Here is an 81,410-nt window from a genome sequence, read left to right on the forward strand (position 1 = left end):
ACCAATCTTTTTAAAGTTCAATTGGTAAAAGTACTGCGTCAATCACGTGAATTATCCCGTTGGAAGCTGTAATATTTGCTGGCCCTATGTTGGCAGTATTGCCAACAGCCATTATTTTAAGGTCGTTGGTAACCCAAAATGATTCTCCAAGCAAAGTTTCAATTTGCCTTGGATTCTTTTTAGGAACAACGCTGTTAGCTGCTCTACGTCCTTCTACTACGTGGTATAGTAAAACGGTTTCCAGAAGTTCGGGTGTAACCTCAATTTCATTATCAGCTAATGCTGCCAAGGCTGCATCAAAAGCGGCGTTAGTCGGCGCGAAAACGGTATATTGATCATTACTATAAGCAAACATGTCTCCATAGTTAGTACCTAATTCCTCGTCTACAAGGCCAATTACATCGAGGAGGGTTGAGAACCCTGCTTCATCAGCAATTGCAGCAATAGACATATCGCCCGGTGCCGGAGCTGCTTTATCAGACTTTGTTGCTGCTTGAGTCTGTAACCCGGCGTTAAGTTGAGATTCGTTCATCTCTTCTTTTGAACAGGAAAAGAACACCAGGGAGAGTACTGCTATTAATAGCAAATTTCCTGACAATTTCTTCACGGAGGTCAATAAAACATTTTTCATAATTACAAGAGTTAAAGGTTATTATGAGCTAAAGATAAACAAGTCATCTCTATTGTTTATATTTTTAACAGTAAATTAAAACAGAAATGATGGTGAATGTAGCATAAAATAAATATTGTTTTTAAATATTATAAGTATGCTAAACAGGGTGTCGAGCTTATCATATGTAATAACTCTGTAGCAATACCAAATTCTCAAGGAAGGCAAAAAATATAAGCCTCCGGGAAATAAGGTGTTGAGAGTAATGACTTGGAGTTAGATCAGGCGGGGTGTCTTAAATTTCCTTTAGTAATAAGTAGGCAAGGTTAAAGACTGCCGTTTTACTTGCTCAAGATGAGGTAATACAGAAAGCATCCTGACATAACTAATAAGCCAAGGATGAGCTGTGCCTTCAATAACCACGAATCCCGGGTAATGTAGTTCCTGTAATTGTGCAGATTCCTTTTTTTAGCTTATTGTGCCTTCCCATAGCCTACTCATTTCAAGTCCTTGAACGGAGCAGAATATTAGAAGGACGGAGTGAAGCTAATTTTGTTTCAGCTTAGTAGCAGGTTTAACATCAATTTAATTCAAGCGAGGAAAGTTTTTTAAAAAATGAACCAAAGTAAAAATGCAGCCAGACCAAGGAGCAGGATCGCCAGGAATACGAATTGTCCTCTTAAGAAAAGCCAGTCCCAGTTTATCTGAGAAACATATGCCTGAAAGAAATCTCTTCTCTTAAGTTGCTTTTCTGTTGCTTTCATAACTTTTCGCTGTTGGTTCTACAGGAGTACGGCAATTTCAATTCCAAAACTTTATTTTCCTCATTGAGGGTCTTATAAATTTGTTCTTAAAAACTAAGGGATGTGAAAAATTTAAAAAAATTGCTTCCGCAATTCCTACAGTTTGTAAGGGTTGTAAGGATTTACAAAAAATCTGACAAGCATAAAAATTCTCTTTGCACTTGAGCTATCTTCTTATGCCGTTAATCGAACAAGAGGGTTGGGAGTGATGAAAATTTCTACAAAATGTGTGGAATTTCAAATTGTTTTTCAGCAGCAAGAATTGGTAGGGCATAAAAAATGCCCCCAATAAGTGTCTAACTTTTTGGGGGCATTCTACCATGGAGAGGTTTTAATTTCTATTTTCTTTTAAGGATATCAGGAACTTTATCCAGGTACATTCTCTGGTAATCTGGTTGGAACATATCACCATCTCCCACGATCTTTAAATTGCTCTCTTTTGCCTTCTGTTGTGCAGATGTTGTTGCACTTATGGAAATTCCCTGCATGTGATCTAAAGCAGCTCTAAGGAAGGGTTCCTCAGGATCCCCCAAGATTCCCAAATTATTAATATTCTCGGAGATCTCCACATCGGGAAACAATCCATCTACATAATCTGATTTTCCGTCTACGTTTGCCGACTTTAAAACCAGGGGCTGCAGAGCATATTTGTGATTCTTGTTCACTCCTGACTTTGAAAAGTCTTCACTGTCATACAAAGTAACCGAGGCCTGGAATTTACCGGTGGTAGGTTCGCCGATCTGAACTACATCAATATAAGGTTCCAGTCCATTTATAATAAGTTCACTGGCCGAGGCTGTACTCTCTGTTGTCAATACATACACCTTGGAAAGATTGAGGCTGTTAATAGCTTGTCCGTTTCTTATTTTATTGTCAAATAGTTGAGTGAGTCTTTCGGGATCATTAGCTTCAAAATAAGCCTGATACTCTTCATTCCACTGTTCTCTCATAAAAACCTGCCCGTTGAACTGTCCTGTGATCATACTGGCAAGGTCAATCGCCGTTTCCACATTTCCACCTCCATTGTATCTAAGATCCAGTACCAATTCGCTCACGCCCTGACCTTTTAGTTCTCCAAAGGCAAGATTAAGCTCATCATCGAAATTGGCAATGAAGCTGTTATACATGAGGTATCCTACTTTTTTTCCGTTAAGATCAATGGTCTTTACTACATGAACAGGATTCTCGGTATAAGTGGACTGGCTTAAAGTGACAGTTTCGTCTGTAAGAACCAGGGTTCCATCCTCAACCTTACCAATATTAATAGTAAAGGTATTATTGTCAAGAAGAGACTGTAGGTTATTAATAGTCAGTTTCTGCCCGTTGATCTCTGTGAAAACTGTACCCCGGGTAAGGCCGGCTTCTGCAGCCGAAGTATTCGGGATCACATATTGTAAGAATCCGAAAAGGTTGTCTGTACCACTAATGCGACCCAGACCAAATTCCATTCCGGCGGTACTGCTGCTTATTCCATTAAAACGATCTTCCAAAGCCTCATAGTCATCGGTCATAAAACTAAAGCGGTCGTCATTTGATTTCAGGCTTTCAAAAAGATTTTCAGGGGAAGTAAATCCGGCAAGAAAATCAAATTTTTCATCTTCTGTCGCAAAGTAATCGTTTGCAAGAACCGATACATCCGCTTTATATAGATAGATCTCATTCATTCCTGAATAGATAAAATCCTCTACTTCAAGAGCTGTATTGTCAACAGTCTCTTCAGGATTTTTAGAGTTAAGGTTTTGCTCCAGGACCTCATCATCTTTTGAACAGGAAGTAAATATCAGGGCAAAAAAGGCAAATAGCAGGGGGAAATTCTTCATCTTCATATACAATGGTTTTAGTGATTAAAGTAAAACCTGGGGGAATAGCTTTACCGGTACTTAATACTCAGCAATCGTGCCAATTTTCGTTAAAACTGCTGGTGTGAGGTTGTTATAAAGCTAATAATGAAGGTGTTGCATGTGATTTCTTAATGCAAAGGATCTATTATAACCTGCTCCTCAAAAGTGGCTTAAAGAAGTGCCGAAAATACCTTTAGAAATGACATTTTTGGAACCCGATTAGGTGAGGTTCTAATTGAGCTTATTCTTCTCGTCCTCTTCTTTTTCGGTCTTTTTCACCTGTTTCTTAAGCCTTACCACGGTATAGATCAAAACGGCTATGATCACTACGCTCATCACGATGCCAAAGCCCCAAGCAGTATTTGATACGAAGTCGAACATGATCTTTAAGATAAACAATTTTTTAAAGCCGTGATGCTGTGGCAAGGTAAAGAAGCCCTGCTGCTATAGCTAGTGCAAAACTTAATAGGGTGCCAATAAGTACATATTCGGTAAGTTTGCGGTCTTTGGCCCTTGAAAGGTCACTGAAGCGCAGAATTGATTTTGCTGCTATGAGCCAGCCAATTGCTGCCCATTGCTGGAGCACGATAAACCCGAAGACAAGAAACCTCTCGAGGATGCCGATGTATTTTCCTGCCTGGGGAAGCGAATCGGCTTCTTTATCTTCCGGCAATTCCCACCTGCTCATGAGCAACCGCATAAGAACAGCTGCAAAGGGACCAAGGAGAACAAGCGCAATTCCCAGTGTAAGAGCCGCAGGGGTAAAGAAAATTTCCAGATCTATCTTAAAGGGATAATAGCTGTAGATGACTCCCGCGAGGACGAGGAGGTGGGTAGTCTGGTCGAGCACAAAGAGCCTGGTGTTTTTATAATGATCCTCAAGGTATAGTTTAGTAAGATCTATAAGCAGATGCGTGATCAAAATAATAATGATCCCGATCCAATATTGAATGTGGAATTCAAAAAGCACCAACATTGCCAGAGCATGAATCCCTATATGAGCATAGAGCAGGGGACTGCGGTACTTTTTTTGCCTTTTTTGAGTGACCCAGCTATCGGGCTGGAGCAGGAAATCTCCCAGCAGGTGGGCAAATATTAATTTTAAGGCAAAAGCTGTCATAGGTCCATTATTTCTTTGCGGTAGTAAGTTTCCAGCTGCATGATCTCTTCATATCCTCCTCTTTTAAGAGCTTCGCTTAAGCTGCTTTGGGATTTCCCGAGTATTCCTGCCATTTCTGTCTGGCTTTTCTCGGGGTGTTGTAAAAAGGAACTAACGGTTGCGGCTACAGTTGGACTCCAGCTGTTCATTGTTAATAAAGCCAGGCTAAAAAATAAATTGAGAATTTCATCTTTTGACTTATTGCCCGTGGAAATACCCATCAGCTGTTTCTTGAGATCTTCAAAACAAACTCCAGATCTTACATAGGCAGATCCATTGGATTCGCTGATGCTGTTGCCTTGGTAATCTTCTTCTCCAATTCCTATAGCTAAACGTACGTCCAGATCTTTCTTTTGCTTAATTGCCGCTTTGATTTGCAGTGAAGCCTTTAATGAAAGCTGGGGCTCCAACCGTAGCTGAAAACTATCTCCTCTAAAGATTTCCCAATCTTGGGTATGGCTTCCGTAAAGCTGCAGACTTTCTTTAAGCACATACAGCCAGTCTTCGGCTGCGGCTTGTCTGGAATTCACTATATCTCCTGTTACTACTGCAATCATGGCAGCAATATCGGATTAAGAAACGATATATGCAAATATCGGGTTATAATCCGATAATCATATTTATTGGGTAAATAATCGTTCGTGAGGGAAAGGCTGGTTACAGGTTTATTGTTATCTTGATTTCCACTTAAAAGATTATTTATGTCAAAAACAACTATTAAAGTAAACAGTAATGGATCCCTTCTGGTTTCGGGACAATTTGAGATCGTCGATAAGAATGGAAGAAATTATGATTTAGGAGGCAGGGACAAAGTTAGTCTTTGCCGCTGCGGTAAATCGGCTAATAAACCTTTTTGTGACGGCTCGCACCGCGGACATTTTGAGCACGAGGCCGAAGCTTTTGACCTTCCAAAAAAGCCATAACCGGGTTTGATTTTTTTTTCAGCTTAACATTTGATTTGCCCTTATTCTGCCCTAAAATCCTGGTGGACTCTAGGTTTTTTCATGTAATTGTAGAGATTAGCCTATGAAAATGACCGGTGTGGGCATAATAGCTTTTGAAATAACAAATAAGCGTTAAAAGTATGATTAATAGGAATAACAATAATTAATTCCTCATATTACCAATTATGGAATATCTGTTAATTGGTCTTTCTTTTGCAATTTTAGCCCTGATAATCCTATTTATCTTAAGTAACGGAAAAAAATAATTTTAGCTGTATTCCGAAAGCCTGTTCTCCAAAAAATTCTTCTGTTGTAAAAGCTTTTTTGTTACTGAGTGGGACAATCTGTGGTTGTACAGGAGATTGTAATAAAGCCGAACGTTTTTTCGCTCCAGCTTGGAATTATCAGTAGCAGGAATTCGTTCATAGATACTGCTCCCTGTTTCAATTAAAGATGCTAAAGATCTGGCCACCATGCGTTGGGGTATTGATATTCTTCTTTCCAGTCTTTTAATGATCTTCCTTAACTCTGTTTCTATTTTATTTCGCTGCTCAATTTCATCCCGGATCTTGCACATTTCTTCGTCTGTCTTAGAATTATCCAAACTTCTTCGGGCCGTTCTTATCAGAAGGTTGTTTACGGACTGAATTCTTATAATGCGGGAATGGAGCATGACCTTCTTCATGTTTATGAATTCGTTAATAAAAGATTAAAATTATTTCCTGAATTAAATTACCCTCTAATTTTATTAACATAACCTTAACAAAATTTTAGAAGGTTTTATGACCTTTCGTCATATGTCTGAAAATGCATCATAAAAAGCCTCACCTTTGTAATACAAGCATCCCAATTATCTGATGAAGAAGAATACAAGCATATCACTTCGTGAAGCCATTGGATCCAGGATCAGAGAGTTGCGTAAAAAGCACCAGTATTCTCAAACCTTTGTAGCCAATGGTCTCTCCATTACTCAGGCGGCTTATTCACGTATAGAGAATTCCAGTAACGGCATTGTCGTAGACCACATAATTAAACTTAGCGGGCTATACCAGGTTACTACTGATTACATTCTAAAAGGAAATGATAGATTAGTAGAGATGACTACAAAGAATGGATTTGTACCTTTTATGTCCCTGAGAGCTCAGGCCGGATTCATTGAGGCTAATGAGAAAGTGATAAATTATGACCAGACTGACTGGTTTAAAATACCTGGATTCAATCCCTCTCTCGATCAAAAGTTGTTTGAAGTAGAAGGGAATAGTATGGCCCCTACGATCCTTCCCAGGGATATCCTTATTTGCCAGGAGCAACCTAAAGCAAAAAATCTATTAAATGGTACTTTGGTGTTGCTCGTTACCAATAAGGAGGTAGTGGTGAAGCGGTTTGAAAATCTTTTAAAAGATAGCATGAGACTTAGTAGTGACAACCCTACAGATACCGAACCAACTATTGAAATTTCCCTTAAAGACATCAAACATATAATGATAGTATGCGGGAAGATCACCAGTGCCCTTGTTCCTCATCATCAAATTGTTTCTGAAGGAAAGATGAAGTCATTGGAGGAGTCAGTAAACCTCCTGAAAAAAGAATTATTTGCTATAAATAAAAAACTACACTCCCGCGAGAACTAAGGAAATTTCTATACAGATTTTCCCCGGTGACCGGGTATTTTCTCCCTCACCAGCTGATTATCATCTTTAAAATTCTTTTAAATACCTCAAAAAGAAGCTTTTATTGAATCCTTAAACCTAATCTTGTGGTAAACTTTCTCTTTGTGCTTCTTCAAAAATTGGGAAGTGAAATCTTTGGAAATGACTTTTCAGTAGCTGCTAATCTTCGAGAGCTTTAAGCTGAGTTATAAGAATGCTGAACGAAATAATTATCTCCTGCTGCTTTTCATCCAGTTCCTTCAATACGGCGTCCTTTTTCTTAAGAAGTTCACGATATTGGTGTATCTCATCTTTTAGCCTGTTTGCCTGGAGATAATGTAAGGAAGTTGTGTTCTTATGAATGAGGTTGGATAATTTATCCACATCTTTTGCTTCAGCAGCCAGGCTAAATTCTTTCCTGTATAACTCCATGGTCTTTACAGAGTTCCCTATAAGTTTTTGGAGCACATTTTTATTACTTCCTGCCAGAGCAAGATACCTGGAGATATCAAAAGAGGGCCGGGGGATCTCATCTTCCACTCGTTTTATAGCTTTGTTAAATTTAGCTTTACCTTGTTCCAGGAGTTCCTGTAGTCCGGTTTCTCCTTGACTCGATTTTATGTGATCAACTGCGCGACCTAACAGGGCTGAAAGGGATGACAGTCCCAACATTTCCAACAGCATCTTTGATTTGTGCTGCAAATCCTCAAGCTTTTGTAAGGAGCCGGTGGTCATAGCATTAATAAATACTTTTTTATGATCCTTTAACTGGGAAAGGGTAAGCAGCATTAGGTCATCATCATTAAATTCCTCTTCTAAAACAGGATTTTTAAAGGTGGAAACAGGTTTATCCTGAACAGGTAAAATCTTTTTTGCCTTTCCAGGTAAATGTTGAAGGATCTTTTTCTTCAGGTCAAAAGGTTCAAAAGGCTTGGTCAAAAGCCCACTGAATTTGGTTTCCCTATCTTCCTGAAGCACTTCCTGACTCTTATCGGCGGTAAGAGCAAGAATAGGAGTCTTTTTATAACCGGCCATTGTCCTTATTTGGTGGGTTGCTTCATACCCATCCATTTCCGGCATTCGAATGTCCATAAGAATAAGATCATATTCTGTCTTTTTTGCCATCTCTACAGCTTCTTTACCATTTTTGGCTTCGTCGGGCTGGAGCTGCCACCATTTTTTCAGGAATTGAGTGATGATCTTTCTGTTGATCTCAACATCTTCCACCAAAAGGACCTTCAGGTTGTTCAGGTCTCCCCTGTTTTCATATTGAGGGAGTTCCATGGAAATGTTCTTCTTTTCCGCTTTTTTGACACCTAACCTAAAGTAGAAGGTAGAGCCTTTGCCCGGTGTGCTTTCCACATGTATCTCACTGCCCATGAGATCCAGCAGGAGCCTGGTAATACTAAGGCCCAAACCTGTACCTCCAAACTGTCGCACGGTGGAACTCTCTGCCTGGGCAAACTTCTCAAAAATGTGTTCCAGCTTATCATTTTGAATGCCTATTCCGGTATCTTCCACTTTAAAATCAAGCCATACATTGTCTCCTTCTGTTTTATTGGGACTTACAGAAATTTTCACCTTCCCATTTGAGGTGAATTTTACAGCATTACTTATGAGGTTATGAAGTACCTGAGAAAGCTTTAATTGATCTGTAGTAATACATTCCGGAACTTCTTTGGCTATTTTCAGCTCCATGACAGTATTCTTTGCTTTGGCCATTGGCTCATGAGCCTGCTTTATTCCTTTTAGAAGAGCTTCCAGATCAAAGTCTGTCGTTGACAACTCTGCTTTTCCTGCTTCCAGCTTACTGTAATCCAGGATGTCGTTAATGAGCGCTAACAAATTTCTAGCAGAGAATTTCAAAGAATCGAGATTTTCTTTTTGATCTTCCCTTGGTTTTTCCTCCAGCAGCAGGTTAGTGAGACCGATCACTGCATTTAAAGGCGTTCGTATTTCATGGCTCATTGTAGAGAGAAAATCTTCCTTCGCTTTTGAAGCCTCTTCGGCTACTTCTTTTGCTTCCTTTAAAGCTTCTTCTGCCAGTTTACGGTCATTGATGTCAAGGTTCATCCCAAACCACCTGGTGACTTTCCCTTCTGTATCAAAAATGGGGGTAGCTTTGACATTGGTCCAGTGCGGTTTCCCCGAAGAGCTAAGCACCCTGTACTCCATATCAAAGATCGTCTTATATTCTACGGCCTTTTGCCAATGATCCATTACCCGTGCCCTGTCATCTGGATAAATCGCGTTCAACCAGCCGTTTCCAATCCATTCTTCATAGGTTTGGCCGGTGAAATTTCGCCAGGAGGCACTATCTTCCTTTATAGTTCCATCGGGCTCAGTTTCCCATACCGCTATGGCCGAAGCTTCAACAAGATTTCTAAAGCGTTGCTCACTTTCTTTCAGGGCTTTCTCTGCCCTGGCTTTTTCTATAGCTTCCCAGGTCTGCCGGCAAACTTCCTCCACAAGACCAACTTCAAGCTGGCTCCATTTTCTGGGAGTGTTTTGTTGAACCGTTATAAGGGCTTCTAATTTTCCTTGCTTTAAAAGGGGAATAGCTATAAGACCTTTAACTTGTGAGGAGGTAATTCTTTCCCGGGCATATTTATTATCCTTGAAAAATGCTGTAATATCTTCGTGAACAAAAGAAACTCCTTTTAAGAGTTGTTTATGAAGTCCGGGATCTAATTCGGAAAGCCTGGTAGGTCCTGTCACAGCTTCAACATCTTTTGTGAATCCAAGACGTGATGCCAGGGTATCTTCATCATCAAGAACTTCAGAATAGATTGCCCGGTTTACATCGAGGTGAGCTCCTAAGATTTGCATGGCAGTTTGCTGAATTCTTACAGGCTCCTCCAGGCTGCGAAGAGCTTCATTGAGCTTCAGTAAAAATTTTTGACGTTCTTCTGCCTCCTTACGTTCTGTAATATCCTTAAATATGATCGCAACATGCTGCTCGTTTGGAGAATCAACTCTAAAAGCATTCACATCGAACCAACGTTGAAGGCCTTCGGCATAATCTTCAAACCTCACAGCTTTTCCGGTCAAAGCTACATCTCCATAAATCTTTTTCCAGTAATCTTCAATGTCGGGTACCAGTTCATTAATGCTTTTCCCCAACACGTTCGTCAAGCCTGTTTGCTTCTCAAAAACAGGGTTTGTCTCGAGATATTTGTAATCAATACTTCTACCATCCTCATCCCGAATGATCTCAATGATACAGAACCCTTCATCCATGGAGTTGATGATCTTCTTATACTTATCTGTTGCTTTTTGAGTAAGTTCTTCCTTAATTTCTATAAGTTCATTTTCGGCCCGCTTTTGGTCGGTGATATCCAGGAAGGTCAAGATAAAGCCATCTCCGTTTTTTACAGCAGAGACATCAAACCAATGGTCAAAATGTTCTCCTTGATAGGAGCGCTGTACCCGTAGAGGGATCCCTGTTTCTACTACTTCCACATAAGATTTAAAAAATCTCTCCTTAACACCCGGGTAGAGTTCCAGCAATCTACTACCTGTGAGTTCTTTTTTAGATAATTGATTTACCTTTTCCGCAGCTTTATTTGCTCCTTTAAATTCAAAATCAATTATGTCTCCATTCGTATCTCTTACCGCATGCAAAATAGTAATGGCAGAAATGGAGCCGTTCAACATCTGTTGGATGGTTTCCTCTGTGTGTTTGCGTTCAGTGATATCCTCTGCCGTAGCTACAAGATATTTGTCCCGCCGGGTAAGTCTAAAGTGGAACCAGTTTTTAAATCCATCTCCTTCGTACCACACTTCGAAGTCTCCAGGCTCTCCGGTTTCAGCAGTTTTTTTGAACTCTTCAAGAACGACAGTTTTCTTCACATGTGGAAAAACTTCAGAAAACCGTTCTCCAATTATATCTCTGGGGATACCAAACCTAAGGTGATTGAATGCGTTGGTCATTACAAACCTAAAGTCTTCCACACCGCCTTTATCATTATAAAGGATCTTATAAAGGATAATGGAGTTAGGGGAAGAATCAAAAACAGACTGTAAAAGGCCTTTATTTTCTTTTAATTTTTTAGCCTGATGTTTTATCTCTTCCAGGGAAGTCTTAAGCATTTCTGTTTCTGAGCTCAGACCTCTTTTTTCAGCCTGTTCTCTTTTAATTTCGGTCACGTCCAGAACCCGGTGGATGATATAGTCCACTTCTCCCTCGGCACTCAAAACCGGGGTATTGGTTGGGCTCCAGTATTTTTCTATAAATTTTCCGTCCCTGTCCCTAATGTCGTACTGTTGGATAGCCATACGATGAGGCCGTTTTGTCTCTAATACGGTGTGTAAAGAAGCCCTAAGGTTCTCAACACTTTTCGCATCGGGAGCAGCAGGATTATCGGGAAATACTTCAAAAAGGTGTTTTCCAATGATCTCCTCCCGGGTATTCTCTGTGGCTTCGAGGTAAGCGTCACTGGCCATCTCTATTTTAAGCTCCTTTGAAAGCACGAGGTAAGCATCAGGTGCATTTTGCAAAACTTCAAGGAGATTCTTACTTCGCTTTTCGCTCCTCCGCAATTCTTTTTCCGTTTCTTTTTTCTCAGTAACGTCCTGTACCAGCCCAATGATTTTTGGCGACCCGCCGTCGGAATCTTGTAGGAACCTGCCGTGAACATCCAGATTTCGGAGTTGACCATCTTTAGAATAGATGCGCCGGTGATATTGATAAGGAGAATTAGTCTTAATTGCATTATCAAGGATCCCGTGTATAACAGGAACATCATCTGGATGCGTGCGTTCATCTATCCATTGAATGGAGGGAGTAAAGGAACCCGGCTCTTCTCCAAACAACCGGTAAAGACCTTCAGAGAAATAAATGGTGTTAGTATCCGTCTCCATCTCATAACTACCCATGCCGGCAAGGACTTCAGTAGAACGCATAAGATTTTCGGCTTTGTGTCTTTCCTCTTCAGCTTTTACACGTTCGGTAATATCCTGCAGGGTACCATAAACCCTTAGAGGATTGCCTTTGTCATCTTTAATAATGGCCGACTTTCGGTGTACATGTCTAATGCTTTTATCAGGACGAACTATACGGGTGATGGTGTCAAAGGATTTCCCTGTAGCATGGGTTTTATCTACAGCATCTTTGAGGGCTGGTAGATCTTCAGGATGAATAAAATTGAAGAACTCATCAACAAGTAAACCCTGGGTACGGGGCGGGATACCAAGGATCCTGTACATTTCATCGCTACAGTGCATGATCTCTCCGGGAAGCTGGCGTTCAAAACTGCCTATACGGCCTATCTCCTGGGCATTTCTTAACCTTCTGTGTTCCTCCCGGAGTTTTTCTTCACTTAATTTTTGTTCATGAATATTCTGGGCAGTTCCAATGGCATGTGTTACCTCTCCCTGCTCATTGAATTTAAATACTTTTTCGGTTAGAAGGTACCATTCCCACTTATTATCCACAGTACGTACTCTCACTTCTACCTCGCACTCTTCCTCTTCGGCAAAAGAAAGGCATTTCTCAAGACTCTTCATCCGCTCTTGATAATCCTCGGGATGGATAAAATCCCGGAAGATCTCTGTTCCCCGGCTAAGGAGGTAATTGGAATCATAGCCAAGAAGTTCCTTTACCTTTTTACTTATATATACCACCTTCTGTTCCTGAAGGTCTACTACAAATAATATGTTGGAACTCAGATCGGCTACTTTTTCAAAAAAATCGAAGTTTCCGGTAAAAATATTTTTTTCAGAATTATCCTGAGGCTTATCGGGGTCTGTCATTGATCTCAAAAAATTATATAACCCTAAGGCTATTCGAAAGACAGCATTTGTTGCATAAGGGATGAGTCGCCAAATGCATACAAATGATCTTTAGGGGAAATATAAGTAAAACTAATTAAAATTGATGTTGTTCTTTATACCACCTTCAGCACTTAGCATTACCTTAACAATTGGCTATACCAATTGCATTTTCAGAACAAATTGAGAGGGGCAAAACTGGACCGAGTTACATAGTCTAGAAGTTTAAATTTATGGATTTTTTCCATTCTTGTGGATTTTTTCCTACTTTACCGAAATTATTCCTATTTTTACCCTTTTTGAGACCCTTCATGAAAGACCAGTTATTTGCCGTCATAGATGTAGAAACCACCGGAGGAGGAATTAACGGAAACCGGCTCACCGAGATCTGTATCGTCCTCATGCGGGGAGCTGAGGTCATCGACAAATTTACCAGCCTCATCAATCCGGAAAAGGATATCCCGCGACAGATCACTGCCCTCACAGGAATTGATAATGACATGCTCGTCGATGCCCCGAAATTTCATGAGGTGGCAAAAAAGATCGAGGAACTTACCCGGGACGCCATTTTTGTGGCTCATAATGTGAACTTTGACTATAATGTGTTGCGGAATGAATTTAGGGAGCTTGGCTTTGAATACAGCCGCAGGAAACTTTGTACCGTCCGCCTCTCCCGAAAACTCATTCCCGGTTTATTTTCCTACAGCCTTGGCAGGTTGTGTGATTCGATCAATATTCCGTTGATCAATCGACATCGGGCCGAGGGGGATACCGATGCTACAGTAATTCTTTTTCAGCGCCTGCTGTCTCTGGATGATGATTACAGGGTGATCAATTCATTCCTGCACGCCCGCTCCAGGCAGGCTACCCTGCCACCACATATTGATGCCGAGCAGATCGATAACCTGCCCGAAAGTGCAGGTATTTACCTGTTCAAGGACAGGAAGCACAAAGTGATCTATGCCGGCAAAGCTATTGACATAAAGAAGCGGGTAGTTTCCCATTTTTACGATCGCATGAGCAAGGAATACGAGCTGGGGCAGGAGACATTCTTTATAGACCACGAGACGACCGGCAGCGAACTTGTAGCCCTGCTCCTGGAATCTGAATGCATCCGGAAGTATTATCCGCGATTCAACAGGGCACAAAAAAGGCCCGGTCCGGTATATCAAATCGTGAGTTATACCAATCAGCGGGGAGTTTTGCAGCTTGCCCTGGAGAAAACGCATAAAAAACGAGAGTCCATAGGCACCTTTTACAGCCGTGGCCTGGCGCAGGAAAAGCTGGAGTTTCTTTGCAGGGAATTCCACCTCTGTCCTAAATACTGCAGCTTACAGGCTAATGTGGAGATTTGCTCTCATTATGAGATCGAAAGCTGTGAAGGAGTTTGCTCCGGGAAAGAACCTGTGGAAGCCTATAATCAAAAGGTGGCAAAGGCCGTTGCTTCCCTCACCGATGAGTCCTCAACTTTTGTGATAAGGGAGAAAGGCAGGCATTTTGAGGAAGAGGCTTTCGTCCTGGTAAAGGAAGGCCAATATCAGGGTTTTGGTTTCATTGATGCCGAATCTCAGGTGAGTAGGCTGGAAGATTATGAACCTTTTCTAAAAAGACAGGTGGCCACCTATCATACCCATAAGATCCTGAGCAATTATCTCCGGAAACAAGGAGCTCCAAAAGTGACATTTTTCGATAACGAGCCGGAGACTTTTTCCGTTCGGTCGGCGAACAGAGCACAAAAGAATGCCGCTGTCATGGCGAGTCATGGAACACTTTCTCTTTTTTAAGGTTTAAGGTTTAAGGGTAAGGATTAAGGTTTATTTTTTTGATCTGGAAGCACCAAGTTTCAAGCACCACATTATAATTAATGTTCTCTCCGTCTTTGCGAAGGAGCTTTTTAGCGACTGAAGCAATCTCACTCTATTGAAAAGTAGTTTTGGATCAAAACCATCAACGCCTAACGAAAAGATCCGCTCCAATTGGAAGCGGATCTTTCTTAATTTGATGGAAAGCTGAGCGTTTAAAATTTTTTAAACCTTAGTCCTTTATCCTTATTTTTTAACCGGTAATTCTCTGGTTAACCAACCTCTTCTGTTAGCCGTAGCCATAGCATAAGGCGTGATCCAGAACAATCCGAAGGTATAGAAAAGGCTATACGAGTAGGCCCAGAATGCTTCAGAAATGTTGTACTTCTTTGCATAGAAGAATGCCGGCAGACTGGAGAATATCAGAATACTCAAGAGGGTAGAGCTCAGGAACAGCACGGGATGCATCACTAACAATACGATCATGATAAGGAATAGGGGGTAGGCGGTGAGCATATGCATCCACTGATTCAGCAGTAAAAGTCTGGTGCCCGATCTTGATCCATTTCTGAACGGCTTAAAAGCAAACTTCGTCATCATGAGGTTCTCCCGTACGTTACTTCTTTCCCAGCGGGTGAACATCTTATGCAGACTGCTGAACTTTTCAGGAATATTCGTCAGTACATAGGCGTTACGCTGGAACAGGACGTGATAGCCCTGCTTCAGGATCATATTGGTCATGGCGCGGTCTTCCCCAATGTCTGTTGGCTGCCCCATAAAAGTCTGGTTGATCCACTCGGGCAGGCAGGTCATTACTGCTTTGCTGCGATAGGCTGCCAGGGCTCCGGGGGTACAAAGTACAGAACCCAGCACACTCTGTGCAGAGCGAATGAATTCAAAACTAAATACAAAGCTTACATTCAACATTCGTGGAATGATGGCTCTTTCATTGTTAAGCACACGTACGTTTCCGGCCACTGCACCGCAATTTTCATTGGTCACAAATGGCGAGACCAGGTTGCGTAAAGTGTCTTTTTCTACTATTGAGTCGCTATCTACAGTTACAAAGACCTCTCCCGTAGCCAGATTGAATCCGCGGTAAAGCGCATGTCTCTTCCCCTGGTTGTGAGGCTGCTGATAGATCGCAACGCGATCCCCGAGCTGCTCCTTGGCCTTTTTCATCCATTCCCAGGTATCATCTTTACTACCATCGTCAATGGCGATCAACTGAAGTTTTTCTTCCGGGTACAGGCTGTTAGTAAGACTAAGTAGGGTAGAGTAGACCTGCTTACCCTCATTGTAGGCAGGTACGATCACCGTACAGGTCGGCAACTCCTCATCTGTAACCGAAGTAACCGGCTTATAGCGGAAGAACAGCTGCGTGATGTAGGCCAGAAATCCTAGCCTGAACATAAGAAGGAATCCGGTAAGGACCAGGAGGATGGTGCCGCCAATAGTATTTATGCGGCTCAGGTTCATTTCCTCAAATTGTGGTTGCAGGAGGTAAACTGAAACGGCTCCTCCAATTAACAGCAGGAAAGTTGAGACCAGGGTGAAAATGTGTCTTTTGGTAAAGGTCGCTTTACGGTAATTTTCCGAAGCAGTAGCTTCAGGAGATGCGTCGTTGGATTGTATGTTTTTATTAGTACTAAATTTTTCAGCCGAAGCTAAAGTGGGTAATTCAAATTCTTTTGTCATCATTTCTTCTGAAATTTTTGTTCTGTCCGGGTAACTGTCAGTGTTTTCAGGGGGCACCAATAGTACAGGACGTCAGGAGCGGCAGTACCAATTATTGTACCCAAAAAAATAGTGCTGGAAATCAGCCTTTTTGAGAGGTAAGGAGGTTGTCAGGTTGTGGCAGAAGGAGAATTGTTGTGGATTTTTTCTACAGTCAATTGGGGGAAAACTGTGGTGACCACCTTCACTTCCTGTCAGGCGAGGAAGGTTTTAAAACATGTTGAATCAAGTTCACCTTTATGAAAGTGGCGGAGTTGCGGGGCATTGTCTTGGATTACAAATCCGCATCGGCGGGGTGAAGTGGCGTCACGGCAATTTTTCAGGTTGCTATGTGGGAGATAATGAAACAAGTTCAGTATAGGGTGTTGTGGAGTTTGGACTCTCATCACGGTAGGAAAAGCCCAGGTAGGCGGGTTATTGCAATGCCATGCGGATTAAGAATTTGGGCCATTATTTTCCGGTCTTCCCATGTAGTTCTGAATATAATTATGTTCTCCCTTTAGGAAATGTTGGGGCGTATCTCGCATTAGCCTCACAAAATCTTTTATGAAATGGGCCTGGTCGTAATAACCGCAATCCAGAGCCAGGAGATGAATCTTTTCAGTAGATCCGTTTTTCAGCATGTCAAAAACAGTATTTAGCTGTATCACCTTGCAAAAGTATTTGGGAGGTACTCCAATAATATTTTTAAAGATCCTTCTAAAATGACGGGGGCTTATCCCCGCCTTCTTGATAAGTTGCTCATGGTCTGAAAGACCATCTTCCTCAAGGATGAGCTTAATGGTTTGGTCCAGCCATGGAATAGCGGGAAGGCGTTCCGGGACGAGCATCTCCAGGAACTTCAGGAGGATGTCAAACCTCTTGGCGTTTGAACAACTCACTTCAAGATCCTTATTTAAACAAGGAGATGCTTTTTCTGTGGCATCTTGCAGTGAAGTCCAGCGGTTCGTGAAAACTATACCGGGTTTTCGAAATAGATAGTAGAGGGTAGTGGGATGAAGAATAATTCCTATTTGACCAAAAATTCCATCCAGCTGAAAAGTAATATCGGCATTATAGATCTGGCCTGCAGTACAAATATTCGAAGACAGCTCATATTTTTTTCCGTTCACAGTGTATCCTGGTCTGTGGTTGTAAATATTGACCAACAGGGGAAAACCTGTACTAAAGACGGGAACATTGAGCTGTACCGGAGAATCGGTCTCTCCGAAGATAAAAGCCACTACAAAATCCCGGAGTTTCTCCGGGACTTCAAGATCTACTTTTTTGGCAAAGCTTTCTATCATTAAAGCCTGTTGTGTCGTCTTATAAGCTGAGGGATAGGTTGTTTGGGAGAAAAACCGAAAGGAGGAAACGCTAAGGTAGTAAATTAAATTTAGGGTTTAGATCGAACCGGTTTATCAATAGGGAAGCTTTTTGAGAGGGCTAAAAACCTTGAAGGTGTTAGCCCCATCCTTTATTTCATTATAGAAAAACTGTCATGTCCGAAATGTACAATGAAAGTAACTTTTAAAATGCTAATTTTCAAATCTTTATGTTTCTTGTGCTTCTGATTTTTCGCATCACAAGCTGTGAATTCGACTTACCCTATATAAGTTCTAGAAGGTCCCCTATGTGAAATGTTTTTATTTAACGGCTTGTTTTCAAGCCCCTTAATTCATACTGCTATGGACTATCATCAACTGATTTGTTTTAGAAAAAAATTCTTTTTGTTTGCACTCCTAATTATCCTGGGTTCCTGTAGTGAAGATCCACTTCTGGATGAGGTGAAAGAATTGGATGCAGAAATTAATACTACTTCAGAAAATGCAGTAATTAAGGGACATTATATAGTAGTGGTTTCTAAAGACCCTGCGGTAAAAAATCCAAAGGCAGCTGCAATACTGGATAAAATAATGAATAAAATCTCTGAAAAGGCAGCAGCAAAAATTAATAGAAAATATACAAATGTGCTCCAGGGTTTTGCAGCAGAGCTTACAGCAGGACAAGTGAGCGAATTGCGCAAAGACAGGAGAATTCTACTGGTGGAAGAGGATCGACAGGTAAAGCTGCACAGCAGTATAGTACAGGAGTTTCCATCCTGGGGTTTAGATAGAATTGATCAACGGGAGGGGGGCTGTAATCGTGCTTATGCTTATAATCTCACAGGAAAAGGTGTTACAGCTTACGTCATGGATACTGGAATGCGTGTGACCCATGAGGATTTTGGAGGCAGGGCAGTGCACGGATATGATTTTGTCAAAGAAGAAGGGGAAGAAGGAAGGGATTGCTATGGGCATGGTACCCCTGTGGCAGGAATAATAGGCGGCACAAAATATGGTGTTGCAAAGAGCATTGAAATAGTTTCGGTCAAAGTTTTCGATTGTAAAGGTGGTTCTCCAGCGTCAAGAATCCTGGAAGCTATGGATTGGGTTTACATTAATGCGGCCAGACCTGCAATACTGAATGCAAGTTTTGGATACTATGCATCTGAGGCGATGGATCTGGCATTTGAAAATTCATTAGGTGCAGGTATACATTTTGCTGTTTCAGCCGGAAACGCTGATAGAGATGCATGTGAATATTCTCCTGCACGGGTGCCGGGAGTATTAACAGTTGGAGCTAGTGATGTCCAGGATAGAATAGCTTCCTATTCTTCTACCTCCGGCTCTAACTACGGCTCTTGTGTTGATGTTTTTGCACCGGGACTTAATACCCGGACGGCCTCGAAAATCGATGATGTTTCGTCCAGGTATTTTAGCGGAACATCAGCCGCAGCACCACACGTAGCAGGAGTGATGGCTCTTTACCTCGAACTAGATCCTAATATCACTCCCGAAGCACTTCACAATGCTGTCTTGAGCAATTCAACTCCTAATACCGTCACAGGAGTGCCTTCGGGAACAAATGCTTTTCTCTACAGTTTGACAGAACCTATAGAATTTACTCCCCCTAATCCTCCAGACCTTAATCTTTCAGTCTATAGTTTCCGCACACAGGGAAGTAATTACGTCAACCTTAAGTGGGATCCAACCGATATACCGTATATCCATGTTTATGTTGATGGAACTACTACGAAGGTTCCTGTAGAAGGGGAATATGTTACCCAGTTCTACAACAATGATGGAAATGATCAAGTAAGGCTGGAAGACAGCAAAAGAAATGCTACTCATAGAATAAAAATATGTGAGGTAGGTTATGCTAACTGCTCGCAAGAGATTATAGTGGTGTTTGGTGATGGGGGAGGCGGCGGTGAAACAACCAATGAGCCTCCGGCAGCAGATTTCACCTATACTACAAACCTGCTAAGCCTTCAGTTTACCGATACCAGCACAGATTCCGATGGCTCAGTGACAGCCTGGAGCTGGGATTTTGGAGATGGGCAAAGTTCCTCCACACAACATCCTTCACACAACTACACAGTGGCAGGGACCTATACCGTGTCTCTTATGGTTACAGATGATGCAGGTGATACCGGCAGCACTTCAAAAAATATAACTGTAAGTGCAGAGGAGCCTGCACCCGGAGATATTTCCTTAACTGGCAGCGGAACTAAAGTAAAGGGTAGATGGAGTGCAGACCTTAGTTGGAATCCTGCGGGAACATCGGTGGATATTTACAGAAATAATGTAAAGATCGCTTCCGGAGAAAATAATGGAACATACACAGATGCCACAGATTTTAAAGGCAGTGGGTCTTTAACATATAAAGTTTGTGAGGCCGGTAGCATCATTTGCTCTAATGAAGTGAGGCTGCAGTATTAAGGTGGTTAGGCAGATTCCATGCTTTGTCTCGCATTTTCCAAATAGACAGCAGAACAAAAATCACTCTTGTCAAAGTGCCGGTTAAAAACCGGCATTTTTAATTAAGAAGTAGTTGCACTATGGCTTTGAGTAGACTGGTTTTGGAAATCGGTACAATTGATAAGAAACCGTTCCCAACCAGATGACGATAAGTGAACAGACCAGGCGTTCATAAGCTCCGTCAAAGGAATTGGGCATGAGAGGCAGTAGAGGTGCGAGCACAAGCCATATGCCTGCCACCCAGCGGGAGAAGTTCTTGAGAAATGGTTTTATGCTGTAAAGACCGGTACTAATAGTGAATAAGAGGGCAGGGAACAGGAGGGCCAGAGTGTAGACCAGCTTGCGGTGCAGGGTGAACCCGGTTTTTCCGGCGTATTGATTGTGTTCTGCGATAAGGATCAGAACAGCAGCTATGAGAAGGCTTGTTCCGAGACTTATAAGCCATTTGGTGCCCCTGATTTTGACGAAATAAAGCCCAATCGCCAAAGCGACAAACCCGAGGGCAAGTAGATCCAGCCCAAGATCCTGTATCCAGCCGTATTTGCCTATGGCAAGCATGCTTATAGTGTCTGCAATGGGATCATGTGCTTCGTGCAGAGCAATACCAATAAAATCGGTCGCAATAACAGCGAAACAGCCAAAGATGCCTATTGCTCCGGTAATGCTGTAGTTGTACTTCATATTCAGATAACGGTATTTAAATTTATGAATCATTTTGGAACCGTTTTTTAATATATAAAATTCCATTTGATAAGGAGCGTTCAAAACAGAAGACTGCTGCTTCTTGAAATTAAGTGCTAAATAAATTATCTTGAAGATAAAAATATGGAGCAAAATAAACTTGAAGACCGAAATCCGTGGGAGGTTTTTGAAGACCATCTGGATTTAGCGCAGCAGGGGGAGTTAGAAAAAGATCTGGAGCGGAATTATTCACAGGATAGTGTCCTCCTAACCAACTACGGAGTCTTTCACGGAAGGGAAGGAATGAAACAAGCAGCAGAACTTCTTAAAGAACAACTGCCGGGTGGTAACTACAATTATGTACTGAAGCTTTGCCATGAAGAAATGTGTTTCCTGCATTGGACAGGCAAGTCTGATGTTTCTGTAATCCCCGATGGAGCGGATTCTTACCTGATCAAAAATGGAAAAATTATGGTGCAGACCATCTACTATTCCGTACAAAAGATTTCATAAGAATGATTTCCTGCTTTAGGTTTTTCCTGCACAAGGTCTCACCTCATTCGCTATAAAACATTGTTGCTAAAAGCTGATTTAGTTAGGTTCTTTTGTGAACATAAGCCATGAATTCATAGCTAACCCCATTGCTCTCATAGGGATCCTGGGGAGGTATCATCCATAGCGTATTTTTGTCCTGAAACCTCATTTCATAGACTGTACCTGTAGACCCTGCACTAAAGATCCTGTACCGGTCTTCAGCAACTTCTTCCCACAACATTTCGCGGTTAAAGGTCTCTTCATTCAACATGCATTCGAGAGAATTGTAGCTGAAGTGGTAATCCATTTCTATGAACTTTCCACTGTTTTTAAATGTTATCCTTGATTTTTGAGCACATTCACCGGCTATAGATTCAACTTCATCCCCGGTTGTTGTGACTTCTGTCACTCCGTAAAAAGCCCAGGTTCCTACGATATTGCTGGTTGGAGCTTCTTCAGATGAACAGGAAAATAAAATGAACAATAATAAAAATGCGATGGGGGAGGAGAGTTTCATTTAAAAGGATTGGTTGGTGGTATATACGGATAGCCAAAAATAGCATTTTTGACCTTTTATTTTTGGGAATAATGCTTAATTTTTACCGGGTATTCAGGTGCTAAAAATAGCTTTCTCTAAATTGAGTTTGCTCCTGATATCGGAGACTGCCGGGAGCGCGTACAGCCAATCTTATTGGTAAAAACGAGGAGCATAAGAATCCGGTGCAGCAAGCAGGTAAGTTTAGATAAATGTATATTGCATCTTGAATAAAATCAAACTGAATCTTGAATCTTAAATTTTGAGTTGTGAACATTCTATACCTCCACGGCCTCGATAGTAAGCTTAGTCCCGAAAAGCGGGAAGTACTTGAACACTATGGAAAAGTCCTTTCACCCGATCTTAATTACTACGAAGATCCCAATGCTATTGAGACTATCCTGGGGATGTATCCAAATGGGGAGGTTGATGTCGTAATTGGGAGCAGCATGGGTGGTTTTGCAGGATATTATGTCTCCAATGCACTCAACAAACCCGCGCTGTTGTTCAATCCGGCGCTTGTGAAGAGATCTGTACCTCAAAACATTCCGAAGCTTGAAAATTTCAACTCTCTCAAACAGATCGTGCTTGGGCAGATCGATGACGTGGTTTCCCCGGCAGACACTTTAAGCTTCCTACCCCAGGACTTTAATGCGGTGACCGATCTTCATCTCCACCTGGTTCCGGAAAACGGACATAATATTCCTGTTCCACTATTTGAAGCGGAGGTTCAATCGTTCTTTGGAAAATTATAAGTCGGGTTTCGGAGGCGACGTTGTACAATACTTAATATACACCATGCAATTTCCGGCCTCATTGTATAGTACCGGGACTTATTATTATCCTACCTTATATAATGTTGTTACCAAAACTCCTTTGTAGCCGGGAGCCGGAACTCTTAATAACTCCCTTTCTTCTTTGGCCTTAAAATAAAATGGAGATGCGGAAAGATCTACGCCACTTCGTTTTTTTAGTCTTATTCCCTGCCCTGAGATAATATCCTTATTAGGTTCAAAACCTCCTTCCGGTAAGTGTTCGGTGAGAATAATATAACTGAAACTATATAATTTTTCTACCACTCTTTTTATTTCAGCATTCGATAAGTGTTGCAACACCTGTCTCAGGATCGCGCAATCCCCTGAAGGCAGTTCATCAATTGCAATATCCAAAGCATGAAATTCCAGGTTACCGGCGTTGAAGGTTTTCCTGTTATGCGCTACAAGCTCCTGAACAATATCAATGGCGATATATTTTTTGGTGTACTTCACCAGTTCTTTCCCGATATTGAAATCCCCACAACCCAGGTCGCAGACCACCGGCGGAGTCTCAAGATCTTTTAAGAAGGTAGAGACTGCAGCAATGTATGGGTTTACCGTCTCAGGGGCATGAGAGCCTAAACCTGAGTAGAACTCAGCTCCTTCACCACCCCACAAATTCTTTTCATAGATCTGCGTCATGGCATCTTTAGTGGGCCAGGGTTTTTTGTCCTTTTTTCTTGCTGTCATTTATTAGTAGCCAAAAATGGCATTTTTGAGAGGGATTACCTAATCCTGAATCCTGAATCGCGCAAAACAGCGCCGTAAGCCGAAGCAATTTATTGCAGCAGCGAAGAAGAAACAGCATGAATGTTAACACTTTTTTAATACATTTGGAATCCCTACAAGAAAATCAGCCACTTTAAACTTATTGATGAAAAAATTCTTGCTCCTCAGTCTTACCTTGTTATGTATAAATTTCACTCACTCCCAGGAAGAAAATAGTAAAAAGATCCGTTTATACCTGGACTGCCAGTCCTATTGTGACCAGGAATATATTAAAAGGGAAATTCCTTTTGTCGATTATGTGAATGACCGTTTTCAGTCGGATGTATTTATACTGTCGAACAGCCAGGTAACCGGGAGTGGGGGGCGTGAGTTCAAATTGCAGTTCACCGGAAGGGAGAAATTTGCAGGCCTAAACGATACGCTAACATTTGTAAGGCAGGCAACCGCGACAGATGACGAAGAAAGACAGCAAATGGTACAGGTCATTAAACTGGGATTGGTGCGATATCTTGCAAAGACAGAGCAGGGAAAAAAGGTGCAGATAACGCTTCAGCAGGAAGAAAAAGGCAGTGAGTCCGAAGTTGAGGAGCCGGTTGAGGATCCCTGGAACCTCTGGGTCTTCAACGCCCGACTTAACGGCTATCTCAACGGAGATAGAAACTACTTCAGCAATAGTTTTAGTACAGGATTTACAGCTTCCCGAATTTCTGAAGAGCTAAAGACAACCACTTCCATAAGTTATGGCGTCAACAAGAATCGCTATGGTACGGGTGAGGATGCCATAGAATTTTCTAATGAAACCTATAGAGCGAGTAATACCACAGTATGGTCTTTGAGCAGCCATTGGTCTGCAGGTGGTTACCTGGAATATCTGAGGTCAGATTTTGCTAATTATGAAGCTTCCTGGACTCTTACTCCTGCAATTGAATACAACTTCTTTCCCTATTCGCAATCGAACAATCATTACGTGGGATTAATGTATAAAGCAGGTCCTTCCTACTTTGAATATATAGAAGAGACGATCTATCTGGAAACCGAAGAGCTAAGGTTTCGGCAAAACCTTTCGCTGGCTGTGAGCCTGAATAAAAAGTGGGGGCAAATTAGTGGTTCGGCGGCTTTTGGGAATTATTTTCATGATTTTTCCAAGAGTAGATTAAGCTTCTCGGGCTATGCAGACCTTAGGTTATATAAAGGTCTATCGTTCAACATTAGCGGGTATTATGCCCTGCAACGTGACCAGCTGAATATAGTAAAGGGTGACATCTCGAATGAAGATCTTTTGACCAGGAGAAGACAACTCGATTCAAACTATTCATTTTATACCAGCTTCGGACTCCGTTACAGGTTTGGATCGATCTTTAACAATGTTGTCAATCCCCGTTTTGACGGTGGTGGCGGCATCATGATCTTTTAAAGGAAGAGAAGGAATAGGTAGTATACTGCGCTCTTAAAGAGGTGTCAAAAATGACATTTTTGGAGGGTGAATCTTGTAAAGCTATAAATTCCAAAATCCAAATTCCAGGTACCAACCTTTAAGCACCAAAATCGAGCACCAATTTTTTATTTTCGAATTTTGAATCCGGAATTTTGAACCCGCGCGAAGGCGAATTCCCGTCGTTCCCGATACTAACCCGCTCCTGCTTTCGCAGGTCCGGCTTCACCCGAACTAACGGATAATTGGATCTGAACTGAAGGAGAGCCTCAAACCGGAAAGAGCTTCTAAAATGTCATTTTTGAGGAGTAAATCAATCTCGAATTCTCAATCCTAAATCCGAAATCCAAAGCGCCGTCAGTTCGGGTTTTTTGGCTTAGCAGGAGCGAAGGCGAAAAGTATCGAGAACAGAGGCGTCTCCGGAATAAATAATTCATCGTTAGATTAGGGGGTATAGATCTGGGCTCCGTAAGCGGGAATATTGATTGCTCCGGTCCAGTTTTTATCATCGGTCATTTTTTCTTCAGTATCCATACCATTTACCTCCATTTCAGAAAAATCATCATCATAGCCCTTCCAGCTGCTATTGAACTGAAGTTTCCACTCCAGTGCCTGTTCGATTCCAATGCCATAGTCTTCGTAATCCTGATTACTGAAGTTCAGGACAACCAGAACCGGTTGCCGGTCATCTCCTCGATTGATACGCTTATAGGCTAAAATTTTGGTTTCCTGATTGAGATGTACAATTTCTGTTTCCTGTCCTCTTAATCCCTCAGTTCCTTCTAGTTTACCGGTCCTAAGGCCAATAAGGTCTGAGGACAACTTGTATATTCCGTTCATCTTTTTATACTTTTCCCAATCCAAAGCTTCATCATCTTTAAAGAATTCATCTTCTAAAAACTCCTGCCCCTGAAATATCATAGGAATTCCCGGCGCCGTCATGACCAGTACCAACCCAAGAATGGCTCTCTTTTTAGCGAAGGCGCTCTCAGCATTACCGGGATGGATTTCCTCAGGAACACGGGCTTTTCCATTGGCTACTTCATCATGAGATTCGGTGTAAATGATTCTGGAGAAGACATCGCTTCCATAATGGTAAGTAAGGGCCTGAGCAATTGTCTCCAGATTCCTGGCCTCATCATCGGGATTAATTAAGGCTTCTCTCACAGGATGTACAAAGTGCAGATCCCATTGTGCGCCATAACCAATGCCACCATCTTCTATTTTGTTGGTCATAAGGTCGTGCCCCCTAAGGTCTTCAGCTATAGTCAAGACTCTTGGGAATTTGTCTCTGATTTCTGAATTAATGTCGCGTATCAAAATCAAGCCTTCAATAATTTCAGTAGTATCAATCCCTAAACCTCCCGCTTCATACCTTATGTAGGAAGTGGCATCCATTCTAAGGCCGTCACAATGGTATTTCTCGATCCACATCAAGGCATTATCTCTTAAATACTGCCTTACTTCTGGACGCCCATAGTCGGGTCTCGTGTCACCCCACGGGGTCTCACTCCTGTGATCATTATAAAAATAGATGCCTCCTTTATCATTTTCACTCCAGCCATCAAATTGCCATAGGTCAACATCAGAAGGGCCAAAGTGGTTATATACCACATCCATAATGACACCTATCCCGTATTTGTGTGCTTCTTTTACAAGGGCGAACAGCCCATCGGGACCGCCATAGTCCTGTTCTATTGCGAAAGGATGTGCCGGATTATAACCCCAGGATATGCCCACGGAAAATTCGGCTGCAGGAAGTAATTCAATGCAATTTATACCCAGTTCCTGTAGGTAAGCCAGCTTTTCTATCACATCATGAAAAGTCCCTACCTGGTCTGCCTGTTTCCTGTTGAAGGTTCCCACATGAAGCTCATAGATAACCAGGGAATTCCAGTCGGGCAGTTCATAATTATCCTCTTCCCAGTCAAACTCCAGGTTTCGAATAATGGAATTGCCGTTGGAGTTGGTAACTTCCAGAGCATAGGGATCATTGCGCAAAAACTTCATCTCACTATTCCAGACAACATATTTGTACTGGTCTCCTTCTTTGGCCCGGGAGGTGGTTCCCACCCAATAACCGGCTTCTTCAAAAGTCAATTCTAAATCATCTTCTTTCCAGCCGTTAAAATCACCTGCCACAAACACCTTACTGGCATGTGGAGCCCAGACCCTGAAGGTCACATTTCCGTTTTCCACTATCGCGCCCATTCCTTCCGAAGCTGCAATTGGCTGCTCTACTTGCCTCTGGTCTTTCATTTTAGATGTTTTTTAGTATTGGTTTTGAAATTACTGAGGAAAATGATATTAAGGTTTTATTTATGAGGAAATTAACCTGCAGGGTGAACTATCGAGAACAAGGCGTGTCGAAACCGGAGCTGATGGGTAATAGAATCCAAACCGAAGGAGAGGCTTAAGAGCCGAAAGAATATCTAAAATGTCATTTTTGAAGGGTAAAATAATCTTGAATTTTTATCCTGAATTCGAAATTAAAGACCGCCGTCATTTCGATTTTTTTGGCTGAGCAGGAGCAAAGGTGACAAGTATCGGGACCAGAGAAGTCTCAGAACACCCGGGACTGATGGGAGTATTCTTTTGATCCTGGATCCTGCCAAAAAATAAAAAATCCTTATTTTCAGAATCAAATCAGTTTCCTGAGTGAAAAAAGCGAAGAAGAAATACCTAAAATATTTTCCTATTCTGGGTTGCATTTCCACGGGTCTTATTTATACGGCCATAGGGATAATTGCCCTACTTTCCCTGTTAAGGCTTAAGGATGGCGGTGCTTCCAAAAACAGCCTCCTTGCTTATGTGCAGGATTGGCCGGGAGGCGAAATTATCATCTGGGCCATCCTGCTGGGCATGCTCTGTTACATTGTATGGCGCATCTATGAATCCTTTCGGGATCCCTATCATTATGGAAAAGGCTGGAAAGGACTTGCCCGTCGTACCGGGATCGGCCTTAGCTCTCTTGCCGATGCGCTTATCGCTTACTCGGCCCTGGTAGTCTTGTTGGGTTCAGCGAATTATTCTGAAGATGGGAGTCCGGATCAGAAGAGGGAAATGACGGCTAATATGCTGGATTACGGCTGGGGTAAATGGCTGGTCGTGGGACTGGGCGTGCTAATAGCTGTTACTGCGGCAGTACAACTGTTCTACGGAATTACCCGGGGATACCGGGAGCGTCTTGATATCGTCAAGTTCAGCGGAAAAAAGAAGGCGACCATCTTTTTCCTGGGCTTTACCGGCTATGTGGCCCGTGGGGTCATTTTGGGCATCATTGGCTATTTCTTCATTAAATCGGGCATTTTAAGTGATGCCGGGTATGTAGTCAACACAGATAAAGCTTTTAATTTCATTGGCGACCACATCGGCAAGGTTCCTTTTGCCATAGTCGCCTTCGGAATTATTTGCTACGGATTATTCATGTTTGCCCTGGGGATCACCTATGATCTTGACAATGATCCCTCAGATCCCAATTTTCATCCGCAGAAAGGCTGAAGTCTGTCGGTACAGGTTCTGCTTTTTTGTAACAGATCATGTTCTTGTTCTATCGATCTTTAAAGCTGCTTAAAAATGGCATTTTTGAGAGGTAAATTTTGCAAGGCTTCAGAATTTTAAGCACCAATTTCAAAATTCCAAATTCCAGGTACTGATAATCGTATTGAGAACCGAGGCGACTCTGAAACCCCCTCATTCTCCTCAGATTGCCCTCCAGATTCCCAGGAACTGAAGGGATGGAGTCAAAAATGACTTTTTTCAATGAAATTTAGTTCCTCATCCCGAATCGCAAATCTGCGCCCCCGGGATAGCCCATCTGAAGTTCTTTATAAATTTTCAACCGATGTGTATTTCAGCTGAATTACCGAAGATTCTGCATCAATTAATTTTTGAGTAGCATTTTCATAATCCGCAAAGGAATTGATAACGACTCCATTCCGGTGTTCATTAAGGGTGGAGAAGAACTTTACCTCAAACCACACCTTGTCGAGAACTTCCTGCTCCTCGGGAGTGATCCCTGTGCTGCCGTTGACCATGGACTCCATATGCTTGCGGGCAATGTTCTTAATATTATCGGCTACACTAGTGTCGGTCGGCAGGTTTCGAACTGCGCCAATTACAAAGAAGATCTTCCCGTAACCTACTTTTTCGATATACTCATTTCCATATTTCAGCTTGTACAGCTCCGGGTCTTCTTCATAGACTTTGGCCAGGGAATCCCGTTCTTTCCAGTTGTTGGAAAAGGCTTCATACCCATCCTCGTATTTGCCGCCACCTATCAAGACCCCTCTTTCGGTTACCGGATACTGTTCAATGACCGATTGGTATAGTTCGGTACTCACAGCAAACCTGGTGGCAAAATAATTTCCCGGGTAATAAAATTCATCGAAGAGACGATAAGGAAACATATGTCCTATGGGATCGGCGTCGTTTTCCCAGGAAGGGGATTGGGAAAAGGACTGATTAAGCCTGAAGTAGGAAGGTTCAGTAGCACCAAAAGGATTCGCTACCGGAACATGACTACTTGTGTAAATTCCCGCACCTACCTGCTCGCGGTAGGCATAGTTCTCGTCGAGAACAGTTTCTCCGTCACTTGTAATGATGACATTCCGGTTTCCCTCGGCCTTATTGTAAGTGGTAGTAGCGGTGCTGCTGCCATTGGCCGCCGTGAATTCCACCGTACTCAACTCCCCGGCGGTATAGGTGTGAATTGCCGTACCTGCCTCGCTATACACTTTCTTTATTGAGGGAAGCCCATTCCGGTATTCAGTTTCGAACCATAATGTGCCGTCGGGATGATAGTATTTGGACCAGAGCGGCTTGTTATCTTCACTACGGCTGACTTCCATATACAGGTGGTGCTGCGGATAGCTCGCATATACCTTAGCCGATTTTATATAACCGTTCTCATAATATTCAAACTCCCCTGTAGGCTCTCCCGAAAGCTGATACCGCCCTTGCTTTATCCAGCCGTTCTGGTGTTGATCCAGCAGCTCGAAATGGGAAGTAGATTCTATAGAGTAGTCGGGTTGCGGAACATTCTCTTCTTTTTCGCAGGAAGAAAATAGTACTGTAGCTGAGAGGAGCAGAGGCAGGAAATAATTTTTGAACACGGTACCGGTTTTTATAAATTATAAATTGAGCAAAAAGATCTTACTATTTAGTAGGAATTTTCTCTTTTTTGTTACAAACCGTCTAAGACAATACCGCCATATTTAAGCATCAAATCATTTCTAAACTACTGAGTTTTCTTCAGCACTTTTGCTTCCGGCTTACCCATTACGCCACCCTTTTCCATAGCGGCTTATTATTTCCTACTCATATGACTTTTCGATTCCGCCCCAAATAAAAGTGATTGCCGGACTTCAATTATATTAATACCAATTTCGGCATTCATAAAATCCCACCACCGTGGGCCATTGGGAAATCTATTTTAAAGCTCCATGGCAATTTTTTAATAATCATTCATAAATGATTTCCTGTGACATGAGACTAGGCTCTAGAACCGTGTGTTTTACCGGTCCCCAGGTAGGAGATTTTACTTTTCTTTAAAAATTGGCCGCATAAAATCACCTTACCATTACCAGCTGCTTCTTTAGTAGGTGAAAAAAACAGCGTACCTTGTATTAATTGAAAATTCTGTCATGCCTGTAATAAGATTAAAAACCCACATTAAAGCAAAGCAGCAGCTCGTCTTCGATCTTGCCCGCAGTATCGATTTCCAGTCAAAGGCGGTGACCTCTTCTAATGAAAAAGCGGTAGCCGGAAGAACCAGTGGCTTGATAGGCCTAAACGAAACGGTTACCTACCGGGGAAAGCATCTCGGCGTATGGCAACATCTTACAACCAGGGTTACTGAGTTTGATCCTCCGCATTTCTTTGCAGATGAAATGGTAAAGGGTGCTTTTAAAAGCATGAGGCATGAGCATTATTTCTCCCAAACCGAAGATGGAACTCTCATGAAAGATGTCTTTAAGTTTGAGGCTCCGCTTGGACCCTTGGGCTGGCTGGCCAATAAATTATTTCTCGAAGCTTATATGACCAATTTTCTAAAAGGGCGTAACAAGACGCTTAAGGAATATGCGGAAAGTGGGAAGTGGCGGGAGGTTTTGAGGGAGTGATGAGTGGTCAGTAGTCAGGAAATTAGATTTGCGAAGTTAGAAGTACGAACCGGGCATCCTTTCTCAGTGGGCAGTGCGCAGTGCGGAGTAGGCAGTTTTTCAAGTTAGAATTACGATTTTAGAAGTACGAATAGTTAGGGTAAGTATTTGCAACTTCCAATTCGTTTCTGTAACAGGCAATAGGCTTATTTAGTATGCAGTAGGCAGTGTGGAGTAGACAGTTTTGTATACAACTTTCTTCGTGTTCTTAGCTTATTGGCTTAGTGGGCTTTGTGTGAAACTTTTTTCAACCGGCAATAGGCTTTTTCAGTAGGCAGTGCGCAGTGTGGAGTAGGCATTTTGTATATTGTATAGTGTATAATGTAGAACTGAAATTGGCGGAAAGTATGAAGCACCAAATTTAAAGCACCAAATTCCACTTTTTAGAACCTTAACCCGAAACCCGAAACCCGAAACCCGGAACAGGCTTTCTCAGTGGGCAGTGCGCAGTGCGGAGTTGGCAGTTTTAGACAACTTTCTTCGTGTTCTTACCTTATAGGCTTAGTGGACTTTGTGTGAAACCTTTCACAACCAGCAACAGGCTTTTTTAGTATGCAGTTCGCAGTGCGCAGTAGGCAGTTTTTAGACAACTTTCTTCGTATTCTTACCTTATTGGCTTAGTGGACTTTGTGTGAAACCTTTTTCAACCTGGAACAGGCTTATTCAGTATGCAGTGCGCAGTGTGGAGTAGGCAGTTTGTTTTTGTAAAGTATATTGTATAATGTATAATGTAAAACTGAAGTCTGCGGAAAATATGAAGCACCAAATCAAAAGCACCAAATTCCAGTTGTTAGAACCTTAACCCGGAACCCGGAACCCGGAACCCGTAATCTGTAATCTGTAATCTGTAACCGGGAACGGGCAACTTTTTCAAACTTGTAACGGGCAACTTTTTAAAAACAATTGCTAAATTTATTCTCGCTAAGCTCCTCATCAAGAATTTTACTTACTATGAATCCCGATCCGTCCTCTTCAGCCACGTCACGAACCATTGGTTTTTTCGGAGCGCTTGGCATTGGAGTGGGAGCAATGGTTGGGGGTGGAATACTCGCCCTTGCCGGGGTGGCCTTTGCTGTGAGCGGACCTTCGGCAGTTCTGGCCTTTGCGCTTAATGGATTAATAGCCTTTATTACCGCGCTGAGTTTTGCTGAAATGGCTTCCGCAAATCCGCAGTCGGGTGGGACCTATACCTATGCCAAAAAAGCGCTCTCGCTGCAGGTGGCTTTCGGGGTGGGGTGGATCGTATGGTTTGCCTCCCTGGTAGCGGCAGTACTCTATGCCCTTGGTTTTGGTGCTTTTGCCTTATTTGCGCTTCAGCAGATCCCGGCAGAAGGGCTTAACGGAATCCTGGAATTCGAGATGCTTCCGGTTTTATTGGCTTTAGCAGCAATAGGCTATTTCGCCTTCAGCCTTACAAGAGGTACGGGCGATGGCGGGGCAGTTATCAATATTGGTAAACTGGCGGTATTCGCCGTTCTGATAGCCGGCGGACTCGCTCTTTTCGTGCAGACGCCTGTTGACCGTATTACCGAAAGCCTGGACCCGTTTTTCTCCGGTGGGTTCAGCGGATTGATCGCAGCAATGGGCTATACCTTTATCGCTCTTCAGGGCTTTGATCTCATCGGTTCGGCCGCAGGGGAGATCAGGAATCCGGAGAGAACAATTCCAAAGGCCATGATGGGTACACTTGCAGTAGGCCTGGCAATTTACCTGCCCCTGCTATTTTTTATGTCGACTGTAGGAGTACCGGAGGGGGAGAGCATTACCCAAATGAGCCGGGAAAATCCAGAAACCGTTTTGGCGGTCGCTGCACAAAATTATCTCGGGGCCTTCGGATTTTGGCTGGTGTTGGTGGCAGGTATATTTTCAATGTTATCTGCTTTACAGGCAAATCTCTTTGCAGCTTCACGGATCTCCCTTAGTATGGCAAAGGATCGTACCCTGAACCATCATCTCTCAAATATTGATAAGAAATACGGAACCCCGGTAACTTCAATTTTGGTTACCTGCGGAATTGTCGCCTTCCTGGTTTTGATCCTTCCGGATCTGGCGGCGGCCGGTGCGGCTTCCAGTTTGATCTTTCTTATCACCTTTGCCCTGGCGCATCTCATTATGATCCTGATGCGGAACCGCGGATACAAGGAAAGTAAAACCTTTAGAGCGCCTTTTTTTCCTGCCCTTCCCATTGCGGGAATAGTCACATGTCTAGGGCTGGCAATCTTTCAGGCCATCGTTGTCCCCGCTGCCGGATTGATCGCAATCCTGTGGCTTGCCGTAGGCGCCGTACTCTTTGCCTCCTTCTTCGTCAAAAAAGCCGAGGCTATTGAAGCGTCTGAACAGGCTTTGGATCCCGATCTCATCCGGCTAAGAGGCTTGAGTCCGCTCGTGATGCTTCCTATTTCCAATCCTGCGAATGCGCAGTCTATGATCTTTTTGGCAAATGCACTGGCACCGCCGGTAATTGGAAGGATCCTGATACATACCATCGTTATTCCCAGTACAGAAAAGGATGATCTTGAAAAGCGATTGCTGTCGAGCCGTGATGTCATGCAATACGCTCTTAAAGCTTCTTTTGAAGCCGGTCTAAGGCCTGAAAGCCTCACCACAATAGCCGACCATCCATGGGAGGAGATCGAAAGGGTAGTAAAAGAACATAATTGCAGGAGTCTGTTGATGGGTTTAAGTGACCTTAATGATATTCAGACCACTCAGAATCTCGAAAAGCTTGTGAGACATATCAAGGCAGATGTGGTTGTATTCCGGCAGCCTTTTAGCGGCTGGAAGATCACCGAGACAAGGAAAGTTCTTATTCCGGTAGCCGGTTTTGAAAGCAATGATCCGCTTCGGGCCAGGGTAGCTGCAAGCCTGTGGCGTACTGCCCAACCAGAAATTACCTTTGTTCAGGTGCTGCCTTCAACCACTCCTTCAGAAACAATTAAAAAAAACAATGAAAGACTTTCCCGTTTTGCAGGCAGCATCATTCCCGGAAAAACCACAGTTCTTATTATTCAGAATGACGATGTGGAAGCAGAACTTGTGGCGCAGGCTTCCCGGCATGATCTTATGATCATTGGACTCGGTAGCCCCGGAAAACATCAAAAAGCATTCGGACATGTCGCACTTGGGCTGGCTGAAAAAACAGATACAGCTTTGATCTTTATCAGTAAAAAATAATTTGAAGTTAGAGTTTAGAATGACGAAGGTAGAAGTAGGTCTGTTTATTTTGTCAAAAAAGAGTATTTATCACTCTTTTCAGGAGCTGATCTTTTTTCTAAAGCACAGGCCGTTTTGCCTTTCCTGTTATAATCGAATTCCTATTCCAATATTGAGGTTCGAAGTATATTCTTTAGTTTTCAAGGGTGTCTTGCTGTCAAAATAGTAGTTGTAAAGCGTAAAGACACTTAGCCATTGAGATAAGGGAAGATTCAGGCGGAATTGCTCCAGGATCCTGTAGTCGCTAAGATCCCTGTAAAGCGGCTGATAATAAACGGTGTTGGTAACAGAAAACTTTTCAGATTTGGCTGAATATGATAAAGTAAGATAGGTGCTGTTGCGGTGGTTGTAATTTGTTGTTCCGGCCCGGTCACTGTATTCCACCTCATACATATAACTGTTCCCCGCATAGCCGCTAAAATGTTCCTTATCGACCCATTTTACTCGCAGTCCTGCACCTATAAGATTGCGCTGCTCTACAATAAGCAGCTGGTTGTATTGCCCCTGGATAAAACTCTCCAGTCTCAAGAGCTCATTTAACTTATAATTGAACCTTCCGTGAAGAAACCATGCATTTTCCAGGTTCTTTTCTCCGGAATCTATCAGTTTGTAATTTCCCAGTATAAAATAGATCTTCCGGAGATCTTTTGACTTAAGCTGAGTTGTAAGTGCGGCATCCACCTGATTCACCTGGCTCCCGTCATTATTGGTGTGGCTGAAGGAGAGATCTGCATTAAGTGTAAACCTAACCGAATCGGTCTGCATACGTCTGGATTCTATGTTCACCAGTTGCGCAGAAAGTAGGGCTGGAAAGAGGAGGAGCGTAAGTAGAAGTAGAGTTTTTGACATGTAAGCCCAAAAGTAGAAAAAACCTTTGAAAGGATTAAGGATTAAGGATTAAGGAGTAAGGAGTAAGGAGTAAAGGTATATAAATTCCAAATTCCGATTTCAAAATTCCAAATCTCAAGTTCCAATTTTAAATTTCAAATTCCTTTTTTGGCAAACTTTTAATAGAGGTTTATTGCCAGAAACTTTGCTGATCTTTATTTTAAGAGGAAAAGCAAATGTTATGAAAAAAGAAATGAAAGCAGCAAGTTATGAGCAGTTCGAAGGCCCAAAAGGCGTCAGGGTGAGCACACTGGAGGTGCCGGATTTAAAGGAAGGAGAAATTCTGGTAAAGATCAAAGCTGCAGGGGTAAATCCTGTGGATACGGTAATTACTCAAGGATATTACAAGGATATGATGCAGCATTCTTTTCCTCTCATTCCGGGTTGGGATTTTGCGGGAGTCATAGAAGAACGAGGGCATGCGGCACGTCGTTTTGAGGGTGGAGATGAAGTTTATGCCTACGCCCGCAGACCGGAAGTGAAATGGGGAACTTTTGCCGAATATATAGTTATCCCCGAAAGCTATGTGGCTAGGAAACCAAAAAATATTTCAATGGAAGCGGCAGCAGGCATTCCTTTGGCAGGTCTTACTGCCTATCAGTCTCTTTATCAATACGGACAACTTTCACAAGGTCAAAAGCTGGTCATTCTTGGTTCTTCCGGTGGAGTGGGAAGTTTTGCTATCCAGTTAGCTAAGGTAAGAGGCGCAGAAGTCATTGGAGTGGCGAGTAGTAAAAATCACGAGTACATGAAATCTTTAGGTGCCGATCATACCATCGACTATAACGACCAGGATGTTGGCGAAGCTGTGAAGCAGATCTTTCCCGAAGGCGTTGATCTCATCTTTGACTGCACCAGTGGTGAAACTCTGAAGCAAAGCCTCAAAAGTCTCAAAAAATCGGGAAAGTTGGTTTCTATACTAAACCAGGGAGAGGAACTGGATAAGGATATTGATTTTCAATTTGTCTTTGTAGAACCAAATTCCCATCAACTGGAGCATTTCCGGGAACTTGTGGAAGCTGAAAAAGTGAAGGTGGAGGTAAGTTCCGTTTACAGCCTGGATGAGGTAGTGGAAGCGCTGGAACAGATCTCTTCTTTACATACCACGGGGAAAATCGTAATAAAGCCCTAACATGAGCCTTACCAAAAATATCGAAGCGACTACTGCAGCAGTCGCTTCGATACCAAATTAACTATAGTTCAGCATATTTAAAGGTAGATAAATATTGATGCCTTTTATGGGGAGGGCAGATCAACAATAAAAGACTGACTTATCAGGGTATATCCCGAGAACGGATCAAAAATTCCCAAAGGCATGTCACCACTGTTGCCATTATAGGAAAATATTTGGTCCCCATCATCGGCGTGTAGATTCACCCAAAGTCTCTCTCCCGGTTGAAGAGATAGGTTTTCTCCTTCCAGCTCTATAGCATATTGCGGGTACCTCCCGGCCAAAACATTATTTGGTATGGAAATAATCTCCGACATCATTGGTCTGTTATATCCATCATCTCTTCGTACCACTATCCATCCGTCAGAAGGCATTGTAAAGTTTTCTACAGATATCATTTTTCCGTCAAGGGGAACGTTTGCAAGATTAAAACTTCCCATTTCTTTCGCTGTCGGATCGTTGATTGGATCGTCTACCGAATTCACGTTGTTATCATCACTGCTGCAGGAGGTGAAGCCTGCTATCACAGCAATGAAAGCAAATAACTTAATTTTTTTTACAACCACCATGATGTTTAGGTTTATATGTGAATAAATTAAAAACAGGGGATAGTAATTCTATTTCCATGTTAACCCCGAAGAAGTAACATGACCTACTACGTCAAAACGCAGAGTGTCCTGAGCAGGGGAAAGGGAAACTATTTTAAGGGGAATTAGTGGAGGAAGGGGAAACTAGCTTATTGATCAAATAATATTGTCATTTTTGAAAAGCTACAGGCGGACGAAGGGAAAGAATGATTTTTATTTATTAAGTCTTGGGTAGCCCAATATGTAAAGATACCACAGATAAATTGAATGTAAGTGTCTATTGGTCAATATTCTATAATATTTTTATATTTTAATCAGAAAATATTGAAAGACAATTTTTACCTCACCAGGAGACAGTAGTTAGCTTAGAAAAACTGATAATGAGAAGTCCGGTTCTTTAATCCTCTTTTCCAAAAATTGATTCCTTTCTTCTAAAAATCAATTAAGCCCCGGAGAAATGATCCCGTGGGTAAGACATTTTGCAACCAGTTCCGTAGTATTGGTACAGTCGCTTTTTTTGAGGATATTTTTTCTGTGAGTCTTGATGGTGTGGGGGGAGAGGTTGAGTTCCTTTGCGATCTGTTCGGCATTTAGCCCCCTTGAAAATTTAATGACGATCTGTTTTTCTCTTTCCGTCAACAGTTCTGCAAGATCATGGGAAGCGGCTTCACTGCCATCAATGAGAAATTTTCCTTTGGAGATGTCCACGTTGTAGTAACTTTTCCCCCCGTTCATATGAATAAAAGAAACTGAATTGGTGCTGCTTAGCTTGAGGTGAGAAACATCTGTATGTAAACACAACACATGCTCGGGCGAACCGCTTTCTAAAATGCTCAGCGGAAAAGCCTGGTACAGCATAGTTCTTATTCCGCCCTCTGCATCTCTCATGCGATAGGAGAATACATTTTTGTAATGTAAGGCATCTTCCTTTTTTACAAAAGAAGTATAGAAATGACTATTCACCTTACTTTTAAGTCTAAGACTTTGAATTTCTTCCGGAACCACAGCCTGTAAAAGATCCTGCAGGTCAACATCTTCCGGACCCTTACCTACGAACTCCACCACCTTTTCAGACACGTATTCCAGGCTGAAGCTATGGAGGTTAACAACATAGAAATAGGAATTTCCCGGTGCGAATAGGGCAGCGAACCTTTTAAAATCTTCTGAAACTTCGAAAGGCCGGTACTCCTTTACCTGCCGGGAATACATTTCCCTCCAGTTATTGGAGATTTCAATAAGATCCTTTTGCATAAAGTCCGCTCTTAAAGAGGTGGAAGATAAGCATAATTGTATTTCTAAAAAACTGGAATATCCTTTAGAACCTGTCCGTAGAATATAGAAGCCTAAAACAGAAAAAACCCCCGGAATGACTCCGGAGGCTTTTGCGTCAAATGTTCAAATGAATTTAGCAATTTGAAGCACCGAAACGGGATTCCCAATCAAACCTGTTATAAGTAAGTCTTCCCCTACAAAGACTTCCTTTAGGCTGCATGTTAGCTATCATTCTTAACTATTTGACCCCGCTAAGATAAACACGGCATAGCAGCCATGAAATACCTCTAAAAGGGTATTTTCCGGTAATGCTTAAAAATATAAAAAATTCAGATGTTATTAATACTCCAGCATTCTCAGCGTTGGGACATATCCTTCCAGGGCTATGGCATTATTCTCCAGTAGCCAGAGATTTCCGTTTTTATCAAAGCTAATGGCGCTAGGAAAGGAGAGTCCGGATGCGACAATTTCTACAGGGGTTCCATCCAGCTCATAGGAGCTTATAGTTCCCCCCGCAGGTGGAACTGGAGGGTAGAAGGATGACCACCAACTGTTCTCATCAAATTCTACTACATAAAGCAGGCCGTCTGGACCAATAGCGAGATCAATAACAGAAGTAAGTCCATCAATTAATAATTCACAAGGTCCTGAATCCACTTCACAGACCACATTGTTGGCATCGGCAGGGATTTTCCATACACGGGAAAGCTCTGTGGGAACCAGGCCATCTTCAAGAGATAGAGTACCTGTTAATTCCCCTACATAGACATATCCGTCAGGACCCTCAACAATTGAAGTTGGAACAGGTTGAACATAACAGGGAATAGTTTCTCCATTCTCTTCTGTTGACCACCTTACTATATAGTCACCATTGTCATCTACAGGTGGAGTAAAAATGGCCATCCAGTCGATTTCTCCACTGGTGGTAGCCGAGAGAATAGTATTACCGGCAGCATCAGCCACAAGTGTTTTTCCTCCTGTTAGAGCAACAACATTAAAGGGATTGTTCTGAGGGCCCGCACTAAAACCGTCTGTTGCTTCACACGCCTGCTTTTTCCATTGTGTACCGGCATTAGCATCGGGGTCATTTTCGAACTCATAAGCACCCAAATCGGCCACCATTCGCACATTGCCATTAGAAACGCGATAAAGTTCCCCATGTTCAGCAAGATCGGCTCCTCCCGTGGTTACAAATGCATTACCCGTACCAATAGGTGCAATTCCCTGCAAAGCGGTATAGGAGCGGAATTCTGCCATTGTACTAATTTTCCCATTTTTAATTTGCTGAACTTTTAGGGTACCCTTTTTCTCAAAATTTGGATCCAGATCTTCGTTCAGTCCTACCAGGATACTACCGTCCGGTGCTGCGGCAATGTCATAGACGGGGCCGGGAAATTGATAGACTTCAGATTGTTTATTTTTCTTTGCCTTGGCATTTACTTCTTCTACAAGATCTGCCGAATTTTCTTCAAAATTTAGATTCTCCTTTTCGCAACTTAAAAAGAAGACGAGAATTAGACTCAAAGTTAAAACCCGTCCCAGGTGTTGGATAATAGATGTTCTCCCTACTGTTTTCATAATATATAGTTTTGGTTAATAAATTCATTATAAAATGAAATTTAGGGGGAGCGAGGGATGACGGAATGAGGGATTGAGGGATTGAGGGATTGAGGGATTGAGGGATTGAGGGATTGAGGGATTGAGGAGTAATCTATTAATAGAATATCCGATTTGGAGAATAAAAATACAATTCGCCTAAAAATAATCCTGTTAAAATTAACAGAAAAAACCAAAAGCTAAAACATAAAATTGCTGATAATCAATTGCTGCAGGTTACTTCCCAATACATCATTTGACTTTCCCCAGTACATGCGGTGTGACAAACGAAGGTACAAGAAGGTACATTAAATTGACAGGGGATTTCACCGTAAAATTTGATTACAAAATTGACCTAAAATTCGCCTTTTATTTCGCCTCAGAAAAAACTTCATTTTCAGCCTCACCTGAGGACCCCAATTGATTTAATACATTTTCTACCAATTCACGATATTCACTTCTTATACTGAAGTTATCCTTTTCCCAATGATAATTGGGATAACTGTATTTAATGATCTGCCTTAGGTAATCTTTCTTTTCCTGTCCCAGTTGACCTGAAATTAGAGATAAAAAAGAACCAGCCTGGGATTCATTCTGAGCCTCACCTGAAATCACAAAATCTTTTTTCAATTCATCCCTTGTCCGCGAAGGATATTTTAATAAGACAGGTAGAACCACGTCTCTTAACCTTCGACTTGAATGTAATTTTCTGGTTAAGTACTGTGTCAATAATTCTTTGAGCTTTCCAGATTCATATTCTCCTGGCTCGTCAGACATAGGAATCGAGAATTTCTTTTTGTTTGACTTTTCATTCACTACTTCTTCAGGAATAATAACTGTTCTCGATAATAGTTCATTTCCGGAGGAAGTTAATGAATACTGGAGAATCACAGCATTAATGCTAATGTCATATTTGCTGGACAGCCAGTCAATCATGCGGTTTAAAGATTCCTCAATTCCAAAGCCTACTAAAAGAATTCGCTGGTTAAGATTAATAGTCAAGTCCTCTAAGTCAATATTTTCAAAAGTTTCCGTGATGAGATCTTCTAAATTTTGGCCCGTCTGTTGAAGGCAAATTTCACTTAATTTGTCTATCTCCCAACTTGCAACATCTGAAGCGTAATCTATTGCCTGCGCAATTACTTCCCGTGGTAATCTTTCCCTCTTTAATTCAATAATTACTGTATTCCCTTTGCTGTCAATTCCAAGGTAATCCAATGGACCAGATTTAGTTCTTACTTGCTGACCAATTATTTGAATATTGTCACCTAAAATAGAAGGATTGGTTTTTATCCATTCTTCAAGATGTTCTTTTTCCTTTCTATTATTATTGGCAAGGGATGACTCCACTGATTTTAACTTTCCCTCAATAATTTCCCAAGTTTTAATTTCTGTTGCCATGATTTGATTTTGCTTCTGCTTAATACAATCCTGCCCTGAAAGATTATGCTAGGTACTTCCTGACTTCTTTTATTATCATACCAGGGCCAAAATCTATTTTTTCCTCAACTTTTCTTCCCAAAAGTTTCTGGGCCAGATTACTTTCTAAGCTTATCGATTTGGCATTGGGAGCATCAACTCCAATGGCGTACCATTTTTCAGGTGTTAAAGAAGATTCTAATAACACCAAATTTCCTTTTTTAATAGTCCCGGGGGATTCTACCTCTGTACCAATCTTTCTTAATGTATACCGACATATTTTAAAACCACTTTTTCCCAGAACCATATCAGCTTTAATAATATTGAATAGGCCATCATACTTGTAGCCGGCTCTTGGTGAAAATTTTGAATTGTGATTAGAACCTCTTATGACCCTAACAGGATAATTGTTTTTAAAACTTAGAAGAAGACCTGCATTTCCAGGAGAATTCCAGGATTGGTGAGCAACTTGTTTACCTGTGGAGGTGTCATTCCCGCCTTCACCGGTATATAAAATTTCATCGCCGAGGTCATAATCATCTTCATACCCTCCAGACAATACAATAGCTGCAGCACCATCCTTACCATTGCCATCTATTCCTTTAACAGTTGATCGATGTAAACCAGCTTCTATTAAATCATACCTGGAATTAAATATCGCTCCTTCTTCTATACCCATAGGGTTCCCAAAAGTTACTGAGCTCATCTATTTTAGGATTGAAATTAGATAATCCAAGACTTCTATTTGAGAATTGTCTAAATCTCCTCTTTTTTTGAGGTCTGATAGTAAAGCATAGATATGTTCATCCTTAACATATCTCAACAGCCCCGTATTCCAAGCCTTCCTTTTGGGAGCATTTGGATTAGAATAATAACTCCAGAATAATGGAGCCTTATTTTCATCGAACAATAAAGATTTTCCCGGATCGCCTTTAGCCACTTCATAAGGTGGATTTCCTTCAACTTCAAAACCCTGTATTTCGGTAATTCCAAAAATAAATCTTTCGCTTTCGGGTTGGGAAGGTTTTCTTGAGGTTAGGAGCATGATCTTCCCTTGTTTTGCCTCTAACATTCTTCTTGGTTCATTGTTGGTTTTTGGTCCGTGATTATGCCCTGGATAAAACCTCAGTGTTTTCTTTGCAATGCAGTCATAACAGGGAGCCTCCTTTTCAGATGGGGGATTTCTTTTCCAATAATTCGATTGGCAGTTACGCCTATAATCTTTTTGAATCTTGCACCATGTTCTATGGTCGAAATTATAATCAGCATTAGTTGAAGAACAAACATGTGACCAATCATTATCTACATAAGTAACCTTAAACGCAACGTTCCCATCAATTAATTTCTTCTTATCAAGATTTCGAGAGATTATTCGAGAAGGATCAAAATTAGAATTACTACTCTCTGAATTAAAGGCCATAGAAGAATATAACTCTTGAATTTTTGGCAGTTTGAACTCGATGTATTCTATTCCAAAATGTTCAAAAGCTTTTTTTATAGCCTTGGGAATGGAGGGAGCGACGAGTGCAATTCTTGGTTTCTCCTGGTTCATTATTCCAAAGTATTCCATTAATTGCCCCACATCCTTTCGTACTACTGGATTCCTTTTGAGCTCTACAATTAATTTTCGTCCATTTTTATCCGTAAAAATCATGTCAGCCCTTTTGCCATTCTCGAATATGAACTGTCGAGAAATCAATTTCAATTCAGGCTCTAAAAGTTTTGGATGATGGGCTTCAAAGACATCTTCTATTTGTCTTTCACTAAGTTCTGTATCCATTGTTTTGGTTGATTAGGTTTGCTGGTTACAATGGAATTTAATGTAGGGAGTTAAATTCTCTGTTAAAATAATAAATAATTGAAAAACATCAGCCTTGATGCCTGAGAATAAAAAATTTATGATATTCAAAAGACATTCTTGGTACTTGCCCCAATACATCATTTGACTTTCCCCAGTACATGCGGTGTTACAAACGAAGGTATAAGAAGGTACATTAAATTGACAGAGAAATTCACTACGCGTTTTTTCTATATTTTTTGATGATAAATTCACTCGTTAGTTCGCTGCTCCCGTCGATCATCCTGTAACTACAGTTTAAAAATTTATACATTCGTTGTGTCAGAAATTGTGAAATGAATTTACCTAAAACTCTGACTTCAGAATAAAATCATAAAAAGGTGTGTTAACAATTGAAAACCCTCAGGCCATTGAAGTGATTAAATCATTTTCGGACCATTTCAAAAATGACATTAATAATATTTTAAATGGAAAAAACATTACTATAGTTACTATCAACGAGCAGCATGAACGTTTCGCGTTGGTGGCAACTACAGAAGATCCTTTTGCCGCCAACAAATTATTTCAACCTGCAATGGTTGCCATAAATGAGCAAGTTTGTCAACAACTGGAATTGACTCAAGAAGAGCAATATGCAATGATAGCTCACGAAATTGGACACGTCCTTGATAATTCTCCGAGACAAGAAAATAATTATTTGGAAAGAGAATATAATGCTGATCAGTTTACGATTAATTTAGGGCTCTCAAACGAGCTTAAAGCTGGCTTGGAAAAAGTCGTCAATAGTGGGAATTATTCTAAAGAGAGGCAAGACATAGAGGAAAGAATAAAGAGATTAGCCTAATTAACTCTATTTGAATAGATTGGGCATATTTGGAGTAACTTTCCCGTGATGAGGGTCAAAAACCTAAATGAAACCTAAGTTTACCCCAAAAACAGAACTTTTTAACTTAATAAAGATTTCTCTATATTTACTATCGTATCAAATCCGATACCGTGCGTCCCTACCGCTCGATAACATTAGAATCTAAATTGATCGTATGAGTTATGTATCTACTTCTGCTCTGGCTAAAGAGCTGAACATAAAATCCAGTGACCTATTCCAACAACTACAAGACAAGGGCTTAATCAAAAGAGAAGCAGATCAGTGGGTTCTTACACCATTAGGAATCGAAAAGGGTGGAAAAACTAAGGCAAATCCGAAATACAGAGATTATATTGTATGGCCTAAAAATGGAACGAAACAGAACGAGAAGACTATAGAAAATGGTAATTCGGCGATTCTCAGTGCCACAAAAATTGCTAAGCATTTTAATACTTCCTCACAAAAAATGAATCTTATTCTTTCTGAACTTGGATGGATGAAGAAAGATATTGCTGGGTGGATTGTCACGAAACAAGGAAAAAGGATCGGTGGGCTGCAAAAAGAACATCATCAGTCCGGAAACAAATTTGTTCTTTGGCCTCAATCAATATTGAAAAACCATAGTCTTACCTCAGTCTTTCAAGAGGAAGTTGAAAATGTGGTAGACCAAGAGAGCAATTCCAATTTTTCTGAAGAAAAGAATAACTTCAGGGACATCTTCCCCCCTAAATATAGAACTAAAGATGGCCATAATGTAAGATCTCGAGGTGAAGTTATGATAGATAATGCCTTGTATATTTATGGTATAGCACACGCGTACGAACGCAAAGTGCCGATAGAGGAGGACTTGTACTGCGACTTTTTTATTCCTTCTGAGAATGTCTATATCGAATACTGGGGGATGGAAAATGATCCGAAGTATTTAGAAAGGAAAAAGAAGAAACTTGAAATCTATAAAAAATATGATTACAACCTTATTGAACTAAACGATGATGATCTGGCTAATCTTGATGATAACCTTCCGCGTAAACTTTTAAAGTATAATATAAAAGTTTTTTGAAGCATGTTTATTAAGGAACCTGCTGATGTGCAACTGAATTTAATATCACATTTCACCATAAAAAAATCACGGCCTAATATTGGCAGCAAGTAAAAATAAGAAGGAATTAAATATATCACCTATGAAAGTTTTTTTAAGTTGGTCCGGGAATCAAAGCCATGAAGTTGCAAAATTATTAGATAGTTGGATACGTTGTGTTCTTCAAGCTGTAGATCCATGGTTGTCGAGTAGAGATATAGACAGGGGCTCCTTATGGTTTTCCGAGATAAATAATCAACTGGCCGATACTAATAATGGAATTGTATGCCTTACCAGAGAAAATCTTAACAGCCCCTGGATTCTTTTCGAGTCTGGTGCTTTGGCAAAAGGTCTCAGCTCAAATAGAATATTTACTTTCCTTATAGATGTAGAACCTAAGGAGGTTAGAGATCCTTTAGCACAATTCAATCATACGTTTCCGACAAAAGAAAGTCTTTATAGTTTAATTATGAGTATTAATAAAGGGCTGGAGGAGCGTAGTCTGGATAATGATATATTAAGGAATGTCTTTGACACATTTTGGCCAAAATTCGAGGCAGACTTCAAAAAAATTATTAAGAATACACCTAAGAAGAAAGAGGTGGAAAAAAGAAGCGAGGAAGATATCCTTAGTGAAGTTTTATATTCAGTAAGAGGAATAGACAAGAGACTTAGACAATTGGAAGACAAGGAAGCTAAATCGTCGTCGTTCCCCTTGTTTAAAGCTAATAAATATACAAGTGGTTTAGACCGGGAGAAAATAGTTATAGACAGAGATGACATCCAGTTATTTAACTCAGACTTGACAGATATAACCAACAGACGCATTGAATCAGATCGTAATGGCACGAAGAAAAACAACAGAGAAAGTCAAGGCGGTTTTTTCACGTTCACAGGACAGTAAATTGAACCACCTGAAAATTAAACAACGGTCGACGAAAGCTGGAAATAAAGCGGGGGAGGAAGAGATCTTTCTGCTCCTCTGAAAAGTATAAAAAATTTATTATTCCTTCTTAAGTAGAGCATTCAATTTATTCCAGTGCCTTTTGGTTTGTGCTTTAATTTTATTGTTCATCATAGTTTCTCCAGCTTTGGTACTATAAGAAATGAAGTTGCCCCAGTCATAATGTTCGGATTTTTTAAAGCCTTCGATCTCTTCGTCCCACAGATATTTCCGTCTCCTCTTAGCGCCTTGGTAAGAGAATTTTTTTAAAATTCTGCCCTTAAAGATTTCGTCCTTATTTGGGTTCGTCTTTCTACCCGCATGATGCTTAGCTCGCTTTACAGTCCTTTTCATCTTTCGGTAATAATTCGATAAGCTGCCGGATTTAAGAAGAACCGTTTCGCCATCAAATTCAAACCCTAAATAGATAAAATTTTTGTTCCAGTTAATCAACTCTTCAAACTCCTGTCCGCAGGTCAAGGTTCTATTTTCTCTCTTAAAATGGAAAATTAGAGTTTTGCTGGCCTTTATCGTAAGCTTAAGTTCCTTTATCTTGCTCTGAAACAGATCTATTACAGATTCTTTTTGCTCACGTGGACAAACCACGACCATATCGTCGGAATATCTCCTATAAATTCCATTTAGATCAGAAACGTAGTCATTGATAGCTTTATCAAAATCCTGCATATATATATTTGCCAATACCGAGCTAATAGGGGAACCCTGAGGTATTCCATAATTTCTTATTTCCTTTTCTTTTCCTGGCACATATTTTCTATTCCTGATTAGGCGGGATTTGACCTTTATAAATTCCCGTTTGGTGCAAAACGCTATGGCATCCTGGTTTTTTAAATACTTGATCTTGGATACCCTCTTTCTCTTTTCAGGAAGTAATTTTCCGGAACTGTCTCTTGATTGGGTAATGATCCGGTTCTGGAATTCTTGAAAAATATCAATAAGATCAACATAACTGAACCTGGTAATATTTTTGTAAATATTGAAATGATCTGGAGGTAATTTCTTTGTGTCCAGGAGTGACATCCAACTGTCTCGAAGCATTTGATGGTCTAAATGATCGAAGAAACTTGTAATATCAAAGGTGATAGCTACAAATTTATCTTCAGGATAATCGTGGATGAATTTAAATACGTCATTGGCAAAGTCAATATTACACTTGTTTGGGCCTTCGAGATCACCTTCCTTCACAGGAATGCTGCGATATGCTGTTACGACTTGATCTAATCCGTTAGCTTTTAGCTTGCTTTCATATTTTGCCGTTAATTTCTGGGAGTAATAACCAAAAACCAGAGAATCCAAGTGGCCGGCGTAAAATATTTCTCGTGCTTTAGGATCACTAGCAGATCGAAAAACCTCTTTTCCATCTATTTCAGTTGATATCAACTTACCTGTTTTCTTACAGTATGTCTTTCGGAATTTTCGGGATTTTGAAATCTTATGAATAAAAGGTAAAAAAGCATGTTTTTGAATACAGGCGGGATCTGTGATATAGCTTTCGAGCCATTTTGATCTATCTCTATGGTGAAAGGGGCGATCAATATGAGGATAACGCTTTAATTTAAACCAATCTTTCTGTTTTTTCAATTTCATAGATAAAATAGTGAGTAAGGGAGACCAACACGAGACATTGCTTTTAGAAAAATGAATTTCCTGAAAAATGCATGCTTAACCGGCGCCGAAGCACCGTCCCGGTTCAAGTTGGGTAGTAAATAATTATAGTATATTGTAAACTTAATCCAATAATGAAAGAAGTCTCAACCATAATCGTAGAAGTATTCTCCAGCCCCTGGTTTAGGTTATTGGCGGAGTTAACAGCTCGGCAAGTAATCGAAACAGTAATTAAACTGCTATTAGCTTGCATATGTCAAACAACTTCTTCTCAACAGCTTTTAATGTTGAGCGTTCAGTCTAATCGCTTAGAACTGATCCATAATACGCATCCTTCGGCTTCTCCCTTAACTCACTAAAATTATAAATTTTGGTGGCCTTTTGAATTGTTAGCAATTTAAGAATATTTATGAGTTCACAACGATTAGGCTTAATAAAAAATTAGGAGAATTGGGCAGATTTAGAGCTCTTAGGCTTCTATAAAAAACTTTCATTACCATTTCTTTAACCTTTCCTATTTTTTGCTAAATTGTAACTCTGTTGGCACATCCCTATACTTGCTGACATTATCGGTGCCCGCTACTTCTGAGGGTGCTGTAAGTTTCATGTAATAATTTGGAAATCAATAATGACCATTACTCATACCCAAAAACTTACCCTGCCTAAACTCGAATCTCTGCTCCTTAGTGCCTGTGATGAACTGCGGGGCAAAATGGATGCTTCAGAATATAAAGAGTTTATTTTCGGAATGCTTTTCCTGAAAAGAGCTAACGATAAATTTGTAGAACAACGTAGAACATTGCGTAAGGAATATGAAGCTAAAGGTCTACGAGAAGACCTTATTCAAAAGCAATTAGACAATGCCGCCAAGTACGATTTTTTTGTGCCGCCTATTGCTCGATGGACGCTTACCGATGAAGAGAAAGAGACACTTAAAAAAGAAGAAGAGGAAGATAAAAGAGATTTTAAAGGAATTCTTCACTTAAAAAAGAATGTCGGCTCCGGACTTAATAAAGCTCTGGCCGCCATTGAAGATGCTAAGCCTGAAGTACTGGAAGATGTACTGAAGAGCATTAATTACAACCGCAAGGTTGGTAAGAAAACCATCGATGATGCAAAGTGGGTAAGCTTTATCGAAAAGTTCAATAAAATTCCGCTTAGAGATGAAGATTTCGAGTTTCCCGATCTTTTAGGGGCTGCCTATGAATTTTTAATAAAATACTTTGCTGACAGTGCCGGAAAGAAAGGTGGGGAATTCTATACACCTTCAGAAGTTGTGGGGTTGCTTACCAAGATCATAGCCCCGCAGGAGGGGATGAGCATCTACGATCCAACAGTGGGATCGGGAGGAATGCTTATCCAGGCCAAGGACTACGTTCTGGAGAATGGTGGAAACCCTCGGGATCTTTCTCTATTTGGCCAGGAAGACAGTGGTACTACCTGGGCAATCTGTAAAATGAATATGATCCTGCACGGGGTACGTAATGCTGACATTAGGAATGAGGACACCTTAAAAAGCCCGGAACATACCGAAAATACTCGTTTAATGACCTTTGACAGGGTAATTGCCAATCCGCCGTTCTCGCAGAACTATTCCAAAAAGGAAATGAAATTTCCTGAGCGCTTCCACACCTTTATGCCCGAAGGCGGTAAAAAGGCAGATTTTATGTTCGTGCAGCATATGCTTAGTGTTTTGAAGAATGATGGTAAGATGGCAGTGGTGATGCCGCACGGGGTGCTTTTTAGGAGCGGTGATGAAAAAGAATGTCGGGCAGAGTTTATTAGTCGTGGGGTTTTGGAAGCTGTTATTGGTTTGCCATCTGGTTTATTCTATGGTACAGGCATCCCGGCCTGTGTACTTGTTTTCGATAAAAAAGAGGCCAAAGACCGAAAGGAGATCCTCTTTATCAATGCTGACAGGGAATATAAGGAAGGCAAAAACCAGAACAAACTTCGCCCTGAAAATATCGAGAAGATCACAAATACTTACTTCAACAAAAGCGATATTGAAAAATATAGCCGACTCGTGAAAGTTGAGGAGATACAGGAAGAAGAGTATAATCTTAATATACGTCGATATGTAGATAATTCACCAGAAGCCGAACCTCAAAATGTAAAAGCCCATCTTAATGGCGGTATTCCTGCGGAAGAGGTCGCTGAGTTGGAGCCGATTTCTGAAGCCTTGCTGGGTTTGAACAAGGAGCTCTTTGTAAAACGTAATGAAACTCTCTTTGATTTTGCGGAAATGATCTCCGGAAAAGAAGCCATAAAGGATCATATTGAACAACACCGGAAACTGGATAGTCTTTACGAATTATACCGGGAGAAGATCAATGCTTGGTGGGAAAGCCGGGGAGAAGATTTTGAAGGCTTACCTAATTCGGGAAATGCGGCTTTGCTGCGCAAAAAAGTAATGCCGGCAATTATTGAAGAACTTAACGACCTAAAAGCCCTTGACGAACACGAGATTCGTGGTGCCTTTGCTGGATTTTGGGATGAACTAATAAGTGAATTTAAATCTGTAGCTGCCAGTGGATGGGGCCCTGAACTTATTCCCGAACAGGATATCCTGCAAAGCCAGTTTCCTGAGGTATTAGAATTAATGGAAGCCGACCGCAACAGCATTGCTGAACTGGAAAGCCTTTTTGATGCTGCCGAAGCCGAAGATTATGAAGATGAAGACAAAACCGGAATCCTCAATAAAGAAAATGTAAAGGAGCTGAAGGCCCGTTTGAAAGAAATTAATGCCAACCTGAAGAATTATAGAAAGCAGTTAAAAGAATTTAAAGCCGCACTAAAAGTGGTGGAAGATGCTAATGGCGATACTCCGGAAATTGAAGAACTGGAACGAAAAATAGCTGATTTATATAAAGAGAAAATCCCTGCAGCTGAAACCAGAAAACAACAAATAGATTTCCAATTGGAAAAGCATAATGACTTAGCCAGAAATTTAAAAGATCTAAAGGCCAACCTAAAAGCGGCCGAAGCCAAAAAAGACACTTTGGTGGAAGCCGCCCGGGAGAAGATCACCGAGCCCGAGGCCAAGACCCTTATTTTGGAGCGATGGCTGGAGCTATTGCAAATTAGCTATAAAAATTACGTGAAAGCTTATGTAATTAAGTATATAACAGCAGTACAAAACCTGTACAGCAAATACAGCACAACTTTAAAAGACGTTTTACAAGCGCGAGATGCCGAAGCCGAACAATTGGATAAATTTTTAAAGGAATTAGGGTATGACTAAATCATTAAAAGAATTAGCCAGAATTTCTTATGGCAAGGATTATAAATCCAATCCTGCTGGAGATAAATATCCAATTTATGGAACGGGTGGAATAATGGGTTTCACCTCAAAAGCGCTAAATTTTGGACCTGCAATTTTATCAGGTAGAAAAGGATCAATAAATAATCCTATTTATGTTGAGGGAGGCTTTTGGAACGTGGATACCATTTATTGCTTAAAACCTTTAGCGGATACAGATCCTAAATGGTTATACTATAATCTCGTTAATACGGATTTATCTAAGTTAAACGAGGCAACAGGTGTTCCAAGTGTAAGTACCCAAGCCTTAAATAAGTTGGAATTCAAATATTTTAATGGCCCTATACAGCAGCAAATCGCCAAAATTCTCAACACGGCCGATTCTGTAATTGAGAAGACCCAGGAAACCATTGCCAAGTACAGAGCGATGAAGCAGGGAATAATGCAGGATCTCTTTACCCGCGGCATAGACATAAAGACCGGCCAATTGCGCCCCACCTACGAAGATGCTCCCCATTTTTTTAAAGAAACTGAGTTGGGCTGGATTCCTAAGGAGTGGGATAAAAAACCATTGGGGAAAATTGGTTCTTTCCGAAAAGGAAATACTATTCCAAAGAGCATGTTATCCTCATCAGGAGTGGGTTGTATAGTTTATGGCCAAATCTATACGACCTATAATGATAATATATATCAGATAAAGAGTAAAATTCCATCCCAATTTGCAGTGGGAATGAAGAAACTTAAAAAAGGAGATATCCTTTTTGCAGGATCAGGTGAGACTCATGGAGAAATTGGAAAATGCGTTTCTTACCAGGGAACAGAAGATATATATCCAGGTGGAGACATAGTAATTCTAAGCCTCGAAAATAATCAAGTATCCAGTTATTTTGGATATTATTTAAATCATCATAGCATTCAGAAACAGAAGGCCAAATTAGGACAAGGAAGTTCTGTTATACATATTTATAGTAACCATCTTAGTCGCATTACCGTTGCCGTTCCACCTAAAAAGGAACAAATGGTCATTTCACGTCACATTTCGGGTATAGACCGATTAATTAAAAAAGAACAAGCTAACCTTGCTAAACACCAAAGCCTGAAAAAAGGCTTGATGCAGGATTTGTTAACCGGGAAAGTGGAGGTACAAGTATAATTAGTATTAGCATATGAAACATATAGAAAAAGCGGAAAGCAAGCATCTGGATAAGATTATTTCGGAGATACGTGAAGGTAAATTTGTAATTCCAGATTTTCAAAGGGAGTTTGAATGGGATCCCTGGGGTGTGAATAGCTTGATTACCTCCATTTTTATGGACTACTATATTGGTACACTGCTTCTGTGGAAAGCCAGTCCGAATAACATAAAAGTGTTAAGCTGCGAACCTATTAAAGGCTTTGAAGGTACAACACGACCTGAGCATATTGTTCTTGACGGCCAGCAGAGGCTTACTGCAATGTATTTCGCTTTTTTTAATCCAGATATTCCCTATCCGAAAAGGAAAAAACGCTGCTATTTCTTTATGGATATTAACCAATTGATTAGTGAAAACTACGAGGAGGCATTTTATTACAAATGGGAAAGCATAGCCATAAGAAAACTTGCCGCTTCCCAGGAAATGCAGTTTAGGGAAAATATTTTTCCAATGGAAGTTGTAGGCCGTGGCAGTTGGGAAATTATTTCTTGGGTGAACGCTTACAAATCCTTTTGGATGGAGCAAAAGAAAATGTTCCAGGAAGGTGAAAATAAAGACTCCGTTATCGAAGACGAACATCGTGATTATACAGCAGAAATTTTTGCAGCCCGCAGAAACATTGAAAATGCAGAGGGTTTGGAGAAAATTATCAAAGAATTACTCAATGATTACAATCTTAGCTACATAGAATTAGATCGTGAGATTTCTGTGGGAAAGGTTTGCGATATATTCACCCATATCAATAGTAAGGGAGTGCCATTGAGCATATTCGATCTTTTAAATGCAATTCTTCGGCCTCACGAGATCTATTTGAAAGAAATGTGGCGAGATGTAGCCGATGATCTTGATTATACCGGATCTGATAAAATGAAGATTTATGTGGTGCAGGTAATGTCAATTTTGGAGCAAACTTACTGTAGTTCCAAATACCTTTATTATCTCGTCCCGGAAGCTGAAAAGACAATAAAACATTCTGATGGCACAAAAGAGAAAAAAGTGCTTATTAACAGCAAAGAGGAGTTTAAGGTAAAATGGGATTCTTCAGTCAAGGCTATTGAAAAGTCCATTAAAAAACTTAAAAATCCGAGAGAGTTTGGCGCTATTTCTCCAGTCTTTGTCCCTTACCCTTCTATTATTCCTGCTTTTACAGCAATTAATAAATATGTAGAATCACGAGGATATAAAAACAACCTGGATGTTAATGCCAAAATTAAAAAATGGTATTGGGCTTCCATATTTACCCAAAGCTATTCGAGTTCAGTAGAAAGTACAACGGCCAAAGATTTTACCGATCTGAAAAAGTGGTTTGAAGATGACACTCTTGAACCGGAAAACTATGTGCGGTTTGTAAAAGAATTTGAAGCTCAGGAATTCTTAAAGCTTACAAAAGGAGGTGCTATTTATAATGCTATTTTCAATGTTTTAATCCTTAATGAAGCAAGAGACTGGTATACGGCAGATCTACCTGAATATGATACTCTTGACGACCATCATATTGTCCCGCACTCGTGGGGTAAAAAAAATAATATTGGTAACATTAACTCTATTCTAAATAGAACTCCGCTGTCTCCTGAAACCAACAGGTTTATTCTTAAGGACAGGTTGCCTAATGAGTATCTAAAAGAAATGAGGGATAATAATTCTGAAGATGATTTCTATAAAATTCTCCAGTCTCACCTCATTTCAAGAGCTGCCTGCGAAATTTTGATGCGGGATCCCTTTACTGAAGAAGATTTTATGGAATTCTTGAAAGAGCGTGAAAATACGATCAAAGCCTCCATAAAACATAAAATTATTGATGATGCGATGGAACTGCCACCCCAATTGAAAAAGCTGAATGATGACATTGAAAACGTCGAATTAGAGCTCAGGGATTTAATCGCCGAACGAATTAATGGAAAAGATTATAAAGAAATCGTACCACCTGATGTACTGGATAAGGTCAATCGTCGAATCCAGACGGCTTTAAGAAAGGATCCTTCATTGAGCCCTGAAGATTTTAATTCTACAAGACCAAAACTTGAATATTTTGACCTTCAGGAATACAACACCCTGATAACGTCAAAGACCTGCTGGCCTTTATTTGAAGATAAATTTAAGAATAAGCAGCAGTTAATGTCCCGATTTAGCCAGTTAGGCGAACTAAGGAATTCCATTCGTCATTCCAGAAATGTGAATCAAGTGGCAACTTTAGACGGGCAAGCAGCAATTGTATGGTTTAAGAATCTTCTAAACTAAATAAATATGTCTGAATACCACTTCGTAGAAAAACCTTTTTTGGAACAGCTTAGCAAGCTTGGCTGGACAGCCATAGATCAGGGATTTAGGATCCCAACTGATCCTGCTAAAAGTCATAGGTCTTCTTTCAGGGAAGTGGTATTAAAACAAGTTTTTCTTCAAAGGCTTAGGAAGATAAATAAAAGTGAAGGAAAAGAATGGCTTACAAATGCTCAACTTGAAGACCTCTTCCAGGAGCTTACAGATCATCCTACCAAAAACCTACTGGAAGTTAATAAACTGGTTTTTAAACTTTTGATCAATGGCACATCGGTAGACGAAAATGAACTCACTGGCGAGGAATTTCCTAAGGTGCAGTTCATAGATTTTAAGAATCCGAATAAAAATTCTTTTATCGCCATAAACCAGTTTCGTATAGATACTCCGGGGACTCCCAAAGGATTTATAATACCAGATATGGTTTTATTCGTCAATGGCTTACCCTTGGTGGTAGTGGAATGTAAAGATCAAAATATGTTTACAGCCAATCCTTTGGCTGCGGCATATGAACAGCTAAGCCGGTATAGTAATCAAAGGGAAAGCACCCATAGAGCAGGATTAAAAGAAGGTGAAGAACGCCTGTTCCATTTTAATCATTTTAACATCGCTACCTACGGCGAAGATGCCACCTACGGCACCCTAACAGCTACAGATCAGTACTATCTTAACTGGAAAGATATTATTCCGGAACAATTAAGAGACTATGAACCACCGCTGGGTAAAGAACGAACCCAGGAAAAATTGATCCAGGGAATGCTTTCCCCTGAAAACCTTTTAGATCTTTTTCAAAATTTCACCCTATTTATGGAGGTGGGCGAAAACAAAGAGATCAAAATTCTCGCCCGCTATCAACAATTCAGGGCGGTTCAGAAGATCAAGGATAAAATGCTCAATGGTGAAACCCCTGAGGCACGGTCAGGAGTGATCTGGCACACCCAGGGATCAGGAAAATCCCTCACAATGGTATTCCTGATTAAAAAATTGCGCAGTGTACAAGCTTTAAGTGATTATAAAGTTATTATCGTAAACGATCGAAATGACCTGGAAGAACAGCTGGGAAAAACTGCCAATTATACTGGGGAAAAAGTAGATTACGTAACCAGTATAAGTGAGCTCAAGCCAAAACTTTCCGGCGAAGCTTCCAATATCACAATGGTGATGCTTCAAAAGTTCCAGGAGAAGGAAAGACAAGCTCCGGCGTATATTTTAGATCAAGTTGCCGAAGACATTCCTCAGTATAAAAATTTTGGACTTGTAAACAAATCAGATAGGATACTAATACTTCAGGACGAAAGCCACCGAACCGTGAATTCAGACCTGGGAGATAATCTATTTGCGGCCTTTCCTAATTCCACTAAAATAGCGTTCACCGGCACCCCTTTGATAACCGACCGGCATAAAACCAAAACCATACAACGCTTTGGTGATTATATCGATAAATACAAGCTCCAGAATGCGGTAGATGATGGTGCTACGGTTCAGATCCTTTACGAAGGAAAGACTGCCGATACCGCCCTAAACGAGAAATCTGAATTTGACAGGAAGTTCGAAAACCTTTTTAAAGATCGAACAGAGGAAGAGTTACTGGCCATTAAAAAGAGATATGGCACTTATGGGGATATCCTTGAAGCTGAGGAGCGAATAAAAATTATCGCTGAAGATATGCTTAGGCACTATGTTAGGAACATCCTTCCTGATGACTTTAAGGCCCAGGTGGTGTGCTCTTCTAAAATAGCTGCGGTACGCTATAAAAAGTATCTTGATCTGGCCTTGGAAAAGGTTATAAAAGAAAAGGAGCTTGATGACACTTATGAACCCGAGCTGCTTCGGAAATTGAAATTTCTAAAATCGGCAGTAATTGTCTCCAGTGACGATACTAATGAAGAGGCCGAGATCACTATGGCCAGGAAGGAAGCCAAAGCGATGAATGCAGTTGCTAATTTTAAAAAGAAATTCAACTATGAAGAACCCAATACCGGGATTGCGTTCCTCGTAGTTTGTGATATGCTGCTAACCGGCTTCGATGCTCCCATCGAACAAATCATGTATCTGGATAAAAAACTGAAAGAACATAATCTTTTACAAGCTATTGCTCGGGTGAATAGGGTTCAACCGGGCAAGAACCGGGGTTATATTGTAGATTATATAGGTCTTACTGAAAACCTTAAGGATGCCCTCTCCATTTATGGCGGAGATGAGGCCGATGAAGTATTACAGGGCTTCAAAGATGTTGCCACCGAAGTACCTATTTTGGAAAACAGGTATCGCAGGTTACTACAACTTTTCAGCGACAGTAAATTACCTGAAATTGAAGATTTCGTCAATCAGTGCATTAAAGATAAAAAAGCCGAATACGAAGTTTTGGAAAGGGCCATAGAATTGATGGGAGATATAAAGCTTCGGGCTAATTTCACCACTTTTTACAAAGCTTTCCAGGAAAGTATGAATGTGGTGCTTCCAAACGAAGCTGCTAACCGGTTCAAGATCCCGATGAAACGCTTTGCTTATTTGCTAAGCAAAGTAAAGGAGCGCTATAAAGATGATACCCTGGATATTTCAGGTCAGGGTAATAAGGTAAAGCAACTGGTAAATGAGCACCTTATAAGCCTTGGGATCAATCCAAAAGTCCCACCTACTGAATTGTTTTCATCTAAATTTCTTAAAGAACTTGATAAGAACAAAACCCCAAAGGCCAAAGCAAGCGAAATGGAGCACGCAATGCGAAAGCATATCAAAATAAATGCCCAAGACGATCCTGTTTATTACAAAACGATGAGTGAAAAGATCGATTCAATTATGCAGAATCACTGGGAAGACTGGGATGCTATTTTGGACAACCTTCAAGAGGCCAGGGAGGAAATGGAAGCAGGGCGTAAAGAAGGATCTATTGTAGGTATTAGCGTAGATGAAGCTCCGTTTTATGACCTAATAGTTGATATTGCTTATGGAAGAGAGGCCTCGGAAGATATTAAACTTCAGTTGAAACCTATCATAAAGGAAGCTTTGCCTTTAATTAAAAAAGAGATCAGGATCTCCCATTTTTGGAAAAAAGAAGATGAGATAGAAAAACTAAAGGGAAAGCTTCAGGATATTTTTTATCTCACTGCAGGCGAATTAGATTTAGATCCGGTGATAGATAAAACCGAAAAAATTGTTTCAGAAATAATGGCTCTGGCCAAGAAACGCCATCAATTATTGATTAAGGAAGATGCCTAACTATAAAGATATAGAATACAGCTTAAAGCGCAGCAAAAGGAAAACATCCAGCATTTACGTGGAGCGTGATGGTAGTATTTCTGTGCTGGTTCCACAGCAATTGAGTGATCCTGAAATTGAGGCGATGATTGAGCAAAAGCGCTATCAGATCTATTCCCATTTGGCACAATGGGAAGATGCCAATACGAAAAGGGTATATCGGGAATTTGTGAATGGCGAAGGCTTCTATTATCTCGGTAGAAATTACAAACTCGAGATTGTAAATGACCAGGAAGTTCCGCTTAAGTTAAAAAATGGCTGTTTCAGACTCCGGAAAAAGAACCTGCCCAGAGCAAAAGAGGCCTTTGTGGAATTCTATAAAGAGAAAGGCAGGAAGAGAATTTTAGAACGGGTAGAACATTACCGAAAGCTACTGGATGTGCATCCAAATGAGATAAAAATAATGGAACTACAAAACCGGTGGGGCTCCTGGACGCCAAAAGGAAATGTGAACTTCCATTGGAAAACAATGATGGCACCATTGACCATCATAGATTATATAATAGCCCACGAATTAACCCATTTAATCCACCCCAATCATTCGGATGCCTTTTGGAACGAACTCGATAAAATAATGCCCGATTATCTCCAAAGAAAGGCCTGGCTCAAACTTAATGGGGCTGGGATGGATTTGTAAAGAAGTAAATTTTAATAATATAAACATGATTGAATCATTACAAGAAAATCTTTTCTCAGCATCGGTTATTGCTGCCATAACCATATTGTTTTTACCATTTTTTCTTAAAAAGAATTTTGAAAAAGGGCATATAGCAAGTCTAACAATAACTATAGGAATTTTCGGAACTTTTTTCGGCGTTTTTATAGGGTTAATGAATTTTAATTCAGAAGATATTACAGGCAGTGTACCCGTTTTAATAGATGGATTAAAAACTGCTTTTATAACGTCAATTGCTGGATTACTGGCAAATATCATTATCCGAACGTTTCCTCAATTCTATGGATTCCCTAAAGAAGAGGAAGACCACTCTGATGACTTGGCCAGGCAAATGATTAGATCCATGGATCGAATGACCAACTCCATTTCTGGAGAAGAGGATGGGTCATTATTAACGCAGCTTCAGAAAATTAGAACTACAAATATTGACGGTTTTGATAAAATGAATAAATCCTTTGAGGATTTTGCAGAACAAATGGTAGCAGATAATACTCAAAGCCTTATTGACGCATTAACACAGGTGATGAAAGACTTTAACACCAAAATTAATGAGCAATTTGGAGAAAACTTCAAACGGTTGAATGAAGGAGTTGGGGCGATGCTGGAATGGCAAAAAGAGTATAAAACTCAGGTTCAAATGCTAAATGAGACATTTTTAAAAATTTCCACCACTATGGAAGGTGTAGATAAGAATCTTGAAAATGTTGCTCGGAATCATAATGTAATCCACGAGTCCAATGAAACCTACCAGAAACTTTTAAATGATTTATCCCTTCAGGTAAGTTCATTTGCCGAATTAGGAGAAAAAGCAAAAACTTCTTTTCCTATCATAGAGCAAAATATGGAGAAACTTACTTCAGTAGCTAAGGATTATATTGGAAATGCCCTGGAAGATATTGAAAGTAATTATGAAAGTTTTTCAAAATCACAGACTAAAATAATGGAGTCATATAAAGAAAAAATTGACGAAATGATAGTGGGTAATGCAGATAGAATACAAAAACTGGATGAAGAACTGGGCCAGGAACTAAATAAAGCGTTAGAGAGCTTAGGAACTCAGTTAACAAGCCTTTCTCAGCATTTTGTTGAAGATTACAAGCCTCTTACCGAAAAACTGAGAAGTGTTGTGCAAATGTCTAAAGACCTCAATTAATGAAATACTTTAAAGGCAAAGAAGACAACGAAAGTCAGTGGCTGCCAATTTCTGACCTCATGTCCGTCCTGATGATGGTCTTTTTACTAATAGCTATTAGCTATATGGTCAAAGTCTTTTTGGAAAAAGAAAAAATTCAGGAAGTAGCGGTTACTTACAATAAACTTCAAAATGAGCTATACGAAGATTTAAATCAGGAATTTGAAGAAGACCTGGAAAAGTGGAATGCTGTAATTGATAAAGAAAATTTGAGCGTGAGATTTACGGCTCCCGAAGTTCTTTTTTCGCAAGGTAGCGCTCAAATAAAACCAGAGTTCCAGACTATTCTGAACGATTTTTTTCCACGTTTCATCAATTTACTCCACAGTAATAAATACAAAGAAGATATTTCTGAAATCAGGATAGAAGGCCATACCTCAAGTTATTGGGGCCAGAATGTCCCCGATGAAAAAGCATACATCTATAATATGGAGTTATCCCAGGACAGGACAAGGAATGTTCTGAATTTCTTATTGCAGAATCAGGCAAATGAAAACTTAGCTGAATGGATTAGAAGCAACGTAACTGCTAACGGCTTGTCATCAAGTAAATTAATTATTGATGAAAATGGAGAAGAAAATAGAGGCTTATCCCGACGGGTGGAATTTCGGGTGCGTACGAATGCAGAAAAGCAGATAGCGAAAATCTTGGCAGAATGAAATTGATCAATTTTCTCGAGTTCCCAAGGCTTAATAAAGTTCGGGAAGAAATGGGGGCCCCTATAATTCCCTACTCGGGCCCTAAAACTTGGATCGATCTGGATGATAACAGGCTCAAAGAATTGCTTGAGATTGGAGAAGTACAGCTTGATCCTGAAGACATTGAAATAAAGGACGGTACTTTTGAATATAAGGGGAAAAAAGTAATTGTTTATATACGAGATCAATACGCAAAATACTATGAAAGAGGCTATAGATTTCATTTGACAAATTGCTCCTCTATAAGCCAGTCATTTCAAAATAAAAGAAACTCTCGCTATGTAGTTTCCCTGAGGACTGATGGTCAATTTAATATTAATCTTATTGACGATGGAGAGATAATAAAAGAAGGACTATTGGAGCCTTTGAAGGTCTGTAAAAATTGCTTAAAAAAGATTAACTATCAGGGGTATTCCCGACACCCCCGTAGAATTCAAAGTGAAATATTTGGCAATTTTGATTTAGGACAGTATTTCGAGTTAGTCAAAACAACCAGTTTGAACCCTGGATTTTTTAAAAATGATAAAACGGCACCTTTAAATATATATAATCCCAATTTCCGTAATAGGTCAAAAAAAATACGGGAAAAGAAAAATTATACTTGTGAGGAATGTGATACAGATTTGTCTCAATACCCTAACCTTTGCCATACGCATCATATTGACGGTAATAAATCTAATGACAATCCCTACAACCTCAAGGTTCTTTGTGTTGGGTGCCACTCATTGCAGCCAAAGCATGAAAGGTTAAAATTTTCTCCTGAATTTAAAGAATATAGTCGATTAAAAAGAATTGGTAGGATCTAATATCAACTTTGCGAAACTTCGAAATAAATCCTCGAGGTCATTGTTAAAAATTCCTTTAAAAAGTAATTGTTTATCTGATTTCCCCTCGGTCATATCCCAAACGGTTGCACGTACACCTATAGATTTCAAATAAACAATCTTAGCTTGAGCTATGTCGACTGCCTTCTCACTGATGTCTGGGATCAAAAGGATCTTATGTCCTCTTAAACAAGCTGCTTTAGCCTCTGTTAATCCATTTATGCCGCCAAAGGCCAACCAAGTAAACTGAGGTAAGAGAATTGCCCCAACAACAGCTGTCTTTTCACTTTCCACCAGGATCACGAGATCTATTCCTTTCCTAATTGGCCTAAGCAGATGAGCCCCAAATAAGCAAGAATAGTAGCCATCATCATTTTTATACGGTGCTTTAAACCGATTGGTTCTCTTCCCGTTTTCTTGATAATAACAAATCTTATTTTTCTGCACCTGGAGATCTTCATTAATTAGCCAGAAAACAGTACCTCCGTCTTTTGTTGAGCCCAAAACGTAATCTTCTTTTACACGATCTACGTCTTCACGTGAGTAGTTCTTTCTGAGATACTGCAGCAGATTATTTTCCGGTGCTACCTCATAATATTTCCAGATCAGGGATTCAGAGATAAATCGCTGATCTGGATTGTTGCTTGTAGAGCTAAAATTTTCTGAAAAGTTTGGAGTAGGGGGGATCACCACATCCGTATCCCAGGAGTTGGTAATTTCATTCCAATGATACTCTTGCCCTTTTTCATCTTTGTACAAAGCGGGTGGGGCAGTAACTTTTCCGCAGGAATGAAAGTTATAGATTAGCGGGAAATTTTATTATTATCCTTGCTAATTGTGTTTCACTTGCCGCAACAGGGAAAGTATTCTAATAAAATTTCCCACAGTGTTACATTATTCCTCTATTTCCCAATACAAAAATTCGCAAATATATTCCCCAGCAAATCATCATTGGTGATCTCCCCGGTAATCTCCCCAAAGTAATGCAGGGCCTCCCTGATGTCAATCGCCAGCAGGTCTCCGGAGAGGTTATGGTTTAACCCATCCTGCACTTTGTTGATCTCTTCCAAAGCGCTAAGCAGCGCATTGTAATGTCGGCTGTTGGTGACGATGGTGTTGTTGTTGCGCAGTTCGCCGGTGTTGACAAACTGCAATAGCTTTTGCTGCAGGTCTTCCACGCCCTCTCCGCTTTTGGCGGAGATAGTAGTGAGACCTGAAATTTGAGATTTGAGATCTTCCATCTGCTCAGGATTCAGCTGATCCACCTTGTTGGCCAGGATCACCAATGGCTTTTGTGGAAACTGATTTTTGATCTTTTCGATTTCAACTTTTATTTGCTTCACCGTGGGGGTGGAGCCTTCCTGGGATCCTGAAACAAGTTCAGGATGACGGCTCGATTGTTCAGGTCCAAAAAGTCGGGAGGCGTCAAAAAGGTATAGTACCACCTGCGCCTGACTTATCTTTTCAAAAGTCCGTTTGATCCCGATGCTTTCCACCACATCTTCTGTTTCCCTGATCCCGGCAGTATCAATGAATCTAAAACCGATTCCGCCAATAGAGATCTCATCTTCAATGGTATCCCTGGTGGTTCCGGCAATTTCTGATACTATAGCTCGTTCCTCGTTCAAAAGGGCATTTAGCAGCGTGGATTTTCCCACGTTAGGTTCTCCCACAATAGCAACCGGAATTCCGTTTTTCAGCACATTACCCACGGCAAAGGAATCTATGAGCCTTTTCAATACCTGCTGAATTTTGCTTACCAGTTTTTGAAATTCATCCCTGTTCGCGAACTCCACATCTTCTTCGGCAAAGTCAAGTTCCAACTCTATAAGAGAAGCGAAATTGAGCAGCTCCTGCCGCAATTTCTGGATTTCATTGGAGAATCCGCCGCGCATTTGTTGCATCGCCATCTGATGGCTCGCCTGATTTTCGGAAGAGATAAGATCGGCCACCGCTTCTGCCTGACTCAGATCCATCTTTCCGTTAAGAAAAGCACGTAAAGTGAATTCCCCCGCTTCCGCAGAACGACACCCCTTTCTAATTAACAACTGAATGATCTCCTGTTGAATATAAGGACTCCCGTGGCAGGAGATCTCTATAGTATTCTCTCCTGTATAGGATTTAGGTCCGTGAAAAACCGAAACCAGCACCTCGTCCAGGATCCTTTCCCCATCGATCATGTTCCCCAGATGCAGGGTATGAGAAGCTTGCTCCCGAATGTCTTTTTTGCTTTTAGCTTTAAAGACAGGAGCTACCAGCTCTATAGCATCGGGACCCGATATTCTAATTACGGCAATAGCACCAGCACCTGAAGGCGTCGCGAGTGCTACGATGTTGTCGGTTAACTTCATGCTGCAAAAGTAGGAAATAGACTTGAGATGTGAGATTTGAGATCTCAGACTATCAAATGCCACAACAACTATATCAATAGGAACAAACTTGTTATGTCTAACAGGAACTAAGGTCACAACGCCTTAAAGAAGGAGCTTGCTTCAGTTGCCGACTGGCTCTTTGGAATGACGGAAGAATAAGACCATGATTGGTAGGTATGGAATAGCCTAACGTGGCAATCCCATGATTGAAAAAGCATTTAAAAAATTCACTTTTGAAAATGCTATAATTTCGTTGGGAAATTAACGGAAGAATGGCATTTAATTAACTAATTCAACCTTCTAAAAATTTTATCGAGTCTACCGTCTACCGACTTAAAAGTCCTGGTTCTTGGTTCTTGGCTCTTGGCTCTTGGCTCTTGGCTCTTGGCTCTCGGCTCTAAAGAAACATCCATGGCTTTTTGCAATGATCAATTGACAATTATCAATTAACACGACCAATAAAGAGTTGCATGAGAAGGGCTGAGTGAGGAAAGAAATACATTCGTGTATTCGTGGCAAAGGATTTAGAACTTCAACTCATAATTTATTGAAAACAAATGCATTTAATATTGCATTTTTTAGTACCTTGCAATACAAAGTAATAAAATCAATCATCAATCAAAATGAACCAAACAAACGCAATAATCATGAGAGAAGACAGACAGTTATTAATGCTTACACACCTGAGTCAGTTACTGGACCTGGTAACAGGGATCGGCGGTTTCATCGTTCCGCTGGTGATATGGCTTACCCAAAAGGATAAGGTGCTGGGAATGGATGCCCACGGAAAGATGATCCTCAATTTCCAGATCTCGATCTTTATCTATTCGATAATATCAATTCCGCTTATCCTTCTTTTCGGAATCGGAATTCTAATGTTGATCGCCATTGGAATCATCGCCATAGTTTTCCCCATCCTGAATGCTATTAAAGTGAACAACGGGGAGATCCCTTCATATCCACTGACGATTGAAATAATTAAATAGTAGTCAGTAATCAGTGAGGATGAGACAGCCCACCCCGACCTTCGGCCACCCCTCCGGAGGAGGGGAAGGCGCAAAGAATAACTTGGATAAAAAGTCCCCCTTTAGGGGGATTTAGGGGGTAGAAAGGGAAGTGCGAGTTACGAAGTACGATGGTAGAATTAGAAAGGGGGAGAGGATGAGACAGCCCACCCCGGCTTACAGCCACCCCTCCGGAGGAGGGGACCAGTATAAAAAATTTCATGTGATAGATGAAAAATTCAACCTTTGAAGGAGGGATATTACAAAAATATACTCTTCAAAAAGTCCCCCTTTAGGGGGATTTAGGGGGCAGAAAAGGAAGTGCGAGTTACGAAGGAGGAAGTTGGAATATGGATCTGTGCAAAAGAATTGAAAATAATTCAGCTACGTCAGAGCGATGTAACTAAGGAGAGCCCACTCCGCCTTTCGGGCACCCTCCGAGGAGGGCTTCACTAAAGTTAATCCCAAGCAAAAGTCCCCCTTCAGGGGGATTTAGGGGGTATTGGAAATACGATTATAGAAGTGCGAAGTCAGAATGGTCAACTCTATTCAGACTCTGCATGACTTGAGCCTTTAAGCATAAACTAAAAGCCCTCTGAAAAATGTCATTTTTCAGAGGGCTTAAATTTTTAGTCTAACAGCTGCCACCGGCAGCGATCTAATATCTAACAGCGAAGCGCTCTATCAGCGCCAGCGGTCTACAGTTAAGGCGATAGCCTTAATTGTTTAACATTACCGGCATCACCAGCATCGTCACTTTCTCTCCTTCATCAAGTCCGTCAACAGGAGTAAGGATTCCGGCGCGGTTTGGCAGGCTCATTTCCAGCTGCACTTCATTTGCGTTCAGGTTGGAAAGCATTTCGGTCAGGAAACGCGAGTTGAATCCGATCTGCATATCATCACCCTGGTAAGAACAAGTTAAACGCTCCTCAGCCTTGTTGCTGTAGTCTACATCTTCCGCAGAAATATTCAGCTCGGCTCCGGCGATCTTCAGGCGTACCTGGTGAGTAGTTTTATTTGAAAATATAGAAACCCTTTTTACCGAGCTCAGGAATTGTCCACGGTCGATAACCAGTTTATTCGGATTTTCTTTCGGGATCACCGCCTCGTAGTTCGGGTATTTTCCGTCTATAAGTCGGCAAACAAGAGTTGTATCTTCAAAAGTGAAGCGGGCGTTGGAATCATTATACTCTATAAGCACATCAGAATCACTTCCGCTAAGGATCCCTTTCAACAGGTTCAAAGGCTTTTTAGGCATGATGAACTCTGCGGTTTGAGAAGCCGAAATATCATTGCGGGAATATTTTACCAGCTTATGAGCATCGGTCGCTACAAAAGTCAGGTTTTCGGGTGTGAACTGGAAGAAAACTCCACTCATTACTGGCCTTAGATCATCATTTCCTGAAGCGAAAATAGTTTTGCTAATTGCGGTAGCCAAAACATCGCCCTGGATAGTAGTGCTGCTTGGCTCCTCAAGGCTTACGGCTTTTGGGAATTCCTCCCCGCCGGCATAAGCAAGTGCGTACTTTCCATGATTGGAGCTAAGTTCGATGGTGTTGTTATCCTCTACTACGAAGGTTAGCGGCTGCTCCGGGAACGTTTTCAAGGTCTCCAGTAAAAGCCTCGCCGGAACGGCTATTTTTCCTTCAGAATCAGATTCTACGGTAAGTTTGGCCGACATGGTAGTCTCCAGGTCAGACGCAGAAACCGTAAGTTCATCTTGATTCAGTTCAAAAAGGAAGTTATCCAGGATGGGAAGGGTGTTGTTATTGTTGATCACTCCCCCGAGTATTTGTAGCTGTTTCAGCAAATAAGTGCTTGATACAATAAATTTCATTGGCTTCGTAATAAGTTAATCGTGATACAAATATATCCTAATCCTTTAAAAAGTCAGGAAACGGCGCTTGTTTTTTATTAACAGCAGAATCTCAAAAATACCTGCCAAAAATGTGATTTTTAGCACCTTATATTTTTAAATGCTTCGGAATTGTTAATAAACCGCTGCTCTCTGCGGAAGCTTTTAAGCTGATAACTTACTTCCTGATGTATTTTCTTTTTCTGATAATGCTGAAAAGCCCTGCAAATAAAGCCAGGAGCCCAAGCGGAAGGACAATATTCATCACCTGCCAAAAGCCCCTGTTTTCCTCAACTTCCTCCATATCTAAAAATGCAATTTTTACCTCTTTGCTGCGGATGTTGATTAGTCCGTTATCGTCCAGCAGGTAGTTCACCGCATTCAGCATGAATTCCCGGTTACCGTAGGTGGTGCCGGTATATCGATCAAATCCCAGCTCCAGAGGCTCGCCGCGCTGTAACTGATTTTTCACCACATCCCCGTCACTAATGACCAGCATTTTAGTCTCTTCGCTTTTACTGCGGAAGTTAGCCACTTCAAAAGGCATAATTCTATTCTCGTAAACCGAACTGAATTCCCCCTCCAGCATTACCGCCAGCGGAATTTCACCCGCCATAAATTCTGAAAGATCGGGCTCGGCAGATATCTCCTCCAGGCTTATTTCCCGCGGAAGTCCCACAACTTCCGATCGTGGGGAGGTCGAAAGCAAGACGGTCTTATTTATATCATTTTTGAGAGTATCGATAGGGCTGGCATATTCGAATTTCACAGCCTCCAGGTTGTTGACCACGGGATGGTCAATAGGAGAGGAGGAAAGCGGATAATAGAACCAGGGATAAGGATTGAATTGTGCATTGCTGCCGCTGCCTGTTGCCAAAACTATAGGAGCCGAATAAAGATCCTTCACCAGCGCCGGATTGATCCGTAGCCCGTATTTAAAGAAATAATCTCCCAGGTTCAAATCTCTGGACAAGGCAAAAGCGCTTCCGGCAGATGAAAAAAGACTGTCGGTTTCCATGGCTGCATGTTCTATGAGCCACAATTGTTTTCCCCCGTTCATGAGGTATTGGTCCAGCACCAGTTTCTCGGCTTCAGTATAAGCTTCAGTAGGTTTGGCTTCAATGATAAGGTCATATTCCCTTAACTGCTCCAGGGTGCCCTGAGGATCTACGGCTACCGAATCGAGCGTAAATGGCGCTATGAAATAATACTCCTGAATGCTTCTAACGAAATCGGCTATGTACCGGTCCTCGAGTTCGCCGTTGCCGCGCATCACAGCTACCTTTTTCTGCTTTGGCTCCAGAAGTCTGGAAAAGGCATCAGCAAAAGCATATTCCAGCTGTTGTACAGATGCTGCCACTCGATCTTCGGTGTTCGCACCCAGCTGATTCTTAAGTAAAGGAACAGATACTGTCCTGTTCCCATAGTTGACCATTGCCCACGGAAAAATGATCGCTTCGCTGGTACGGCCGTTCTCGACTACATTGATCCGCGCCGGGGTCATTCCCATTTCGTAGAATTGGGTTGCGACCTCATTAGCGTTACCCCCTTCCTCCAACGGATCTGTAAACCTGAAACTGATATTCGGATTGACCGCTGCAAACTCCTCCAGCAGTTGCTGCGTTTCTACCTGTAGCCTCCTGAATTCCGGTGGAAATTCTCCTTCAAGAAAAACGTCGATGATAAGCGGAGAATCTGCTTTCTCAACAATATTTTCCGAAGCCTCAGAAAGTGTATAGCGCTTATCTGCTGTAAGATCAAATCTTTCAAAGAAGTTATATGATATGACATTGACTACTACTAACGCAAGCAGCAGAAAAATTACCTTCTTAAAATGTGATTTTTGGAGCCTCATCTTTTTCCTGTTCTTTTTGATGAGAGACTAAAATTTGTGAGCGCCAGGAACAGAAAAATAAAGCTCAGAAAATAGATTATATCTCTGGTGTCAATGATTCCGCGGCTAATGCTTTCATAATGTGCGTCCAGTCCCAGCTCTTCTACACCAAAGGATCCAGTACTAAACAGATTGAGATTGGCAAGAGCTTCAAAGGCAAAATAGGCGATGAAGCACAAGAAAATTGAGAGGATAAAAGAGACGATCTGGTTTGGCGACAAAATGGAAGCGAAGATCCCGATCGCGGCGTAACAGGCACCCAGGAATATGAGTCCGAAATAAGACCCTATGATTACTCCGCTGTCTAACTTATCTCCGGTTTGCTCCAGGGATGAGATCGCCACCACATAGAGCAAGGTCGGTAATAGTGCGAGGAGGATCAAAGAAAGCGCCCCAAAATATTTCCCCAACACCAATTCAATTGTGCTTAAAGGTTTGGTGAGTAACAGCTCCAAAGTGCCTTGTCTTATCTCTTCAGAAAAGCTCTTCATAGTAATCGCCGGAATGAGGAACAGGAAGATCCACGGCGCCAGCGTAAAGAACGGCTCCAGACTTGCAAAACCGCTATCCAGAATGTTGTACTCTCCCTTAAAGACCCAAAGGAACAGCCCGTTCACCACTAAAAACAGCCCAATGACCAAATAGCCGATTGGAGAGGCAAAAAATGAATTAATTTCTTTCTTTAATACCGCTATCACTCTTTAACTGTATAATGTATATTGAATATTGTATAATGTCTCACTCCTAAATTAATTGCATTTTTCCGGCTCCCTTTAGGGGGGGGTAAAACGGAAAAATATTAAATCGCAACATAGACTTGCAACATGAAACCTGCAACATTTCAAATCTTGTCTCTTGTCTCTTGGTTCTTTTGAGATTCCTCGTCGCAATTCCCTTCTCCCGAAGAAAATTTCTCTGTCGGAATGACAAACTGCTCAAAGTCTTGACTCTTGGCTCTTGGCTCTTGCTTCTTTTGAGATTCCTCATCGCAATTCCCTTCTCCCGAAGGAAATTACTCTGTCGGAATGACAAACTGCTCAAAGTCTTGACTCTTGGCTCTTGGCTCTTGCTTCTTTTGAGATTCCTCGTCGCAATTCCCTTCTCCCGAAGGAAATTGCTCTGTCGGAATGACAAACTGCTCAAAGTCTTGACTCTTGGCTCCTGGCTCTTGGTTCTTTTTAAGATTTACCTTAAACCTTAAACCTTAAACCTTAAACCTTAAACCTTAAACCTTAAATCTTGAACCTCAGTCGCTCGTCCACACCTTATCTACGCTCCACGCCTCTGGCTTACCCGAGAACATCTGTTTCGTCTCACTCCACACCTCCTTAAAAAGGGAAGAAACGCGGTAATTTTCCAGCGCCTCCTCATCTTTCCAGTAACTGTACGTGAAAAATATATTTTTATTGTTCTTATCCTGATAAAGCTCGAGGAACTCATTGCCCTCAAAACCTCTGATTTTATTCCTTTTCCTCTCAAACAACTCCTGAAAAGCTTCAATTTTTGAAGGTTCAAAAGTCATTTTTACTATTCGTACTAGCATAGTTCAATAAACAATTATCAATTATCAATTCCCAGGCACCAAAATTATAACCGCTGAAGCTTTCAGCGAAGGAGGGCCATCCAAGCATTTTTCCGGCTCCCTTTAGGGAAGGGGTAAAACGGAAAAATGCTAACTCGATCCCCAGTCCGCAACATAGACCTGCAACATAACCTGCAACTTTTCAAGTCTTGGCTCTTGGCTCCTGGCTCTTGCGTCTTTTGATTTTCCTCGTCGCAATTCCCTTCTGCCGAAGAAAACTTCTTTGTCGGAATGACAAAAAACACCAAAATAATAAAATCAAATTTTTCCGGCTCCCTTTAGGCTCGGGGTAAAGCGGAAAAATGCTAACTCGATCCCCAGCCCGCAACATAGACCTGCAACATAAAACTTGCAACTTTTTAAGTCTTGACTCTTGGCTCTTGGCTCTTGCCTCTTGATTCTCTTTTTACTCCGAACTCCAAACTCCCAACTATGAACTAAACTCCACTGTCACCGTATCCCTGTACTCGAGTCCGAAGAGGGTAGAGGCGCTGCCTACCGTACTCGGATTGCTCTTATAAATTGCCAGTTCAATATATCCGCCGGAATTGAAAATGGCCAGTTTCTTGCCGTCTTCCCGGTTGATCATTTCGGTATCAAAATTAATGGCCTCACTATAGGTGCTGAAAATCTCATTAAAAGTAGCCGTCCTGGCTCTCATGCTGAACTTTCGGCCTTTACCCACTTTGTCAAACAGCTTCTTGGAAATATTGGTCACGACATTTCCGTAGTTGTCAATATATATTACGTTGCCCTTGATCTGGTTTTTATCCTGGTTGATCAACGGCTCCATCTCCTTAAGTTGTTTTATTTCAGGAATGGTCTTTCCAATAACTTCCAGTGTTCCGCCGCGGGAAAGGTGTCCTGCCACTTTTACAAATACATCCAGCACCGGGAAATTGCTTTGGATCTTATCGTGTATGTTGATCTCCACGATCTTTTCGGGCACGAATTCCGAAGCAATTAAAGAAAGGATCCCGTTGTTGGCGCAGATAAAATAATGTCCGTCGAGTTTAAGCGCGATGTGCTTATTCTCGGGAGTTAATTCTGAATCCACTCCTATGATGTGAATACTACCCTCCGGAAAGCTCTTGTAGGCATTCTTTATAATGTATGAAGCTTCTGTAATGTGAAAGGGAGCGATGGAGTGGGAGATGTCAACTATTTTGGCTGTAGGTAACTCGGTGTAAATTGCTCCTTTAACTGCCCCTGCAAAATGATCTTTTTCCCCAAAATCTGTCGTTAAGGTAATTATGGCCATGGGCAATTTCTAATAATATTTTTCCTAACTTAAACCTTTATTTATTTAAGTTTGTAATGCAAATCTAAAGATAATTAACTCATTTTTTAAATTAAATCCAGCCGCTTTTGAACGAACTTATCATTGAGCTTTCGGAAATAAGTCCGAGAGATTTTTTTGGAGAACAAAACTCACATATTGAACTGCTGAAGAGATATTTTCCAAAGCTAAAGATTGTGGCCAGAGGCAATAAACTTCGCATCTACGGGGACGAAGAAATGCTCGAGGAATTTGACAAAAGGTTCAATATGTTGATCGACCACTACGGTAAGTTCAATCGCCTTGACGAAAATGCAATAGAAAGAGTTCTTACAAGTCAAAGTAAGGAGGAGTACGATACCCCAAACGAAAGCGGGGAAGTGCTCGTCCATGGTGTAAGTGGCAGGATGATCAAGGCCCAGACCGCCAATCAACGCCGCCTGGTCGAACTCATGAAGAAAAATGACATGGTCTTTGCTATTGGCCCTGCAGGAACCGGAAAGACTTATACCGGTGTTGCACTCGCGGTAAAAGCTCTAAAGGAAAAACAGGTGAAAAGGATCATTCTAACCCGCCCGGCAGTAGAGGCAGGGGAGAACCTGGGATTTCTTCCCGGAGACCTTAAAGAAAAACTGGATCCTTACATGCAGCCGTTATACGATGCGCTGCGGGATATGATCCCTCACGAAAAACTAGAGTCTTATATCGAGAAAGGTGTGATCCAGATCGCCCCACTGGCTTTTATGCGGGGAAGAACTTTAGATCATGCTTTCGTGATCCTGGATGAGGCGCAAAACACGACTCACGCGCAGATGAAGATGTTCCTTACCCGTATGGGGAAGAGTGCTAAATTCATGGTGACAGGTGATCCCGGGCAAATTGACCTTCCAAAAAGGGTGATTTCAGGACTTAAAGAAGCTATCCTGGTTTTACAGGATGTGGATGGAGTGGGAATCATACATTTGGATGATAAGGATGTGATACGTCACAAGCTGGTCAAGAAGATCATTGCTGCCTACAAAAGAATAGAGAATGCCGAATAAAAATGACACTTTTGAGACCCCACAGTTATGGGGTCTTCTTTAATAACAACATATTTTTTCATGAATACCATTACCTCTACCAGTTTTAATTTTCCCGGGCAGAAAGCTGTTTACAAAGGAAAAGTGCGTGATGTCTATACGCTCGAAGATGACCGCCTGGTCATGATCGTGAGCGACAGGCTTTCGGCTTTTGATGTGGTGATGCCACGAGGAATTCCGTATAAGGGACAGATCCTGAATCAGCTTGCAACAAAGATGATGAAGGCTACCGAAGATCTTGTGCCAAACTGGCTGCAAGCCACACCAGATCCTAATGTGGCAGTAGGGCAAAAGTGTGAGCCTTTTAAGGTGGAAATGGTGATTCGTGGATATCTTACCGGTCATGCCGCTCGTGAATATGCAAGTGGCAAACGCAGCCTTTGCGGAGTACACATGCCTGAAGGAATGAAGGAAAATGAAGCTTTTGCAGCACCAATAATCACTCCAACTACAAAAGCTGATTCGGGGGAACACGACATGGATATCTCCCGGGAAGAGATCCTTGCAAAAGGAATTGTTTCTCAAGAAGATTACACCACCCTGGAACTTTACACCCGACAGTTGTTCCTTCGTGGCACTCAACTGGCAAAAGAAAACGGACTCATCCTTGTGGATACCAAATATGAGTTCGGTAAAACATCTGAAGGCGAGATCGTACTTATCGACGAGATCCATACTCCCGACTCTTCCCGTTATTTCTATGCTGAAGGCTACCCCGACCGACTTGCCAATGGTGAACCTCAAAAGCAACTTTCAAAGGAGTTTGTGAGACAGTGGTTGATTCAGAATGGATTTCAAGGCAAAGAAGGGCAGCAAATTCCGGAAATGAGCGACGACTACATCAATTCAGTTTCTGAGCGCTATATAGAACTTTACGAGCAAATCACCGGCGAAAAATTCATTAAAGCTGATATTTCCAACATTGAGGAAAGGATCGAGAAGAATGTGTTAGATTACCTGCGGTAGTTCGTAGCTGAGAGTTTGGAGTTCGTAGAAGTTCATCAATTCTTATCCTGGTGATTTTTTATGAGCGAAAACTGCAGATTTTTTTCGGGGATTAAGGTGACGGGGAAAACCTACAAGGTCAAAAAAAAGACCTTGCAGGTTAGCTTAGATTATTTTAATCCGCACTCCGCAACTGCCAATTTAACCTGCGCACTGCCCACTTTTTCTGATCACTGATCACCGACCACTGATTACTACTTCGTCCTTCTGCCTTCGTACCTCTACCTTTGTATTTCCAGGACCTCTGGCTACTGCACGACTGCATAGTGACGACTGCATATTGTAACTTTCTGATCGCTGATCACCGACCACTGATTACTAGTTCGTCCTTCTACCTTCGTACCTCTACCTTCATAGATCTACCTTTGTATTTCCAGGACCACTGGTTATTGCACGACTGCATATTGTAACCTTCTAATCACTGATCACTGATCACCGACCACTGATTACTACTTCGTACTTCTGCCTTCGTACCTCTACCTTCCTACCTCTACCTTCCCTTCACTTCCAGCACCAGAAGATAATCCGGTCCGCCGGATAGAGGATAACCTTCTATTTTTTCAGCCACTATAGTGACTTCTTCATCAAGATATGCATCGAGATCAACTGCTTCGCTCTTGAGCGCGTAATATTCATCATTGACGGTAGTAATAGTGTGCGTACCATATTGATAAGAGGTGATTCCCTGTTCCTGAATTGTACCTGTTACTTCCATAGCATTCTCCTTTACGATAGCCGAAGCAGATTTATCTTCTTCCTGTTCATTGTTACTGCAGGTTTGGGTTGTGATGAGCAAGCTCATTCCTAAAATAATATTGAGAATTAGTTTCATAATTTTTGATTTAGGTTAATCTTCATAGCGTCTCAGCCGGTTTTGAAGGAGGCGGATTTCATCCTGTAGCCGGGAAACCCTCTCCAGCAAGTGATTTATTGCGTCAATGCCCTCCAGGTTGATCTCCAGCTCATAGTGAAGGCGCATGATCCTTTCCAGGTCTCTTAATTGCTCCCGCTCAATATACTCATCTTCTTCTATAATAACCGTATGAATGAGGCCATGTTCAGTAAGAGAATTAATAAAAGAGTACTCAAGCTCATGGCAGTTACAAAACTCAATGATTGAAATATATCTATCCTCCATCTTTTCTCAGATTTTTTAGTTCCTGCAAAAGTTCTTTTTCCCGCTTGCTTAAACGAGTTGGTATCTTGAGTTTATAAGTGATATAAAGATCTCCAAAATGACCTTCCTTCTTGTAAACCGGAAAACCTTTGCCCTTTAATTTTACAGTAGTACCATTTTGGGTTTCCGGCTTCACGTTGAGCTTTGCCTTTCCGTCGAAAGTTTCGACCATTAGTTCTCCGCCCAAAGTTGCAGTAAAGATGTCGAGATCCACATCTTTATAAAGATCTTTTCCTTCTCTTTTAAATGATGTATTGTTGTTTATGGCAAAAGTTATAAACAGGTCTCCACTTGGTCCGCCATTTATACCTTCCCCGCCGTAGCCCTTGATCTTGATGGTTTGACCATTTTCAACCCCGGCAGGAATGGTTAATCTAATGTTCTTGCCATTTACCGTTAGGGTTTGCTTCTGGGTCTTATATACATCAGTGAGATTGAGGTGAAGTTCAGCATTGAAATCCTGTCCTCGGAATCTGGTTGATCTGCCTCTGCCGGCTGCTCCCCCAAACATCGACTCAAAGAATTCTGAAAAGTCTCCTCCTTCAAAACCACCGCCGCTAAAACCTTCTGCACCTCCAAAACCGCCGGTCCCGCCACCAAATCCGCCACCGGAATACTGCCGTTGGTATTGCTGCTGTTGTGCTTTGGCTTTTTCAAATTCTTCAGCATGCTGCCAGTCTTTTCCGTACTGGTCGTATTTTTTTCGCTTTTCGGGATCTATTAATACCTCGTGTGCCTCATTGATCTGCTGAAATTTCTTCTGGGCCGCCGTGTCATTTGGGTTGAGATCGGGGTGATACTTTCGTGCAAGCTTCCGGTAAGCCTTTTTGATATCACTTTTAGTAGCATTCTTGTCCAGCTCTAAAACCTTGTAATAATCTATAAATTCCATAGGTTTTCATGAAGTTTGTTAGATCTTCTGCTAGCTTAAAGGTACATATTTCAGAAAAAACAGAACAGTAGTGAGCTCTATTTATTCCTTCTGAAATATCACCTCTCTAAAATGTCATTTTAGAATATTACTCTTTATATCAGGCTCTTATAGTTGTTTGTTTTTGAAGTTGCTTTTCCTAAATTTAGATTATGGAAAATCTACAACTGCGCAGCTTCGCCGATTATAAAAAAGCTTATAATAAAAGTATTAAGGATCCTGAAGCCTTTTGGGATGAGATCGCCAACACCTTTAGGTGGCAAAAGAAATGGGACACGACCCTGGAGTGGGATTTTGAGAAGCCTGAAGTGAAGTGGTTCCAGGGCGGAAAGGTAAATATCACCGAAAATTGTCTCGACCGTCACCTGACCGATCTTGGTAACAAAACCGCAATAATCTGGGAACCCAATGACCCGGATGAGGAGTCCCGTTATATTACCTACCGACAGTTGTTCGTGAAGGTTTCGCATTTTGCCAACGTTCTCAAGAATAACGGAGTCAAAAAAGGAGATAAGGTTTGTATCTACATGCCCATGATCCCCGAACTTGCTATTGCCATGCTGGCCTGCGCCCGAATAGGTGCTGTGCATTCCATTGTTTTTGCAGGTTTTTCCAGTTCGGCAATTGCCAGGCGCATCAATGATTCCGAATGTAAGATTCTTATCACCGCCAATGAGGTTTACAGGGGTTCCAAAAAAGTGAATTTAAAGGAGATCTGTGACAAGGCGCTGGAAGATACGCCAAGCATTGAAAGCGTTATTGTTTACCGCCGCACAGTGGAGCCCACACCAATGAAAGAGGGCAGGGACAAATTCTGGTTTAACGAACTGCAGAAAGCAGAAAAGAAATGTCCTGCAGAGAGCATGGATGCCGAAGATATGTTGTTTATTCTCTATACTTCCGGCTCTACCGGTAAACCTAAAGGAATGGTTCACACGGTAGGTGGTTATATGGTAGGCACAACATATTCATTCCAAAATGTATTTCAGCTGGATAAAAATGACGTCTACTGGTGTACTGCCGATATTGGCTGGATCACCGGCCACTCCTATATTATCTACGGCCCGTTGTTATCTGGTGCTACCACTGTGATGTTCGAGGGAGTTCCCAGTTATCCCGATTACGGCAGGTTTTGGGAAATAGTGGATAAGCTGAAGGTTACTCACTTTTATACCGCTCCTACTGCAATTAGGTCATTGGCTAAGCAACCGCTTAAGTTTGTAGAGAGACACGATCTTACTTCGCTAAAAGTTCTGGGAAGTGTAGGTGAACCAATTAATGAAGAGGCCTGGCACTGGTATAATGACAATATTGGAAAGGGGAACTGTCCTGTGGTAGATACCTGGTGGCAGACTGAAACAGGTGCAATTATGATTTCACCTTTGGCGGGAATTACTCCTACCAGGCCCACTTTTGCCACCCTTCCTTTACCGGGAGTGCAGCCGGTGCTTATGAACGATAAGGGAGAGGAAATTCCCGAAACCAAGGAGCCGGCAGAAGGAAGATTGGCAATAAAATTTCCCTGGCCGTCAATGGCCCGTACAATTTATGGGGATCACGAGCGCTATAAAGAAGTTTATTTTTCAACCTTTGAAAATAAGTATTTCACCGGGGACGGCGCCTATAGGGATGCCATGGGTAACTATCGTATTACCGGTAGAGTAGATGATATAGTAATAGTCTCAGGCCATAACCTGGGTACCGCAGCTATAGAGAACGCTATAGATGAGCATGAAAATGTGGTGGAAAGTGCTGTGGTTGGATATCCGCACGATATAAAAGGCAACGCTCTTTACGCATACGTGATCCTGTATAATCAAGTGGAACCTTCAGAAGAACTGGAGAACCAGATCAAAAAACTAGTGTCCGAAACTCTTGGACCAATAGCCAAACCTGAAAAGATCCAGTTTGTGAGCGGACTCCCCAAAACGAGAAGCGGAAAGATCATGAGGAGGATCCTTAGAAAAATTGCATCAAAGGATACAGATAACCTGGGTGATACTTCTACGCTTCTCAATCCCGAGATCGTTGAGGAAATAATGGCCGAAGCAAAAGTCTAATTCCTATTCCATGAAAAAACTACTTCTAATCCTGCTCACCCTGCTGGCTATAGACACTGTGCAGGCACAGATCTTTACCGAAGACGGGCGGTATGAACTCTTTGGAAAAGATGATCCAAACCTTAATAACGCTGAAGGATCTCCGTACCTTAATGATAACTTCCTTCCCGGAAAGATCTTTTTCAAAGGAAAGCCAGACCTTCCGGTGCAACTCAGGTTCAATATTTATGCTGAAAATTTTGAGATCAAGGTAGACAAGGGAAAGCGTGATATCTATACGGTGAGGGATTGGGAAAATGCCACATATGAAATGGGAGGGAAGAAGTTCGTTTCTTCCCGGGTTGACCACAACGGCCGAATGATCAAAGGTTTTTTTATTGAACACTTCGACGGCAAGCGGTACAAGCTCCTTGAAAAACCAGAGATCAAAGTTACACCCCCGGTGCGATCTGATTCCGGTTATTCAGAAGACCAGCCTGCAAAGATCAGGAAAAGCTCTTCTTTCTACATTCAGAAAGATTCCGGGGAAGTTGTAGAGGTGAAACTGAAACAACGCGATATCAGGAAAGAATTTACTTCAGAAGCTGCAAGAAAATATCTTTCAGATAATAAGATCAGGGAAGTTGAAGATCTTATTTCCTTTCTAAAATATATAGATGAGTAAAAATTCAGGATTCTTTTTCCTCCAGTTCAAACTCAAAATCATTCAGGATCTCCAGTAAGACTTCCTCTGTGTGAGATATGTTTGGTTTTGATGTTCTCTTTCTGTCCACCTTTTTAAAATAAGGCACTATTCCGCCTGTTTCGTAAAGTTGAACCACATAGGGATGTACGTAATAGCTGCGACAAACACTGCGGGTGTTGTTTAGAGCTTCTGCAGCTGTGTCATAAGCTTCGATGATATTTTTTTTGTTCTGCTTTTCTTCCCCGGTGTACCCCACCTCTCTAAGTTTTTCAAAGAAGATCTTGGTGGCGCTCCAGGTCCTGAAATCTTTTGCTGAAAATAATTCCCCGCTCACTTCTTGTATGTAGTGATTCACCATTCCGCTATCGATACTGCGCTTTTTGCCTTCTTCATCATAGTATTTGAATACCTCCCATCCCGGAATTTCCTCGCATTTGTTGACCAGCCTTACGAGTTTTTTATCGGTAACGGAAACTGTGTTTTCAATACCCCGCTTTCCCACAAAGTTGATCTTCATCTTTCCGCTGGAGATCTGTACGTGGCGGCTTCTAAGGGTAGAAAGACCGTAAGATTTGTTCTGTTTTGCGTAAGTATCGTTCCCTATACGAATATGAGTTTCTTCCATAAGCCTAATGATCAGGGCCAAGACTTTCTCTTGTGGCATTCCCCGCTTGTCCAGGTCTTCGTCTACGCGGGCTCGTATCTTTGGAAGCACTTTTCCAAAGGCAGCCATTTTATAGAATTTAGTGAGATTGCGCAGCTTTGTCCAATCGGGGTGATACATATACTGCTTCCTCTGTTTGGCATCAAGCCCTACCACCTGTAAATGTCCATTGGAAATGGGGCAGATCTTTACTTTTTCCCAGGCAGGGGGGATGACCAGCTTTTTGATCCGTTCAAGTTTTTCTTCGTCCTTTAAAGGTTCCCCTTCCTGAAGATATTGATATCCTTTTCCTCTTTTGCGCCGCTCTATGCAGAGGTCGTCTTCAGAAATATACTGAAGGTTGGCTTTTTCGGCGGCGAGATCTGGGTTGGAGATGAGCGCTTTTACTTCATCTGAAGAAAGGACCATGATTTTTTTTCTTTAAATATAGCTTGCAACTCACTGTTGCTATTGTAAAGAAATGTGAAAACTTGCCGAAATAAAAAGCCTCCTGGAAAAGGAGGCTCAAAAATGTCATTTTTGGATGCTATTCAAAATAGCTGAAAGTATCACCGTCCTTAAGTTGCAGCAGACTTTCATAGATCAATCGTATCACATTCTCCACATCATCACGATGTACCATTTCTACAGTGGTATGCATGTAGCGCAGGGGCAGAGAGATCAAAGCCGAAGCTACCCCGCCATTGCTATATGCAAAAGCATCGGTATCTGTTCCTGTCATCCTGGAAGAGGCCATGCGCTGGAATGGGATCTTTTTATCCTCGGCAGTTTGGATGAGCAGGTTGCGCAACTTGTTTTGAACTGCAGGAGCATATGAAATTACAGGGCCGTCCCCGATTTTTGTGAGTCCGTTGGTCTTTTTCTCAATCATTGGGGTAGTTGTGTCATGCGTCACATCGGTCACAATAGCCACATTCGGTTTGATGCGCTGGGTGATCATTTCAGCTCCTCTTAACCCTATTTCTTCCTGCACCGAGTTGGTTACATAAAGGCCGAAAGGTAACTTCTTTTTGTTCTCCTTCAGCAGGCGGGCCACTTCAGCGATCATAAATCCGCCAATACGATTATCTAGTGCCCTGCTTACGAATTTGTCCTTGTTTAGTATAAAGAATTCATCAGGGTAGGTGATCACACAACCTACGTGCACTCCCAGGGCTTCCACTTCCTCTTTTGAAGAACACCCCACGTCAATGGAAATGTTGTCCAGTTTTGGCGCCTGTTCCTTTTCCTTATCGCGGGTATGAATGGCAGGCCATCCAAAAACCCCTTTTACGATCCCATTCCTGGTGTGAATATTTACCCTTTTTGAAGCTGCGATCTGGTGGTCGCTACCGCCGTTACGTATCACGTAGATCAATCCGTCGTCGGTTATATAATTTACATACCAGGAGATCTCATCGGCGTGACCTTCTATTACAACCTTGTATTTTGCTTTGGGATTAATGACTCCTACAGCAGTTCCATAAGTGTCGGTGATGAACTCATCTACATAAGGTTCTATGTAATTCATCCACAGCTTTTGTCCCTCCCATTCATATCCGGTAGGGGCAGCGTTATTTAAATATTTTTCTAAAAAACTTATCGATTTGTCGTTGAGGATTGTTTCCTGGCTCATTTCTTAAACTTTTGGACGAATTTAATAAGATTTAAAGAGCTGACAATTTATAGATAACGTAATTTTGGAATGATTTTAGCGCAACAGTTTAAAAATTTGATGTGAAGAAGTTTTTTATCCTTTTTCTCCTTTTTACCACCTTACCTGTTGTTGCACAGGTAAAGGAACCTGTTGAAGATACTCTGGAATACGATTACTTTATTATAGAAGGCGATACTGTTGCGCGGGAGCATATTGACCTGGATGAGGTGCTTATTCTGGGGAGGCTTTCTTTTGAGAATGATCTTGAGCGTCGTAAATATTTGATCTTGCGCCGTAAGACACTAAAGGTTTATCCTTATGCCAAGCTTGCTTCTGATAGGCTTGTGGAACTCAATAGTAGATTGGACCAGATCAAATCCAGGCGGGACAGGAAACGCTATACTAAGATCGTGCAGGATTATATTGAGAACCAGTTTTCTGCAGAGCTTAAAAAGCTTACCCGTACCGAAGGCCAGATCCTTGTAAAATTGATCCACCGGCAAACCGGAGTTACAACTTTTGAACTTGTAAAAGAATTAAAGAGCGGCTGGAGGGCGTTCTGGTACAATACCACCGCAAGTTTTTTTGATATTTCTTTGAAGGAGGAATATGACCCTGCAAAGAACCAGGAAGATTATTATATAGAGGATATTCTACAGAGAGCTTTTCAAGGTAAACAACTCGAAAAACAACCAACCGCTCTGGATTTTGACTTTTTGGAGCTCACTAATAAATGGACAGCTCCCAAAAAGGAAGATCGTAAATCATAATAAATATTATCAGGGCGTTCCCTCGCCTAAAATTTTTTTCAATTAAGATCTGTTTTTCAATTATCGGGCTTGCCCGCCGAAGCTTTAGCGCAGGCGGGGTCGGGCTATTCGCTGCAATCTTTTTGCTCGTACCTTACAAAAAGGATTTCCGCTGCTATCCCTAACGCTTGCAGCAGAACCCTTTCAGGGTTTGAAACCCTGAAAGGGTTGAAAGAAGTTTCCTCAAAAAAAGTATTTATAAAGGTACTCTGAAATACGCTCCCAGAAGTTGAAATGCTCATACCTGGTTAAAAGAACCCGAACGTAACAGCTCTAACTTCATATTCCTCCTCAAAAATGTCGTTTTATAAAGGTATTCTGAAATACGCTCGCAGAAGTTGATATACTCATACCTGATTACAAGAACCCAAACGTAACAGCTCTAACTTCTAACTTCGTAACTCTAACTTCATAACTCTAACTTTTTTATTTCCTTTCAAAAATGTCATTTTGAGCACCTTATCCGGCAGGGTTTCAAAAATGTCAAAAAAAGCCTAAATTATTTTTTCAGAAAACTTGTGGAAGTGGAATTCGGTTGTATATTTGCAGCCGCTTT

At 41.3% G+C, this 81,410-nt stretch carries 63 protein-coding genes; 28 read left to right on the forward strand and 35 right to left on the reverse strand.

The window, feature by feature from the left end; translation table 11 throughout:
* Positions 1 to 10: 10 nt before the first annotated feature.
* The 6 genes from ACXYMT_RS12935 to ACXYMT_RS12960 all read right to left on the reverse strand — a co-directional run bounded on the left by ACXYMT_RS12935 (position 11) and on the right by ACXYMT_RS12960 (position 4,970).
* Complete coding sequence (locus ACXYMT_RS12935) at positions 11 to 586, reverse strand: fasciclin domain-containing protein (RefSeq protein ID WP_459059521.1); 576 nt, start codon at positions 584 to 586, stop codon at positions 11 to 13.
* 632 nt (positions 587 to 1,218) lie between these two features.
* A complete protein-coding gene (locus ACXYMT_RS12940) occupies positions 1,219 to 1,374 on the reverse strand; it encodes a hypothetical protein (protein ID WP_459059522.1) in 156 nt (51 codons plus the stop codon).
* A 377-nt stretch (positions 1,375 to 1,751) separates the two neighbouring features.
* Positions 1,752 to 3,239 (reverse strand): S41 family peptidase, encoded by a 1,488-nt coding sequence (locus ACXYMT_RS12945; RefSeq protein WP_459059523.1) that lies wholly within the window; start codon positions 3,237 to 3,239, stop codon positions 1,752 to 1,754.
* A 246-nt stretch (positions 3,240 to 3,485) separates the two neighbouring features.
* Positions 3,486 to 3,635 carry a hypothetical protein gene (locus ACXYMT_RS12950; RefSeq protein ID WP_459059524.1) on the reverse strand — a complete coding sequence of 50 codons (150 nt, stop codon included), beginning with the start codon at positions 3,633 to 3,635 and terminating at the stop codon, positions 3,486 to 3,488.
* A 22-nt stretch (positions 3,636 to 3,657) separates the two neighbouring features.
* On the reverse strand, positions 3,658 to 4,374 hold the full coding sequence (locus ACXYMT_RS12955) for a DUF3307 domain-containing protein (RefSeq protein WP_459059525.1): 717 nt from the start codon (positions 4,372 to 4,374) through the stop codon (positions 3,658 to 3,660).
* Positions 4,371 to 4,970 (reverse strand): transcriptional regulator, encoded by a 600-nt coding sequence (locus ACXYMT_RS12960; protein WP_459059526.1) that lies wholly within the window; start codon positions 4,968 to 4,970, stop codon positions 4,371 to 4,373. Before ACXYMT_RS12960 ends, ACXYMT_RS12955 begins: the two co-directional genes overlap by 4 nt.
* Before the next feature lie 144 nt (positions 4,971 to 5,114).
* On the opposite strand from ACXYMT_RS12960, the gene ACXYMT_RS12965 reads away from it, so the two are divergent.
* A complete protein-coding gene (locus ACXYMT_RS12965) occupies positions 5,115 to 5,336 on the forward strand; it encodes a CDGSH iron-sulfur domain-containing protein (protein ID WP_459059527.1) in 222 nt (73 codons plus the stop codon).
* Positions 5,337 to 5,625: 289 nt separating this feature from the next.
* Here ACXYMT_RS12965 and ACXYMT_RS12970 read toward each other — a convergent pair whose 3' ends face one another.
* Positions 5,626 to 6,042, reverse strand: a complete 417-nt coding sequence (locus tag ACXYMT_RS12970; protein WP_459059528.1) for a hypothetical protein — start codon at positions 6,040 to 6,042, stop codon at positions 5,626 to 5,628.
* 172 nt (positions 6,043 to 6,214) lie between these two features.
* Here ACXYMT_RS12970 and ACXYMT_RS12975 point away from each other — a divergent pair, with 172 nt between their 5' ends.
* Entirely contained in the window at positions 6,215 to 6,988 is a 774-nt protein-coding gene (locus tag ACXYMT_RS12975) for an XRE family transcriptional regulator (protein ID WP_459059529.1), read from the forward strand.
* Positions 6,989 to 7,186: 198 nt separating this feature from the next.
* Here ACXYMT_RS12975 and ACXYMT_RS12980 read toward each other — a convergent pair whose 3' ends face one another.
* Complete coding sequence (locus tag ACXYMT_RS12980; RefSeq protein WP_459059530.1) at positions 7,187 to 12,760, reverse strand: PAS domain S-box protein; 5,574 nt, start codon at positions 12,758 to 12,760, stop codon at positions 7,187 to 7,189.
* A gap of 329 nt (positions 12,761 to 13,089) precedes the next feature.
* Between ACXYMT_RS12980 and ACXYMT_RS12985 the strand changes: the two genes are divergently transcribed.
* Positions 13,090 to 14,562, forward strand: coding sequence for an exonuclease domain-containing protein (locus ACXYMT_RS12985; RefSeq protein ID WP_459059531.1), 1,473 nt, complete (start codon positions 13,090 to 13,092; stop codon positions 14,560 to 14,562).
* A gap of 264 nt (positions 14,563 to 14,826) precedes the next feature.
* Here ACXYMT_RS12985 and ACXYMT_RS12990 read toward each other — a convergent pair whose 3' ends face one another.
* A complete protein-coding gene (locus ACXYMT_RS12990; RefSeq protein ID WP_459059590.1) occupies positions 14,827 to 16,278 on the reverse strand; it encodes a glycosyltransferase family 2 protein in 1,452 nt (483 codons plus the stop codon).
* A 473-nt stretch (positions 16,279 to 16,751) separates the two neighbouring features.
* Positions 16,752 to 17,603, reverse strand: a complete 852-nt coding sequence (locus tag ACXYMT_RS12995; RefSeq protein WP_459059532.1) for a helix-turn-helix domain-containing protein — start codon at positions 17,601 to 17,603, stop codon at positions 16,752 to 16,754.
* A 423-nt stretch (positions 17,604 to 18,026) separates the two neighbouring features.
* Here ACXYMT_RS12995 and ACXYMT_RS13000 point away from each other — a divergent pair, with 423 nt between their 5' ends.
* The gene (locus ACXYMT_RS13000) at positions 18,027 to 20,060 is read left to right on the forward strand and encodes a S8 family serine peptidase (protein WP_459059533.1); all 2,034 of its coding nucleotides are present in this window, start codon (positions 18,027 to 18,029) and stop codon (positions 20,058 to 20,060) included.
* Between the two features lie 117 nt (positions 20,061 to 20,177).
* Here ACXYMT_RS13000 and ACXYMT_RS13005 read toward each other — a convergent pair whose 3' ends face one another.
* Entirely contained in the window at positions 20,178 to 20,813 is a 636-nt protein-coding gene (locus tag ACXYMT_RS13005) for a DUF998 domain-containing protein (RefSeq protein WP_459059534.1), read from the reverse strand.
* 111 nt (positions 20,814 to 20,924) lie between these two features.
* On the opposite strand from ACXYMT_RS13005, the gene ACXYMT_RS13010 reads away from it, so the two are divergent.
* A complete protein-coding gene (locus tag ACXYMT_RS13010; protein ID WP_459059535.1) occupies positions 20,925 to 21,293 on the forward strand; it encodes a nuclear transport factor 2 family protein in 369 nt (122 codons plus the stop codon).
* Between the two features lie 82 nt (positions 21,294 to 21,375).
* Here ACXYMT_RS13010 and ACXYMT_RS13015 read toward each other — a convergent pair whose 3' ends face one another.
* Complete coding sequence (locus tag ACXYMT_RS13015) at positions 21,376 to 21,831, reverse strand: hypothetical protein (protein WP_459059536.1); 456 nt, start codon at positions 21,829 to 21,831, stop codon at positions 21,376 to 21,378.
* A 287-nt stretch (positions 21,832 to 22,118) separates the two neighbouring features.
* Here ACXYMT_RS13015 and ACXYMT_RS13020 point away from each other — a divergent pair, with 287 nt between their 5' ends.
* Entirely contained in the window at positions 22,119 to 22,604 is a 486-nt protein-coding gene (locus tag ACXYMT_RS13020; RefSeq protein ID WP_459059537.1) for a YqiA/YcfP family alpha/beta fold hydrolase, read from the forward strand.
* 84 nt (positions 22,605 to 22,688) lie between these two features.
* Here ACXYMT_RS13020 and ACXYMT_RS13025 read toward each other — a convergent pair whose 3' ends face one another.
* Positions 22,689 to 23,354, reverse strand: coding sequence for a class I SAM-dependent methyltransferase (locus tag ACXYMT_RS13025; protein WP_459059538.1), 666 nt, complete (start codon positions 23,352 to 23,354; stop codon positions 22,689 to 22,691).
* A 184-nt stretch (positions 23,355 to 23,538) separates the two neighbouring features.
* Here ACXYMT_RS13025 and ACXYMT_RS13030 point away from each other — a divergent pair, with 184 nt between their 5' ends.
* The gene (locus ACXYMT_RS13030; protein ID WP_459059539.1) at positions 23,539 to 24,807 is read left to right on the forward strand and encodes a hypothetical protein; all 1,269 of its coding nucleotides are present in this window, start codon (positions 23,539 to 23,541) and stop codon (positions 24,805 to 24,807) included.
* 462 nt (positions 24,808 to 25,269) lie between these two features.
* On the opposite strand, the gene ACXYMT_RS13035 is transcribed toward ACXYMT_RS13030, so the two are convergent.
* On the reverse strand, positions 25,270 to 27,084 hold the full coding sequence (locus ACXYMT_RS13035; protein ID WP_459059540.1) for an alpha-amylase family glycosyl hydrolase: 1,815 nt from the start codon (positions 27,082 to 27,084) through the stop codon (positions 25,270 to 25,272).
* 399 nt (positions 27,085 to 27,483) lie between these two features.
* On the opposite strand from ACXYMT_RS13035, the gene ACXYMT_RS13040 reads away from it, so the two are divergent.
* Complete coding sequence (locus ACXYMT_RS13040) at positions 27,484 to 28,326, forward strand: DUF1206 domain-containing protein (RefSeq protein ID WP_459059541.1); 843 nt, start codon at positions 27,484 to 27,486, stop codon at positions 28,324 to 28,326.
* Positions 28,327 to 28,652: 326 nt separating this feature from the next.
* On the opposite strand, the gene ACXYMT_RS13045 is transcribed toward ACXYMT_RS13040, so the two are convergent.
* Positions 28,653 to 29,939 (reverse strand): hypothetical protein, encoded by a 1,287-nt coding sequence (locus tag ACXYMT_RS13045; protein ID WP_459059542.1) that lies wholly within the window; start codon positions 29,937 to 29,939, stop codon positions 28,653 to 28,655.
* A 531-nt stretch (positions 29,940 to 30,470) separates the two neighbouring features.
* On the opposite strand from ACXYMT_RS13045, the gene ACXYMT_RS13050 reads away from it, so the two are divergent.
* The gene (locus ACXYMT_RS13050) at positions 30,471 to 30,947 is read left to right on the forward strand and encodes an SRPBCC family protein (protein WP_459059543.1); all 477 of its coding nucleotides are present in this window, start codon (positions 30,471 to 30,473) and stop codon (positions 30,945 to 30,947) included.
* Positions 30,948 to 31,937: 990 nt separating this feature from the next.
* Positions 31,938 to 34,160, forward strand: coding sequence for an amino acid permease (locus ACXYMT_RS13055; protein ID WP_459059545.1), 2,223 nt, complete (start codon positions 31,938 to 31,940; stop codon positions 34,158 to 34,160).
* Between the two features lie 126 nt (positions 34,161 to 34,286).
* Here ACXYMT_RS13055 and ACXYMT_RS13060 read toward each other — a convergent pair whose 3' ends face one another.
* Complete coding sequence (locus ACXYMT_RS13060; protein ID WP_459059546.1) at positions 34,287 to 35,048, reverse strand: DUF481 domain-containing protein; 762 nt, start codon at positions 35,046 to 35,048, stop codon at positions 34,287 to 34,289.
* Between the two features lie 220 nt (positions 35,049 to 35,268).
* Between ACXYMT_RS13060 and ACXYMT_RS13065 the strand changes: the two genes are divergently transcribed.
* Positions 35,269 to 36,219, forward strand: coding sequence for an NADP-dependent oxidoreductase (locus ACXYMT_RS13065; RefSeq protein ID WP_459059547.1), 951 nt, complete (start codon positions 35,269 to 35,271; stop codon positions 36,217 to 36,219).
* Between the two features lie 104 nt (positions 36,220 to 36,323).
* Here ACXYMT_RS13065 and ACXYMT_RS13070 read toward each other — a convergent pair whose 3' ends face one another.
* The 6 genes from ACXYMT_RS13070 to ACXYMT_RS13095 all read right to left on the reverse strand — a co-directional run bounded on the left by ACXYMT_RS13070 (position 36,324) and on the right by ACXYMT_RS13095 (position 42,912).
* A complete protein-coding gene (locus ACXYMT_RS13070) occupies positions 36,324 to 36,827 on the reverse strand; it encodes a DUF7282 domain-containing protein (protein ID WP_459059548.1) in 504 nt (167 codons plus the stop codon).
* Positions 36,828 to 37,283: 456 nt separating this feature from the next.
* Positions 37,284 to 38,096, reverse strand: a complete 813-nt coding sequence (locus ACXYMT_RS13075; RefSeq protein WP_459059549.1) for a LuxR C-terminal-related transcriptional regulator — start codon at positions 38,094 to 38,096, stop codon at positions 37,284 to 37,286.
* A gap of 360 nt (positions 38,097 to 38,456) precedes the next feature.
* The gene (locus ACXYMT_RS13080) at positions 38,457 to 39,695 is read right to left on the reverse strand and encodes a ScyD/ScyE family protein (protein WP_459059550.1); all 1,239 of its coding nucleotides are present in this window, start codon (positions 39,693 to 39,695) and stop codon (positions 38,457 to 38,459) included.
* A 387-nt stretch (positions 39,696 to 40,082) separates the two neighbouring features.
* Positions 40,083 to 41,114: an endonuclease NucS domain-containing protein gene (locus ACXYMT_RS13085; protein ID WP_459059551.1), complete on the reverse strand. Its 1,032-nt coding sequence runs from the start codon at positions 41,112 to 41,114 to the stop codon at positions 40,083 to 40,085.
* A gap of 43 nt (positions 41,115 to 41,157) precedes the next feature.
* A complete protein-coding gene (locus tag ACXYMT_RS13090; protein WP_459059552.1) occupies positions 41,158 to 41,838 on the reverse strand; it encodes a YDG/SRA domain-containing protein in 681 nt (226 codons plus the stop codon).
* A complete protein-coding gene (locus tag ACXYMT_RS13095; protein ID WP_459059553.1) occupies positions 41,839 to 42,912 on the reverse strand; it encodes an endonuclease NucS domain-containing protein in 1,074 nt (357 codons plus the stop codon). It abuts the gene before it with no gap.
* A gap of 400 nt (positions 42,913 to 43,312) precedes the next feature.
* On the opposite strand from ACXYMT_RS13095, the gene ACXYMT_RS13100 reads away from it, so the two are divergent.
* The 3 genes from ACXYMT_RS13100 (at position 43,313) to ACXYMT_RS13110 (ending at position 45,777) form a co-directional block, all read left to right on the forward strand.
* Positions 43,313 to 43,774 (forward strand): hypothetical protein, encoded by a 462-nt coding sequence (locus ACXYMT_RS13100; RefSeq protein WP_459059554.1) that lies wholly within the window; start codon positions 43,313 to 43,315, stop codon positions 43,772 to 43,774.
* A gap of 196 nt (positions 43,775 to 43,970) precedes the next feature.
* Positions 43,971 to 44,855: a hypothetical protein gene (locus ACXYMT_RS13105; protein ID WP_459059555.1), complete on the forward strand. Its 885-nt coding sequence runs from the start codon at positions 43,971 to 43,973 to the stop codon at positions 44,853 to 44,855.
* A gap of 121 nt (positions 44,856 to 44,976) precedes the next feature.
* The gene (locus tag ACXYMT_RS13110; protein WP_459059556.1) at positions 44,977 to 45,777 is read left to right on the forward strand and encodes a toll/interleukin-1 receptor domain-containing protein; all 801 of its coding nucleotides are present in this window, start codon (positions 44,977 to 44,979) and stop codon (positions 45,775 to 45,777) included.
* 99 nt (positions 45,778 to 45,876) lie between these two features.
* Here the strand turns inward: ACXYMT_RS13110 and ACXYMT_RS13115 are convergent, their stop codons facing one another.
* Complete coding sequence (locus ACXYMT_RS13115; protein WP_459059557.1) at positions 45,877 to 47,424, reverse strand: reverse transcriptase domain-containing protein; 1,548 nt, start codon at positions 47,422 to 47,424, stop codon at positions 45,877 to 45,879.
* Positions 47,425 to 48,070: 646 nt separating this feature from the next.
* Between ACXYMT_RS13115 and ACXYMT_RS13120 the strand changes: the two genes are divergently transcribed.
* The 8 genes from ACXYMT_RS13120 to ACXYMT_RS13155 are packed head-to-tail and all read left to right on the forward strand — an operon-like array spanning position 48,071 to position 60,801.
* On the forward strand, positions 48,071 to 50,686 hold the full coding sequence (locus tag ACXYMT_RS13120) for a type I restriction-modification system subunit M (RefSeq protein ID WP_459059558.1): 2,616 nt from the start codon (positions 48,071 to 48,073) through the stop codon (positions 50,684 to 50,686).
* Positions 50,679 to 51,857, forward strand: coding sequence for a restriction endonuclease subunit S (locus tag ACXYMT_RS13125; RefSeq protein WP_459059559.1), 1,179 nt, complete (start codon positions 50,679 to 50,681; stop codon positions 51,855 to 51,857). The genes ACXYMT_RS13120 and ACXYMT_RS13125 overlap by 8 nt, the downstream gene beginning before the upstream one ends.
* A 13-nt stretch (positions 51,858 to 51,870) precedes the next feature.
* Positions 51,871 to 54,135, forward strand: a complete 2,265-nt coding sequence (locus ACXYMT_RS13130) for a GmrSD restriction endonuclease domain-containing protein (RefSeq protein ID WP_459059560.1) — start codon at positions 51,871 to 51,873, stop codon at positions 54,133 to 54,135.
* A 6-nt stretch (positions 54,136 to 54,141) separates the two neighbouring features.
* On the forward strand, positions 54,142 to 57,390 hold the full coding sequence (locus ACXYMT_RS13135; RefSeq protein WP_459059561.1) for a type I restriction endonuclease subunit R: 3,249 nt from the start codon (positions 54,142 to 54,144) through the stop codon (positions 57,388 to 57,390).
* Positions 57,383 to 58,066, forward strand: a complete 684-nt coding sequence (locus ACXYMT_RS13140) for a M48 family metallopeptidase (protein ID WP_459059562.1) — start codon at positions 57,383 to 57,385, stop codon at positions 58,064 to 58,066. Before ACXYMT_RS13135 ends, ACXYMT_RS13140 begins: the two co-directional genes overlap by 8 nt.
* Complete coding sequence (locus ACXYMT_RS13145) at positions 58,044 to 59,258, forward strand: hypothetical protein (RefSeq protein ID WP_459059563.1); 1,215 nt, start codon at positions 58,044 to 58,046, stop codon at positions 59,256 to 59,258. The genes ACXYMT_RS13140 and ACXYMT_RS13145 overlap by 23 nt, the downstream gene beginning before the upstream one ends.
* On the forward strand, positions 59,258 to 59,956 hold the full coding sequence (locus tag ACXYMT_RS13150) for an OmpA/MotB family protein (protein ID WP_459059564.1): 699 nt from the start codon (positions 59,258 to 59,260) through the stop codon (positions 59,954 to 59,956). Before ACXYMT_RS13145 ends, ACXYMT_RS13150 begins: the two co-directional genes overlap by 1 nt.
* A complete protein-coding gene (locus ACXYMT_RS13155) occupies positions 59,953 to 60,801 on the forward strand; it encodes a hypothetical protein (RefSeq protein WP_459059565.1) in 849 nt (282 codons plus the stop codon). The genes ACXYMT_RS13150 and ACXYMT_RS13155 overlap by 4 nt, the downstream gene beginning before the upstream one ends.
* On the opposite strand, the gene ACXYMT_RS13160 is transcribed toward ACXYMT_RS13155, so the two are convergent.
* Both ACXYMT_RS13160 and mnmE read right to left on the reverse strand, forming a co-directional pair.
* The gene (locus tag ACXYMT_RS13160) at positions 60,778 to 61,578 is read right to left on the reverse strand and encodes a DUF6371 domain-containing protein (protein ID WP_459059566.1); all 801 of its coding nucleotides are present in this window, start codon (positions 61,576 to 61,578) and stop codon (positions 60,778 to 60,780) included. The two genes, ACXYMT_RS13155 and ACXYMT_RS13160, sit on opposite strands and share 24 nt — an antisense overlap.
* Positions 61,579 to 61,721: 143 nt before the next feature.
* The gene (mnmE, locus tag ACXYMT_RS13165; RefSeq protein ID WP_459059567.1) at positions 61,722 to 63,170 is read right to left on the reverse strand and encodes a tRNA uridine-5-carboxymethylaminomethyl(34) synthesis GTPase MnmE; all 1,449 of its coding nucleotides are present in this window, start codon (positions 63,168 to 63,170) and stop codon (positions 61,722 to 61,724) included.
* Between the two features lie 668 nt (positions 63,171 to 63,838).
* Between mnmE and ACXYMT_RS13170 the strand changes: the two genes are divergently transcribed.
* Positions 63,839 to 64,177, forward strand: a complete 339-nt coding sequence (locus ACXYMT_RS13170) for a DUF4870 domain-containing protein (protein ID WP_324721135.1) — start codon at positions 63,839 to 63,841, stop codon at positions 64,175 to 64,177.
* Positions 64,178 to 64,913: 736 nt separating this feature from the next.
* Here the strand turns inward: ACXYMT_RS13170 and dnaN are convergent.
* The 5 genes from dnaN to ACXYMT_RS13195 all read right to left on the reverse strand — a co-directional run bounded on the left by dnaN (position 64,914) and on the right by ACXYMT_RS13195 (position 70,787).
* Entirely contained in the window at positions 64,914 to 66,032 is a 1,119-nt protein-coding gene (gene dnaN, locus ACXYMT_RS13175) for a DNA polymerase III subunit beta (RefSeq protein WP_324720959.1), read from the reverse strand.
* Between the two features lie 196 nt (positions 66,033 to 66,228).
* Positions 66,229 to 67,905, reverse strand: a complete 1,677-nt coding sequence (gene gldG / locus ACXYMT_RS13180; protein ID WP_459059568.1) for a gliding motility-associated ABC transporter substrate-binding protein GldG — start codon at positions 67,903 to 67,905, stop codon at positions 66,229 to 66,231.
* Entirely contained in the window at positions 67,902 to 68,642 is a 741-nt protein-coding gene (gene gldF, locus ACXYMT_RS13185) for a gliding motility-associated ABC transporter permease subunit GldF (RefSeq protein WP_459059569.1), read from the reverse strand. Before gldF ends, gldG begins: the two co-directional genes overlap by 4 nt.
* A gap of 548 nt (positions 68,643 to 69,190) precedes the next feature.
* Positions 69,191 to 69,487, reverse strand: a complete 297-nt coding sequence (locus ACXYMT_RS13190; protein WP_459059570.1) for a putative quinol monooxygenase — start codon at positions 69,485 to 69,487, stop codon at positions 69,191 to 69,193.
* 469 nt (positions 69,488 to 69,956) lie between these two features.
* Positions 69,957 to 70,787 (reverse strand): SAM hydrolase/SAM-dependent halogenase family protein, encoded by an 831-nt coding sequence (locus ACXYMT_RS13195; RefSeq protein ID WP_459059571.1) that lies wholly within the window; start codon positions 70,785 to 70,787, stop codon positions 69,957 to 69,959.
* A gap of 107 nt (positions 70,788 to 70,894) precedes the next feature.
* Between ACXYMT_RS13195 and ACXYMT_RS13200 the strand changes: the two genes are divergently transcribed.
* Together ACXYMT_RS13200 and ACXYMT_RS13205 are read left to right on the forward strand one after the other, a co-directional pair.
* Positions 70,895 to 71,848 carry a PhoH family protein gene (locus tag ACXYMT_RS13200; RefSeq protein WP_459059572.1) on the forward strand — a complete coding sequence of 318 codons (954 nt, stop codon included), beginning with the start codon at positions 70,895 to 70,897 and terminating at the stop codon, positions 71,846 to 71,848.
* Between the two features lie 60 nt (positions 71,849 to 71,908).
* Complete coding sequence (locus tag ACXYMT_RS13205; RefSeq protein ID WP_459059573.1) at positions 71,909 to 72,853, forward strand: phosphoribosylaminoimidazolesuccinocarboxamide synthase; 945 nt, start codon at positions 71,909 to 71,911, stop codon at positions 72,851 to 72,853.
* Positions 72,854 to 73,382: 529 nt separating this feature from the next.
* Here the strand turns inward: ACXYMT_RS13205 and ACXYMT_RS13210 are convergent.
* From ACXYMT_RS13210 to ACXYMT_RS13220, 3 genes are read right to left on the reverse strand one after another with little or no spacing between them, the layout of a single operon-like run.
* Positions 73,383 to 73,724, reverse strand: a complete 342-nt coding sequence (locus tag ACXYMT_RS13210) for a hypothetical protein (RefSeq protein ID WP_459059574.1) — start codon at positions 73,722 to 73,724, stop codon at positions 73,383 to 73,385.
* Between the two features lie 15 nt (positions 73,725 to 73,739).
* Positions 73,740 to 74,030: a chaperone modulator CbpM gene (locus tag ACXYMT_RS13215; RefSeq protein WP_459059575.1), complete on the reverse strand. Its 291-nt coding sequence runs from the start codon at positions 74,028 to 74,030 to the stop codon at positions 73,740 to 73,742.
* The gene (locus tag ACXYMT_RS13220) at positions 74,020 to 74,961 is read right to left on the reverse strand and encodes a DnaJ C-terminal domain-containing protein (RefSeq protein WP_459059576.1); all 942 of its coding nucleotides are present in this window, start codon (positions 74,959 to 74,961) and stop codon (positions 74,020 to 74,022) included. Before ACXYMT_RS13220 ends, ACXYMT_RS13215 begins: the two co-directional genes overlap by 11 nt.
* Before the next feature lie 191 nt (positions 74,962 to 75,152).
* On the opposite strand from ACXYMT_RS13220, the gene acs reads away from it, so the two are divergent.
* Positions 75,153 to 77,060, forward strand: coding sequence for an acetate--CoA ligase (acs, locus tag ACXYMT_RS13225; RefSeq protein WP_459059577.1), 1,908 nt, complete (start codon positions 75,153 to 75,155; stop codon positions 77,058 to 77,060).
* Between the two features lie 10 nt (positions 77,061 to 77,070).
* Positions 77,071 to 77,724 carry a hypothetical protein gene (locus ACXYMT_RS13230; protein ID WP_459059578.1) on the forward strand — a complete coding sequence of 218 codons (654 nt, stop codon included), beginning with the start codon at positions 77,071 to 77,073 and terminating at the stop codon, positions 77,722 to 77,724.
* A gap of 4 nt (positions 77,725 to 77,728) precedes the next feature.
* Here the strand turns inward: ACXYMT_RS13230 and ACXYMT_RS13235 are convergent, their stop codons facing one another.
* Together ACXYMT_RS13235 and ACXYMT_RS13240 are read right to left on the reverse strand one after the other, a co-directional pair.
* The gene (locus ACXYMT_RS13235; RefSeq protein WP_459059579.1) at positions 77,729 to 78,817 is read right to left on the reverse strand and encodes a DNA topoisomerase IB; all 1,089 of its coding nucleotides are present in this window, start codon (positions 78,815 to 78,817) and stop codon (positions 77,729 to 77,731) included.
* 118 nt (positions 78,818 to 78,935) lie between these two features.
* The gene (locus tag ACXYMT_RS13240) at positions 78,936 to 80,024 is read right to left on the reverse strand and encodes a M42 family metallopeptidase (RefSeq protein ID WP_459059580.1); all 1,089 of its coding nucleotides are present in this window, start codon (positions 80,022 to 80,024) and stop codon (positions 78,936 to 78,938) included.
* A gap of 101 nt (positions 80,025 to 80,125) precedes the next feature.
* Between ACXYMT_RS13240 and ACXYMT_RS13245 the strand changes: the two genes are divergently transcribed.
* Positions 80,126 to 80,815 carry a DUF4294 domain-containing protein gene (locus ACXYMT_RS13245; RefSeq protein WP_459059581.1) on the forward strand — a complete coding sequence of 230 codons (690 nt, stop codon included), beginning with the start codon at positions 80,126 to 80,128 and terminating at the stop codon, positions 80,813 to 80,815.
* Positions 80,816 to 81,410 lie beyond the last annotated feature (595 nt).

It is taken from the genome of Salinimicrobium sp. CAU 1759, assembly GCF_054482715.1.

Excerpts from the sequence above, each read along its gene's own strand:
- ACXYMT_RS13120 (WP_459059558.1), top strand. The coding sequence starts at position 48,071 with ATGACCATTACTCATACCCAAAAACTTACCCTGCCTAAACTCGAATCT.
- ACXYMT_RS13235 (WP_459059579.1), bottom strand. The coding sequence starts at position 78,817 with ATGGTCCTTTCTTCAGATGAAGTAAAAGCGCTCATCTCCAACCCAGAT.
- ACXYMT_RS12965 (WP_459059527.1), top strand. The coding sequence starts at position 5,115 with ATGTCAAAAACAACTATTAAAGTAAACAGTAATGGATCCCTTCTGGTT.
- gldG (WP_459059568.1), bottom strand. The coding sequence starts at position 67,905 with ATGAGGCTCCAAAAATCACATTTTAAGAAGGTAATTTTTCTGCTGCTT.
- ACXYMT_RS12990 (WP_459059590.1), bottom strand. The coding sequence starts at position 16,278 with ATGACAAAAGAATTTGAATTACCCACTTTAGCTTCGGCTGAAAAATTT.
- ACXYMT_RS13055 (WP_459059545.1), top strand. The coding sequence starts at position 31,938 with ATGAATCCCGATCCGTCCTCTTCAGCCACGTCACGAACCATTGGTTTT.
- ACXYMT_RS13030 (WP_459059539.1), top strand. The coding sequence starts at position 23,539 with ATGAAAAAATTCTTGCTCCTCAGTCTTACCTTGTTATGTATAAATTTC.
- ACXYMT_RS12960 (WP_459059526.1), bottom strand. The coding sequence starts at position 4,970 with ATGATTGCAGTAGTAACAGGAGATATAGTGAATTCCAGACAAGCCGCA.
- ACXYMT_RS12975 (WP_459059529.1), top strand. The coding sequence starts at position 6,215 with ATGAAGAAGAATACAAGCATATCACTTCGTGAAGCCATTGGATCCAGG.
- mnmE (WP_459059567.1), bottom strand. The coding sequence starts at position 63,170 with ATGAAGTTAACCGACAACATCGTAGCACTCGCGACGCCTTCAGGTGCT.
- ACXYMT_RS13060 (WP_459059546.1), bottom strand. The coding sequence starts at position 35,048 with ATGTCAAAAACTCTACTTCTACTTACGCTCCTCCTCTTTCCAGCCCTA.
- ACXYMT_RS13110 (WP_459059556.1), top strand. The coding sequence starts at position 44,977 with ATGAAAGTTTTTTTAAGTTGGTCCGGGAATCAAAGCCATGAAGTTGCA.
- ACXYMT_RS13075 (WP_459059549.1), bottom strand. The coding sequence starts at position 38,096 with ATGCAAAAGGATCTTATTGAAATCTCCAATAACTGGAGGGAAATGTAT.
- acs (WP_459059577.1), top strand. The coding sequence starts at position 75,153 with ATGGAAAATCTACAACTGCGCAGCTTCGCCGATTATAAAAAAGCTTAT.
- ACXYMT_RS13155 (WP_459059565.1), top strand. The coding sequence starts at position 59,953 with ATGAAATTGATCAATTTTCTCGAGTTCCCAAGGCTTAATAAAGTTCGG.
- ACXYMT_RS13220 (WP_459059576.1), bottom strand. The coding sequence starts at position 74,961 with ATGGAATTTATAGATTATTACAAGGTTTTAGAGCTGGACAAGAATGCT.
- ACXYMT_RS12995 (WP_459059532.1), bottom strand. The coding sequence starts at position 17,603 with ATGATAGAAAGCTTTGCCAAAAAAGTAGATCTTGAAGTCCCGGAGAAA.
- ACXYMT_RS13130 (WP_459059560.1), top strand. The coding sequence starts at position 51,871 with ATGAAACATATAGAAAAAGCGGAAAGCAAGCATCTGGATAAGATTATT.
- ACXYMT_RS13095 (WP_459059553.1), bottom strand. The coding sequence starts at position 42,912 with ATGGATACAGAACTTAGTGAAAGACAAATAGAAGATGTCTTTGAAGCC.
- ACXYMT_RS13115 (WP_459059557.1), bottom strand. The coding sequence starts at position 47,424 with ATGAAATTGAAAAAACAGAAAGATTGGTTTAAATTAAAGCGTTATCCT.
- ACXYMT_RS12970 (WP_459059528.1), bottom strand. The coding sequence starts at position 6,042 with ATGAAGAAGGTCATGCTCCATTCCCGCATTATAAGAATTCAGTCCGTA.
- ACXYMT_RS13005 (WP_459059534.1), bottom strand. The coding sequence starts at position 20,813 with ATGATTCATAAATTTAAATACCGTTATCTGAATATGAAGTACAACTAC.
- ACXYMT_RS13190 (WP_459059570.1), bottom strand. The coding sequence starts at position 69,487 with ATGCTAGTACGAATAGTAAAAATGACTTTTGAACCTTCAAAAATTGAA.
- dnaN (WP_324720959.1), bottom strand. The coding sequence starts at position 66,032 with ATGAAATTTATTGTATCAAGCACTTATTTGCTGAAACAGCTACAAATA.
- ACXYMT_RS13135 (WP_459059561.1), top strand. The coding sequence starts at position 54,142 with ATGTCTGAATACCACTTCGTAGAAAAACCTTTTTTGGAACAGCTTAGC.
- ACXYMT_RS12980 (WP_459059530.1), bottom strand. The coding sequence starts at position 12,760 with ATGACAGACCCCGATAAGCCTCAGGATAATTCTGAAAAAAATATTTTT.
- ACXYMT_RS13035 (WP_459059540.1), bottom strand. The coding sequence starts at position 27,084 with ATGAAAGACCAGAGGCAAGTAGAGCAGCCAATTGCAGCTTCGGAAGGA.
- ACXYMT_RS13125 (WP_459059559.1), top strand. The coding sequence starts at position 50,679 with ATGACTAAATCATTAAAAGAATTAGCCAGAATTTCTTATGGCAAGGAT.
- ACXYMT_RS12955 (WP_459059525.1), bottom strand. The coding sequence starts at position 4,374 with ATGACAGCTTTTGCCTTAAAATTAATATTTGCCCACCTGCTGGGAGAT.
- ACXYMT_RS12945 (WP_459059523.1), bottom strand. The coding sequence starts at position 3,239 with ATGAAGATGAAGAATTTCCCCCTGCTATTTGCCTTTTTTGCCCTGATA.
- ACXYMT_RS13140 (WP_459059562.1), top strand. The coding sequence starts at position 57,383 with ATGCCTAACTATAAAGATATAGAATACAGCTTAAAGCGCAGCAAAAGG.
- ACXYMT_RS13215 (WP_459059575.1), bottom strand. The coding sequence starts at position 74,030 with ATGGAGGATAGATATATTTCAATCATTGAGTTTTGTAACTGCCATGAG.
- ACXYMT_RS13240 (WP_459059580.1), bottom strand. The coding sequence starts at position 80,024 with ATGAGCCAGGAAACAATCCTCAACGACAAATCGATAAGTTTTTTAGAA.
- ACXYMT_RS12985 (WP_459059531.1), top strand. The coding sequence starts at position 13,090 with ATGAAAGACCAGTTATTTGCCGTCATAGATGTAGAAACCACCGGAGGA.
- ACXYMT_RS13015 (WP_459059536.1), bottom strand. The coding sequence starts at position 21,831 with ATGAAACTCTCCTCCCCCATCGCATTTTTATTATTGTTCATTTTATTT.
- ACXYMT_RS13205 (WP_459059573.1), top strand. The coding sequence starts at position 71,909 with ATGAATACCATTACCTCTACCAGTTTTAATTTTCCCGGGCAGAAAGCT.
- ACXYMT_RS12950 (WP_459059524.1), bottom strand. The coding sequence starts at position 3,635 with ATGTTCGACTTCGTATCAAATACTGCTTGGGGCTTTGGCATCGTGATG.
- ACXYMT_RS13170 (WP_324721135.1), top strand. The coding sequence starts at position 63,839 with ATGAGAGAAGACAGACAGTTATTAATGCTTACACACCTGAGTCAGTTA.
- ACXYMT_RS13065 (WP_459059547.1), top strand. The coding sequence starts at position 35,269 with ATGAAAAAAGAAATGAAAGCAGCAAGTTATGAGCAGTTCGAAGGCCCA.
- ACXYMT_RS12940 (WP_459059522.1), bottom strand. The coding sequence starts at position 1,374 with ATGAAAGCAACAGAAAAGCAACTTAAGAGAAGAGATTTCTTTCAGGCA.
- ACXYMT_RS13145 (WP_459059563.1), top strand. The coding sequence starts at position 58,044 with ATGGGGCTGGGATGGATTTGTAAAGAAGTAAATTTTAATAATATAAAC.
- ACXYMT_RS13090 (WP_459059552.1), bottom strand. The coding sequence starts at position 41,838 with ATGAGCTCAGTAACTTTTGGGAACCCTATGGGTATAGAAGAAGGAGCG.
- ACXYMT_RS13050 (WP_459059543.1), top strand. The coding sequence starts at position 30,471 with ATGCCTGTAATAAGATTAAAAACCCACATTAAAGCAAAGCAGCAGCTC.
- ACXYMT_RS13070 (WP_459059548.1), bottom strand. The coding sequence starts at position 36,827 with ATGGTGGTTGTAAAAAAAATTAAGTTATTTGCTTTCATTGCTGTGATA.
- ACXYMT_RS13230 (WP_459059578.1), top strand. The coding sequence starts at position 77,071 with ATGAAAAAACTACTTCTAATCCTGCTCACCCTGCTGGCTATAGACACT.
- ACXYMT_RS13080 (WP_459059550.1), bottom strand. The coding sequence starts at position 39,695 with ATGAAAACAGTAGGGAGAACATCTATTATCCAACACCTGGGACGGGTT.
- ACXYMT_RS13025 (WP_459059538.1), bottom strand. The coding sequence starts at position 23,354 with ATGACAGCAAGAAAAAAGGACAAAAAACCCTGGCCCACTAAAGATGCC.
- ACXYMT_RS13085 (WP_459059551.1), bottom strand. The coding sequence starts at position 41,114 with ATGGCAACAGAAATTAAAACTTGGGAAATTATTGAGGGAAAGTTAAAA.
- ACXYMT_RS13210 (WP_459059574.1), bottom strand. The coding sequence starts at position 73,724 with ATGAAACTAATTCTCAATATTATTTTAGGAATGAGCTTGCTCATCACA.
- ACXYMT_RS13105 (WP_459059555.1), top strand. The coding sequence starts at position 43,971 with ATGAGTTATGTATCTACTTCTGCTCTGGCTAAAGAGCTGAACATAAAA.
- ACXYMT_RS13010 (WP_459059535.1), top strand. The coding sequence starts at position 20,925 with ATGGAGCAAAATAAACTTGAAGACCGAAATCCGTGGGAGGTTTTTGAA.
- ACXYMT_RS13150 (WP_459059564.1), top strand. The coding sequence starts at position 59,258 with ATGAAATACTTTAAAGGCAAAGAAGACAACGAAAGTCAGTGGCTGCCA.
- ACXYMT_RS13195 (WP_459059571.1), bottom strand. The coding sequence starts at position 70,787 with ATGGCCATAATTACCTTAACGACAGATTTTGGGGAAAAAGATCATTTT.